This window comes from Bacteroidota bacterium, assembly GCA_016722565.1.
GTDB lineage: Bacteria > Bacteroidota > Bacteroidia > 2-12-FULL-35-15 > 2-12-FULL-35-15 > 2-12-FULL-35-15.
Genome location: JADKIU010000002.1, coordinates 230,686 through 346,028 on the forward strand (window position 1 = coordinate 230,686; position 115,343 = coordinate 346,028).

Sequence of the window (115,343 nt, forward strand, 5' to 3'; positions counted from 1 at the left end):
AAAACATTTCAATGGATGAAGGTGAAAGGATATGAGCAATGCGATTTTAGAGATATTGAGGCATTTAGCAAAGATGTAGCGATTATTATGTCGATTGCTGAGCCGGCTTATATTTTAAAAACCACAAACGGAGGCAGGAGTTGGAAAAAGGTCTATGAAAATGCCACCAAAGGAATGTTTTTAGATGCGATGGATTTTTTTGATGAAAAGCATGGAGTTGTGATTGGTGATCCCATCAATGGATTTTTCTTTATCGCCCAAACCAAGGATGGAGGGAAAACGTGGAAAGAAACCTTTCATGGATATTATTTGACTGCAGATAGTTCTGAAGCTTGTTTTGCCAGTAGTGGAACCAATATTCGACTATTTTCACAACAACGGTTTGGATTTGTATCCGGTGGAATGTTTTCAAGGTTTTGTAAAGGCAATGAAATGATGAGTATTCCCATTTTACAAGGTGGTAAAACAACAGGTGCGAACTCGTTTGCTTTTAAAGATTCACTTACCATAATGGTGGTCGGAGGTGATTTTTCTGATTTACAAGCCAGTCCAACCTGTGTATTTACTAATGATGGCGGTAAAACCTGGACAACCTCCACAGTTCCGCCTTCCGGTTATAAGAGTTGTGTGGAGTTTTTAGAGGGAAATACATGGATTTGTTGTGGATTATCAGGAGTAGATATTAGTAATGATAATGGTAAAACATGGACAAAAGTATCCACTGATTCCTTTCATGCTTGCCGAAAAGCCAAGAAAGGTAATGGCGTATATTTTAGTGGTGCTAAGAGTAGAATAGGAAAGATGATTAAAATCAATTAGTCGCCCAACCTTCCGATTCCTCTTTTTCAAGAAAAACCATTATCTTTGCCCTCCAAATAAAGAAAATCATTAATATTTTATTGTATGAAAAAACTAGTTCTCTCTGCTTCCCTTTTTCTATTTGGTTATGTTTCTGTTGCGCAACAAAACCTTACTCCTGAAATGTTAATTCAAATGAGTAAAGTGGGTGTATCCGGACTGACCAAGGATGGAAAATCGGTTGTGTATTCGGTTCGTACCTATAACATTGCTGCGGATAAAAAAACGACACAAGTATTTGTTCAACCAATTGTCGGTGGTAAAGCTGTTGAAAATCCAAATGGTAATGATCTTGTTCCCAACAACCGCATTTCTCCGGATGGCACAATGAGCATTTCTGCTTCGGATGTTCCAGTTTATAAAATGTTTGGTAAAGATGTTTATAGCGACCTTCCAAAATCAGATGTAAATATTTATGATGACTTAAATTACCGTCACTGGGATACTTGGGAAGATGGTTCATTCAGTCACATATTTATCAATACACTTAAAGGGAAAGAAGAAGTGGGAACATTGGACATTATGCCAAATGAACCACACGACTGTCCGCAAAAACCTTCCGGTGGTGACGAAGATTTTATCTGGAGTCCGGATGGTAAACAAGTTATTTATGTAACGAAAAAGAAATTCGGTAAGGCGTATGCAATTAGCACAAATACCGATATTTATGCTTACGATTTAGCAACCAAAGAAACCAAAAACTTGTCGGAAGGCATGATGGGATATGATGTGAACCCAGCATTTTCTGCTTCCGGTAAATTGGCTTGGTTGAGTATGGCAAGAGATGGTTATGAATCAGATAAAAACGATATCATCATTAATGAGTCAACAGGAAAATTAAACATTACCAAAGATTGGGATGGAACAGTAAATGAATTCCGTTGGAGCAACGATGGTAAATTAATTTATTTCTTAGCACCTATTGACGGAACGGTTCAATTGTTTTCAGTAACCGATCCAGCTGTAACAAAAAAGCCAGCTTTGATTAAACAAATCACCAAAGGGAATTTTGATATTCAATCGATGGTAGGACAATCTGGTAACAAGATGGTTGTAACACGTACTGATTGGAACCATGCCGCTGAAGTATTTACGGTTGATTTAATGTCGGGAGTGGTGACACAACTTTCACATGTGAATGATGAAACGTATAAAAAAATCAACATGAGTAAAGTAGAGAAACGTTACGTTACCACAACCGATGGACAAAAAATGTTGGAGTGGGTGATTTATCCTCCCAACTTTGATCCAAAGAAAAAATATCCGACTATTTTGTATTGTCAAGGTGGACCACAATCCGGATTGACCCAATTTTATTCTTTCCGTTGGAACTTTCAATTGATGGCAGCAAACGGTTATATTGTGGTTGCTCCAAACAGAAGAGGAATGCCGGGCCATGGTGTAAAATGGAACGAACAAATTTCAACCGATTATGGTGGACAAAATATGCAAGATTATTTAACTGCGATTGATGCCTTTACGAAAGAGCCATATTGCGATAAAGACCGTTTAGGTTGTATTGGCGCAAGTTATGGCGGTTATTCCGTTTATTATTTAGCAGGTATCCACAATAAACGTTTTAAATCATTCATTTCGCACGATGGTATTTTCGATTGGAGAGCAATGTATGGAACAACAGAAGAAATGTGGTTTGTAAATTGGGATTTGGGTGGAAACTATTGGGATAAGAGCAATGCAAAAGCGCAAAAAACATACAGCGAATTTAATCCTGTGAATTTGGTGGATAAATGGGATACCCCAATTTTAATTATTCAAGGAGGAACAGATTACCGTGTGCCAATTGAACAAGGATTGGGTGCATTTCAAGCTGCACAATTGAGAGGAATAAAAAGTAAGATGTTGTACTTCCCGAACGAAAATCATTGGGTGTTGAAAGAACAAAATGGTGTGGTATGGCAACGAGAGTTTTACAAATGGTTAGGTGAAACAATGAAATAACAAACAAAGGGCTTAAAGAAATTTAAGCCCTTTTTGTTTGATAGAATGGTGGCTTTGTTTGGAGTATGAGGAATATCATAAAATAAAAGTGCAAAAGCGTGTTTGCATCCTAAATTTATTCAAAATATTGGTTTATTTTAGCTGTATAAAATCTAAGAAAATGAAAAGAAAATTGACGACACTGAGTTTATTGGTTTTAGTTGGTTATACTGTCTTCGCACAAACGGCTGCTGATATGGTAAAACCTGATGAATCAAAAATTATAGGGACAGCTACAAAATCTGCAATGCATACTGCTACTGGTATTTCGATCCAACCGGTGACCACTGATTTGAAATGGCGTCCAATCTTAACCAATAAATGTATTTTCCGCGAACCGAAAGTGCCGTTTGAAGATTATATCGAATCGTTAAAAAATTCAAAAACTAAAATCACCAATTCCCAAGCTACGGAAGCAACCAACAAATCGGTGGCAACGGTTGTTCCGGTGGTGGGTGTAAATTATTTAGGAAACGAAAACAATGGTAGCAGTCCGATGGATAACAACGTAGCCATCTCGAATGGCGGTTGGATTGTATCGGTAGCGAACAATACCATTGAATATGATAACATGAGTGGTTCAACAATTTATTATAACGATATTGTAAGTTTTATAGGTGATGCATCTATTACCAATGTTTGTGATCCGGTGGTATTGTATGATAAGTTGGCAGATCGTTTTATCTTTTTTGCTCAAGAATGTTCAGGAAGCTCTTCCAACTCTCATTTGTTGATTTTCTTTTCGAAAACAAACGATCCCAATGCAGGTTGGTGGTATTATAAAATAAACGGAAATCCATTGTCGGATGGAAGTTGGTTTGATTATCCGAAGATTGCGATTTCAAACAATGAATTGTATATCTCCGGAAATTTATTTTACGATTCAGGAACATTTAACCAAGCCGTATTGTATCAAATTCAAAAATCGGCAGCCTATTCCGGTGGTTCTATCAATTGGCAATATTGGACCGGTATTTCGGGCAATCCGTTTACTTTGTTGCCTGTATCCAATGGTCATGGCTTAAGTTACGGTCCAGGTTGTTACATGGTGGCTACTGATAACTTTGGAAGCTCGAATATTAAACTCTATCACCTAACAGATGATATGAGTGGTTCTCCCGCATTCAATCAATACAATGTTCCTACCACAGCGTATTCACCAACCGGCTATAATGCTGCTCAATTGGGTACATCCACCGAGTTGAAATTTTTTGATTCAAGAGCAATGAGTGGATTTTTTCTGAACGGATTAATTCATTTTGTATTTCATTCGGACATCGGTGGTGCTTGGTATGGTATTAATTACAACCGTTTGAATGTTGCTGCACTCACCAACCAGTCGAGTATGTATGGTGCATCTGGTGCGTATGATTATGGCTATCCTTCCGTTGTTGCTTTTGGAACATCCGTTACTGATAAATCTGTGATGATAGGATATGGTAGAAGTGGTTCCAGTATTTATCCGGAGGTTCGCGTAGTGAATTGTGATAACATGATGAATTGGTCAACTTCAACACTTGTGAAATCGAGCGCAAGTTTTGTATCCTATACAGGTAATCCGGAACGCTGGGGTGATTATACCGGAACTACCAGAAAACATAATAGTCCAACGGCTTCTATTTGGATGAATGGAATGTATGGTACCAGTTTAAATGTTTGGAGTACATGGGTGGCTGAAATACATGCCGGTGCTGCAAGTGGTGTTGCTGAAACAACAACCGACAACCAAGTAAATGTGTTTCCGAATCCTGTGACTGAAAGTTTTACGGTAGCGTTTACATTGGAAGAAAGCACCATGGTGGATATTTCGGTTATGGATTTGAATGGCAAGCTGGTACAATCCTTGTATAACGGCAAAGCAACAGCAGGAAGCAATACGTTCTCTTTCAATAAAGCAAACTTAGCAAAAGGAACTTATTTTTTAATGATTAAGAACAACACTAAAATTATAAAAAATGAAAAAATTATTATTGCCAATTAGTTTTTGTTTAATTGTTTTTGCGTTGATCGTAGCTTGTCAGAATTCAAAAAAAACAAATGATAGCGTTGCTGTAGAATCGAAACCTGCGGGCACAACAGCGGTTGCGAAGGACAGTACAGCAGTATCCGGAACAGCAGGAGGAGGGAAGGGAATTAATAAGGATTCGTTAGCACCTTCAGGAACCGGAACAGCGATTATTCATCCCGTTCCCAATCAAGAAAAAATTGATTCGATAAAAAAGGCAAAAACCAAGAAAGAAAATTAATAAGTAGTATCTGAATGTTTGTGAACGTCCCTTGCAGCAATGTAAGGGACGTTTTTTATTTATTGTTCTCCTTGTTCGCAAATACAGATTCTTTCTAAATAGCCACTTGTTTATCATCATTTCATAAATAATCCTACTTTTGCGCAACTATTAAAACTCATACTCATGTCTATCAGCGCATCCTTAAAAGAAAGAAACTCGGGATTATGTGAATTGTGTAATGCAGAAAATGCAACCCACGAATATACAGTTACTCCCCAAAATGACGATTCAATCGATAACCAAGTGGCTTTGTGTTCAACCTGTTTGGAATCCCTTGATAAAACGGATGCTGGTTTTCATTGGCGTTGTTTGGAAGGTAGTATTTGGAATCCGCAAGCGAGTGTTCAAGCATTGAGCTACCGCATTTTACAAAATTATAAAAACGAAGATTGGGCAAGTAATTTAATGGCATCCGTGGATTTGGATGAAAGTACCATTCAATGGGCCATGACTGCCTTTGAAGTGCCGGATGTACATATGGATGCTTTTGGAAACAAATTGGAAAATGGTGATACGGTTGTATTAACTCAACAATTGAATGTGAAAGGAACGAGCTTTTCTGCTTCCAAAGGAACGGTAGTAAAGAAAATTAAATTGGTACATGACAATAGCGAACAAATTGAAGGTAAAATCAATGATCAAACCATTGTGATTTTAACCAAGTTTGTAAAGAAATCGTTATAGACTAGTCCTTATTATTAAATGAAGAGGCAACAAAATGTCATTTCTCCGGTTGGGGGAATGACATTTTTTTTGTTCTTTATGAATGTTTTAAGCTATTTTCAACGAAATGGGTAGGATGAGTATATTTATTCTTTAAAAGCATGCAACCATTTTTAATTTTAGCGTTTTTAGTTTAGAACAAAACAAAAATGACATTCGATACAGAAAAAATATTGCAAGGTTGCAAAAATGGAGAAAGTAAATCCTTTAAGGAACTTTACAATCTTTATGCAAAGGCAATGTTTAACATCAGTGTTCGAATATTGAATAATAAAAATGAGGCAGAAGATGTACTGCAGGAATCTTTTCTAAAAGCTTTTCAAAATATACACGTGTTTGATAAACAAGCTGCATTCGGTGGCTGGTTAAAAAGAGTCGTTATTAATAAATCCATTGATGTTATCCGAAAACAGAAAGAGACGATTATTTCGTTGGATGAATTGGTGGATGTTGGTTCGGATGACGCAGATACTACACAGGAAGAGGATGCAATGGATTATGATGTGGAAATGATAAAGGAATCTATTCAAAAATTGTCGGATGGATACCGCATTGTGCTGACTCTTTATTTGTTTGAGGAATTTACTCACAAGGAAATTGCTGCCACATTAAATATTTCCGAAGGGACATCAAAATCGCAGTATAACCGCGCTAAGAAAAAGTTAATCGAATTCATTCAGCTAAAAAGCAAGAGTCATGTTATCTAATCTCGAAAAATATATAAAAATGAACAGAAACCAGTTTGACACACTTCGTCCATCAGATGCACTGTGGAATAAAATTGACATGAGCTTTACTCAATCCGTTGTTGTGAAAAGCAACTACTCATGGTTAAAGTATTTTGTCTTTGGGGCATCCATGATTGCTATCGTTGTATATCTCAAAATGTCTTCGACTTCAACTCAAGTAACTTCGGAACTTCCGAAACAAGAAACGTTGATTTCAAGTGCGGTGCCAAAAGATACGTTAGAAACAAGTCCGGCATCGGAAGTAAATCCGATTGTAAAAGGAATGCTTTTCCAGCAAAGCTCCTTGCCAGCAGAGCAGATTGCAACCGAAGAAGTAACTTGCGGAGAAGTCGGCTACATGGAGTATACAGAAAGCAATGAATTGGAAGAAGGTTCAGAAGAATTGAACGGAGATGGAAGCGGGTCAGAATTTACACCGACAAACGTTATAAACGCGTCTTCAAAGCAAAATTCTAACTTCACAGTGGATACAATGTTTCAAGGAGTAAAAACGTTGGAAATTATTAGTAATACTTTTGATGTTGATATTAAAACCAATCAAGGCAATCAAGTTTTCTTTAAAGCCAATGTAATCACTGTTAATAAAGGTATTGTAAAAGGAAAAACAATATATAATACCATTTATGAGCGCAAAGATTCAACCCTAATTATTAACATTAACTCAAGTTGTAATACCATTGTTATTGGGAGCAGCAAGGTCAAAAATCCGAATCTATACTTTGATGTACCTGAGCATACGAATGTTATTGTTACAAATGCTTATGGCAATGTATCTGCGAATGGTCTGAAAGGAGCAGTTTGTAATTTACAAGCAAAATCTGGCAACATGAACGTTGAGAATATTGAAGCGAACACCAAACTGATTGCAAATTATGGAGATGTTACAGTTGCAAATATCAAAGGGAATTTAACAGCGCTTGTAAAATCCGGTGATTTATCCGTAACCACTGTTTTAGGAAATCTGGATATCAAATCAACATACGGAAGTCAGGTATTAGCGGATATTCATGGGAATATCAATATATCCAGCACTTCAGGAAATGTGAAGATTCGGAAATTACAAGGGAATATTGAATTATATGCTGTTTATGGAGATGTACATTTGGAAGATTGTATTGGAAATTTGAATATTCAAGCTACATCAGGTGATGTAAAGGGGGAAAATATAGAATTGATCGAACGGATGAATACCACCAGTATCTATGGCAGCGTTGATATTCAATTGGTAAATGAACTGAATAGTTTAAGTTTTGATTTAAAAACGACTTATGGTGACATTACCATTGATAAAAATGGGCAACATTTGCGTGAGGCGAATAGTTTGGTACTAAATAATGGAAAAATTACAGTAAAAGGAATTACTACATCCGGTGACCAGTACTATAAATAAAGTTGATTGATTGCATGGGAAGGGGAGCATTTTATTGGAGTTATTATTCGTAGCATTTTGATTATTCCGGCTCCCTTTCTTTTTCTAATTTATTGAGAATGATGATTCCTCTTTCAGGATTGTTTTGTATTGCTCAACAATATGTTACTCCAACCGTATTTATCTTTTTTGATTTTCCAGATAAAACCATCAATAAAATAATGTAGCACTTGTGGTAACGCGAGCAAAGGGATTATTAAACTCATAATGCTTTTGTCGGCAGTTAAATCGGGAAGAAAATTGGATGTAGGAAACACGAGTGCATGTTCTTTCCAAACAAATCCATCCCATAAAAGTTCTTCTGCATAGGCCAGGGCAAAAATAAATCCAAGAAAAAGTAGAATGTTACGTGGTTTAAAAAACAATGCAATACGATTTTGTTTTTCTTCCAATTCCGTTTTCTGTTTGTTGCCAAATGCCCAAACTAAAGCAAAGTAAGGAATGCCATGACTCACCACATTCAATAATGTAAATGTTAAATCTCCTTTAAAATACACAATGCCCATGTACCAAGAAACAATAGTTCCTAGTATCAATGCATTTTTAGGAAGGTTGAATGTCTTGCTTTTAATTGAAAAATAAATTTCTTTTACGGTATACGTTATAAGGATGATTATATACAGCACCGCGAATATCGGAATCCACTCAGGGCGATTTAGGTATAAAAAATCATTTTCGATAAACCAATTGAATTGCTGTGGTCCTTGCAAATGCCAATGGATAATCGGATACAAGGTGGATGCATAAATGGTGACAGTATCGATGCGTTTGGAAAATAAAGAGGCTGTTTCGTTTCTGGAATACAAGCGCATAAAGCCGTATTGCTGACGAATGAAATGAAATACTGCCAAATAAGCCATGGCTCTCCAGAAAATTACAGGATGGATGGAATGTAAAAAAACTCCGAGGATGTATAATAAAAGCGGACTCCCATAAAAAAGCAGTTTGTTTTTTGCAATTGTTTCTTTGTCCATGTACGTTCGGTAAATGGTGCTGTACACATGTCCCACATCAATTAAGACCACGAGTAAAAACCAAACCCATTCGTTGTTTTCATTCGCTTCATTAAAAAAGCTTTTGAAAAAGTAGATGAAACAAAGGCATAAAAAAGGGGGAAGCAGTATAAATACTGTATCGTACCAAGGTGATTTAATCCATGTAAGTTTAGCTGTTAGCTGCATGTGATTGTTTCAATAGCTGGTTGGCAGCAGTGATGCCCCGGTGAAAAGCTTGTTCGAAGATAGAAATACCACTGATGTCGGAGTGTGCAAAAAATAAAGTATCGAATCCTTTTTCAAGCAGAAGGCGTGAAGGATTGGTCTTAAAGTTTTTAGCCGGACTAATCATTCCGTGCCCGAGTAAATTTACTTCAATGTCGAGAATGTTTTTTTCAATAGTAGGATGAACTTGTTTTAAGTCGTCTACGATAAATTTTTTCCAATACTGTTCATCTTTTTGATATAGCGTTTCACGCTCTACCTTGGGTAATTGTTCAGAAAAATTATAATAGTAGGTAATCACTGTTTTGTCCGAATGTTGATCAAAGTTTTGATGGCAAGCATTTACATAGCCTAACGACTTGGAGTTGTATAGCACATTATCCCATGCCAGGTCATGTGTGGCATTTAAATCCTGTTTCTTACTTAGACTGATGTTGGCGGCTATCCAAGGGTAATAGGCAAAATCGTTGTAGTTGATGCCTGTTTCAAAAGCTAGGATGCGTTTGTTTACAAATTGTGGGGTGGCCATAATTACATTGTCGCAAACATATTTGGTGCTCGTATTTTTTACAACATCGAATACATAACAGTTCCATTTATTGTTTTCTTTCTCAACTTTATAGGTCAGTTGTTGGGTAAACAGATGGTTTTGTAAATTCGTTTCCAGCTTTTTTGTTAGAAAGTTATTTCCTTCGGGCCAGGTTAAAACATCGGGTGAAGCGGCATTTGCGGCTTTCCCATTTCTACATGCAAAATAGTGAAAGGCTGCCCAAGCAGAAGTGGTTTCGATGGACGAACCGAAATCATCTTTACAACAATAGTTAATATACCATTTTAGAAAGTCGGAGGAATATTGTTCGCGTTTCAGATACTCGGCAATGGTGATGGAATCCAATTCCATAAAATGAGGATCTTTGCTGCTGTATTCCAATGGAATGGTAAATGCAGGAAGTTGATCGCTACCAATGGCATTTTTAAAGTTTTCGGTTGTTTTTAAGAAGCGTATTAATTCCGCTTCTTCCTGTTGTGACAAACCTGCTTTCGGAGGAAGTGCATCGTGCCATAATCCTCGAAACCAAAAGCGTTCGTGCGGTTCAAAACAAATGTAATATTCGTTGTAAATGGGTAAACCATTTTCATCAAGGCCAGTAATGATTTGATGTTCGTGTAAAAAATCAATAAGCTCTTTATAGTTTTGGTTTGGGATTGGTAAGTAATGAGCTGCAAAAGGGTAAGCCGTGATTTCGTTTTTACCACCTTTGGAATTGCCACCAATTTGTGTATCCAGTTCAAACAACTTAAAGGTGTGATAGTTGTTTTTTTTCAACCAACGCGCGGCACTCAATCCGGATATGCCACCACCAATAATCATGGTCGGGAGATGTTCGGTATGCGTAGGAGCTGGGAATTTGTTTTCGCGAAGCAAGTGACCGGTTTTAGAATTAGCTCCGGCAATGCGGGTGGAATAAGAATAATTATCCGCAAATGGGTTGCAGGCATTTAAATAAGCGGCTGATAAGGTTAGTCCGCTCAGTTTTATAAATGTTCTACGATTCATCATTTATTGCACTTTTCCCCATTCCTCTTCAAAGTAATGAATCAGAATCTGATTATTTAATTTGTTGACATCAGTGGGTTCATAGGCCATGTCTTTCGGGAAGGTGGTCATTTCGGTAAAACGAAACTCATCGTAATATTTTAAGCTATCGGGTAAAAAATACGGACGAGTTGCTAAATCGTTAAAGCCCATCACATAGCCCCATTCGCCAAAAGATGGTACATACAAATGATAGGGCAATGTTTTAAATCCAACCGATTGAATGGTATTGTTTACACACCAAAAAGATTTTCGAGCAACATAAGGAGAAGTGCTTTGCACCACAAAAGCACCTTGTGGCGCCAACGCATTTTTAATTTCTTTATAAAAGGAAGTGGTATATAATTTACCTACCGAAAAGTTCGATGGGTCAGGAAAATCAATGATGATAAAATCGAAGCGGGTGGTGTTTTCTTTGAGCCAACGAAAAGCATCGGTATTGATGACGGATAATTTTTTGCTCATCAGCGCATCGTTGTTTAATGTGCGCAATAATTCCGAACTTTTAAAAATAGCGGTCACGGATGAATCTAAGTCCACCAAGGTAATGTCCTGCACGTTAGGATATTTTAATACTTCGCGCACGGCTAATCCATCACCACCACCTAAAATTAAAACATGTTTCGGTTCTGCAATACGCGATAATCCGGGATGAACAAGTGCTTCGTGGTAGCGGTATTCATCGGCTGAGCTAAACTGGAGGTTGTTGTTTAGATACAATTTAGTTACGCCTTTATTGCTGGTTAAAACAATGCGTTGGTAGGGCGATGATTTGCTGAAAATAATGTTTTCGTTATAAGTTAACGATTCGGTATACGATTGAATTTGTTCGGCAAAAACGAAACCGACTACTAAAAAGAGTGCCGCAAGAATGGCTTGTGTGCGCAAAAAACGCAGGTAGGCCACTGCGGTTTCGAAGGTGAAGCATAAAATAATGGCTACTGCTACATTCAGGATTCCGAAAAGAAACGATGTTTTTAATAACCCTAGATACGGCACCATAAACAACGGAAAAAGAATAGAGGCGAAGAGGGCACCAATGTAATCGAAGGTGAATACTTTGGATACGAGTTCGCTGAAATCAAATTCATCTTTGAGGATACGCATCAACAGTGGAATTTCAATTCCAACGAGTGTGCCGGTCATGACAATTAAACTGTATAAAATGACATGAAAGCCGCTGGCGTGTTCAAAGGCAATAAACAAAATTGTAGAGCTGATGCCGCCAATAACACCTACAAGTATTTCAATTTGTATGAACCAGCTCAGTAAATTTGTTTTAATGAATTTGGAAAGATAGGAACCAATTCCCATCGAAAAAAGATAGATACCAATGATGATAGAAAACTGCGTAACGGAATCGCCCAGTAGGTAGCTGGCAAGGGTGCCGGCAATCAACTCATAAATTAATCCGCAGGTAGCAATAACAAAAACTGAAACCAACAGTAATAATTGGTTCTTCTTTTTCTTTAGTTGGGTCATTGGTGTTTAGCCGTGTATAGCCGATGAAATAATAATGGCAATGGCAATCATAAACGATGCTGCCATAATCGCCAAGGCTACGTTTTTATTTTCAATGATTTCTTTCCAAAGATTTTCCGGGGTAATTTTTTCTACAATCCAGAAGCAGATAAATAAAATAAGGATACCGATAATTGAATAAACAATAGCGGGAACAAGATACTGTAGGTGTAATGATTCCATTTTTTTTAAGTTTTTAGTTCGTAATTATTTATGAAAATAGGTTCGGGTACGTATTCCTTTTGCATCCTTTGTATGGCTCGATTCATTGAAGCTCAAAAACCTCCAGCCAGTGATCATCGAATACATATAAATGCCCAAAACAATTACCACAAAGGAGAGGTAATATTTTAAGCCTTTTAAGTCTGCTTTATCTATAATATTAATCTTCATCGTACGGAGAATAGTTACTGTTATACCAACGTTTCTTTTCAAAACTGTCTTTTCTGTAAAAATAAAATGCAGGGAACAAGCCCAATACCAAAACCATAAGCAATCCGTTTGAAATCACAAATACATCACGGGTAACAGATATGCCTAGGTTTACAAACGACATGTTGGTTGGTTTATCCGGATAAATGATTAAATAATATTTTCCTTCCGGCACTTGTGATACAATTTTCGAAATCCAGCTTTTGCCTTCGCTCCAACTTTCGCCACCTTCGTAACCATGGTAATATTCTGCTTCTAAATCCACATCGTATAAATCGCCTGTTGCTTCGTTCACCAATGTTACAGCTGTATACATCCAGTTGTTGTCGATGTTGGTGGTGATTTTTATTTCTGCATTTGCGGTGCCATGTTTTAATTCAAAGGGCTTTGAATAAATTTCCTTTTTATTAAGCGAATCAGTGATTTGATACGTTTGACTAAATACTAATTCTTCATGTGCAGCCGATGAAAAATAAAATTGCATGATTCCCCAAATCAATGTTAAAATCACCAGGAGGTTACGCAAACCTTCTGTTTTAAATTTCCCGACATAGGGCTGAAGCATGCCAACACCTTCAGTATCCGGAATTTCTTTTAAAGAAAAAGCATCTTTAATACTGCTTGGTGATAGATATTCTCCTTTGTACCAAGTAATATTGGTGGTGGTATATTCTTTCGAAACCATAAAGGGTGGCTGAATATACTCTTCCACACTTATTGTTTCGGTAGGAGAAAATGCAAATGGAAATTCGCCAACAGCTTCATGTACTTTTGCCTGGTAACGCGAATACAAATCATAGTCTTGTTTTTCGAATGATACTTTTAAACCGGCTGGAGGTGCAAAACCCGAAATTTCTGTTAAGTAAGTCCAATGTCCATCGTATTGCGATAAATATGCAATACCATAAATGGGATTAAACAATGTATATTCATCCCAATAGTAGATCGTGCGGTATTCAAATTTTTTAACATAGGCAATTACCTGATAGCGAATGCCCTGAATTGTACCGATAGTTCCCAAAGGAATATCCAGTGATTTTACAGGGAGTTTGGCAGCAAAGGTAGTTTTGTTTAACGGACCATCGTATTGGGTATATACCAACCCGCACTTACCGTAAATGATGGAGTAGGTATTTGAGTTCAGGTACGACTGAAACGTTGCGTTACATTTAAAACACGTTTTTGTTGTTGATGGTATGTTGCTTGTTGGTTCCAAATAAATTTACATCCATTGTTCGAATTCCTTTAAGGTAGAAAGTTCCAGCTCAGCAAGCGCAATCTTTTTTCCCATAAAGCCTTCAATTAATTCTTTACTATATATATTCACCGATAATAAATTACCGCTTTCCCAGTTGATGGTTTCGTATTTAAAATAGGCTTCATCATTAAAACAATTTTCAGGAATTTGTCCGTCCATTTGAAACTCTACTTGCTTTGTTAAATCATAAATTACATAAGCTTTTGATTTAACATGGATGGACGAACCCATTTTATTCACTTTTGTTTGTGCATGCGTGAGTGCAATGGCATCTGTATCGTATACAAAATAGCTGAATACATTTTCTATCAACCATTTTTCTGTACCATCCGAAAACTTCATCAACCATTCATTATTGATGGAGCTGGTGTTGATGCTGCGTATATGACCGATGATTGTAAATGATTTGTTTTGATATTTTCCGGTAGCACCCAATGCAATGGTTTTGATGGGCTGTAAATCGCGTTTACGCAATCCGGTGGCAACAGCTGTTTTGTCAGCATTTACTTGATAGTTGTTGCCGCAGTAAGGGCAGATGATAAAAAGTGGTAATGCAAGCAATAGTTCGGTTTGAGCCGAACAGCCGGGACAAGTAAAACGGTTGAGGTTCACAGCGTGCATGGTTACTTATCTTTTTAATCGCGAAGTGTTTACTTCGGTTGCATCCAACAATAAAAGCAATTCATCATGAATTTGTTCGGCAATATCATCGTTGTATTTCATGAAGTTGCTCAAAAACACATCAAACGTTACTCGGTTAAATTCGGGCCATGTATGAATAGAGATGTGTGATTCGGTAAGACAAATGATACCGGTGAATCCGGAATCTGGAAACTGATGAAATACTTCACCCACCTTTGTAAGTCCTGTTTTAGTGACTACTGCATTTAAAAACGTTTCTGTTTTTTTGCAGTCCTTTAAAACCTCGGGATCTTTCACCGAAAATTCTGAAATAAGATGTAGGCCTTTTTTGTACAAAAAATGAATGGAGTTTGCGTTTTGGTAAATATATGGAAAAAAGTGATTGAGTGACTTATATGTAACTAAGTGACTAGGTGACTAGGTAACTAAGTGACTAGGTAACTAAGTGACTAGGTAACTAAGTAACTAGGTAACAGGGTGATTTTTTATTGTTTCTATTCGTTTTTTATTTCTATCTTCGTGTCGCCCTACTCCTGGTAAGACATATATCGTTATAACTGCCTCATGAAAATATCAAATTTTTCGGGAGGCTTTTTTTTACCCGTAATTTCCGAAAGGTTTGATATTTATAGTTTGTGTTTCCACGTAATCTCAAAAACTATGAATACAACCGACATTCACTCTCACATGTTCAATCTGAAGTATTTGCCAGTTGCAGGTATCATCAGACGTTACTCCAATAACAAAGTTTCGTTACGCATGGCCAGAGGGGTGGAACGGTTTCTTCTCAATAAAACAAAATCATCGTTTGAATCCGAAAAAGGATTAAAAGCGGTTTTTAAAAACATGCTCAACAAATTTTTGGGACTGTTTAATTCAAAAGATGCTGAAAAAATTCAAACACTTTTGCTCAATCCTGCTTTTAAACTGTTGGAGTTGAACCAACATCAAATCATTAGTAACCTGAGCAAACAATTGAATCTGGACGATTTAAAAGATCCACTCATTGCTGATGCCTTGTTGGAATTTCAGGAAACACTTTCATTATCTGCCGATAAAAAAATAATGTTCGGTGATGTTGCTTTAGGAAAAAATTCGGCTGATGCATTAAAGTCAGGTAATTTACTAATGGATAAACTCCTCAAAGAGGTGTTTGAAAAGATGGACGAAGCGATGGGCGGTCTTGAAAAAGCAGGCAACATGGCACGTTGGTTTGCTTTTATGCTTAATAGTGAAGAAGAAATTTTTAAGCGCATACAAGGCAGCGACTCGCAAGGAGTGAGTCGATTTGTGCACCAGATGATGGATGTCGATTATTTTTTCACGGAAGAAGATGGCACCACTCATAAATCGTATTTTGATTTTGTGACCCAACAAATTCCAAACATGGAAAAGTTGGATAAAAAGTATCCGGGTAAGTTGCATGCTTTGGTGGCATTTAATCCTTCGCGCGAAAATAGTTTGGAGGTAGTAAAGTTGGCCATCTCCAAAGGTTTTAAAGGGGTTAAGTTTTATCCTCCATTAGGTTATCGTGCGCATGGAGATCCTAACCCGATATTTCAGAAACGCATAGCCGAACTGTTTCGATATTGCAGTCGCCCCGAAAATGACATTCCTATTTTCGCACATTGCAACAACCAAGGATTTGAAGCCTATCCGAAAGGCGATTTTCATTATCCTGCCCCACGTTATCCTTCCGGTTATAATTCCAGTCCGGTATACTGGTACCATGCCTTGCGTAATTTTCCTGATTTGCGTTTGTGTTTAGCACATGGTGGAGGCACTGAAGGTTGGTTTTGTCATGTTAGAAATACCGATCATATTAAGGCGTATGAAATTTTTCCTGAAAATATTAAGGATGATACAAGTATTCAAACCAACTGGAACAATTCGTATGCGGCCATGGTATTTAAATTATGTGTAGAGCGTCCCAATGTTTATTGTGATGCAGCCTATCTAGATGATATGGTATTACCCGATGGCAGTTTTGATGAAACAGCCAAAGAGAATTTTAAAAAGCGTTTGTTGCGTTTGTTTATGTCAGAGCCTAAGTTTGCAACCCGTATTATTTATGGCAGCGACTGGCACATGCTGTTTCAGGAAGGCAAAAATCAGGTGTATTATTCTACTTATCTTAAGTTTTACAGCGAACCCAAATTTATTCCGTATAAAAACGATTTTTTTGAAACGAATGCAAAACGGTATTTGAAGTTTTGATGGTTTAATTTTTTTACTATTTTAGCTATGATTCTGAACAATACAAAGGGGTCGTAAATAGATTAGTAATGAAATACCTCCTCGTCCTTGTCACCTTTTTCTTTACGATTCAATCTTTTGCCCAGCGCGATACCATTTTCTTTAATAAGGAATGGAAAGTCTGTAAGAAACGGTATGCGGTGTATTACCGCATAGCAGACCCTCAAACGGATGGTGGCTATATCATTACCGATTATTTCCTGAACACCAATATTCCTCAAATGACGGCTTTTAGCCGAACCATTGAACCTGTTTACCTGGAAGGGAAATGCACCTATTATTTCCCCAGTGGAAAAAAAGAAAGTGAAGGATTTTATGAAAAAAATTTAAAAACAGATGTTTGGATTCGCTGGACAGAAACCGGAAATGATTCAACCCTTGAAAATTATACCACTAAGGGTAAAAAGGAAAATATTACTACCAACATGCCTTTTTTATACGATACCCTTCACCCGTTTTCAATAGCCGCACGTGGTAAAGTCGCTTCTTTTTTTATTATTGAGGATGTATTTTTTTAACGTATTCGATAGGAACAGAACTTGCCTTTAAACGTCACAGTTTGGGTGTCGACTATTCCTGGTTTAGATGGCGTTATGAGGAAGATGACAATGAAGATGTTGGGATGTATTCGCAATACGAACTCCGAAAGTATTTCCATGTCGATTATAAATTAACGTTTCTTTCCTTTAGCCGACCGGAGATGGATGTTTATTTTAACCTCTATGATAAGATTGGGGAATATACGATGTGGTACGATAAGTACGAGGAATATGATTTTGGTACCAGGCCAATGGCGTTTTTGCAATCATCGGCAAAAGGCACATTCAATGAGCCGGGTATAGGTTTTGGGTTTCGAAAATATGCAGAGAAAACCGGTTTTGGGTTTGATTGTTCGGTGAATTATGGGTATCGGATGTCGGATACGAATGAGAAAAATTATATTACGACTACTCAAACAGATTTCAGAGATCATGTAAAGGTTGATCGGGATGTGTTTTATATGCGGATGAATTGCTTTTATATTTTTGGGAAGTAATGGTTCAGCGTTGAGTGTTTTCCCAATAGCTTATTATTAAATTTCAATTTTATTTCATAATAATGTGTTGTGAAAGTTATTACTGGGGCGCAAATAAATTTTCTTTAGTATCTCACCTCCATAAAACTTATCTTTGAATAAATAAGCGATTATGAAAAAGTTCTTATTCCTGATTTTGTTATTCAGTACTTCCATTTTAAATGCGCAAACAGATACTTTGTATTATAACAACGGAGTAAAGTGTGATAAAGCCTCTTCATTTTATTATCGTGTTGCAGAATTGCAAGGGGAAGTATATTTGGTTAAAGATTTTTATTCTAAAACTCATACACCTAAAATGAAAGCCTCTTGCAGGCGGGTTGAACCGGAATTAAAATTTGAAGGAAAATGTACACGGTATTTTGAATCGGGGCAAAAATCGATGGAGGGGTTGTATGTAAAAGATATCATGTGGGGGAAATGGACGATTTGGGAGGAAGGAGAAACAGATTCGTTAGTAATTAATTTTGTTTTTCCGGGTGGTTATGAAAATGTATATGTTCCTGTTTCCCAAACCTTAAACAGAGATACCACACTTTCATACAGAGCAGAGCTCATGCCTGAATTTCCTGGAGGTGATCAGGGCATGTATATGTACATTGCAAAAAGTATTGTATATCCCCAGGAAGCAAAAGAAACAGGAATTAGCGGAACCAGTTTTGTAACCTTTGTTATTGAAAAGGATGGAAGTATTTCGGATGTGAAACTACTAAGAGAATTTGTAAAATGTCCGGATTGTGATAAAGAAGCAATGCGGGTGGTTCAAGCAATGCCGAAATGGAGTCCGGGAATTCAATATGGCAGAACAGTGCGCGTGCAGTTTAATATGCCTATTAAGTTTCAGTTACGTTAATTGTTGATGAAGGTAATTTATATTTTTCTTTATAGTATTCTCTACTCATGCTCCCTCATGGGTCAAACTGCTTCGCAGGAAATTCCGCTTTCCAATATTAACTATGCTCAGATAGAGTCACTTTTTTATCAAAAAATTAATGCTTTACGAGCAGAAAAGGGATTCGGTAAACTCTTTTCGGATGATGTTTTAAAATTGGCTGCCAAAGACCAAGCTGCTTACATGCATGCAACACTTAAGGTAGGGCACGACCAAAAAATAAAAGGGAAAGAAACACCTCATAAGCGTGTTGAATTTTACAAAGGGACACATGATATGGTGGGAGAAAATTGCATTCAGATTTTTCTGAAAAAGCCAATGAAAACAAAATATGCTCGTGAACTCGTTATTGCAAAAACCTATGAGGAAGCAGCACAAGCTTTGTTTTTAGGGTGGAAAAACTCTCCAAGACATTATAAAAACATGATCGCTCCAGGTTATGATGTATCAGGTTTGGGATTTTATTTTTCAGCAGACAGTAGCTCTTTGTATTGTGCTCAAGTTTTTTCTGCAAAACCATACATTCAACACAAAGGATTGGAAAGCCCGCTCGACTCGTATGGTATAAAACCTACCAATCAAAAAGTATGTGATTGTTTTAATAGCGATGAATATGCTAAGTTGGTGGGGAACCTACATTTAATTTATGGGGGTGATTCATTGTACATTTCTTCAGAAGATTTCCCGGCCCTAAAACGCTTTTTTAGCAAACCTACCGATGGTATTTATTTTGATGTGGTGTTGCGTGAACAGTTTGTTTGTGCTAATAATAACTTATTGCACGGATCAGAAGTTTATGATGGAACAATGCTCAAGCCGGTTTATTTTAAAGACATCTTTAAAAAGAATCAAGCCTTTGGTGATAAAAATTTTTATGCAACATTGTGTGCTATTCCTAAAATATTTGATGCCTATACACATGAAATTAATTATGGGTTTGTAAAAGAAAATTTTTCATGCACCTATGTTTGGCCCATCAATGTGCCCGGAGAAAATTTGAAAGTATTGCAATTGTATCCCAAATGGATGGAATTGGAGAATGAAAAGATTCCGGTAGATACGTTCAATGGGGAATTGACATTCAATATTCAATTTGAACGAGGCAAAACGCAATTGAGTGAAAAGCAACAGCAACAATTGAATAAGAAACTGCAAATATATAAACCATTTATTAAAGAAGTAAGTATTAAAACGTTTAGTTCGGTAGAAGGAAGCACACAAATAAACATGAAACTGCAGGCACAGCGAGCAGAAATCATCAAGAATGAAATTATTAAAACTACAGGAAAGCTGTCAGGTGTAGAAATTGAATCGAAGGAAAATTGGGAAGAATTTTATAAACAGATTGAGAATGGAAAGTTTGCGTATATGAAAACACTTTCGCAAGAACAAATAAAGGAAGCACTCAAGAATAGGATTGTTTTGGATTCAATAGATTATCTGCTTCGTAAAACACGGATTGCAAAAATCACCATTCAATTAGAAGCCATTGTAAATGACCAATCCGACCCACAATTAGTTTTAGGAGCATATAAAAAAGCGGTTGCTTCAGGAGATTCACTTCGTTCATTTAAATACCAGAACAAATTGTTGCAATCGGTTTTCCGAAATCAAATTTCGAATGCTGATATTACTCAAGTTAGTTTGCCTTTTGATAAAAAATTTCTGCCTCATTGGACCAATTTTATTGCTCTAGCTACTTTTGATCCGGAATTGATATATACACATGAAACACGACAAATGGCTTTGAAAGCAATGAACGTTGATACCACTTTTGCGCCCTTGCAATTTAATATGTGTATTATGACCTTAAAATTTATGAGTGATTATATGGATACATTGATGCCGGTGAAACAGTTGGAAAAGAAAATGAGTGCATCCTATCTGATGAAAAATAAAGCGGATTCAAGTTTAGTTCGTAAAATGTGGCTGAATTATCATATCATTTCAGCCTATCACCATTGGCTTCGACACGAATATGATAAAATCAACCCGAGCTTAACCTATATCAAAAACTATTTTGAGAAGCAACAGATAACAGAAACCGAAGCATTAAAACTCGGATTGTTATTCAATTTTTATGGCCGTTATTCATGGACATTGGATATGTTACATCCGTTTGTGAATGAAACCAAGAATGAAGATCTTCTGTTTTTATATGTAAAAACCTATGCCGGCAATCGAAATGAAACAGGAGGGAATGCCGAGTGGCAAAAATATTTGACTAAAGCCAAGAACATGAATATTCAACGTTTTTATAACTGGATTGATAAAGATAATTTTCAGTTGATGCGTTTGCCGGAGATTAAAAAGGAGTTTTGTACGATTAATAAAAATGATGTGAGGTAGGTGAGAATAGGATAAAAACAAAAAAGTCCTTCATATTGCTATGAAGGACTTTTGCATTTTGAGCGGTCTGGACGGCTAACAGAGAAGCTTTTTTAAAAACTTCTGGTTTCGCTGTGACTCAATAATAATAGTCGTTTTGAAGCTTTTTAATTTTTTTGATAATCGTAGTTTAATCATGGTTTTATCGAAAACCGTCCACCAAACCGTCCACGGGAAAATGTGAATAAATTGATTTGGTAAATCACTCTTTCTCGTCCTACTTTCGAAGTAAATATAAAAAAATTAACCATGAATATTAATTTTCATCTTCGAAATTTAAAGGAAAACACACCTCAAAAAGTGATTGCAAATTTTTTCCTGAAGAACAAAAGGTATAAAATAGATACTGGATTGAAAATAGAGCCAAAGTATTGGTCAAAACCCAATCAAAAGGCAAATCCCTCACATCCAAAGCAGGCAGACTTCAATAAGCGATTAAAATCGCTTTCGGAGGCTATTGTTGCCACCGTTTATAATACAAAGATGTCTAACAAGTGGCTGTATGCCGATGAAATCCAAAGAGAGATTAATAAACAGTTTAAAATAGGCGAATGCGTTCCAGATGAAATAGACGTTACTAACAACTTTATTGCATTTATTGATTATCATATCACAACCAAGGGAGATCGTTCACCAGAAACTATAAGTGCGCTTTTACAGACTAAGAGAAATATCATTATAGCTTTCGGTTTGTGTTCTGAGACAACAATTAAGAAATACTTCAGCCTAGGAAGAAACGAGAGAAGGAAGAGCGACTTGCTTGTCCCTACTAAGGTTATTGAGTTTGACGAAATAAACGCAAGATTTGTGGAGCGTTTTAAATCTTACCTGCTTAATGCTACATATTTACTTAATGGCGAATACGTTCATTATAAAAAGAATTCTATTGCGAAAAATATAAAAATCTTAAAGCAATTCATAAATGCTGCTTTAAATGAAGGCTATATTAAAAATATGAACTACAAGACTGTAAAAGCTGAATGGGAAGAGGCAGATATGGTTTATACAACTTGGGAGGAAATTGAAGCAATTAAAAATGCTCAACTGGAAGAAGGAAGTATGGAAGATAAAGTAAGAGATATTTATGTTTTTAATTGCTATTGCGGTTTGCGGTTTTCGGATTTATGCCGATTAAGCAAATTCAGCTTTTTTAGAGAGAATGGACAATTGATGATAAAAATTAGGCAAAAGAAAACGGACAATTTTATTTATTGATAACTGCGAAGAAGCTGAAAAACGTTCAGTCGAAAATTCGAACCAGTCAACTTCTGAAGATAAACCTTACAAATTATTTCCTAATCCTAATAATGGAAGTATGATCTTGGAATATGCAATTGCTCCAACTGATAAAGCAGTTCTGCTGGTCTATGATATTACAGGCAAAACAATCAGCAATTATTATTTAAATGCTTCCGAAAATAAGATTAACATAAATGAAAACAGACTAGATAACGGAGTTTATTTATATGAAATTAAAGTGAATGGCAAAACTGTTCAAAGCGATAAATTAATTATCATAAAATAAATGCGTAACTTAGTGTCAGTCAAATACCAATGAAAATACTAAGTTTCATATTTATATCAATTGTTTTGGGCATAACTGCAAGTTGTAGTTATGCCCAAAATTTAGTACCCAATTACAGTTTTGAAGTATATGATACTTGTCCATTTAGCGCGGGTCAAATATATTATTCACCCCCATGGACTGATCCATCTAATTCATCTTCGGATTATTTTAATTCATGTGCATCCCCAGGGGCTGATGGAGTTCCGATCAATGGATTTGGGAAAGAGAATGCTAAAGATGGCAATGCTTATGCAGGTTTCGTTATGTTTGCAGGACCTTCTGGTTTAAATGCTCGAGAATATATTCAGGTGCCATTAACAAGTCCTCTAGTTGCTGATACATGTTATTCTTTAATTTGCTATGTTTCTATTGCGGATAATTATAAATATAGTATTACAAACATAGGAGCGTATTTTTCTTCTTCTGCGGTTTCTACTTGTTATACTTGCTTAATGCCTTATACGCCACAAATCAATTATTATGATGCTTCTGGAATAGCTGATACTAGTGGTTGGTATAAAGTGGAAGCCATTTTTCGAGCTCAAGGTGGCGAACAATATATAACAATTGGTAATTATAAAAGTGATGCTGCTGCAACGCCTATAATAGTAAATTCTGGAGGTGGTGATTTTGCATATTATTATATAGATAGTGTATCTTTGGTTAAGGTCAGTTGTCCTATAGACATTGGGATTGGAGAGAATCAAAAAGAAAAGCCGTTTAAACTTTTTCCAAATCCTAATAATGGAAATATGTCATTTGAATACCAACTTAAGGCAAATGATAATGCTGAAATGCAGATTTATGACATTACTGGAAAATTAATTAAAAGCTACCAATTAAATAGTATAGCTACTCAAACGAATATAGATACTGAACTGCTCAATTGTGGTATTTATTTTTATACGATTATTTTAAATAATCAACTTGTTCAAAGTGATAAGCTTGTCATTATTAAAGACTAGCTCCTTCCTTACAAAATTATTTTAGTAAAATATCATTTTAAACACGAGAGTCTTTGTCGGTAGACATGTATAAAATTGAGAAATCATTTATTTTTGTGTCTTCCCATTATGACTAACTTTGTAGTAATAATGTTTTTAAAACTAAATACTATGAAAAATTCTCTGTTTTTATTCTTCATCATTATGAACTTGTCAATAAAGGGTCAGATTTTTCCATCTGATTCATGTAATCAGGGAACTTACACCATGAATACCATTTTCTATCCTTATACTACATCTGTCCTTGATTCTACACAAAGTACAGAAGGTATCTATTTATGTGGACCTAATACAATTGTCTATGACACTCTAAAATTTGCGGGATGTCGTTTTGTATACATTAACCCTGGGTGTACATATATTACCAATTCTCCTTCCTGTGCTATATTTGACATGTACTTTATAAAAGATAATGGTACGCTTATTATTTTGCCTGATGCAAACAATAGCGAATTTAATATTTATCATGAACCCTTAGCAACAATATTACCATCTACTACAGGATGTCAAACTGTAACTCCTTGTTCGGCACTTATTTTTCCACCAATTAATTGTTCAGTTGGTATTGTAGAGTCTACAATTCAAGAAATACTTTTCAAAACTAAGCCGAATCCTGCATCAGACAATTTAACAATAGAGTTTAATACCAATTTTCAGAAAGGAGAAATTGAGATATATAATATGCTTGGTGAAACAATGCTTTCAACTGAAACCAACGGACAGAATACGATACTGAATATTTCAGATTTGTCGATAGGTTTGTATATCGTTCAGGTAAAATCAGAAAATAAAATCAGTCGACAGAGGTTTATTAAACACTAATTAATGCTTTAATAAAAGCAGGAGCATCTTCCTTTTGTTTTAATGCTTCTAAAAATTGAAATTCGTTAATTAGTTTATACTTTCCTGAAATCAGTCTTTCCACTTTGTGTTTTTTGCATTTTTTGCAAATTGTCGCTTTGCTAATATGATATTTTTTCTGAATTTGCTCCATTGATAGAAAGCCAGTTGCTGAACCAAAGAGATTTCCTCTTTTATAAGGACATCCTTTATTGCAGTTCGTATTTCTGTCCATAAATATGCTCGCATTTCGTCCTTTACCTCACGGCTGACCTCATTTGCGAGTTCTTTTGAAAGTTCTCTTAAGATTTTATTTAGTTTAGTGCTTACCAATTGTATATCTCTTGAATTGAGAATACAATTTTAACTATATAAAAAAACGCCTCCTATACCTTAAACATACTTCTAAAAATGTTTTGCGTAAGGGTTTCCAAAAAGCTTTATGGGAAGGCTATTGGAAGATTTGTTCAATAATTGATTTTAATTCCTTAGAACGTTTGGTCTTGCCTTCATATTTAAATTTAGTCTTTGTTCTAAGGTTAGGAATTGGGTTTCCCTTTGAATCAGAAAAGCAGACTTCCATTTTACGGTATAGATTGTTGGTGTTTTTTCCAGTATAATTAAAATCACTTTTAGGAAGTAGATCATTTGATTTTAAGAGATAAAGAAAATCAAATAATGTAGATGCATTAGTGGATGCGTTTTTTTTAGGAGGAAGATCAATCCATTTTATTGATTCTTTTATAACACGAGCACTAATCCCTTTAAATATATCCTCAAAACTTTCGTAGGAGCCAGAAATAAAATTGCCATTTAAGGTTTTATATAATTTCTTGAATTTACTTGCGTCTCCTGAAAAATTGAATGCCGTAGTAGTTGTTGCTGCTTTTCCTGATTTTATTTTTTCTTCTAAAGTGCTTTCAAAAGCAATGCTTTCAGACTTTAGCACCTCTTTGTATAGTCGGTTCGCTTTTGCCGAAAACATAAAACCAAAAAGCACATTGTTCTGAGCTGATAGTAATCTTATAATTAACTCATTTTTAGTATTACTGATGGCGTTTGTTGATTTTTTTTGCTCAGACCTCAATTTGATATCATAAGAGTTTTGCTCCATTTGCTCATCAATCTTATGTATTCTGTCTAATAAATAAATGGAGGCAATTTTATCTCGTTTGAATTCTAAAAAATTCAATTCCAATTCCTTTTCAAATTCAATGATAATTCCTTCCACCCATTTGCCATATAAATAAACACGATTTTCCTGATTGATGTCTGAAAAATCTATGTACTCACCATTGAAATCGGTGTGCTCGAAACTATTTCTAAAAACATGTTGAAGTAAATCCCAGGCGTCTTGTTTCATTATATCAAAAATAAGACAATTCGATTGAATTCTCCCAATTCTGGTTGTAGCTGTAAAAACTTATTAACAGGGTATTTGAGAGATAATCAATAGAAATATAGAAGGATTTGTTTTCTGTAGGTCAATAAAATCAGCTTCTTTAGGAAACCGTCCACCAAACCGTCCACGGAAGAAACAAAAAATCCCGCTATCGTAATGATAACGGGATTCTTATTGCATTTTGAGCGGTCTGGACGGGACTCGAACCCGCGACCTCCTGCGTGACAGGCAGGCATTCTAACCAGCTGAACTACCAAACCTCAAAATAGTACAATTCTGAACGATATTCCTCAGAATTGGACTGCAAAAATAGCTGAATTTTTCATTCAACCAAAGAAATACTTCAAAAAATGGCAAATTTCCTCAGCTCCCTTGATAATCAAAGGTTTATTTTAACCTTTTAACGGCTTTTTTCCCTCTTTATAGTGAAACTCTTTTCTTTTTATTCGAGTCATTACTGATAACCACTACGTTTCAAAATGGAAATAATGATGTATTTTTGGTGAAAATTATAAAAGAATGAACATCACACTATTAATCATCGGACTTGTAATTGGCGGTATAGCTACGCTTGTAACCGTTATATTTACTATTATTTCATTGGCAACAGGTAAAAACAAAAACGCAGGTGCTTGGGGTGCCGGTTTTGTTTTGGCTTTAACCATCTTAATATTATCCATCTTTAGCCTTATCCGCAAAGTGGGTGAAAAAGTGAAAACCGGTGTGGAATGGTTGGAAGAACATAAAAATGACGGTTTAACTGTGGACTCCGACAATGATGCATACAGCAAACAAGAACGTGCTTACTTTTTAGATAGCCTTATTAAATACACCAACCCAGCTTACGAAGGAAAAGTGCCTGCTGATTTTTACGAAAATAAAGTTGCTGAAAAGCAAGCAGACGGCAAAATTATTGTTCCGTTTTTATATCCTTTGTCTATCCGCTATTCACCCAATGAATTTACTGGTGAAATCATCAGTGATGTGAACGATACGGTTTACCTGAAAAATATTTCTACAATGGCATTTGATGAAAATTTTGCAATTGCAAAAGTCGACAATGCCGGTGATACTCAATTATTAAAAGAAGGGCGTGGCGAAATCGAATACATCTTGTTTGACTTACGTACCCGCGAATTTTTACAATTTACAAGCGAACAACAATTGCTTGAAAAAGCAGGGAAAATTGGATATACAGGCTCTCAAACCCTTATCTATTTGACGGATTTATACAGAGGTTGGATTGATACGCTGAACTTTGATTTCTAATTTATTTTCAACCGCTTTTCATTCGGCTGAAAAAGCAATCAAGAAAGATTCCAAGCCCGATTACAAAGTAATGCTGATTTGCATTACTGTTGCTTTTTCACTTTCCATGATTAAATACTTGGGCGATCCCAAGTTTTTGGTCACCTTTTTAAAGAATGTCGGTTCCGATTCACTCGCCAATTCGTTCGAAAATTTAACAACCATCAATCCCAACGCTGAGTTGTATCGATTGGTGTATTGGGCATCCAATGTTATTTTCTTTTATGTGGTGCCACCTTTTCTGTTGATCAAATTTGCGTTTAAAGAAAGCTTTGCTGAATATGGTTTGAGTTTTAAAGGTGCATTCAAAGACAATAAAATTTATCTCATCATGCTACTGGTGATGATTCCATTGGTCTTGTTTTTCTCCCGCACCGAAAGCTTTCAGGCGCGTTATCCCTTTTATAATCTTCAACCCGGAGAATCGGTATATCCGAATTTAATTATCTGGGAAATCGTTTACTTTATTCAGTTTTTTGCCTTGGAGTTTTTCTTCCGTGGCTTTATGGTGCATGGAACAAAACAACGTTTTGGATTTTACTCTGTTTTTGTGATGACGATTCCGTATTGTATGATTCATTTTGGAAAGCCATTTCCCGAAACCATTGCTGCAATTATTGCCGGAGTGGTACTTGGAACATTGAGTTTAAAGAGCAGAAGCATTTGGTTGGGTGTTGCGATTCATTATAGCGTTGCAATAACGATGGATGTATGTGCGCTTTGGCAGAAGGGTCTTTTGTGATGTAATGTGGATGGTGTGCACTTGTCATTCCGACCATAGTGGAGGAATCTTGCACAATTTTAATTCTAGTTTCCATCGGGAAAGATTTCTCCACTATGGTCGAAATGACAAACAAAAAACATTGCAGTAAGGATTTTACTCAACCTCCGCAATAGCAATCAGCAGCTTCTCCAATTTCAATTTCATTTCAGTAGGAGTACAGTCGTAATTATTTGCTATTAACGAAAAACAAAGCATCTCCCCATTTTTGTTCTTTACATAACCGGTGTAACCTCTGGCACGCGTAATGTAACCGGTTTTAGCGCGCATGTTGTTTTCGCAAAAGGTACCTTGGCATAAACTACTCATAGAACCCGATTTTCCGGCAATAGGTAATGAATTATAAAAAGAAGTAAAGTTCTTATCGGTAGCCATCAACCGCAAAATTTGTGTTTCTGTTTTGGTGGTGATTGCATTTGCTCTCGCTAATCCACAGCCATCATTCATGAAAAATCCACTTACATCCACACCTTTTGCTTTCCAGAAATTGGTGATAATCATGGTCCCTTCTGATTCTCTTCCGAAGCCTGTTTTTTTGTAGCAGATGTATTTTAATAAATGTTCGGCATATAAATTCAAACTTTTTAGATTGGTCCAGTAAACAATTTTTTCAAGAGTAGGAGAGAAGGTGCTGAAAAGTGTGGTTCGCTTTTTTGCATCATACTCAACGGTTTTAAAACCATCTACTTTTTTTTCTGTTAAATCGCTGTCCTTTTCTGCTCGGATGGTAGTAGTAGGTTTTGAAATTTTAATTCCTGCTTTGCGCAATGCAATTTCCAATTGACGTGCGCAAAATAAAGCAGGATCCGGAATCGAACCATCCACTTCATAATTTGTTTTGTTGGCTGGAATGGTACCTTGAACCGTTCTGTAATTGGAATAGGACGAACCAAAAATAAACGCATTGTCGTCACTCCCGCCCGAGGTAACACGATTTACCAAAACCATATTGTCGATTGTAGGTTCTACAGACGTAATGAGGGTTTCAGATCCAGCTGCACCTGATTTAAATTTTGCGGTGTATTTATTATCGTGATAGGTTAATCCGCAAGCGCCTGCTCCGAAATAGTTACCCATGTCACCCCAAATCCATTGAGTGGGTGTCATGTTATCTTCAAAGATACTGGCATCACCAACAATTGCACCTTCAATACTTTTAATGCCTTTTGCTTTTAGCAGAGCCGCCCATTTTTGAACGATGGTAGTGCTGTCTTTTTTATCTTTAAAAAATTCAGATTCCAATGTTGGATCGCCACCGCCAAGAATATAAAGGTTGCCTTTTAAGGTTCCGGAAACAGTATCAAGTGTACCGTCATATTGAATTTTTGTTTCAAATTTAAAATCACTGCCAAGGATAGAAAGTGCAGCTGCAGTGGTTACAATTTTGAGGGTACTGGCAGGTACTAGACTTAAATGTGAATTGTATTCAACAATGGCGGAGTCTTTCTTTGTGTTCATCACACAAATGCTCCAAGTAGCATGTTGTAATGCTTTGTCTCTTTTGAGCGTTTCTATTTCAGCAGTCAGCTTTGATTTTTGTGCAAAGGAGAAGCCTGAAAGGAAAATGAATAAAAGTAAATAAAAGTACTTCATTATAAATGTTTGTTGCGAAGCGTCATAGCGAGGAAGAATGACGAAGCAATCTCATTTGAGCTTTCTTGAGATTGCCACGTTCGAGAAAAGCTTACTCGCAATGACGTTCTAAATAGTGTATTTAAATTTTCTTAACGTTTTTATCTATCAAACTTAGAACCACCATCAAAAAGGGCATCAATCTTTTTAGCCAATTTATAATCTTTATCGGTAACGGTATTACCTTCATCGTGTGTGTTTAAAGAGATGGTTACTTTATTATACACGTTGCTCCAGTTTGGATGATGGTTCATTTTCTCTGCCTCAAAAGCTACTTTCGTCATAAAACCAAAAGCATCCACAAAGTTTTTGAATCCAAATGTTCTTGTTAGTGTATTGTTTTCTTCGTTCCACATAATGTTAGTTTTTAAATATATTTTACTTTAGCACATCATCACCTAGTCACTTAGTCACCTAGTCACCTAGTCACTTTATGTCCCAATCTGCACCACCGCCATCGTCAATCGGCTTACACATATCAACTTCTCTTTTTCATCTTTAATTTCAATTGCCCAAACATGTGTTTTTTTTCCAATATGAATGGGTTTTGCTTCCGCATAAACAAAACCATTGGTGCCTGGACGTAAATGGTTGGCATTAATATCCAAACCCACACAAAAGTATTTACTGTTGTCTACAATCAGATTGGAACCGATGCTTCCCAATGTTTCAGCCAAAGCAACAGATGCTCCACCGTGTAAGATTTTCATTGGTTGAACGGTACGGTGATCAATTGGCATACGCCCTTTTATGGAGTCTTCCGTAATCTCAGTAATCTCTATTCCAATAGCTTCTGCCATTGTGCCTTTTTCCATCCATGCTATATCAGCAATCGTATAGGGTTTAAACCAAATGCTCATCGTAATTATAATTTAGATAAAGTTAGGAAGAATTTATTTATGGAATCCGTTTATCTTTTGCACCTAAGAGATGTAATTTTTTAAAACTATATTCGTTGTACCTAAAAAAAATCAGCCATGACCCCAAAACTAATTTTAGCAGCATTTGTCTCCTTATTGATCTTACCATCTTGCGGAGGACGCGGTTCCAACTTTGATGCGGAAGCAATACTAAACGGAGGTTTCGAATCCTCAATGGCCGAATCGGCACCACCACCACCGCCTCCACCACCTCCTGGAGTGGTTGAAACAGTTAAGTTTACACCTCCAGTTACTTCAGAAGAATATGATAAATCTGAAGCGGGTTCTGCAAATGCTTCCGGCTTAACATCCACAACTACCGTTGCCTCAGCTCCAATTAAGATGGCTGAGAAAATCAAAAAAACAGCTGATGTCGACATTTCTGTTGAGGATTATAAAGTTGCTCGTGCAGCCATCGATAAAATTGTAAAAACAGGGAATGGCTATATCAGTGGAGAGAATGAACAAAATTCTACGTATAGTATTTCCAACGCGATGACCATTCGTGTGGCAAACAAAGATTTTGATGCCATGGTCTCCAACCTTGCTGGTGTTGCTAGTCATGTGAATTCAAAAAATGTATACATGGAAGATGTAACGGCTGAGTTTGTTGATATTACTGCTCGTTTAAAAACAAAGAAAGAAGTTGAAAAGCGTTATTTAGAATTGTTGCAAAAAGCAGTGAAAGTAACGGATATCTTAGAAGTAGAAGAACATTTAAGAGGAATTCGTGAAGAGATTGAGGCGAAAGAAGGTCAGTTAAAATTGTTGAACGACCAAGTTGCTTTTAGTACCATCAACTTAAATTTTACACAAAGTTTTGAATACACACCACAAGATGAACCGGGCTTTTTTGGTAGAATGGGGAAAGCATTTGGAAACGGTTGGAAAGGTTTTCTATCCTTTGTAATCGGATTGGTTTACGTTTGGCCGTTATGGTTAATTCTGGGATTAACCACCTATTTTGTTGTGAAGTTCATCAAGAAGAAGTTGAAGAAGTAAACGGCTTCTATTTGAGTCTGTCATTTCAAGGAACGAAGCAATCACCTGCAAAGGAACATTACGCAGGTGATTGCTTCGTTCTTCGAACTGACGTTATGTTAAAACCTAGTCACCTAGTCACCCAGTCACCTAGTCACCTAGTCACCCAGTCACCTAGTCACCTAGTTACCCAGTCACCTTTTGATATTCTTCCTTCGCCTTATCAAACTCTGCTATCAACAATTCTCTTTCAGAGATAAGATTCGAAATGTAGACACTCTTTTTATAAAACAACATGAGCAATAACCATTTGTTTTTTATTTTGGTGACCGCATAATAATACCAATAAGTAAATACTCCAAACAGTGGGAGTGTAGTTGCATAAACAATGGTAATGATGTTGTTGTCGAAATACTTATTCACGAGGAAAATCTGAATCGTATAGAAGATGATAAATGTAAACATACCGGTTACCATGGCAATCGGGCCGCGAAACTCTTTTGATTTGATGGCATTTTCGGCAATCAATGCCGGAATTTGAAATGGTAAATAGTTATTGATTAACCCATAAAGATAAAATGGAAAACCAACAACAATGGTAAACAACGCTAAGATATTGCTCCCGAAAAAGCCTTTGTTCTTCATGTTTCTGGCAATGTCAATGTCTTCGATACCCAAATAATGAAGCTTGCTAAAATAGTCGTCAATACGCAATCGCAAGGATTCAACCATTTCCGGTTTATGTACGGAGAAATATTTTACCGACTCAAATATATTTTTTGTTATAGTGAAGTCGGCTACCTGATCATTTTTTGAAAAACCACTGTCCTTCGTAAGTTTGTATTTGTAGAGTGTTTCTACATTTTTTACCAACTCATCCGTTTTATCATCTTCAATTGCAATCACCAAACCTTCCAGCTTCATTCTGATTTTTTCGGTGAGCATTTCTACAGCTCTGAAATTGTCTTTTTCGTATTCTGCTTTGTAATCAGCTACTTTGATGGGTTCGTCAATATTCACAAACACATCTTTATTGAAGCGGTGAGGGTTTACATAATTTAATCCGATAGTAACGATGTTGGAGCCCAATTGAAAATTATTGTTGGCTTCAGCACCCATAACAATTCTCGCAGCACCGGTTTTGATTGGTCGTAGCTTTCGTTCTGTTATACTAATACCTTCGGGAAACATTAAAATGGCGCCTCCTTTTTCCAGATGCTCATAACATTTTTTGAACGTTTCTTGATTTTTACTCATCTGTGAGGGATCGTCCTGCTTGCGATACACCGGTATCATATTGAGTTTGGGAAGAAACCATTTTGCAAAAGGAGATTTAAATAATTCACCTTTTGCTAAAAAGAAAACTTTTCGATCCAGCAAGGTTGCAATCACAATAGGGTCTAAAAATGTACTAGGGTGATTGGCTAAAACCAATAAAGGTCCTTTTTCAGGAATCAGCTTTTTGTTTTGTAAGGTAATTGAACGGAAGAAAATTCGTACCGTTGTGCGCATTAATATTTTTAGGAGAGCGTAGAGCATGGTTGAAGAATATCACCGCAAGTTAAACAAAATAAATTCTTGCCGAAACCTTAAGTATTAGTGCTTTGATAAGTTTTAATATTTTGATTGTCAGTGTTTTAATGCGAATTGTTTGTAGTGGTTCTATCCCGAAACCTAATTTATCAAGGCTGTAAAATTGCTTTTCACTTATATATGTTATAGGTTTGGTATTCACAACAATAAAACACTGCTACTATGAAATGCGAAGCATTCATGAATTAAACTAAAACTACAAAAACTATGAGTAAAAACTACTATTCTTTTCTAAAACTCAAATCTCATTTTTCTAAACTAATCTTGTCTTGCGTCTTGATACTTGCGTCTTGTGTCTCATACGCACAACCAACATCATTCATCTCAAGAGGAGTTGGAGGAGGAGGAGCACTCTTTTCGCTTTCAATCAATCCTTCCAATAACAACGAGTATTTTGTTTCCTGTGATATGGGCGAGTTGTTTCATACCACCGATTTTGGTGTAAGCTATACGCAAGTTCATTTTACGGAACTAATTGGCGGGCACAATTCGAAAGTATGTTTTACGTCAACCACCGGATTGTTGTATAGTATCAACTATGCAAACAATGAAGTTGTACCCATGAAAAGCACGGATGGTGGTACTACCTGGTCGCCTTTAGCGGGCAACCCCGATAATACAGAAGAAACATTTACGATTGATGCCGATTTTAATAATCCCAATCGGGTGATTATTTCCTATTATGGAGAGATCTTTTTTTCGAGCAATGGTGGAACAACGTTTACAAGTATTCATACTGCAGCAACAGGGTCCGGAAATGTAGTAGGCGGTGTATTCTTTGATGGAAGCAATATTTATATTGGTACAAATGATGGTGTGTTGGTTTCAACCAATGCTGGTGTTACCTGGACAACTGCCACGATTACGGGAATTCCTGCAGGACAACAAATATGGTCGTTTGCGGGAGCAAAAGCAGGAGCAACCACTCGCTTCTTTTGTATCACCGGCAATGCAGCTGATATTTATGTGGGTTTGGTGGGCTCTGATTATTATGATTTTATGCAAGGGGTTTATTCTGTTGATTATGGTGCAGGCAACTGGGTGCCCCGCATGACAGGCATTGCAGCCGGTACAGATTTTCCAATGTTTGTGGGAATGGCAACCAACGACATTACTACCGCATATCTTGCAGGAAGTAACACGAGTTCGGAACCAATTGTTTTAAAAACAACCACTGGTGGAACTTCTTGGAGCCATGTGTTTAATACTGCAAATAATTTAAATATTAATACTGGTTGGAGTGGACAAGGTGGCGATAGAGGCTGGAGCTATGGTGAATGTCCGTTTGGATTAGCTGTTGCGCCTAACAATCCGAATACTGTTATTTTTGGCGATTTTGGTTTTGTGCATAAAACATCGAATGGCGGAACCAACTGGCAACAAGCATATTTAAATGCCAGCGGTCAACATCCTGTAAATACATTAACTCCTCCATACATGAGTTATGAAAGTGTGGGTATTGAAAATACAACTTGTTGGCAAGTACATTGGGCAGACGCGAATAATATGTGGGCTTGTTTTTCAGATATCAGAGGATTACGAAGTACCGATTCGGGAAATTCATGGTCGTTTAATTATACCGGAAATTCTGCTAATTCAACCTATCGTGTGGTAGAACATCCTACTACAGGAACTTTATTTGCCGGTTGCTCCAATATTCATGACATGTATCAAAGCACGCGTTTAGGAGATGCTATTTTAGACGCAGCGGATGCGAATGGAAAAATAATTTATTCAACCAATAACGGTTTGACCTGGCAAAATCTACACATCTTCAATCATCCTGTTTTTTGGATTGCCTTGGATCCCAATAATCCGAATATTGCATATGCTTCTGTTATACATTACGCAGGTGGAGCAGGTGTTGGTGGAATTTATAAAACAACCAACTTGAATTTATTGGCAGGCTCTACTTGGACACTTCTTCCGAATCCGCCACGCACGGAAAAACATCCGGCAAGTATTGTGGTTTTGAACGATGGAAATGTAGTTGCCACTTATTCCGGTAGAAGAACATCTGTATTTACAGCAAGTTCAGGAACATTTGTTTATAACGGAACTTCATGGACAGATGTATCAGATGCAGGAATGTATTATTGGACAAAAGATATTATTGTTGACCCGAATGATGCGACTCAAAATACATGGTATGTATGTGTGTTTAGTGGTTGGGGCGGACCACCAAACGGTTTAGGTGGAATTTATAAAACAACAAATAGGGGAACTAGTTGGACAAAATTAACAGGAACAACCATTGATAGAGTAACCTCTCTAACATTTAATCCGAGCAATGCGAATCAGGTTTTTATAACTACAGAAGGTCAAGGTTTGTGGATGTCAAATAATATTAATTCCGCATTGCCTACTTTTTCAATGGTCACAAGCTATCCGTTTCAACAACCGGAACGTGTATTCTTTAATCCATATACTCCAAGTGAAATGTGGGTAACCAGTTTTGGAAACGGGATGAAATTGGGGATTTATTTAACAACTGGTGTTGTTGATTTTAAAGATCAAGCAGGTTTGCAGGTTTTTCCAAATCCAACCACTGGTTTGATAACGATTGTAAACGCGGATGCAGAACAAGTGCAAGTATTTAGTGGTATCGGACAACTTGTTTATTCAAAAGACTTGCAACAAAATGAAACGCAACTGGATGTATCGCATTTAGAAGCAGGAATTTATTTTGTGGTATGTGGGGAAAAGAAAGTAAAAGTGGTTTTGACGAAGTAGGATTATTGCAAGCGGTGATGTAATTTATTGCGTCATTGCGAGGAACGAAGCAATCTTGTAAAATGCACTCTCTTTTCATCATTGTCTGAGATTGCTTCGTTCCTCGCAATGACGGTTTATTAGAACTATTCTTCTATTCATGAAAAATTGTTTCCGTTTCTACTTAAAGCCAAAACTTGCAATGATGATGATAACAGGGCGCCATTGCAAACAAAGTGAAGCGATCTCATAAAATAATCCCTATTTTTGTTGAATGCTTTCGCAACGACAATTATTTTTAAATCATATTGCACAAACAAGTGAAACACCTTTGGCCTTGGAAATTGAAAAGGCTGAAGGTGTTTATTTATTTGATACTTCTGGCAAACGTTACCTCGATTTGATTTCCGGAATTTCTGTTAGCAATGTTGGACATCGTCATCCGAAAGTGGTGGAAGCAATCAAAGAGCAGGTGGATAAATACATGCACACAATGGTGTATGGTGAATACATTCAAAATCCACAAGTGAGGCTTGCTACAGAATTATCAAAGAACCTTCCTGCTAACTTAAGTTCCATTTATTTTGTGAATTCAGGGAGCGAAGCTATTGAAGGAGCCATGAAATTGGCCAAACGTTTTACGGGAAGAACAGAGATCATTTCTTTCAAAAACGCTTACCACGGGAGTACGCACGGCAGTTTAAGCATTATGGGAAGCGAAGAGTTTAAAAATGCCTTTCGGCCGTTATTACCCGATACCCGTCAGATAGAATTTAACAACGCAGCAGTGTTCTCACTCATCACAGAGCGCACGGCTTGTGTGGTGGTGGAAACCATCCAAGGTGAAGCAGGAGCAATTGTTCCTCAAAATGATTTTCTGAAAAAATTAAGTGCACATTGCAAATCTGTTGGCGCTTTGTTGGTGGCTGATGAAATACAATGTGGGTTTGGCCGCACCGGAAAATTGTTTGCATTTGAGCATTATCATTTTGTACCGGATATTCTTTGTATTGCAAAAGGTATGGGAGGCGGTATGCCAATTGGTGCATTTATTTCTTCAAAAGAAATAATGAATTCGTTAACGAACAATCCGATACTTGGACACATCACTACTTTTGGTGGACATCCAGTGTCTTGTGCTGCAGCTATTGCAACATTGAATGTGTTGTTGGAAGAAAAGTTAATTGATGGGGTAGAAGAAAAAGAACAATTATTCAGAGATTTATTAAAACATCCGAAAATAAAATCAGTTAACGGAAAAGGATTACTATTATCGGTTGAATTTGATAGTTATGAGGAAAACAAATCGATCATCGACCGATGCATTGCAAAGGGAGTGATTACGGATTGGTTTTTATTTAATTCCCACTCCATGCGAATCGCTCCCCCTTTAACAATTACAACCGAAGAAATAAGAGATGCTTGCGCAACCATTATCAAATCGATAAAATAGTCGCTTTAACGTTCTTTAACTTTGTTATCTAAAATTTTGGCACTAACCTTGCGTTATCCTATTCAAATCTTAAAAAATACTAAGAAAATGAAATACGAAGCATTCACGAATTCCTTAACAGGAATGTTCAAAATGAGTAAAAAGACAAGTTTATTGTTTGCATGTATCGGATTATTCGCTTTTACAGCAACTGCACAGGAACCGGTTAAAACGGTAAAACAAACAAAAGAACCTGTAAAGGTTACTCCAATGGAACGGCCGATAAAGGTTGCTCCAACCACTGATAAACAAGTTCCACAAGAAGCTGCGAAAACAGCTCCGGCTCCAACATCAGAGGTAAAACGTACCACCAATGTTAAAAAATACCCTGTGAAGCCAGCAAAGGCAAAAGCAGCAGCTGTTCCGGTTGTAAAGGCCGGTGAAGCAAAATAAAGAGTGTTTGTTTGTGATTAAAATTTTCAAAAATCCCCCCGATATTCGGGGGGATTTTTTGATATTAGAAGTTGCCAATCGAAAGCATCACCAAGGTGCATGCTTCAATGGGTTCAATATTGTTCTTTTAGAGTAAACTTTCAAACTCAGGATTTTCGGTGCCAGGGTTAAAAATAACACGTTTCGGTTTTAAACCAACAACATAGTCCATCCACTCCGGTTGATTTTGCGGACCGACATACAATGTGACGGTATCTACATCAGTGATTTCCGGTTTCCCCAACAAAATTTGTTCGCCATTGATTTCACCCGCTCTGATTCCAACAGGAACAACCAGATGGTTGTGTTTTTGCAAGGCAACAGTGGCTTTATATCCATAGCGTTCTGGATTTGTACTCGCACCAATAACAACCGTTTTTTTTGACATCGTTTATTTTTTAATCACTCTTCTTCTCAAAGGAGAGGAGTTGGGTTTAGTATTCTTCAACATAATCTAAATTCTTACCATGACTTTCTTCAAGCATAAGAGTAGCACCCATTCCAAGGGGTATCACAATCATTGCAATTATTGCAGCTGCGTATAAAATTCCCATTGTTGTGGACATATCTCTCCACCATGGTAGCATTAAGGCAGTTGCTCCTCGCACAAAATTTGGAACTGTTGTGGTAACTGTAGAACGTATATTGGTGCCAAATTGTTCAGAGGCAACGGTAATAAATACAGCCCAGTATCCCATTGCAACTCCAAGAGCAAATGTTATAAAATAAAAAACAGTGGTAGATGATCCATTCGAAAGGAAATACCAGGCACAACATCCACCTAAACCTGAAAGAGAAATTAATAATGCTTTCTTTCTAGATTTTAATTTTTGTCCGATATAACTTGTTATAATACTTCCAACTGCAGCACCCGTATAGTGGAACATAATCGATTTCCCTGGACTGATTGGCCCATCTATACCTAAAGCAACAGCAAATTCGTTCGAAAAGAAAATTAAAATTCCTACAACGAACCAAACAGGAATTCCTACAAGGATACAGGAAATATATTTGATAAATCTTCTGCCATTTGTGAACAGGCTGAGAAAATTTCCTCGTTTTGCGCTCGACTCTTTTACTTTATCAAACATGCCGGATTCGTGCACATAAACACGTAAGCCTAATAATGCTAAGCCTAAACCACCACCAATCCAATACGCCTGTTTCCAGCCCCATTCGGCAATAAGAAAAGCCAAAACGGCTCCAGCAATACCAATTCCAGAAACAAGAGCTGTACCCCAAGCGCGAGTTTCTTTTGTCATTACTTCTGAAACTAAAGTGATTCCTATTCCAAGTTCCCCAGCTAGTCCGAAGCCTGCAATAATTCGTAGAATAGCATATTGATCAAGTGTTTGTACAAATCCATTAGCAATATTAGCAAGTGAATAAAGCAATATGGTAAGAAATAAAGTGGATAATCGTCCTTTTTTATCACCAAGCACGCCCCAAACAACTCCTCCGATTAACATGCCTATCATTTGCATATTTACAAGATAAGTACCTGCACTTCCCATCTGATCATCCGGTATTCCAATTGCTTTTAAGCTAGGGACACGCACAATTCCGAAAAGTGTAAGGTCGTAAATATCTACAAAGTAGCCCAACGCAGCTACAATTACCACAATATTGAATGGATTAGCATTTCCTGATTTAGTACTCATACAGATAATTTTAGATGCTAAAAATAAGAAAGAAAATGGATATTCCAGAAAAATGAAAAACCCCGCTAATAGCGGGGTTTCACCTGAAATATTCAGCGGAGAAAGAGGGATTCGAACCCCCGGACCTGTTACAGTCAACAGTTTTTCCCGATGGGACCGCAATCTCCCACAATCAAGTAATATTATTTTCTTTCAACCAATTATAACCATCAATTGATTTAAAGAACTTCTCTCTTTTAATAGCCTCTGTTTTAGAATTAAACATCTCAGTGTAATGAATGACGAATGGTGCTCTGGCTTTTGTGCTTTTTACCAACAAGGAATTATGTCTTTCTAATCTTTTGGGTAAATCAGAGGTGTATCCATAATAATACCCATTGTCCTTTAAACTTTTAAGTATGTATACGTAATAGTGCATCGGCTTAGAAAAATGAAAAACCCCGCTATTAGCGGGGTTTCACCTGAAATGTTCAGCGGAGAAAGAGGGATTCGAACCCCCGGACCTGTTACAGTCAACAGTTTTTCCCGATGGGACCGCAATCTCCCACAATCAAGTAATATTATTTTCTTTCAACCAATTATAACCATCAATTGATTTAAAGAACTTCTCTCTTTTAATAGCCTCTGTTTTAGAATTAAACATCTCAGTGTAATGAATGACGAATGGTGCTCTGGCTTTTGTGCTTTTTACCAACAAGGAATTATGTCTTTCTAATCTTTTGGGTAAATCAGAGGTGTATCCATAATAATACCCATTGTCCTTTAAACTTTTAAGTATGTATACGTAATAGTGCATCGGCTTAGAAAAATGAAAAACCCCGCTATTAGCGGGGTTTCACCTGAAATGTTCAGCGGAGAAAGAGGGATTCGAACCCCCGGACCTGTTACAGTCAACAGTTTTCAAGACTGCCGCAATCGACCACTCTGCCATTTCTCCGGGGGCAAAAGTAATATTTTTTTCTAACCCGGAATAAAAAAATGAAAAAAATACTTTAATTCACTAACTTTGTTGGAATCCCCGTCATGTGCGCATGCACAAAAAACGATTGATTATGAAAAAGTACTTGATTATCTTGTGTTTACCTATTGTGTGCATGGTAAATACGCTTAACGCATCCAATGTTACTGCTTATTTAACGTATGGCGTTTTCTCAACTCCTGCAAAAGGCTCATTTGTAGAAACCTACCTGTCTGTCATCGGACATTCTTTGAAATTTGTTAAGAATGCAAATGGTAAATATCAAGGTGCTGTTGATATTTCTGTTGCTTTTAAACAAAATGGAGAGATAAAAAATGCTCAGAAATATTCATTGAACAGTCCGGAAACTGCAGATACCACGAAAGGGTTTCCTAATTTTATAGATCAACAGCGCTATACATTGGCAAGCGGAACCTACGAGATGGAATTATCTATTGCCGATAAAAATAAACCCGGTGAAAAAGCATTTGTAGCCATTGTGCCGGTGACGGTTGATTTCCCGGATGCAATGATAGGAATTTCATCCATCCAATTGTTAGAATCTTATGTGAAAGCCACAACACCATCAATACTTACAAAAAGCGGTTATGATTTAACACCTTATGTTTCTAATTTTTACCCTGAAAACACGAGTCGATTGAAGTTTTATGCAGAAATGTATAATGCTAAAAAGATATTGGGTGACGGTGAAAAGTTAATTGTTTCTTATTTTATTGAATCTTTTGATAGTAAAGAACGCTTGAGCAACTTTAATGGTTTTATGAAACAATCTGCAAATGGCGTAAATATTCTGTTGTCGGAGTTTAACATCGAGTCGTTGCCTTCTGGAAACTACAATTTAGTAGTTGAAGTGAGAGATAAGGAGAATAAAATTCAAGCCAAACAAACGTCCTTTTTTCAACGAACGAACAAATTAGCAGCATTAAACTTTGACGATTTAAAAACAATCACTGTCAGCAATACGTTTGTGAGTTATTATAAAAATGCAGATTCGATGCGCTATTATATTAAGTGCTTGCGCCCCATCTCTAATCCTACTGAAATTCAATTTGCAGAAAATCAGTTGAAAGCCAAAGACCTTGAATTGATGCAACAATATTTTTACAACTTTTGGAAATCAAGAAATGCTTTGCAACCTGAAAGTGCTTGGCTGGACTACTATAAAGAAGTTCAAAAAGTGAATAAGGAATACGGAACCTACGGCTTAAAAGGATTTGATACGGATAGAGGGAGAGTATATTTGCAATACGGTCCGCCCGACCAACGAACAAAGTTCGATACCGAGCCGAGTGCATACCCTTATGAGATTTGGGAATATTATACTTTGTTTGATAAAACGCAAGCACTTACCAATCCTAATAATAAGCAATCCAGCAAAAACTTTGTTTTTTATAACCCTGATTTGGTAACCAATAAATACACCTTGATTCATTCGGAAGCACGCGGTGAAATTTACAATACCCGCTGGAGATTACTTCTTCACAAACGAGATACCGCTGCACCGGATTTAGATCAGGAAAGTACGCCCGACCGCTTTGGTGAAAAGGTGGATGATAGTTTTAATAACCCACGATAATTAGTCTTGCTCATTTATGAAGGTTGCTGTTGTTATTTTAAATTGGAATGGGAAAGGTTTTCTAGAAAAATTTTTGCCGTCTGTTTGGGCTAACAATGCAACGAATGCCGAAATTATTGTTGCGGATAATGCTTCAACAGATGATTCTGTTACATTTTTAAAATCCACTTATCCACAAGTTCGTATTATTCAAAACTCCGACAATGGCGGGTTTGCAAAAGGATACAATGATGCGTTGAAATTAGTAACCGCTGAATACTATGTGCTTCTAAATTCAGACGTGGAAGTTTCACCCCTTTGGATTGATTCAGTAATTCAATTGATGGATACAGATACTTCTATTGCTGCGTGCCAACCGAAAATAAAATCGTATGAAAACAAAGCTTTGTTTGAATATGCCGGAGCTGCCGGAGGCTTTATTGATAAATACGGTTATCCTTTTTGCAGAGGACGAATTTTAGATACTCTGGAAGAAGACAAAGGGCAGTACAATGATGTGCGTGAAGTGTTTTGGGCAACAGGTGCTTGTTTGTTTGTGCGCTCGGAATGTTATCATAAAGTAAATGGATTTGATGAAGACTTTTTCGCCCACATGGAAGAAATTGACTTATGTTGGCGATTAAAAAATTTAGGATATAAAGTCATGTATTGTCCGGATTCCACTGTTTATCATGTTGGCGGTGGCACCTTAAATAAAACAAGTCCTAAAAAAACCTATTTGAATTTTAGAAACAACTTAATTTTAATTTGCAAAAATCACCCTCCTCAATATTTTTTTCTGAAACTGATGTGGAGAATGAATTTGGATGGAGTAGCAGGTGTAAAGTTTTTAGTATCGGGACAGTTTTCTCATTTTGTAGCAGTATTAAAAGCACACAAGAGTTTCTATTTTACATTAAAGTCAACGCTTAGAAAGCGAAAAGCACTTAAGAAAAATATTACAACCTATACCACTACCGCGGTGTATTTGCACAGCATCATTGCTGATTATTACATCAGAGGAAAGAAAACCTTTACAGCGATTGATTTAAAAAATAGATTTCTGTAAATCTATTTTAAAAGGAAAAAATCCAACGAAAGTTTATTATAGGAATTCGGTGTCAGCATCAATGCGCACCAAAGTATAATTCTAGGGAAAACAATTTTCATATCCCATACCGGGTTAATCAAGCTGAAAGCAGCTGTAACCAATACTAAATCAAAACCGATTAAATAAAGTGAATACTTTGTGAATATTCCCAAGATAAGTGTTAATCCGCAGATTAATTCAATAAAAGATGATAAGTAAGCGCCAAAAGCAAGAACACCCTGAGGCATGTTTACTTTCCCAAACTCATATTTAAACGACTCGATTACTCCGGGCATTTTAACGCGGATGACTTTATCGTAGCCTTGCATAAAGAATAAGATACCTAGAATTAATCTAAGTGTAAAAGTCATAATCGATTCATTCGTTACTAATTCCATGTGTTAAAGGTCTTTTTTTATAATGAAATGCTGTATGATAAAGGTCATTTAATAAAACTTTCGATGGCTAATCGATACGAATACATTCCAAATCCGGAGATAGAACCCTTGCATTTTGGAGCAATCAGCGAAACGTGACGAAATTCTTCCCGAGCAAATATATTTGAAATATGTACTTCAATGGTTGGTGCTTTGATAGAAGAGATGGCATCGCGCAATGCAACGGATGTATGTGTATAACCGCCCGCATTGAAGATAATGCCATCAAATGAAAAGCCTACTTCGTGCAATTTATTAATGAGTTCCCCTTCAATATTACTTTGGAAATAGAACAAGCCGATGTTGTCATATTTCTTTTTTAGTTCATTGAAATAGGTTTCAAAGGTCTGACTTCCGTAAACATCTGTTTCACGTGTTCCTAATAAATTCAGGTTGGGACCGTTTATTATAATCAGTTTCACGATACTTGTTAGTTAGTGGTTGTTAGTTATTTGTTGCGATAACAAAGATAAGTGAAAATTCTCTTTCTTATTTTTACTAAAGGTAAATTACTCGTTAAACTTAATTGCTGAACAACCTCAATTGAACTGGAATGTATATATAAAAGGGTTTAAATCCTTTCTTTCGTTGGAGAAGTCCCTGTCGGAAAACTCCATTGAAGCCTATTTGCACGATGTGAATAAGCTCATTCAGTTTTTTGAATACAAGAAATACGACCTTTCTCCTAAGGATGTTCAGTTGAAGCACCTGCAAGAGTTCTTGGAATGGGTGAACGAATTGGGCATGACAGCCTCCTCTCAAGCTCGATTGATAAGTGGTATCAAAGGGTTTTACAAATACTTATTACTAGAGAATATGCTGAATATCGATCCAACTGCCTTGTTGGAAGCCCCCCGTTTAGCTCGTAAATTGCCCGATACCTTAAGTTTGAATGATATCAATAAATTAATCGAAACAATCGATTTAAGTCGGCCGGGTGGACAAAGGAATAAAGCAATGCTGGAAACATTGTACAGCTGTGGGTTACGGGTGAGTGAGTTGGTAAATATGAAGTTGTCCAACCTCTTTTTTAACGAAGATTATATCAAAGTAACTGGAAAAGGAGATAAAGAACGGTTGGTGCCAATAGGAAGTGTTGCAATCCAACAAATTGAAATTTATAAAAATGAAGTGCGTTGTCACCTTCCGATTAAAAAGGACAATGAGGATTATTTGTTTTTAAACAACCGAGGAAGTAAAATATCGAGGATATACGTTTTTACGACCATCAAAGAGTTGGCTTTTAAGGCAAAAATTAAAAAGAAAATCAGTCCGCATACCTTTCGTCATTCCTTTGCAACCCATTTAATCGAAGGTGGAGCTGATTTGCGAGCGGTTCAGGAAATGCTAGGACACCAATCGATTACAACTACAGAAATTTATACACACCTGGATCGAGATTATCTCAGAGAAGCCATTATTCGGTTTCATCCCCGATCTTAGTTGTTTTTCACCGGAGCTGTTTTTCGTTCTTCCTTCAATTTATCAATCAATACACGTTTGAATTGTTCTTCTGCTTGGTAGAGCTTTGCTACTTTCTTAATCGGAAGCACCGCCTTGAATTTTGAATTGTATTCTGTTTGTAAATCCAGTTCTTTTTGTCGGAATGCAAAATCATTATCCATGGCTTGCTCCATTTCTTTATCAGTCATTTCTTCTTGATTCTTTTTTGCTTCTCGAACATCCATTTTTCGCTTTTTCCGCAGTTCGGCCAGTTTATCGTTATATTGATTATAAACGGGCCAGAATTTTTGAGCTTCTTCCGGTGTTAGTTCCAGTTTGCTAGTTAAATAAGCAATTTTCATGGCTTCGATGTTGTCTTTCTTTTCCTTTTGTCGGTCCACTTTTCCTTTGGGTGGAGGCCCCATGGGTTGTGAATAGATAATACCTGCTAAAGAGATGAAGGCAAGGACAAGGATTGTTTTTAATGCGTTTGTTTTCATAATCTATGAGTGTTTGTTTTTGATTCGTTCCGATTGTTAATGGAATCCGAATCTATAGCTCGTTACTTAATTTCGATTCTTCAATATTGTTTTCAATCAAATAATCTTCAATGCTGTTTTCCTCTTCAGGGGATGTTTCCACATCCAAAGAAGCATCAGCAGTGAGTTGTTCAATAATGTCTGTTTCATTGATGTAATAGAGTTGGTCTTCCAGAGACAGTTCCTCCAACATCGTGGTATTTATCACCTCAGCTTTTTTATTCATGTAATTGATGCCCACAATGGTTAAAAAAACAATTGCAAACATGGGCACTGCAAAATTGGGACGGAATAGTAATCGCAACCACTCAAAACGAAAAGTGGGAGTATTGTTTGTAATTACTTTCTCTTGGATGATGGTTGGTAATTCATCAAAGTAATTGGCAGGAACTTCAAACGGACTGTATTTATCAATACTTAAAGAGTAGGGGCAATTGAGCGAATATCTTCCTCGTCCTCAATACGGCTTTGCAATTTTGAAGTAAAGGCATTGAAATAATCATCCGAAGGATTAAACGGATGCTTGGCACCAAGTTTTGATAACTTAGGAGCCATTCCGTTTAAGTTGTTGTCTTCGTCTGCTATGTTGTGATCGTTATTCATTACTGCTTTGATTCAATTCTATTAAAAAGGTTTAATGGGTTGTCAGGTATTCTTCAATTTTCTTTACAGCATGATGGTAGGATGCTTTGAGTGCACCAACCGATGTTTCAAGTATTTTGCTCATTTCTTCGTATTTCATTTCTTCAAAATACTTCATATTGAAAACAATACGTTGTTTGTCGGGTAAGGTTAAGATGGCTTTCTGGAGTTTCGTTTGAATCTCATCTCCTTTGTAATAACTATCGCTTTCGAGGTTGTTTGCGAGGAAAGCGGAAACATCGTCCAGTGGAATACCGGCACGTTTTTTCTTCGCATTTAAAAAGTTGATGGATTCATTGGTTGCAATGCGGTACATCCAGGTAAAAAGTTGAGCTTCTTCTTTGAAATTTGAGAGGTGCCTCCAAACTTTGATGAATACATTTTGGAGCACATCATCCGTATCATCATGGTCGATGATGATTTTACGGATGTGCCAATAGAGTCGTTTTTGATATTCGCGAACCAATAAGTTAAACGCATAGTTACGCGTTTCTTCATTTCGAAACTGTTCGATGATTTCCCGGTCGTGCGGAGAAATTTTTGACGTGCTATGTTCTACTTGGTTATCCATCGTATCAAGCCGTCAGGTATGTGAACGTCTTGCTAGTTTATTTTCGTTTTAAAACCTTTTTAGCTGCTTCAACAATATTGACAGCGTCCAAGCCATATTTTGTCATTAATTGATCTGGAGTACCACTTTCGCCAAAGCTATCATTTACGGCAACCATTTCAATTGGTGTGGGTAACTCACGAGCCAAAAGCTGTGCAATGCTGTCTCCTAATCCACCATTCATCTGGTGTTCTTCAGCAGTAACCACACAACGTGTTTTTTTAGCTGAGTTTAAGACAGCGGTATTGTCTAAAGGTTTAATGGTATGAATATTTATTATTTCGGCACTAATACCCTGTGCGGCTAATTGTTCTCCCGCTTCAATCGCTTTCCATACCAAATGTCCAGTTGCAAAGATGGTTACATCGGTGCCTTCGTTCAGCATGACTGCTTTGCCGATTTCAAATTTTTGGTCGGCTGGGGTGAAGTTGGGAACAGTAGGGCGACCGAATCGGAGGTAAACAGGACCTTCATAATTTGCAATGGCAATGGTTGCGGCTTTGGTTTGGTTAAAATCGCAAGGATTTATTACCACCATTCCTGGAAGCATTTTCATTAATCCAAGGTCTTCCAATATTTGGTGGGTAGCACCATCTTCTCCAAGTGTTAATCCAGCATGAGAAGCACAGATTTTTACATTTTTACCGGAGTAGGCTACCGATTGTCGAATTTGATCGTACACCCGACCCGTTGAGAAGTTAGCAAACGTACCTGTGAAAGGTATTTTACCACCGATGGTTAAACCTGCAGCAATTCCAATCATGTTTGCTTCGGCAATACCTACTTGAAAGAAACGTTCCGGATGATCTTTTGCAAAGGCATCCATTTTAAGAGAACCAGTTAAGTCGGCACACAATGCCACCACATTCGGATTCGATTTTCCTAATTCGGATAACCCAGCTCCAAATCCGGAGCGAGTGTCTTTCTTTTCTGTAAAGGTGTATTTTTTCATTTAATTAATTTGTATAGATAATTCTTTTAATTTATTCTTTATCAGTTTAATATAGTTTCAATTGTGTTGATATTCCTGATTCTACTTTAAAACGTCTTTCGATGGTGTAAATCGCCTCTTTTGCGTTTTTTGGTCGGTACTCAATGCGGTATTTTCCGGGTTGAAGATTAATGGTTTCCTGAACCAAGGAGCTATTCAAATTACATACCCACACCAATTTATTGTTTTCTTGGAACAAACTTCCCGGGCCTTCACTTGGCTTAGAAATAGAAACACTACCCGATTGTGGGATTTCAATATAGGTGGTTTTACTTTGAGCAACATCTACCTTGTCCAACTTGATTCGAGGGAGGGTTAATATCTCCAAATCGTATTTTCCAACAATGAATTTTTCAGTAGTGTTAAAGTTTTGAATATGAAGTGTTTGCATCTCTCCATTTTTACGAACAATACAACTGATATTTCGAGTGTAATCTGTTCCTCCTGCCATTTTTAAATTGATATATCCTTGCGGTGCATCTACTGCAATCGTATTGTGTTTACCGGGAATCAATTCGATGCCTTTTTTCTCAACCGGTGGGATGGTATATACCACCATTTTATAGGTTCCGATAGGGTCAATTACCAAGGTGTCGGGTACGCCTTTGTTGTTTATCGTATGTACATAATTGTAACGAATGATGCCGGTTTGTTCATCATAGAAAGTCATGTTCACATCCGTTTCAGATGGGCGCCCAATCTGATCGTTTAAGTTTACTTGAACAGTGGTATTGTTTAAAGCTTGAGAGATGACAATGTTTAAGATGTTTTTGAAGCTGGTTTCGCTGGAAGCATCATAAAATTTACCAATACAGCCAAAGGAGTTAATATAGCTTTGGTCGAGTCCGATACCAATTACAAAGGGTTTTAAAACAATGCCTTTCTTTTGCAGCGCTAATGAAACAGCACAAGGGTCGCCATCACATTCTTCAATTCCATCGGTTATTAAAATAATGATGTTGCGCACATTGGCATTGGAGGCTGAAGGGAAATCACCTCCACATTGTTCTAAGGTATAGGCAATAGGGGTTGTTCCTTTCGGAACAAGCATTTTAAGTTTGTTTTTGATTGCTTGAGCGTTATTCTTTCCAAATGGCACTTCTAGTTTGGTATCGGTGCAACTGCGTTCCGGACGAAGTGGAACTTGGTGACCGTAACAACGGAAAGCCAATTCTAAGTTTGGGTTATTTACCTTCTGAATGCTATCTAAAAACTCTGTCAGCATTTTCTTGGCCATATCCATCTTCATCCCGTTTTGCCATTGGCCGAACATACTGAAAGAGGCATCAAATACAAATTCGATTCGGGTTAAGGGTTTGGCTTGTTGTGCTTTTGCAGAGATACAAGATGCCATCCCGATAGCTATCGGGATCAAGAAACAAGACATAATAAGTCTTGAAAATTGAGCTTTTTGTAATCGAAAAGAAGGATTATTTTTCATGTTTACAGGTCTTGAGTCTTGGATCTAATGTCTGAATTCTAGTAATCTCCAAGTGTTTCAGCATTCTGATTCAAAGCCTGTGCCAATTGTTCATCATTTGGAGCAACGCCATGCCATTTGTGACTACCCATCATAAAGTCAACCCCATTGCCCATTTCTGTTTTCATTAAAATCATTACCGGTTTTCCTTTACCAGTTTTTTCTTTCGCTTGTTTTAGTGTAGTAACTACGGATGCGATGTCGTTTCCTTTTTCAAGGTCCAGTACTTCCCAGCCAAATGCTTCAAACTTTGCACGTAAGCTTCCCATCGGTAATACTTGATCGGTAGAACCGTCAATCTGCTGTCCGTTCATGTCCACCGTGCAAATAAGATTATCTACTTTTTTAGCAGCCGCATACATGGCTGCTTCCCAAATTTGGCCTTCTTGTAATTCACCATCCCCATGAAGTGTATAAACAATGGATGCATCTGTATTCAATTTTTTAGCCAAAGCAGCACCAATAGCAACCGACATGCCTTGTCCGAGTGAGCCGGATGCAATACGAACGCCCGGTAAATGTTCGTGCGTAGTTGGATGTCCTTGCAAACGGGTATTCAGCTTGCGGAAGGTCGCCAATTCTTTTACAGGGAAATAACCGGAACGAGCTAAAACGCTATAAAAAACTGGAGAAATATGTCCGTTTGACAGGAAGAAAATATCTTCATTGATGCCATCCATAGAGAATTTAGCAGCATTGTGTTTCATGATCTCGAAATAGAGGGAAACAAGGTATTCGGCACAGCCCAATGAGCCACCCGGGTGGCCAGAATTAACTGCGTGTACTTGTCGAACGATATCTCTGCGGACTTGAGAAACAATTTTTTCTAATTCTGCTGTGGTAGCCATAAATATGTTGATTAAAAGGTGGTTTTTAAGATTGAGGATTCAAAAGTATCAATTTTTACAAGGCTTTTGGTATTGTTGAAAAATCGCATTATTGTTGAAAACTCACGTAAATAAAGCTAAATAAGGGTTTTTATAACTTTTGGATATCGTTATATGTGCAGGCTTAAAATAACTCAAGGGTTCCTTGTTTCAATTGAAACGTTGAACTTTTTAACTTTAAACTTTGAACTAAAAAATATGGCATTACAGTGTGGAATTGTGGGATTACCAAATGTTGGAAAATCAACATTATTTAATTGTTTATCAAACGCAAAAGCACAAGCGGCAAATTTCCCGTTTTGTACCATCGAGCCCAATGTGGGTGTTATTACTGTTCCGGATGAGCGTTTAGCCGTTTTGGAAAAAATTGTGAACCCGGAGCGAGTAGTACCAACCGTAGTGGAGATTGTGGATATTGCCGGATTGGTAAAGGGAGCAAGTAAAGGCGAAGGTCTGGGGAATAAATTCTTAGCAAACATTCGCGAAACGAATGCTATCATTCACGTTCTGCGTTGCTTTGATGACGACAATATTATTCACGTGGATGGTTCTGTAAACCCGGTGAGAGATAAAGAAATCATTGATACAGAGCTTCAGTTGAAAGATTTGGAATCGGTAGAATCGAAGATGAAGAAGGTGGAGAAAATGGCAAAAACCGGTAACGACAAGGATGCTAAAAAAGCATTTGAGGTATTGTCTGGTTTAAAGGAGCTTTTAGAACAAGGAAAATCAGCACGCTCTGCGAATTTGTCGGAACAAGATATGGTTCATGTTGCAGATTGTTGCTTATTGACCATCAAACCCGTATTGTACGTTTGTAATGTGGATGAAAAGTCGGTAAAAACCGGAAACAAATATGTGGATGCTGTTAGAGAAGCCGTGAAGGACGAAAATGCTGAGGTGTTAATCATCACCGCTGCAATGGAAGCTGAAATTGCCAGTTTGGAAACTTACGAAGAGCGTCAGATGTTTTTAGGTGAAATGGGATTGACGGAGCCGGGGGTGAATTACCTAATTAAAGCGGCTTACCGTATTTTGAATTTACAAACGTATTTCACCGCAGGCGTGAAAGAAGTGAGAGCTTGGACCATCAGTAAAGGAATGACCGCTCCCCAAGCTGCTGGGGTTATCCATACCGATTTCGAAAAAGGATTTATCAGAGCTGAGGTGATCAAGTATAATGATTTTGTTACTTTAGGCTCGGAAGCTGCTTGTAAAGAAGCCGGCAAAATGGGTGTTGAAGGTAAAGAATATGTGGTAAATGATGGGGATTTGATGCACTTTCGTTTTAACGTATAATGTATGATGTATAATGGAAGATGTAAGGAAATTTTGCAATTCCAGTTTTATAAATTTGTAATAATTTGTAATGGCTAAATATACCGAAGACAGTATAAAAACGCTGGAGTGGAACGAGCACATTCGTTTACGCCCAGGGATGTACATTGGTAAATTGGGAGATGGTTCTTCTCCGGACGATGGAATTTACATCTTATTGAAAGAAACTCTTGATAACTGTATTGATGAGTTTGTGATGGGGAATGGTAAAACCATCGAAGTGACCATTAAAGACAAAACAGTTCGTGTTCGAGATTATGGTCGCGGTATCCCATTAGGGAAATTAGTAGATGTTGTTTCCAAAATCAACACAGGAGCGAAATATGATTCGGAAGCATTTAAGAAGTCGGTTGGATTGAATGGGGTTGGTACAAAAGCTGTTAATGCATTGTCGAGTTACTTTAATGTACAAGCATTCCGTGAAGGGAAAACCAAATCAGCAGATTTTGCGACCGGTGTATTGACCAAAGAAACAAAAATTGTGGATTCGGATCAACGCATGGGAACACTTGTATCCTTTACTCCGGATGAAACGATTTTTGGAAAGTACCACTTCATCAATGAATACATTGAAAAAATGTTGTGGAACTATGCATACCTAAATACCGGTTTGACAATTATCTACAACGGACAAAAATTTTATTCCGAAAATGGATTGTTGGATTTGTTAACACAAAACATCAGCGGTCCGATTTTGTATCCTACTATCCATTTGAGAGGATATGATATTGAAGTGGCGATGACCCACAGTAACCAACAATACGGTGAAGAATATTATTCCTTTGTAAACGGACAACATACCACACAAGGTGGAACGCATCAAGGAGCATTCAGAGAGGCATTGGTAAAAACTATCCGCGACTTCTTCAAAAAAGATTTTGAAGCCGTGGATGTGCGTACGTCCATTATTGCTGCTGTGAGTATCAAAGTGCAAGAGCCGGTTTTTGAATCTCAAACAAAAACAAAGTTAGGTTCCACCGATGTGGGACCGAAAGGGCCATCTGTAAAATCCTTTATTGGTGATTTCTTAAAAACCGAATTGGATAATTTCTTGCACAAGAATCCGGAAACGGCTCAGGCCATTTTACAAAAGATTCAGCAAAGTGAACGTGAACGGAAGGATTTACAAGGAATTCAGAAATTAGCACGTGAGCGTGCAAAAAAATCAAATCTTCACAATAAGAAATTACGCGATTGCCGCATTCACATGCAATCAAATGATGAACGAAAGTTGGATACCACCTTGTTTATTTGTGAGGGAGATTCGGCAAGTGGTTCCATCACCAAAACACGTGATGTGAATGTGCAAGCTGTTTTCAGTTTGAAAGGGAAGCCATTAAACGCTTATGGTTTAACGAAGAAGATTGTTTACGAAAATGAAGAGTTCAACTTGCTTCAAGCAGCATTAAACATTGAAGACGGAATCGAGAATTTACGTTACAACAACATTGTGGTTGCTACCGATGCAGACGTGGATGGTATGCACATCCGTTTGTTGTTGATGACCTTCTTCTTACAGTTCTTTCCGGATTTAGTGAAAAACGGACATGTATACATTCTACAAACACCTTTGTTCCGCGTTCGGAATAAAAAAGAAACCATCTATTGCTATAGCGAAGATGAACGCAGAGCTGCTATTGAAAAATTGGGCTCTAAACCGGAGATTACACGATTTAAGGGATTGGGTGAAATTTCACCGGACGAATTTAAATTGTTCATTGGAAAAGACATGCGAAAAGACCCTGTGATTATTGGTAAAGACAGAACGATTGTAGACATGTTGGGGTATTATATGGGTAAAAACACACAGGAGCGCCAAGATTTCATTATTGATAATTTGGTGGTGGAGAAAGATTTGGTTGAGGGAGTATAGGAAAACAGAAAAAAGTTAATCGTTAATTGGGATTTATAATTAACCATTAACAATTAAAAAATTAACGATTGTATGAGTAACGAAGAAAATACAAATGAAGAATTAGCAGGTGGAGGTGAAGAACTTCACAATGTGATTCATGTGTCGGGGATGTACCAAAACTGGTTTTTGGATTATGCTTCCTATGTAATTTTGGAACGTGCTGTTCCCTATGTTGAAGATGGACTAAAGCCGGTTCAGCGTAGAATTTTACATTCGATGAATGATTTGGATGATGGACGTTACAACAAAGTGGCGAACATTATCGGTCATACCATGAAGTATCACCCGCACGGGGATATGAGTATTGGGGATGCTTTGGTGGCGTTGGGACAAAAAGATTTATTGATTGATACACAAGGAAACTGGGGAAATATTTTAACCGGAGATAGAGCAGCAGCTCCCCGTTACATTGAGGCACGGTTATCCAAATTTGCTTTGGAGGTAGTTTTTAATCCAAAGACAACAAAATGGTTATCGAGTTACGATGGAAGAAATAAAGAGCCGGAAACCTTACCTGTGAAATTTCCATTGTTATTGGCGCAAGGTGTTGAAGGGATTGCGGTTGGATTGGCCTGTAAAATGTTACCACATAACTTTAACGAATTGTGTGATGCATCCATCGCTTCTTTAAAAGGAAAACGCACAGATATTATGCCTGACTTCGCTACAGCAGGGATGGCTGATTTTAGCAATTATAATGATGGATTGCGCGGGGGTAAAGTGCGTGTGCGTGCAAAAATATCGCAGCTTGATAAAAAGACCTTAGTGATTTCTGAAATTCCTTTTGGTACAACAACCGGTTCGTTGATTGATATCATTGTAGCTGCAAACGACAAAGGGAAAATCAAAATCAGAAAAGTAGAAGACAATACCTCCGAAAATGTGGAGATTGTGATTCATTTGGTTCCAGGTATTTCACCTGATAAAACCATTGATGCTTTGTATGCTTTCACCGATTGTGAAGTATCCATTTCTCCAAATGCTTGTATCATTGAAAACGACAAGCCAAAGTTTATTGGTGTCAACGAAATTTTAAAAATCTCCACCCGTCAAACATTGGAATTGTTAAAGCGTGAGTTGGAGATTGAAAAAGGGGAATTGCAAGAATCATATTTGTTTGCGTCTTTGGAGAAAATTTTCATCAAGGATGAAATGTATATTGATTTCAAAAACTATTCGGATAAAGAAACCTTGTTTGCTTATTTGGATGAGCGTTTTAAGAAGTATAAAAAGCAATTCATTCGTGTGATTACGAACGATGATTATGAGAAGTTGACACAGATTCCAATGATTCGCATCACTCGTTTCGATTCGAAGAAAGCGGATGAAAAGATGAAAGCATTGGATGCGCGTATTGCTGAAATCGATCATCACTTAGCCAACATGATTGATTTTGCTGTGGAGTATTTCAAGAATTTAAAGAAGAAATACGGTGTTGGAAAAGAGCGCAAAACAGAAATAAAATCGTTTGAGAACATTGTTGCAACAAGTGTGGTGGTGGCAAACGAAAAATTGTATGTGAATCGTGAAGAAGGTTTTGCCGGCTATGGTTTGAAAAAAGATGAATTTGTTGCAGAATGCTCGGATATTGATGACATCATCGTGTTCTTAAAGGATGGAACAATGAAAGTGTCAAAGGTGGCGGATAAAGCATTTGTAGGGAAAGACCTGATACACATTGCTGTATTTAAGAAAAACGATGAGCGGACGATTTACAATGTGATTTATCGAGATGGAAAATCCGGAAGTGTATTTATGAAACGATTCCCGGTTACCGGTGTGACACGTGACAAAGTATACGATTTAACAAAAGGAACAAAAGAGTCGCAGATATTATATTTTAGCGCCAATCCAAACGGAGAAGCAGAGGTGGTGGAAGTGCAGTTGAAACCAATGCCGGGATTACGAAAAGTGCAGTGGGACTTAAACTTTGCAGAGTTGGCTGTTAAAGGCAGAAACTCGATGGGGAATGTGGTTACAAAATATTCGGTGAAGAAAATTGTGAAGTTGAAGGAAGGTGTTTCCACACTGGGTGCACGTGATATTTGGTTTGACGATACAGTACAGCGCATCAACACCGATAAGCGTGGTGAATTTTTAGGAAGTTTTGGTCCGGAAGATAAGATCTTGACCATCACTCAAAGTGGACATTATAAATTGTCGAGTTTTGATGTTTCCACCCATTTTGATCAAGACATGATTTTGATTGAGAAATTCAAACCGAATAATCCTGTTTCCGCAATTTATTTGGATGGTGAAAGTAAGACCTATTTCGTAAAACGATTTATGATTGAACTAACGGATAAAAAGGTATTATTTATTTCGGAGTCGGAAGGTTCCCGTGTTGAAATTGTTACAACGGATGTGTTGCCGGTAGTAGAAGTGAAATACAGTAAAGTAAAAGACAAAGAAGTGCCTTCTGAAAAAATTGACCTGACACAGTTTATCGAGGTGAAGGGGATGAAGGCGAAAGGAAATAAGTTATCGTACTCGAAAGTAAAAGACATAACATTATTACCTCCGGTAGAGATACCAATTGATGAAGATGTGCAAGATGAATTTGAAGAGAGTGGTATGTCTCCATTGGAAGCCATTAAAAAGGCACAAGAACCTGCAAAGGATAAAAACCTGATTTCTATTGATCAGATGATTAATGCGGAAATCAAATTGCCTTCTCAAGAGAAAAAGAAAAAGCCTAAAAAAGGCAAAGATGGCGGGAAAGATTTGAAGCTAGATTTTTAAAGGTTAGTTCTCGTGTGGTATAAAATAGCCACAGATTCACAGATTGATGATCTATGAATTTGTGGCTATTTATTTTATTGAAAATTAAGTGAATTTTGGATAGACCATAAGGTTTGTATTTTGTGAATAAAGTTCAAAAGGAAAGGTTTGGCTGTCAAGGTGCATGAAGGACTGAGGTTGTTTTAGAAGGTGATGTTTCGAATCTTAATTTGATTATACAATTTTAATAACGAACTTAGGAGCGGATAAAATTGAATTTTTGCTTTTTTTATGAAGAATGCGCTTAAGAAGCTTATTGATTTAGGAGTACAACCTCATTATCAGCCTTGGGAAATTTACCTCACCCGTAAACTCAATTCCATTACACTAATAGCAATTGTAAATATGCTATTGGGCATTCTGTTTTTTGAAATCACAGGATATACTCAATTTATTTTTGAATGTATTTGTTCGTTGATTGTGTTGCCATTTGTTATTGTTTTGAATGTGTATAGAAATTACATTTGGGCGGCATATTGGTTTTATATTTTTGGCTATATCTTCTTTATTCCCATGAATCTAAAAATGGGGTTGCAATCCTACATTATCCTATTTTATTTTCCTGTTTTGATTAGTATGGTGCAGCTTTTAGGAAAAAAAGAAACGTTAAAGCACTTGATTATACTAAGTGTTTTTTGTCTGCTTTCGGTTATATTTATAACAATAGGTTATAAGTATGATATTTATAAGGTTGTGTTGAGTGCGGACGTCATAAATAACATGTTTATTTTTAATATTATTCTAAGTTTTCTGACCACTTTATCGTTTATGATTATTATGGTTTATGAATCGATTACTCAGGAAAATCATATCAAAAGTATCTTGAAGGAGAAAGAGATTTTATTAGCAGAAGTATTTCATCGGGTGAAGAATAATATGAACATCGTGACCAGTCTTTTGAATTTGAAAAAAGGCATGTCGGATTCGAAAGAAGTTCAAGATGCATTGGAAGATTGTCGGAATCGTGTTTTTTCAATGGCATTGGTTCATCAGAACATTTTCAACTCAAAGAATATTGTTGGTTTGAATTTTAAAGATTATGTAAAAAATCTAACAAGTGAAATTGCCAAGTCTTTGGGGGAAGAAGAAAAATTTGAGATTGTTTTAGAAACGGAGGATGTGAGTTTGGACCTTTCAAACGCAATTCCTTGTGGTTTGATTTTAAATGAATTAATTACCAATTCGTTTAAGTATGCTCAGCAAGCTGACAAAAAGTTGATGGTTGGGGTAAAATTAAAAAAAGTGAACGGTCGTGTTGAGTTAGAAGTGCGAGACAATGGCTTAGGTATCCCCGAAAATTCAACTAAAAATCACAATTCGTTAGGTCTGGAACTCATTAAGTCTTTATCAGAACAGATTAATGGTGCGTATTCGTTTTCAAATGAGAATGGATTGGTGTTTAAACTTTCGTTTGTTTCACAATAGGCCATTTATAGGGTCTGTTTTTTTCTTTGCTTTTTTCGAATAAATACCCGTAATTAGTGGTACAAAATCATCCCATTAATTAAATAATCACTCTAAATGAAATTTAAAAAATTACTAGCAGGAGCTGTTGCCGTTTTTGCATTTGCATCCATTGCATCCGCTCAATTAAATGTGACTTTTCAGGCACAAAAAACGTATCCAGGACAAACGTGTGCTAACATCTGCGGATATGTAGATTCAACAGGACGAGAGTATGCATTAGTTGGAGCATCGCAAGGAATGTCGATTGTAGACGTAACTGTTCCGAATACACCAATTGAAGTGTTGGTGATTCCCGGAATTGACAATTTATGGAAAGAAATAAAAGTAAGAGGGAAATATGCATACGTTACAACCGAAGGTGGTGGCGGATTACAAATTGTTAATTTAAGAAGTTTGCCAAATACAGCAGGTGTTGTTTATCATAATTGGGCGCCAACCATTCCCGGAGCAGGAGGAGGAACATTAAGTTCCATCCATGCATTGCACATTGATAATCAATATGTGTATTTGTATGGAAGTAATTTATTTAACGGTGGCGCTTTGGTTGCTGATTTAACCGATCCTTGGAATCCGGTTTATGTTGGAAATTATCAAAATTCGGTTTCACCTTATGTACACGATGGGTATGTTAGAAACGACACATTGTATGCAGGTCATATTTATGATGGGTTTTATTCAGTTGTAGACTTTACAAATAAAACGGCTCCGGTTGAATTGGCGAACCAATCAACACCAACCAACTTTACCCACAATACTTGGTTGTCGCAAAATAGCAAGGTGTTATTTACAACAGATGAAACGAATGATTCTTATTTAACTGCTTATGATATTTCCAATTTGGGAAGTATTAGTGAGTTGGATCGTATTCAATCCAATCCAGGTTCAAACTCAATTGTTCACAATACACATATCATCAACGTAGGCGGAAATGATTATGCGGTTACTTCATGGTATAGAGATGGATTTGTAATTACGGATGTTGGTCGCCCTATCAATATGGTTCACGTTGGAAATTACGATACATATGTTGGAACAGGTGGCGGTTTTGATGGTGATTGGGGTGTTTATCCGTATTTGCCTTCCGGAACCATTGTGGTATCAAACATTGATGAAGGATTGTTTGTTTTTTCTCCAAACTATGTTCGTGCATGTTATTTAGAAGGAATTGTTTCGGATAGTGCATGTGGTGCTTTGTTGAACAATGCAAACATTACTATTTCAACGGTGGGAGTTACGGATGTGACGGATATTGTTGGACAATATAGAACAGGTACTGCAATTCCGGGAACGTATACTGTTACGATTTCTGCTCCTGGGTATACAACAAAAGTTTTTACAGGTGTTGTTTTATCACCGGGTGTTGTTACAAATTTGAATGCACAATTAGCTCCATTAACTACGGTTGCAATCAGTGGAACCGTGCAGGATGCAGTATCATCAGCACCTATTGTAGCAGCAGGAGTATTAATTACGGATCCATCAAATACGTATAATTTTGTTACGAACGGAACCGGAAATTTTTCAAGTTGTAATGTGGTTGGTGGTACCAATTATGATGTGTTTGCTGGGCATTGGGGATACACGACTTATTGCGCTTCCGGTCAAACAATTAATTCGGGATCTAGTGCATTGTTGTATCCTTTGAATGAAGGCTACTATGATGATTTTACATTTAATTTCGGTTGGACAGTAAATACAACAGCCAGTACAGGTGCTTGGGAGCGTGGTGTTCCATTAGGAACAACCAATGGGACAGATTTAGCAAATCCTGGAGTGGACGATGCTTCTGATTGTTATACGATGGCGTATGTTACAGGAAACACTGGGACAACAGGATCAGATCAAGATGTGGATGGAGGAGCTACGATTCTTACGTCTCCTGTATTTGATTTAACCGGCTATGTATTGCCTAATTTAAATTATTCACGTTGGTTTTACAATGCAGGTGGTACAGGTACTCCAAATGATTCATTGAATATTTATTTGTCAAATGGTTTAACTACGGTGTTGATAGAAACTGTAACACAAGCATCTCCATTAAATTCTACTTGGGTTCAAAAATCGTATGACATTGCAACATTTATTGCTCCAACAGCAAACATGCAAGTAATTGTGAGAACAGCAGATGCTGCACCAGGACATATTACGGAGGCTGGTTTCGATAAATTTTTCATCACGAGCTTTGTTGGTGTTAATGAGCATACCGCAGCAAACAGCACGGTGTCGGTTTATCCGAATCCATTTACAAACGAAACAGCTGTTTCATATGAGTTGAAAAAATCATTGGCCCCAAATGCACAATTGATTTTAACTGATGTAACAGGTAAGCAAGTGGCTACTTATCAATTGACTCAAACAAAAGGAAGTATCTTGGTAAGTCCGGATTTAACAGCAGGTATCTATTTTGTTAAAATTGTGAATGCTGAGGAAATCACCAAGCCTGTGAAAATTGTGAAATTGAAATAATACTTCAACTGTGTTGAGGATGACAATAGTCCCGTTAGGAGTGATCTTAGCGGGACTTTTTTTGTTTTTTTTTTAGAACGCCTCTCGATAGATATTTGGAGCGGCTAATCTGTTTTCAAACAAAAATGGATGAGTTGGAGAGTGCTAACTAGTTTCTTCTAAAGCACTGGGATCGTAATGATGATTCGCAAAAGTACTTCAATATAAATAAGAAATCTGTGTGAGGAAAGACCTATAATGAATATCCTAAGCTGATGTCAAACATTAAATGCATGTGACCATTGTAATAGGAACCAAAATCGGAGGTATCGTATTTGGTAATTCGGTATGCAGACGAATGGTAATAAACGGTGTTTGTCTTATAACCGGCACCACCACATACATCCATGGTCAAACGGCCAAGTTTTCCTACTTGAACACCAATAAGTAAGTTCGCATTGAGATGACGCACATCAAAATAAACATCGCGGTAATAACGGTTTAAACCAAGTGAAATATGTGCGTTTGTATAGGAAACGTGTGGTGCGACATAAAACCCATAAGGTGAATGATGCCTGCGGTTGACTAAATAAATTTTATGAGCATATTGAATGCGCCAACCGTTTACTTTTAGAATATCACCAGTAGATTGGTTGGATGCTTTTTCAAAAATGGACCAAAAAACATTCTTCCCAAGGTAGCCGATACTAACTTGTTCAGATTGCGTTCGCCCTGTTGTAATTTCAGCTGCCAATCGATATTCGGATGTAAAAGGGAATACGCCACCATACATAAACCCTGTAACGCTGGTTTTTAATACCAGTGGTTGTGAAGGATATGGCTTTTTCTTTTTTTTGGGAATGGAAACTTTGATGGTATCGCCTAAAGTAATTGATTTTACATAGGGAATAGCCAGTAGGAAACAACACAGGAATAAAAGGAGTACTCTTTTATTTTTCATTTGGTGTACTGTTTAAATCGTACCTCGCAACAGGAACAGCAGCCTGGTTGCTAAAGTCATTTTTCAGAAATTTATAATATCCTGTAATGGCAATCATGGCTGCATTGTCTGTGCAATATTCAAATTTAGGGATAAATACGTCCCAATCCAACTCTTCCTTCAAGGCAGTTAATTGTTTACGTAGTTCCGAATTAGCAGAAACACCTCCTGCAATTGCTATTTGGCGAATGTTGGTCTGTTTGGCAGCCGCTTTTAATTTCGTTAATAGAATATCAATAATAGTAGATTGAATAGAGGCGCAAATATCATTTCTGTTTTCTGAAATAAAGTTTTCGTTGCGGGCAGTTTCATTATTTATGAAGTTCATGAATCCGGTTTTTAGTCCGCTAAAGCTGAAATTAAAATCAGGAATCTGAGGTTTTGTAAACTTGAATGCTTTGGGATTTCCTTCTTTAGCATACTTATCGATTAGTGGTCCACCAGGATAGGGCAAGCCCATAATTTTAGCCGCCTTGTCGAATGCTTCTCCGGCAGCATCATCAATGGTTTCACCAAGAACTTGCATGTCGAAAAAATCCTTTACGAGCACAATTTGAGTATGGCCTCCGGAAACGGTCAGGCATAAAAAAGGAAAAGAAGGCTTTGAGCTACCGGCATCATCAATGAAATGAGCAAGAATATGCCCTTGCATATGATTTACTTCAATTAATGGAATGTTTAGTCCCAATGCAAATGCTTTGGAAAAGGAGGTTCCAACAAGTAACGACCCCATAAGTCCTGGCCCACGTGTAAAAGCAATGGCTTCAATATCTTTTTTGCTGATTCCGGCTTGTTTGATTGCTTGATCAACAACTGGGATGATGTTTTGCTGGTGCGCACGGGAAGCCAACTCCGGCACAACACCTCCATATAGCTTGTGGATGTTTTGATTGGCCACAATATTGGCAAGTATTTTGCCGTCTTTGATAACAGCAGCAGATGTATCGTCACAAGACGATTCGATTCCTAATATGATGGTTGATTTGCTCATATTTATTAACTTCGCACGGCAATGTAGTCGAACGTTTTAACGATTCAAAGGTATTAAAAAACTCGCAAACATATTATTCCGATTTCTTTCCCTGATAATATTTATTCTGTTATTGGTTTTTCTGCTTATTCAAGTGAGGAGTGTACAGGTATTTGCAGGCCATAAAGCGGCTGAATATCTCTCCTCCAAGTTAAATACGCGTGTTGAAATTGGGAGTGTGGACATCGAATTTTTCAAGAAAGTGGTACTGGAAGATATCTACATTGAAGATTTGCATGCAGATACCTTATTGTATTCTAAAAAGTTAAAAATTGATATCGGGAAGCTTGATTTTGAAAAACATCAATTGTTTGTAAGTAGTGTGATGCTCTTAAATACAAAATCGAAATTGATTAAATACGCAGAAGACGATGATCTGAATCTTCAATTTATCATTGATTTGTTTGTAGATAGTGATACAACAAAAAAAGTGCCTTCTCAACGATGGGAAATTCGATTTGATGAAGTAACCATGGTGAATACCGATTTTACCTATCGGAGTGAACACGATACACTGGAAACAACCGGTGTAAACTATTTTGATTTAAATGCTAAAAAGATAAATGGTCGTATTACGGATATTCAATTTGAGCAGGATACCATTCATGCAACCATCGACTATTTATCAGCTGTTGAAAAGAGTGGTTTTGTACTTCAAAATTTTAGTAGTTATGTAAATGTGAGCCCAGCCGGAATACAATTGGATGAACTGAAAATCAAAACTCCTGAAAGTACCATCTCTACGGATTTAAGTTTTAAGTATAAAAGTTACCGTGCTTTTAAAGATTTTATTAATCAAGTAAAAATCAAAGCAGCGTTTGATCAATCGAAAGTCGAAATGAGCGATATTGCTTATTTCGTTCCACAGCTAAAAGGAATCTACAGAAACATCACAATTTCAGGAAAGGTTAGTGGAAAAATAAGTGATCTTAAAGGCAAGGATATGGACTTGAAACTTGCTGAACATACCGAATTTGTGGGTGATTTTACACTAACAGGCTTGCCGAAAATAGATGAAACACTTATATATCTAAATGTAGAAAGACTGACAACCACTTATGCGGACATCAAAGAAATTCCTGTTCCTCCATTTGAAAGTCGTAAAACTTTAAATGTTCCATCAAACATTGCCAAATTAGGTAAGATGAAGTTTAAAGGAACCTTTACCGGATTGTACAACGATTTTTATGCCTATGGTGATTTTTCTTCAGCACTTGGATCTCTTTCATCCGACTTAGCGGTTAGTCACAATGAAAAGAAAAACAAAGAAGTGTATAAAGGAAAATTAAAATCGACTGCATTTGATTTTGGAGCATTTTTAGATGCGAAGATGCTTGGAAGAGCTACAATGGACGTAAATATTGATGGGGAAGGACTTACATTAGAAGAGGTTGCAGCGAAATTAACGGGAACAGTTAATTCGGTGGAGTTTAATAATTATACCTATAAAAATGTTGCCGTAGAAGGCACTATTGCAAAACAAATTTTTAAAGGAAAACTAAATGTTAAAGATGATAACATTGATTTTGATTTTATCGGGGATGTAGATTTTACTGGTAAGTTGCCGAAATTGGATTTTATTACCACACTGAATAAAGCAGATTTGGGTGCTTTGCAATTTGTGAAATCTGAGAAAAAAATGGATTTGTCGACTCAGCTCATCATTAATGTTACGGGCAATAACATTGACAACCTGGTAGGATTTATAAATTTCGATAATACGATTTATAAAGAAAATGATCAAACGTATAAATTGAGTGTATTTGATTTGACCCTCGAAAATGAAAGTGGTATTAAATCAATAAAATTAAATTCCGATTTTGTTGATGCAAAAATAAATGGGCAGTTTGAAATTTTGGAAATGCAAAACTCCTTTAAAAAGGTTTTGAGTAAATATATTCCAGCTTATTTTGATAATGTAGTTATTCCTAAAAGCTCCATTGAGAAGTTTGATTATTCCTTTGTATTTAAAAAAACAGAAACCATTTTGCGTTTGTTTGCACCAGCATTGAGCATTGCTCCTAAAACGCAATTAAAAGGAAATTTTAACTCCATTACCAATCAGTTTAGCTTGTCTGGCAGCTCAGATAAGATTAGTATTTCGGATGTTGTTTTTAAAAATTGGTCAACCTTGGCTGCAACCACCAACGATCGATTGGATTTCAGCGTAAGTAGTGAACGATTGTTGTTGACGGATAGTTTGGGTTTAACAGATTTTGGTATATATAGCTCCACTCGTTCTGATAGTGTTAATCTTCAATTGCTTTGGAATAGTAGAACAGAAAGGGAGTATAGAGGGGATGTGAAATCGTTTTTAAGTTTTAAACCACATAATCAAATTGATTTCAAAATTTTACCATCCACAATTATTATTTCGGATTCTGTATGGAATGTGGATGAAGGAAATTATGTGATGGTCGATACTTCCTGGATCAATGTGAAGAACCTCGTTTTTTCTCATGAAAAGCAGTTAGTCGGACTTAATGGTATCATTTCAGATAACAAGGCAGATCAAATTAAATTGAATCTTCAGGAGTTTAATCTTGCCAATATTAACTTGTTTACAAGTCAAATTGGATTAAACTTTAAAGGTGTAATAAATGGTGAAACGGTTATTAATAATGTTTATAAAGATATTGTTTTAACAAGCTTACTGGATTTTAGGGCTTTCTTTTTAAATGATAATGAAATAGGAAAAGGAAATGTTTCAAGTGTTTGGGATCAAACAAAGGATGCACTGTATTTACATGGCAACTTTACTCAAAATGAAATTCCCAACATTACATTTGCCGGTTATTATTATCCGAAAAAGGAGGAGAATAATATTGATATGGAGTTGAATTTGCAAGCGGTGCGTATGCAATTACTAAAACCTTATGTAGAAGAGTTTTGCTCTGAATTTGATGGTTTGATTTCTGGGAATGTTACAATCAAAGGTGATGTAAAGAAACCGGATATCAATGGATTGTTAAATGTGAATGCCCAAAGAATTCGAGTGAATTATCTGAATACCTATTATAAGTTTAATCATGATATAGTAATTGAGAATGGTTCATTTGGTATTGAAGGAATGACAATTTACGACATTCCCAACAACAACAAAGCCATTGTAAATGGGAAGATATACCACGATAATTTTAAAAATTTCCAGCTCGATTTCGATATCAATGCTACTAAATTTATGTGTTTGAACACCACAGAATCTGATAATAGTTTGTATTACGGACAAGCGTATGTTACAGGTATAATTAACATTTTTGGATTTGTAAACAATGAGTTGTTGATTGATGCGAACGTAAAAACCGAGAAAGTCACTTCCAATGATAAGTCGGATAAAGTCAATTTCTTGTCTAAAACGGAGCTGACTAAAATATTTATACCATTGGGCGGAACATCTGAGGTCGCTCAAAATAATTTCATCACGTTTATTAAAAAGGACAGTGCTTTAAATGCAAAAGATAATTATACGGTATCACTTGGTGGTTTGGTCTTAAACTTTGATTTAGATGTTACGCCTGATGCGGAAGTCCAGTTGATATTTGATCAGAAGGTAGGGGATATCATTAAAGCCAGAGGAAATGGTAATTTGAATTTAAAGATTGAAAAGGGGGTTTTCAAAATGTATGGCGATTACTTGATTGAAAATGGAGATTATTTATTTACACTTCAAAACATTATCAATAAGAAGTTTGACATTAAAAAAGGTGGAACGATTAAGTGGAGCGGTATTCCGTATAAAGCGGATTTAGATATCAGTGCAATTTACAAAGCAAGAGCAAGTATAAAAACGTTCTTCCCGGAGGATTCTACAAATACTGCATATAAAAAGCGTTATCCGGTAGATGTGGTGATGAACATGACCGGTGATTTATTATCACCTGAAATTGATTTTGAAATTGGTTTGCCAACTGTGGATGCATCTACACGTCAAACGGTAATGAGCTACATTAATAATGATGCGGAGGAAAACCGACAAGTGTTCTCTTTGTTAATTTTAAATAGTTTCGTTACACCTTATCAGTTGAGTAATTCGGGCAGTGGAGGACCCACTGTTGCCGATGGTGTAGGTTCCAATACCAGTGAAATGTTGTCAAATCAGTTGAGTAATATGTTGAGTAAAATCAGCAATGATTTTGATATTGGAGTGAATTATCGACCTGGAGATGCAATTACAAAAGATGAATTGGAAGTTGCGCTATCGACTCAGTTATTCAATGATAAACTTTCTGTGGAAGGAAATATTGGTAATAATTCGAATTCACAAAATCCAAATAGTTTGGTAGGAGATGTGAACGTGGATTATAAATTAACGGAAGATGGGAAGGTAAGAATCAAAGCATTTAACAAAGCGAATGATAATAGTCAAACTGCTGTAAATGGTGCGTATACGCAAGGTGTTGGTATCTTTTACCGTGAGGAGTTTAATACCATTGGTCAGTTATTTGAACAATATTTACAAACCGTAAAAGGGTGGAGAGGAAGTGCGAAAAAAGAAGAAGAAGTGACTACTCCGTAAAATTAAGTGTGGTGATCACTGAATCGATCTTCTTTTTATCACAATTTTAGTTAGCAAATGACTCCCAAAGAAAGCTTAATCAATCTTTAAGGAGTGGCCCATTTTATCTCTTTTTGTTTGAAGATAAAACTTGTTATGTTCGTTGGATTCTATTTCGATTGATACATTATCTACAATTTCTAATCCGTAACCGATCAAGCCAGCACGTTTTTTCGGATTGTTACTCATTAATTTGATTTTTGATACTCCCAGGTCTCTTAATATTTGTGCACCTACACCATAATCACGTTCATCCGATTTGAAACCAAGGTCTTCATTTGCTTCAACAGTATCTCTACCTTCTTCCTGTAATTTGTAAGCTTTTAATTTATTCATTAAGCCAATTCCACGGCCTTCCTGATTCATATAAACAATTACACCTTTTCCTTCTTTTTCAATCATCTCCATCGACTTATGCAATTGTGGACCACAATCGCAACGACAAGATCCGAAGATGTCTCCTGTTAAGCAAGAAGAGTGCACACGAACTAAAATAGGTTCGTCCTTATCCCATTGCCCTTTGATTAATGCGAGGTGTTCTTGGTCGTTGGTTGTTTGGCGATACGCTACTAAATCAAAATTACCCCATTGAGTGGGCATTTTAACTTGTACATTTTTAGTAATGATACTTTCGTTTTTAACGCGATAGGCAATTAAATCTTCAATAGAAATAATTTTCAGATTGTGTTTTTTAGAAATTTCAATTAGTTCGGGCAAACGCGCCATGGTTCCATCTTCATTCATAATTTCAACCAAAGCACCAGCAGGCTCAAATCCGGCCAAACGCGCCAAATCAACGGTCGCTTCTGTATGTCCAGCTCTTCTAAGAACACCTCCATTTTTTGCTTTTAACGGAAAAATATGTCCGGGTTTACCAAATTCTTCCGGCTTGATGTTGGGATTAATTAATGCTTGAATTGTTTTTGAGCGGTCAGCAGCAGAGATGCCGGTGGTGCATCCGTATCCCAATAAATCAACAGAAACAGTAAAGGCGGTGGCGTGTTCTGCAGTATTATTGGTTACCATCATTTCCAAGCCCAATTCAGTGCAACGTTCTTCTGTAATGGCCGCACAGATAAGTCCGCGACCATGCGTTGCCATGAAATTAATAACTTCCGGAGTTACATTTTGAGCAGCGGTTAAGAAATCACCTTCATTTTCGCGACTTTCATCATCTACAACGATAATCACTTTCCCTGCTTTAAGGTCTAAAATCGCCTCTTCAATGGTATTTAAAATAGAATTCATATTTATGCTAATTGGGTTGCAAAGATAACAAAAAAGAGGCTTAGATGTTCTAGATTAGTTGAAATCGGACGCAGAAACCTACTCTAAGTTAGTCAATAATATTGATGAACCGATAAAAATAACTGTTTTGAGTAGTTTTGATAAGACAATGGCATTCGGAATTGATATTTAGTTTATTAAGCTGATTTTTTGAATCCAGTTTATTTATATCTTTATAGAATGCATAAAGTTTCAGCTGTTTTTTTGTTTTTTATTTTAATTAGTAATTCTGTTTATGGTCAAAAACGGACCAAGGCAGAGCAAAATTCCTTAGATAGCTTAAACGCAATTACCTCCAATTCTTCCAATCACGATACGATTATTGCAAATGCCTTGCTTGCTAAAGTAGACTACTATTATTTAACTTATCCTGATTCTGCGATTTTATTTTGTGAAATGGGGAAAAATATTTTCGAAAAACACAATCATACTAACGGCAAAAGTGGTAGTTATGCCTGGATGGGATATTTGTTGGAGTCGCAAGGTGATATTGAAGGAGCTTTAGAATATATGTACAGAAGTCTTAAAATCTTTGAGGAAACTAACAATAAAGAAGAGCAAGCAAGTGTCTTAAATAATATTGGTTTTGTTTTTTATAATCAACACGATTGGGAAAAAAGCTTGGAATATTTTGAAAGCAGTTTACGCATTAAAGAGAAGTTAGGCAATAAGCAGGCTATTGCAATGAGCTATAACAATTTGGCTGTTGTATATGTCGATATGGGGAATATGGAGAAATCTTTTTATTATTTATCCAATAGTTTGAAACTGTATAAAGAGATGAATGACAAGCCAGGAATATCGATGGTTTTGAATAATATAGCAGATAATTATCGGATAAAAGGTGAGTTTGATATTGCTTTAGGTTATCTTCAAAATAGTTTAAAGATAGAATTAGAGTTGGGTGATTTGCAAGGTGAAGCTATCAGTTACGAGAATATGGGAAAAATTTATTTTAAGCAAGGTAAAATAGATTTGGCAGAAAAGTTTGCATTGCAAAGTCTTAATCTTTCAAAAAAATTAGGATATCCTGACGATATAAAACAAGCAGCTTTATTATTAAGTTCAATATACGAAAAACAAAATAAAGGAATAGATGCATTGCAGATGTATCGCCTGTATATAACTATGCGTGATAGTTTGAATAATGGGGAGACTCAAAAAAATGTAGCAAAACAACAAGCAAAATATAAGTATGAAAAGCTAAAAGCCATTGATGATATAGAAAATGATAAACGATTGGGCATCGAGAAGGAAGCAAAAGAAAAACAACAAGTTATTACAATGGCTATTTCCATTGGCTTGGCATTCGTATTGGCTTTTTTATTTTTCGTTTTTAATCGCTTAAAAGTTGCACGCAGACAAAAGAAGTTAATCGAACAGCAAAATAGTATTGTTGAGTCAGCTAAAAATATGTTGGAATTAAAAAACAAGGAAATAACAGATTCAATTTCATATGCAAAAAGAATTCAAACTGCAATTCTTCCTTCTGAAAAATTGGTCAAGCAGTATTTGAAAAAATCATTTATTTTATATAAACCTAAAGATATTGTTGCTGGTGATTTTTATTGGTTGGAACATAAAAATGAGTCTATTCTATTTGCAGCTGCAGATTGCACTGGTCATGGTGTTCCGGGGGCAATGGTAAGTGTAGTATGCAACAATGCTTTAAACCGTTCGGTGAGAGAACAAGGCTTAACAGATCCAGGAATGATACTCGATAAAACGAGAGAGCTTGTATTGGAAGAGTTTGAAAAAAGTGATGAAGATGTGAATGACGGAATGGATATAGCACTATGTTCTATAATCGGAAATAAACTTTCATACGCTGGAGCTTATAATCCCTTGTGGATAATTCGAAATAACGAATGTATGGAGTGGGGAGCAAACAAGCAGCCAATTGGAAAATTTGAGAATCAGGAGAAGTTCACAACACACAATGTAGATCTATTACAGGGCGATACAATTTACATCTTTACAGATGGTTTTATTGATCAGTTTGGTGGGGAAAAAGGGAAAAAATTTAAGGCAAAGGCATTAAAAGAATTATTGCTTAATGTTCAACACAAGACCATGGAAGAGCAACAAATACTTATTCAAAATGCATTTGAAAAATGGAAAGAAAATGTAGAACAAATTGATGATGTCTGTTTAATAGGAGTGAGGTTTTAGAAATTTTAAACCAATTATTCTAGGTAGATATTCCAGCCAATTTATCGCCCTTCACAATTATTTAGAATTTGAATACAAAAGAAATTATTGATAATCAAGGGTTTATGTGTGGCGAGATCGGGAGTTGAACCCGAGTCCGCCTAGTCGGATATGAATCTTTCATTCACATTGAAGTGCGCTTTAAACCAGTCTCTTCCTTTCCCAGATTTAAAATAATTTTCCATATTGATTGCCTGTTCTTTGGTTTCAAAAAACTCAACATGAACAACTTTCCACGGTCTAAATCTAGTAGTAAATCCTTTTTTTCCATTGTTATGCCAATGAATTCTAAGTATGAGGTTAGTAGAATAACCAATATAAAAACGTTGCGAACCGAAAGAATATAATATATAGGTTACAAATTCCATTTTCTACTAAAATGTAAAAAGCCCCTAGATGGGGCTTTTCCTGTGTAGCGAGATCGGGAGTTGAACCCGAGACCTCAGGGTTATGAATATCGACAATGCATTCAAACCCTTTAATAGCAATCATTCCACAAGAAAAACATATCGTTTTTGAGCCTTTAAAAGCGATTTCCTCACTTTGTTTCCTCACTTATTAGGATTTGTATGAAACCGTAAATGTTAGCGTAAGAAAAAAAAATCCAAGATGTAGAATATCTTAGTTTAAGGATTGACCCTAGCAAGGATTATTTTAATTGCTAACACCTAATTTCTTGGGTAAACACTTGAGAAAGTAGCTTGTATAAGCTGGTTATCAGCATGTGATAACTTTTCACCAACCATTGAGATTATACTTACGTATCTCCCAGTAGTGTGCGTTACATGATAAGTAACGCTTGCAGAAATTCGGTTAAATAATTCCTTATTTCTTTCAGTTACGATTTTTAGATTCTTTTGAATCTGGGAAAGATAAGTATCTGAACTATTGTTCCGATTAGTTACATCAACCCCGTTAATCTCAATTTTTACTGTTATCATTTGATTTTTATTTAATATATATGCTAAGTTAAGCATCAACTAGATGGGAAAAGAATTTTTTCGACAAAAATCAATCAACAATAACATGTTAATTAAATACCTTGATTGCTATTTTTCCTAATAGGGTTAATAAACTTAAAGCTATACAGGAGTAATGTAAATCTCGTTACAATTTATGATTCAGCCTTTTTATGGTTTATCTTTGTATTACAAATTAAAAAATAAAAAAAATGTCGGAAATTTTATTTAGCAGAGGTACCATAATGGATTGGACCCAATCAAGAAAAAACCAAATTATTAAAGCAATAGCAGATGATGGTGATAGTATAGCAGATTTAAAGAACCCTGTACAGTACAAAAAATCTATTATTGACAAATACAGCTTAAGCACCATAGCTGTTGACTTTGATAATGTTGTTGTGAGACCACATTTCAGAGATAACCCAAACCATCAATCAGTATGGATTGAATACAAAGTGCCATTTACTGGAGAACAACAACTTCTTTCTGTTAATTCTGGAGCTAGAGTTGCACAAAGGGTTGATATAGATGCTACGATTGATAATAATGCTTTTTCTTTTGAAACATTTACAGGCTATCACCAGAATTTAACACTACCAGCTGATATAGTACGTAGGATGAACGCTAATTTAGTTGGAGCTAGGCAATATGTAGAAGCAGAAGTAGCACATGTTAACATTAAAATAGCTGACTTTAATGAAGCTTTAACCGATTTTGTTACAGAAACATTTGATGCTAAAGTAACTGCAATTAATGCAAAACGTAAATCTGGTGATGACCTAAATCCATTCAAAAAGTAAGATGGTAAACAGAAGAAGTAAAAGTGCCTCATTCATTGGTGCAGTATTAAAACCGCGTCCTAAAACAGAAAAGCAAATATTTGTTGAAGAACGTGCTAAGAAGATTTCTGCACTTAAAATAAAGAAAAATAAAAAAGCACTTGAAAAATTTCTTCAGCAAGAAATAGACAGGGTAAATCTTGAATCAGTTGGTCCACCGCCAAAGCAAAAAAATAAAAAAGCTAAAAAAGGAGAAATTGCTACACCTATGTCGGTTAATGATTTGAATGATTTAAAAATTTACTTTGAAACTGGCAAGCGACCAGATAATAGAAAGGGATGGGTATCTAGGTCTGGATGGTCTCCTAAGAAAAAGAAAAAAGACCTGTAACAATTAGAGAATGGATATATCAAGTTTTTTATTTAATACTGTATTGTTGGTGTTTAAGGCTAACAGGGATTTTTTTATTCTTTTAGATGAATTTCACAATAAGTTACCACCACAGCATAAGAAAGCTGAAAAATTAAAGACTGACATGCCATTCACGGTTGTTAATACAGGTACTATGGAAATAAATATTAGCCAAGCAGAGGTAGATTTATTCCATAAGAAGCTGGAAAACTTCAAGTATCAAAGAATTTTTTTTAAAAAGAAAGCAATAAAAAGCTATTCCCAAAATCTGCAACGTCATTTATCAACTGCTGGATGGTTGAAGTTTGGACTATCAAATATACAGGCACTCTTAGAAGAAGATACCTTTAAAGGGTCTAAGCCTTATGTATTTGGATATAAAGCGGGGCAATGGCTAGGATTTTAATATTTCGTTTAAATACTATTATTTTATTATATGTATGTACGTCTTGTATTTGAAAAGGAACTGGTAATACTAAGGGAAACAAGGGAACTGAAAGGATTTAACAAATGGGACCCATACAAAGTGGGAGAAGTAATTTGCATGTTTGAGACAACCGATGTAGAATCGATTCTTCGAAGATATGGTAGTGCCTGTGCGACTGGAAGGTTTGAAGAAAGAACTAATGGAATATTGAACTGTTCAATTCTCTTAATAGAACCTCCTTCACTTGAACTTCTGGAAGTAGATAAATCACAGGTCGGCTGGTCAGAGTCTAGAGCTTATTTGGGAATTATTCCTATTGAGAATATACGAATATTGGGTACTGCAAATTTTAACGCTTCATCCATAGCAATGACAACTTTCCAAAACAATTCATTTATTGTATTTAATGAACCGCTTGAAATAGATTAGCTTTATGGATGACATATCAGACTTAGTAAAAAGTTGGTTTAAAGACCGTTTAAAGAGCCCATCAACACAAGTATATCAACTAATTAATTCTTAAAACATGCCAATCATTGTTAAGTTCGCCAAGCCTAGTATACAAGGGAAAGACCCTCTTTCTAATGCCATTGTAAAACATTTTAAATTTGTTAGTCAACAATATTTTGACGGAATCTATATGTTAATAAAAGAAATCTCTCAGCATACTTCTTCTGATTGCGAGAATATTGAAAGCATTACTGGTATTAGATTTAAAATAGGTGAAATATTATTTTATCCGAAAAACGGAAACGTTCATATAATCACTCCAGATGGACAACTAGATGGAATCAGACAAATAGCTGAGACGTATTTTCATTATGTAGATTGTTATAAAGAGTGGGAAGATGATGAGGAAAGTATATTAGTAATTAATCTTGCTTAGTTAAATCGAATACATTTTACTTTTAAAGCCCTATTTTGTCTGCCTACTCTCAGACAGCCCTAGCATTTTTCGCTAGGGTTTTTATTTTCTATAGGAGAAATTAAACTCATTAAGGTCTCAGTATTACTGATATCAAAATACTTTTCCTTCAATAATTCAACTTGAAATTTAAAGGGTAAATAAACTCCCCATTTTGAAAAGTCTAACAATGCTGGATTTCCTTGAAGTAGTTCGTGAATGTGTAAATCTATATTTGATATTGGTAGGGTAAGAGTGTTCCATTTTGATATTAATTCTTGCTTTGTGACTTCGATGTCAAACGCACTGGAATCATCATCTAAGACATTTTTTATCCCAGCTATATTAAAAAGTAATTGAATCGTTCTGTTTGTCTTTGTCCCTGTAAAGGTGAAGAATGATAAGTGTTTTTCAGATACTAGCAATGGTCTTTCTGCTTGTAAATTTTGAATATTAAAGACTGAAAAGTCTTTTCTCATTTTTTCTATTTCTTCAAAACTTACTTGGTTCAAAACCTCATAATCATTTTTAGAGAAAAGGATTTCGAACATTTTCTCTCGTATTTTTTGATGTATAACTGATTTTCCACCATAAAACATAGGCTTTTTACCATCTTTGGTTGCAGAAACTTCAATCTTTTTAGATTTAAAATCTACAAACTTTATTTTCCAAATTTTAGCTGACAATAGAATGTTCGCATCTTCTACAATTTGCGGTGAAAAGGGAATTTCGCCAATTGTATTACCAGCATTCACAACTTTAAAATTTTCTTCTGCTTTAAATAAGCTGTAGAACTCCCGACTATTTACAATTTTCTCTCCTTCAACTCCTATAATAACTTCATGCTGGAGTTTTTCAAGGAAGTCAATTCCTATTAAATGATTAAGTATTTCTTCGATTTCTGAAATACTAATCTGGTTAAAAGCAAAATTCTCTTTTAGTTGTTTAGTTAAGTCAGTTAATGGGATACCCGAATGACCTTTTGCAATAGAAAGTGCTTGATGTAGTAGAATGTCATAAGGCTTTTGCATTGATTGTGGAGGTTCTATAAACCCCTCTTTATACAAAAGCCAACAGGCTAAGGATTGCAATAAACTCCATTGATTTGTTGCGTACAAGAATAGATTACTACTTTCTCCGTCCTTACGCCCACTTCTGCCAACTCTCTGGATTAACGATGCTATACTATGTGTTGCATCAATTTGAACTACTTCATCTACAGTACCAATATCAATTCCTAATTCTAATGTAGAGGTACAAGTGATACAAAAATTCTGTCGATTATTATTTTTCGCAAAATATTCTACGTATTCTCTAACTTCTCTATCCACTGATGAATGATGGGAAAAGTAATTCGGATGACCTTTGACTTTATCAGAAATTTTTCGAAGCTTTACCGCCACTTCCTCTGCTCGCCCTCTGCTGTTCGGGAAAATTAAAACTTTGTTGTCTTTAGTCTCAAGATATAAATCCTTTAATAGTTCTAATGGCAATTCTTCTGTTTCATTTTTGAAATATCTAAATTGAGCATTGATGTCTTTTGCTGTCCTATCAAGCAATACTGTAGTCTTCAACTCATTTCCTGTAAACTTCTTTGCTTCATTATAATCGCCAATTGTAGCTGATAAGCCAACAATATTGAAAGGTTTGACATTTACATTTTGAATTCTAGACAAAATTGATTTTAGCTGAACGCCTCTGTCTGTGCCAATAAAGGAATGAATCTCATCAATCACTACATATTTTAAATTTGAAAAGAGATGCTTAATGTTAAACGGCTTATTGACAAACATAGCCTCCAAAGATTCTGGAGTAATCAGAACAATCCCATGAGGCTCCTTTAATATTTTGTCTTTAAGGGTCTTATTAGCCTCACCATGCCACTTTGTGACTGTAACGTCTAAATACTTGCAAAGCTCTTCAATACGATAAAATTGGTCGTTAATTAAGGCTATAAGGGGAGAGATGTACAATACTTGTATTCCCCTCTCACTAAAATCAACTTTTGACAGAATCGGAAGAAATGCAGCTTCGGTTTTACCAGATGCTGTTCTGGAGGCTAAAATGTAGTTATCATCGGTTGTAAGAATTTTTGAAATAGCGACAGTTTGAATTGGTCGCAACTGCTCCCAACGCTTATCACGAATATATTTTCGTATTGGTTCTGAAAGTAAATCAAATGACATTATAATTCCTCAATACTATCTAATGAAACTTCATTTGGTGGTCTCTCATCAGAAACTTCTAGCTCTCCAAACAACTTATTCTTATCTACTGTAGGATTTTGACGAATGATGTTTAGAATATTTAAAAAATCTCTGATTACCTCTCTCGGTGTTAAAAATTCAGATGCTCCTGGCTTATTGAATAGTTCTTCCATAAACTGATGTATTTCACCATCTGAAATGCTAATCTCTGTTTTATAATTGTAATCGAAAATAGCTTTCAGTTTTTTAAGCAATACAAATATTTCATTATGGTCAAGTGGTACTAATTTAATTACAGGTTGAGCAAAATCTCTTATCTCAGTTGTTTCAAATTTATTTGTCTCTAATCTTGATTTTAAGGCTTGGTAGCTAAAAAGCCCTCTTCTTTCATTTTCCAAAAATTCTTTAGTCCCAGCAAAATTGAAAAAAGATTAGCTATCTTACCTTGGAAACAATCATTATAAATGGTTAGTATTTTTTCGTAATTCTTTTCCCTCATTACTGAGGTTGAGATTTTATATAGATTAATTGCTTCATCCAAGTTTATCATAAACCCACTGTACCCCATACTTACAAATAACTTGCAAAAATTTTTGAGCATGTCATAATAATTTAAATCATTAATAACTTCTCGCACTCCTAAATCTTGTTTGGCTTCTGTTTTTGTTCTGTATTCACCTTTTAACCATTTTAAGGCATTTCTCCTTAGTTGCTCATCATCTTTAATATAGCCTTCGTAATACTTCATTACTACCATTCCAAAATCAAAACCACCAACATCTGTAATTCCATTGATGGTCTTCATGATATTAGTTTGAATAAGACTCAAATATTGTTCTCCACGAATATCAGCTAATGAAACTTTATTTTCTTCAGCAGTTTTCAGAACGACCTGTTCAATCCATTTTTCCATTAAAGTTGGCAATGCTCCTCCTTCTGGTTTCGTTTGAATGGCAATGTTGTCCATAATTGCAGAATACAAAGCGACTCCTTTTCCATTATTTGAATAGAGTCGATTGTCTGGAGTAAAGTCAGCATTAGTAACTACAAATTTCTGTTTTAATGCCACGGTATTTAACAAGTGAAGCATGAAAGATTTTCCAGAACCAAAATCTCCAATCCAGAATTTAACCATGCTATGTCCATTTTTGACATCATCTAAAGCAGACACAAAGGCTGTTATTTCTTCTGAACGTCCAACAGTAATGTGCTGAACGCCAACTTTAGGAACTACGCCTCCAATGAGCGAGTTGATAATTGATGTTGCTTCTTTTGGCTTTATGTTGTCTATCATATCGATAATAATTTTTGATAATAATCTTTATTTATAATGTAAAAGTCATCCTCTTCTTCAATTAAAACATCATCTAATGTTTCATAACAAGCTTCGTTCAAACTTTCAATTAATTGATTTTTAAATACACCATTTCCTTTAGCAAACAGTTCTATCTCGGATTGTAAAACAGAAAAATTGCTTTTACAGAAAATGTCTAAAACAGAAACTTGCAAAGGATTGAGTGAAATATTATTTGAATATACTGATTTATGCACTAATTCTTCTTTTGCTATTATCTCTACGACTACATCATCATTAATTACTTCCGAAGACTTATATTCTTCCTCATCTTTCAAATACTCATTTAATAGCTCCACCGTCCCAGAGTGTTGTTGTTGTACTTCTTTAATTGATTCTTTGTTTAGTTGTATTTTTTTTCTTTTTATTTTAAATATATTTGAAACACCGACTAATGCATTTTCTAGGTTTTTGTCTTTAATAAGTTGACTTACAACAGATTTAAAGTCTTCAAGTTGCTCATTTGTTTTGAATAAATTTTTCTGGATTGTTTTGGTTAACTCTTTATTATTAAATGTATCAGATTTGAGGTCATAATAAATGTAATGGATATATAAGTTTAACGCAGATTCTTTATCGTACTTAGAAATAAATTTGGATGCCTCATAAAAGATATTTTCAACAGAAGGATTGTTTTTATTAAGATTGCCAATTTCAATTATTTTTTTAACAAAATTTTCTGAATCATCTTTATAATTAATGGTAAGCTCTTCAAATTTTACTTTCCATCTTGTTGTGCTTTGTGAGTTCAGTTCAATTTCTGTTGCTTCGTCTGGTGGAGGCATTTTAGATACTAAAACAGGCAGAATCCAAACAACTTTAGCTAATATTTTTGCTTCAAAAGACTCCTTCACATCCTTTCTAGAAAGATAAAAAGTGTCCGTATTTAACTTTCTTTTATAGCTATAGTGGTCTCGAAGACTGTTTTCACAGCGTTTAAAGATATTTGAATAGAATTCATTAGTTGTTGTTTCAATGAAAAATTTATAATTCATGCTCCCAATCTTATAATTATATTCTTTTTTAGCAATAATGTCTGCAACAGCTATGAATTGTTCATCTATGGTAGTTCCTTCTTCAATATACTTTTTCTTTAACTCAGCAATACAATCAAGGAATAATTTTAGTGTTTCCAAACAGCAATATTCAATGTTACAAAAAACGTTTGATGGACACCAAAGTCTATTGAGTAGTTTTACATTTTCGTTATTTAGCTTAAGCTTAGTCTTGTATTTATCCCCCAACTTCCAAAAATTGTCTTCGGTAGAATAACCAGAATAAGTATTTTGTGCTTGATGAACTTCTTTTTTATCGAGATGTCTTCGAGCATTAATATTGTCTCCGACTTCTTGCAATCTTTCAACAATCGTAGGGGTTATATACGGTTGTGTTTTAGGATAGGCTTTTCCAAGGTTTTCTAGCTGGTTCTCCAAAATAAGAAGATTATGTCCATCCTCATAATTGTCAATTAAATCAAATAGTAGGATGAAGGCATAATTATTATTCTCCCCGATATCAATAAACTCTCCTTTTAAAAAACTATCCTTAAATGATTGATAAAAGGTTTTTTGCTCATCTGTAGCATTATTAATTTCAGAAAAAGAATATACATATTGATGAGCCCAATAGGGCACTAGCTTGGTTGTTTTGGGTAAATTTTGTTGTGGAATATTATAAGTTGCCCCTGTAACATCAATAATGGAATTATCTTTCTTGCTACTATTCGTTGAAGTCACTGTTATTTTAATATTTTTAAGTAAGTGTTGCTTTAGTTCTTCTTTTAATTCTTCTTGTGACTTTTGCTTTACTTGAACAGGAGGTGTTTGTATTTGTCCTTTTTTCTTGCTAGAAAGCATAACTGCCATAAAAACAACAACAATAATTATCCCGATGATATAATATACCAAATAACTCGGCTCCTCTTTTTTCGGCTCAACCTTTTGAGGAATAGCTTTGGGCTTTTCTGTTTCAACAAATTTCAAATATTTACTAGACAAATATCCTTCTGTTCCATTATAGCTGATTTTAAACCATGATTGATTTGATTTATCAAGTATGATTACCTTTTCTCCATTACTTACAATTCCAATCGAATTAAATTTTGAACCAGCTCCGCTTCTTAGATTAAGGTCACCTGTTGTTTGGTATATATATGACGCATTCAAATTGATACCAACTGAAAAGAAAAGTAGAAAGATTAGTGTTTTAAAAAAATATGTTTTATTTAGATTCAAAGTATTTAAATTAAAAAGAATTATCAAAATTGTTACAATGGAAACAATTGAAATATCGAAAGAAATTTACGGTTAATTTTGATACAAATTCTTTATCAAGCAAGTTTAATGAAATTGAATTGGGCAAATAATAGTTTGTTATTAAGAAAAATTGATTAATTTAGCTGTACTACTCCAATAATTACATTTTTAAATAATTATCAAAGAACCATGCATTTATATGGGTAGTATTCCATTTCCCTCCTTATTTGTTATTTCTCGCTGATTTTCTCTTATCTATAAAAATATGAAAAACAATCTAATACTAACGGACATTGAAAAATATGTAATATTTACTGATGTCAATAACAAAGAAAGCATTTATGCTGTCACAAAAGAAGAACAGTTAAAAAAAGAAGATGCTGTTGAAAAATATGGTTCAGTTGATAAGGTTCCAGATGAGTTAACTATAAAAGCAAGTCGCTTAAGGTTAGTTGACAACACAGACCTTTACTATAATAAATATGATATTATTGATAACGAACTTATTGATTTTCCAATAAATCGTTATTACTGGATTTTTATTCAAATGATTAAAACAAAATAACCAATCATGCGAGGAACATCAATAAACAAATATCTATTGTTTTTATTCGCTTATATACCATTGTATATAATTGGTGCTTTAAAATCAATCAATGTCGATGTTTTTGATTCTTGTGGAAAGCTCAAATCCATAAGTGCAATTCTGAATCTTAACATACTTCCTTGTTTAATGATTTGTTTAGTTCTGTTTTTATTAATCTATTTTCGTATACATGAATTTCTATTTTTAAGAGCAAAAGGGAACCCACTGTTTAAAATCAAGTCTATTTCAAGCCAGAACAAGGAGTATATAACATATTTAGGGACTTATGTCTTGCCTTTCATTGCATTAGAAACAAAAACTATTTTTGATGTATTGGCTTATGTGTTTCTATTCTTGACTATGGGCTTTATCTATTGCCGTACTAATTTAATTTATACTAATCCAATGTTATTGTTTTTCGGATATGAAATTTTTGAGATTACAACCGATTCTGACGAAAAGCTAATCTGCATTACAAAGGATGAATTCTTTGATAACGAAAACCCTATTGGTAGAAAACTAGACAAACAAACATATATAATTTCAAAATGGAGGAAAGAGAATTAGTTAGAACATTCATTGAAAAGGATGGACATAGCATGGACTTTTATTTTATTTATAAAGATGGAAATAAAATTACACAATACAAAGTTGACTGCTCTACTGAGTTAAGAACTGAAATAATTGATGGATATCTGAATGAATTAAAAAGGCACTTTTCTATTGATAGCTCTTACAAGCTATATAGTGTTTATGATGATAATGAAAGGGCTGGAGCGGTTATTTATCATGACGATATTGATACTAATGTTGTTGCACAAAACATTTTCTTATTCAACAAAGGAAGCGTTGAAGCATATAAAAAAGAAGGTGGCGATTTTAGTGCGATATATGGCTATCTGATAAATTTATCTGATGGAGAATTTGAAATTAGCTTGTTTAAGAAAAGTATGCCAACACAAGCTTTAAAAAAGAGTCGATTTTATAATTTAGTTGCTGGAACTGACGACAAATTTAATATTATTAATTCCGACATATTAGTTTTCCCAAGGAGCTATGATGTTATTTCTATAAATAAAAGATTGATTATAATTAATTACAGCATTTATGAAAAATATTTTGGATTCAAGGAAGTGCTAAAACGAAGGGCAATGGTAAGTTTTGCTCAACTTGCAAAAATTAGTGGCTTTTTCTTCACGCAAAATGCAATACTAAAATTCCCTTCCCTTTCCTCAACTATGCAGAAGAAGTTGGTGAATTGTTTAGTTAACAACCCAATTTTGAACAAAGAAAATTATGACGGAATCAAAACTCAAGCTAGAAGGTATTTAAAACAAGAGTTTGCTATTAATGCAGAAAGCAAAATCGTTATTAATTCTAAAAAGGAACTTCAAAATTTAATCATTATATTAAACAGAGATATTAATTATAATGCCCCAGCGAAAGAAGTGTATCTTACAAGAAACAAAAAATTACTAAAGAGATATAAATCAAAAAAATAAAACTACTTTTCAAAAAGCAAATAATTAACGAGGATACTATTTTAATATCTACACCATATAAAGCCCTGTATTCAATTGATATGGTGCTTTATTTTTTCTTCTTTAATTTCTTCCCTTCAATAATCTTAAAGGCATCAGCTCCAATCATTGAGATACTTGAACCAACAGGCAAGTGTTTTAGAAGGTATAAAGCTTGTTTTCTTGTAATGATTAATTTCATAAAATTGTTTAATAATAAGTATCCGTTGATAGTGGCTAAAATCGAATTATTTCTAGAATTCACGCCAAATAAGACATTGAAAGTGAATCATATCATTATTTATAGGCAACGATGGTCTAAACACTAATAGAATAAGGCATAATGTCTCTATAGCATGTCAGTTTAACTTGCTAATGTATGTTCTAATACAAGCGTATAGGAACAAAAAGGAACAATAGAATGACATTTTAGGAACACACTTAGCTCAAGATTATTTGTCAAAAAAAATATAAAAATAATTTTTCGGAAAACCCAAAAGCCTAACAATTTTGTCTGATTTTACTGGAAATATTTCGAAGCATATTATCCAATAAAAAAATTATGTACTCAAAATTTCTATACAGAGCGAGGTCACAAATGATGTAATGCAAATGAACTAAATCACCTCTACCATAGGAAAGGCTTTGGTAGCCCCTCCTATGTAGTAGATGATTTCTCTATTCCATGTATTGTTTGATTTTTGTTAGTACGTCCTTAGAAACTCGACCTTGTTCTGGTAGACTCATTCTATTCCACATAATAGGTAAAAGTTTTTCGTCAAACACGTCAGTGCTGTTTACGCCTTTTGCAAATTCTACAAAATCGCTTGGTGTCGGGTTTTGTTTTTCTGAAAGGATAGCCATGTCTGAATAATATTTTCTTCTGTTAGTGTAAACTTCGTCTGACTCATCCTTGTTTCTATCAAGCTCCTTTTTAAAACCTACAGGCAAATCATTTTTCTTTGATTTAACAGCTTTGGTTTGTTGGTTGGCATCTTTGCTTACAATCTGCTCATTCGTTGAATATGGTTGTTCTATGGGGCTTTCTGCAATGGTTGTGACTACCATGATTTCTTTTGTACTTCCACTTTCATTGATAGCAATTAGTTCAGCCATTTTTTTCGCCAATCTTTTCTTCGATGCTGAGATTATCTTTTTAACTACGGGTATAGTGTCACCTTTCAGCCATTTGTTTATATCCACCACCTTAACGTATCTAACAGGTATTGGTCTGCCACCATTGGGGTTTTCCTCAAATTCCATCTTTGTACTAATCTCACCACGTTCTTTCAATCGGTTGCTGTACTTACTTATTTGTGCTGAGCTTAATCCAAGTTCTCTTCCTTGATATGAATCCGTTTGATAGAACTCGTTGCCCTTTACTAAATATGATATGTAATTGCTCAAGATTACTCTTTCTTCCCAATCAAGGTCTTTACAGCGTTTTACGTTGAAAGGAATTTTTAGAAATGTTTCTTGGTCTGGAATTTTGCTTTTGTTTTGTTCATTTTCTTTGTTTTTCATTGTTTACTTTTTTACTTCTATCGTTATTTTCCCATTGAAGAGAATTGATGTAGACTGAATCGGTTAGGATTTTTTACTAGTTTACATATACAACAATAACGATTTTAAAAAATTAGTCAATAGCATTTGATATAATTCTAATGAATTAAAACAAATAAACCTTGAATGACCTACTAATAAAGGGAAGAAAATTTAATTATTTTTTAAAATAGTTCAAGAAATGTTTGAAAAAGTTATCATTGAAGTGATTTTATACTCTTTTTTCACTTGTTCTATTTCATTTGCATTACATCAAGGATAGGGAATATATAAGATACTAATTAATAAGATTCTATATATAAGAATATATAAATATTAATTATATATATAAATTATACATCTCTTACAAATGAACTATATCAAATGAAACAAAGAGTAATTCAATTATTTTTTAATTGATTAATTTTTGTTTAGACCGCCTAATTAACTTAATTTATATCTCTTTTAAACCACCTTTCAGTTGATTTAAGAATGAAATTCATTCTATACAACAAATACTTTTACCATATTTTTGCCTTCGGCAAATCACTTCTAAATCCCTTTATATAAACCTATCATCAATGAAAAGAATTGAGGTAGTCAATTACTTAATTCATATTATATAAAAACCACAGCGAAGCAAACCATCTCAACGAAAACCTTTTTTCAATCCACTCAATCTATTCATAAGATAAGTAAGAATGTTTGATGTAGTTCAAACGAAGTATTTCACTTAATTTATTAACAAATAACCCTTAAAATCCAGGAAAGACGGGCTTTTCCTTGCATACCTCCCAAAAGCCTGGTACTATTGCAATGTAATAATCAATAACACATAAAACATGAGCCACACGCAATACATCAAAACATTTCTAGAAGAAAAGGTGATACCATATAAGACATTTGAAATTCAAGATAAAAATGGATTAACTCATTTTGTCGATACCGAAGTAATCAAAGAATGCATATTAACAACTGGTGTTTCTGAACAAATAGCAATAGCTAATGCGTTTAAGAAGATTGATTATGCGAATGCTGACATTTTGAACTATTTTCAATTCCTAGCTAAAATCCTTGTAAAAAAATTTGACTAAGGTGGTCGAATAACATCTGTATTCTGTACACATAAATAAAAAAAATGACCCATTGAAAACAGGGCGATTTCAAGGGTCAAAATAAATAGGTTATTCGTCCACTAAAAAACAAAACTATGAGAACAGTAATTTATGCTAGGATATCAACTTCAACTAAAGGTCAATCCAACGACAACCAATTGGAGGTACTAAGAGAATATTGTAAACGGATGAACATTGAGGTCGTTGGTGAATACACCGATGAAGTGTCTGGTGGGACAAGTGATCGCCCAGCGTTTAAAAAATTATTTCAAGATGCTTCCAAAAGAAAATTTGATTTGGTTCTTTTTTGGAGTCTAGACCGCTGGACTAGAGAGGGTACTAGAGCCACTATCAAATATTTTGAACAATTAGAATCTTATGGAGTAGCCTTTAAAAGCTATACCGAACTTTATATTGACAGTTGTGGTATCTTCAAAGATGTAGTCATATCGCTACTTTCCACGCTTGCCAAACAGGAAAAAATAAGAATATCAGAAAGGGTAAGAGCTGGTTTAGCTCGTAGCACTAAAAAAGGAGGTCGTCCCCAGCTTCAAAATGATATGATTGAGAAAATAAAGTCACTAAAAAAACAAGGACTTTCAAATCGTACCATTGGAAAAGATTTAAAGATTTCACATTCAACGGTTGCGATTTATGTTTGATAAAAATAAATATTGTCAAAAACTGGATTCATAAAGAATTTAGGTGTAGCTTTGTAAGAGCTAGTAAAATAGCCACTTTCATCTTGTTTTTCTAAAGATGGATTCCGCAAACTTCACGGCAAAAGTAGTAACTGGTTGATTCTTTTTACTACTTCTAGACAATTTTTTTCAATGCAAAACATTGACTGGAATTCCATTGTCTAAAAATAATATCTCGACCCGATTAAAAAAAATGAGATTACACGGGTTGTAATGAAAGTGAAAAAAATAACAATAATAAAATACGGTAACACCTTATGATTTCATACGGTCATTTACCAATTATTACAGTTCAAACTGTTGCAACTATGTTAGGTGTCCCTAGGGAATCAGCGTCTAAATGGCTAAAGCAGAATGATATTCCAATCCATAAAATAAGCAAAAAAGGTAATGTCTTTCAAATTGATGTGGCTGTTGCGATTGATAAAATTCATGCAAGAGACTTAAAAATAAAATATCCAAGCACTTGGGAAGAGCGTTATCAGATAGAAGCAAATGACCCCAAAGTATGTCAATTGGTAATTCAAGAATTAAAAGGCGAAACTTGGACAAGACCTTCTACCATTGTAAAACCAATCAATGAATCGGATAACAAAATATTAAAAAGATTACTATGATGAACAAATTAAGAATGCCAAAAAATCCTCACACGGGTTTAAAAATATTTTGCAATACGTGCAAAAAAGACAATTCAAATTGTAGCCACTACGATATGCACCAATATCGAGTAAGGATACACGTACCTAATACAAAACATAAGGTAAAAATTAAAACCTTAGAAACTAGAGATTATGATGAAGCGGTAAAACAAGCAATTGATTTTAAAAAGGAATTAATTGTTAATGGATTTGAGCATTTCAAGCCAACGGTTGAAGGAAACGATTATTCATTATTGGATGCAATAATTAAATATAACCAATACTTAGGCGGAAATCACCCTTTGGAACAAAAGAAGAAAATTGTAACGAAAGAACATCAAGCAGAATGTATTAGATTTTGTTCTTTATTTGCAGAGGTGGTTAAGGGAAGAGCTGATATTTCAAGATTAAGAATTGTTGACATAACTAAGCATGATGTTTCGGACTTTTACAAATGGGCTAAAGAGCATTATAGCCCTAAAACATTTAACAAATGCCTCGTTTCGTTAAAAGCATTCTTTAAATTTTTGATTGATGATGAGGAAGTAAAGATGAAAAACCCTTTTGAATCCTATGTTTCTAGAAAATCTGCACCAAAGGATATTTTAATTTTGACAAAAGCAGAGTTTGAATTGATACTTAACGGGCTAAACACGGCTAATCCGATTAAACAACTAGGTGGTCGAGGAGAGAGAAAAAATATGTTCAGACCCTATTTGGAAGCTGGTTTTAAGCTAATGCTGTTTACTGGTGGTAGGCGTGAAGAAGTTGTAGAATTGAGATGGAGTGACATTTTTATTACTATTAAAGGGGCAAAATGCTTTAGAATTAGGAATAGAAAGGTTGAGAGGGGGCAAAATGTTCAAGGTATCTATAAATACATACCCATAAACGCTGATTTGCTCTATCTATTAGAGGATTTAGGATATTCCGATAAGGCAAATTCCAACGACTATATTTTTTACCCAGAAAGAGCTGAGAAGACGAAAACCATTATGGATTTCCTTTCTAAGAGCTTTTCTCACTATAAAGAAGCTGTTGGGATAGAAAAAACTATAAGCATGAAGAATCTTAGAAAAACCTATATTTCTTGGGTACATGATGTTATGGGTGAAAAAACAGGTCTATTAACCTCACATTCAAGCTATAAGGTGCTTACCAGCCATTATCTTGACCCAAGCTTAATAACAGCAATAGATAGAGGGGCACAGGAAATTAGGATATTCGGAACTTAATGTAATGATACATTATTTTCAAAAGCAATTAATTCTAGAAAATCCCTATATGGTGCAATGAATAGAGAAGGGAAATATTGCTTCCCTCCAGACATCATTTCTTGTTGAATATCTTTTTGAGAATTAAGCCATTCATTTAATTGATTAACACAAGTGTTGTAGTTTTTCAGTTCTTTAGTTGAATTTAAAATTGTTTCGCCAACAATTTTCCAATGTCTATTATGAGAGTAGCTTTTACCACTAAAGAAAGAAGTTCCAAAATCACACAGTTTTATTTCGAAATACGTTTCATATTTATCTTCTTTATTTTCATAAATTAATACATTTTCCCAATGTGCATCACCATGAAAGGTTTCGCCATGTGAGGTTTCTTGTATTGCTTCTAAATATTGATAAAGGATATAAATGATATTTGTTGGTGAGTTATCTTTCAAAAACTTTTTTAAAGTAACACCATTAATATATTCCATAGTGGCAACAACATGACTTTGATGAATATTGGCAGAATATATTTGAACAGAAAATTTACCATTGACTTTAGCAAGTTTTAAAGCCTCATTTAGACCTTGACGAACTTTATCTCTTTTATCAGTAGGATTAAATGCATTCCAAATCTTGATAGCCTCTTCTCTGTCAAGATTAATATTTCTTCCTCTATAAACGATGCCATTCACTCCTTTACCCACAACCTCAATAATTTCATGAGAAGTGAACTCTTCATCATTTATGTATAGTTTTGTTTCTACTAGATTAAACGACATTATTTTTATACAATTGATTGATTTGCACTAATTTATGATTAATTACTCCAAAGAAACAAAAAAGAATGTAATTTTCAGTAAAGAGGCTAATTTTAAAGAAACCTCACTACGTTTCCTCACTCTAAGAAATAAAAAAGCCCCAAAATTGGGGCTTTCCTTTGTAGCGAGAAGGGGAGTTGAACCCCTGACCTCAGGGTTATGAATCCTGCGCTCTAACCATCTGAGCTACCTCGCCATATGGTTTTTGAGGGCGCAAATATAGTATTAATCTTTTTATTTCTTAATATTTTCACAAATATTCAATTTAAAAGAAATACTGCCCTTTTCTTTTAATAATTTATTTTCTACTTAGGTATAAATGTCTGTAAAAGACCTTGATAATCAGTATGCTATTTTTTAATTCATTGATAAATAGGGGGTTACTGTTTACCGCAGTTTTCAAACGAATAGTCGTTTTAAACATTTTTAACAAAACATCAATATTGGAAGATTGATATTTTTTTATATATTGCGTGAGATTTGTTTAATTTACAATTCAGATGGCTAAGAAGAAAGATTCGCCTAAGAAAGCGAAAAAAAATATAAAATCGGCTAAAACAAAGCCAGTGAAGAAGGCAAAGGTTACTAAACCTGCTAAAAAATCGCCCCCTAAAAAGGTTTCTAAACCCGTAAAATCGTCTAAGAAGTTCTCAAAACCTACTAAATCAGCACCTAAAAAAGTTGTTAAAGTAGTCAAGAAAGTTTCTAAGCCTGTTGTTAAAAAGATAGCCAAACCTATCGCTAAACCAGCAAAAGTAGTTAAAAAGCCAATCGCAAAAGTTGAGATTGTTAAAACGAAAGACCCTAAAAAGTCCTTGAAAGAAGAGAAAAGTGTGAAATTGGCAGTAAAAAAAGTTGAAAAGGAAGTTGTAAAACCCGCGAAAGAGAAAAAGCCACGTGGAAAAGGCGGTAGAAAACCTAAGAAAAAAGATGGGGAAGATGATGGGGAACCGGAAATTGTGCACGATGAGTTAATTGAACAATTGATTCAAAGCACCAAAAAGAAAAAAGCAGGACCGAAAGTTCCTAAAATTCTTAAAACGTTTGTGAATCCGATGACTTCCCTTACTGTTGCTCCTGATAGCAATGGTAAAAAAGGTGGATCCATTCCTAAAAAAGAACCTAAAGGGAAATTCGAGTTGGAGTACGTTATCCGTACTTCTGCCGGTATTTTATATGAATTTATTACCACACCTAGTGGTTTGTCGGAATGGTTTGCAGACGATGTAAACATTCGTGATGGTATCTTTACCTTTTTCTGGGACGGCAGTGAGCAAAAAGCAAAATTGATTGGTTTCAAAGAGGAAAAATTTATTCGATTGAGCTGGATCGACAAACCGGATGGTATGTATTTCGAATTCCGAATCGAAAAAGATGAATTGACAGGTGATGTATCGCTAATCATTATTGATTTTGCTGATGAAGCTGCCGATATGCAAACGTCCAAATTACTTTGGGACAGTCAAGTGAATAAGTTGTTGGGCGTTTTAGGCTCTAATTAATCATCTTATTGCTTTGATGTGAAGGCCATTTTTAAAAATAATCTTTCATTTTTAGTTCCTTATTTTGTTTTTCTCCTCATCGGAGCCGGAATTATTATTGTCAACTCCAAAGCTGAAACTCACCTTTCTTTTAATTCGTTTCACAACTCGTTTTTGGATGCGATTAACACCTATACCACTTACTTAGGAGACGGATTTACTGCTGCATTATTAATACTCATGATGCTTGCTGTTAAGTATCGCTACTTTCTGATTCTGGCAATTGCAAATGTAACATCAGCGCTTATCGCTCAAGCGCTTAAACATTTTGTTTTTGATGAAGTTGTTCGTCCGAAAAATTTTTCGAAGGACTCCAAGAATTGTATTTTGTTCCCGGTATCGAAAATCATTTGTACAACAGCTTTCCATCCGGACATACCACCTGTGCCTTTGCATTGTATTGCTCCTTTGCTTTGATTGTTGAGAATCGACTGTATAAAATGCTCTTCCTTGTTTTAGGATTGTTAACCGGTTATTCTCGAATTTATTTATCGCAACACTTTTTTGAAGATGTGTATGCCGGTTCAATCATAGGCGTTACTTGTTCAATCATTGTATATTATTTTGTGCAGCGGAAAAAACATCCATGGATGGATCGCTCCATCACTAATTTCTTTAAAAATGAACGCTAGCGCGCTGCGATATATCATCATTATAGTTCTTGGAGGCACACTCTTGTTTGTTCCTTTCCTAGGAGCTGTGCATTTATTTGATTGGGATGAAATTAATTTTGCTGAATGTGCCCGCGAAATGCTGGTTACTCAGGATTATTTTTCAGTAAAAATAAACTACCAAGCATTCTGGGAAAAACCACCCATCTTTATTTGGATGCAAGCATTATCAATGAGCGTGTTTGGTGTCAACGAATTTGCAGCTCGTTTGCCCAATGCCATTTGCGGAGTGGTAACATTGCTTGTATTGTTCAATATCGGCAGAAAGTTAGTGGATGAACGTTTTGGATTGATATGGGTTTTGGCCTATGCCGGCTCCTTTTTACCACATTTTTATTTTAAATCTGGAATCATCGATCCTTGGTTCAACTTGTTTATTTTTTTAGGTATCTATTATTTTATTGTATTTACAAATAACAAAAGCAATCGCTTATTAATTCTTTCAGCGCTATTTATTGGATTGGGGATTTTAACAAAAGGACCTGTTGCCGGATTGGTATTTGGATTATGTGTGGGCGTATTTTGGGTGATGAAACGGTTTCAACCGATTATGCGTTTTAAGCACATTGTCATTTATGGAGTGGGTGTTGCATGTGTAGGCGGCTTATGGTTTTTAATGCTGATTTTAACCGGTCATGCTGAAATTATCAAAGAGTTTTTTGTCTACCAAATTCGATTATTGAATACACAGGATGCCGGACATGGTGGTCCGTTTTTCTATCACTGGATTGTTTTGTTGATTGGCTGTTTCCCTTTATCCATATTTGCTTTAAGAAGTTTTAGACGAAGTTCTTACGACACACCGTATCAAAAACATTTTAAACTGTGGATGTTAATTCTGTTTTGGGTGGTATTGATTTTATTCAGTTTAGTAAAAACAAAAATTGTTCATTATTCTTCATTATGTTATTTTCCATTAAGTTTTTTAGGAGCCTATGTCGTTTATAAACTGATTACAGGAGAGCTGAAATGGAAAAAAAGCACAGGCATTTTATTGCTCACAATTGCCGGATTAATTGGCATTGCTATTTCTGCACTTCCTATCATTGATAACTACAAACAAAAAATTATTGATGCCGATTTGATCAAAGATAAATTTGCAGTTGAAAATTTAAAAGCTACCGTTTCTTGGAGTGGAGTGGAGTGGTTGATTGGAATCATTTTAATCGTTGGAGTAGGAGCAATGCTGGTGTTAATTAAACGAGGAAATATAAAAGGTGGCGTTATCGGAATTTTTATGTTTAGTTTGTTTGCGGTAAACATGGCTTCTGTATTGGTTGTTCCAAGGATTGAAAAATATTCACAAGGTGCGGCCATTGAATTTTATGAATACTTGCAAGGAAAAGATTGTTATGTAGAAACAATCAGTTTTAAGAGTTATGCACATTTGTTTTATTCGCACAAACAGCCACAAACAAATCTAAACAGCTACAACAGCGACTGGCTGCATCATGGAGAGATTGACAAGCCTGCTTATTTTGTAAGTAAGATTACCGCATTGGAGGATGTTGCGAAATACTACCCCGAACTAAAAGAAATCTATCGTAAAAATGGATTTGTGTTTTGGATGAGGAGTGTGAAATAAGTTTATCGCCTTTTGAATGGTTTCTTCTTCACTAGGCAGTAAATAAATATTGGCAACCATATTATCCAAACCCAGAGCATTTATTTCTTTTTCTCGTATCTCCTACATTTATTCAATCCTAAGTTGTAAAAGAAGTGTGTGAAAGAAACACGCAAAACACCCATTCCATATTTCGCACTTCTGCTGAAGTTAATGGATGATGCTTCCGGGAAGTATTTAGTTGGACAAGTAATTTCAGCGATTTCGAATCCAGCCATAAAAATTTGAGAAATCATTTCGTTATCAAAAACAAAATCATCGTTGTTGGCTTCGTAATTCACTGTTTCCAATACTTCGCGTGAAAAAGCACGGTAGCCGGTATGATATTCTGATAGTTTTTGATTAATCAGAATGTTTTGGGTTAAGGTTAAACAACGGTTGAAAATGTATTTATACATCGGCATTCCACCCTTTAATGCACCTTTTCCTAAAATACGGGAACCGAAGACTACCGGATATAAATCGTTGGCGATGATGTGCGCCATGGATTGAATTAATAGTGGAGTGTATTGGTAATCAGGGTGTAACATAATCACAATGTCGCCACCCAACTCTAAGGCCTTGTCGTAACAAGATTTTTGATTACCGCCATATCCTCTGTTCTTTTGATGTTTGATAACATGTTTAATGCCAATGCGTGTTGCCACTTCAACAGTATCATCCTTGCTCACATCATCTACCAAAACCACTTCATCCACAATGTCAAACGGAATTTCTTTATATGTCTTTTCAAGTGTAAGTGCTGCATTGTATGCAGGCAAAACCACCACTACTTTTTTGTTGTTTATCATTTTAAAGCATAATCTTTCAACAAAAATAGTAAAATTAATGACTATGCTTTATGGCAAATAGATAGGAACGCAGATTTTTTATGATGGTTATGATTTACATAGATTTTTTTGGTATAAAACTTACGATAATATAGAACTTAATAAGACATCTAAGTTGTCTATAAACCTTTATATACTATTGGTTTAAGCAGTGTCTTGTTGTATTTAAAGAAACATTTTTCATCATAAAAATCGGAAAAAATCTGCGTTCCCATTTTTTCTAACCTAACGGAGCTCCGTATACCATTTCTAGCACACTTATTGCTATATTTGTAAACAATAGAATAAATGAAAACACTCTATAAATTCATCTTAAAATCCTACATCGGACCGTTTATCATGACGTTCTTCATTGCGATGTTTGTGTTTTTTATGATGTTTATCTTCAAATACATTGACGACTTTGTTGGAAAAGGCATTGACGCGGGCATTTTAGCGGAATTGTTCTTCTATTTTTCTTTAACAACTATTCCCATGGCATTGCCATTGGCCATTTTGCTTTCTTCGTTAATGACCTTCGGAAATCTGGGTGAGCATTTTGAACTAACGGCCATGAAAAGCTCAGGTTTATCGTTACAAAGGGTGATGTCACCGCTAGTGGTTACTACTGTTTGTTTAGCGATTGGAGCATTTTATTTTTCCAATAACATTTTGCCTTATACCAACTTAAAAGCAGGCTCGCTGCTATACGATGTACGGGAATCGAAACCGGCTTTGTTGTTTAAAGAAGGGGTGTTTAATAACAGCATCCAAGGTTTCAGTATTCGGGTAGATAAAAAAGAAAAAGACGGTCGCACCTTAGGCGACATCATGATTTATGATCACCGAGATATGAAAGGCAATACAACGGTACTTTCTGCCAAATGGGGAAGAATGGAAGAAACGCATGATAAAATGTTTTTGGTGTTGTCGTTAAAAGATGGGGTGAGTTATAAAGAAATGAACGACCATCCGAAAGATGCTATCACTCATCCGATGGTGCGTGATAAGTTTGAAGAAAGAGTAATTCGTTTTGATTTGTCCGAGTTTAAAATGAACAGAACGAATGAAGATTTATTTAAAAGTAACTATCAAATGATGACATTGTCACAGTTGAATACGGTTGCAGATTCATTACGAGCGAAAAATGATAAACGTAAAAATGAATATGGAAAATATTTAACCAATTCCTACTATGGCAAATCATCTGCTTATTTTGGAAAGTTAGATTCGAATAAAATTGTAGCAAAATCCAAAAACTATTTTGATGCATTGTCTAAACCGCAAAAATTAAGTGTGATTGAGGCCGCCACCAACATGGTACGAAACGCAAAAGCTTCTGCGGAAGGAATGAATGCTGATATTCTGTCTGAAGAGTATTCTATTTTCAGATGCAATGTGGAATGGCATCGTAAGTTTACCCTTTCAATTGCCTGCATTGTCTTGTTTTTTATTGGCGCTCCATTAGGTGCAATTATTCGAAAAGGCGGATTAGGAATGCCGGTTGTTGTTTCTGTAATCTTTTTTATCACCTTTCATATTTTGTCAATTACCGGAGAAAAATTAGCCCGACAAGGGGAAGTTCCTCCTTACATCGGAATGTGGATGGCAACCGCCATTCTTTTGCCAATTGGTATTTTTCTTACTATCAAAGCAACATCAGATAGTTCATTGTTTGATGTCAATGCTTACATCGATCCAATTAAGAAAATATTCCTTCGTAAAAAATCTGTTTGATACGCATGAACATATTACAGATTTGCAATAAAATACCTTATGCTCCCCAAGATGGTGGAAGCATTGCAATGAATATGCTCACCGAAGGTTTGATTGCGCAAGGTACTACTGTGCATGTATTAGCAATGTCCACACCCAAGCAATCGGTGAAAGAAACAGATATTGATGCAACTTATAAATCGAAAACTGCATTTCAATCTGTTTTTATTGATACTTCTGTTCGTCCATTGGCTGCATTTATAAATCTATTTACAGGAACTTCATATAATATTTCCCGTTTTTATTCCAAAGCATTTGAAGTCGCATTAATAGAGAAATTAAAGTCCTATCCATACGATGTAATTCAATTGGAATCGTTATGGGTAACAATGTATTTGGACGTTATAAGAAAACATTCAAAAGCAAAAGTGGTATTGCGGTCACACAATGTGGAATATTTGATTTGGGAACGTTTAGCAAATGCTTGTTCGAATCCAATAAAAAAAGTGTATCTCAACATGCTCGCATCCCGATTAAAATCTTATGAGCTTTCTATGTTGAACAATTACGATGCAATTGCAAGTATAACGGATGTGGATGCTGCCATTTATGAAAAAGTTGGTTGTCAACTTCCCATGATTACAATTCCTTTTGGAATAGAAATTGAAAAGTATCAGGTTAATAAGTCTGGAATAGAACGCCCTTCGTTGTTTCATATTGGAGCAATGGATTGGCAACCCAATATGGAGGCAATTCAATGGTTTTTGAAAGCGATTTGGCCAGAAGTGAGCCGCAATCTCCCTGATCTAAAATTGTATTTGGCTGGGCGAAATATGTCGCCAGATTTAAAAAGTTTACAATTGAAAAATGTAGTTGTTGTTGGTGAAGTGGAAAATGCAACTTCCTTTATGAATTCAAAATCCATGATGATTGTGCCATTGCTTTCGGGTGGAGGTATGCGAGTAAAAATTGTGGAAGGATTGGCATTGGGAAAAACCATCATTTCTACTTCCATTGGTGCAGAGGGTATTGCTTATGAAAACAAAAAAAATATCCTTATTGCAAATACTATTTCTGAGTTTACTGCGGCAATCGCATCGTGTATTGAGGATGAGGCCTATTGTGACGGAATAGGAACAAATGGAAGAACATTAGCGGAAACAACTTACAACAACTCGTATATTTGTTCGAAGTTATCTGAGTTTTATAAAACACTTTTGAGAAAATGAAATTATTTGTATTGTTATCACGTGTGCCATATCCGCTTGAAAAAGGGGACAAACTCCGTGCTTTCAATCAGATAAAAGAACTTTCTAAAAAACATCAAATTGTTCTGTTTGCTTTAAACGACACGAAGCTGGATGAACGTGCATTAACGGAATTGAAAAAGTATTGTGTCGCGATTTCGATTGTTAAGTTTTCAAAATTCACAGTATTCTTTAATTTGCTACGTGCCTTTTTTAATGGAAAACCTTTGCAAGTCGGTTATTTTTATTTTGATAAAGCACAGAAAAAAGTAGATGAACTGATCGCCAAGCACAAACCGGATCATATCTATTGTCAGCTGATTCGTACAACCGAATACATTAAAAAATATCCGCACATTCCTAAAACATTGGATTATATGGATGTGTTTTCCAAAGGAATGGAACGCAGGAAATCAACGGAATTGTTTTATATGAAACCTTTTTTGGCTATGGAGTATCGTAGATTGAAAAGGTATGAAAACAAAGTGTTTTCCTATTTCAACAACAAAACGATTATTTCGGAGCAGGATAAAAATTTTATTCCTCATCCTCAAAAACAAACAATCGTTGTTGTTCCCAATGGTGTGGATACGTCATATTTTAAACCCATTGTGCATAAAAAAGAATTCGAGTTGTTGTTCAACGGCAACATGAACTATCCACCGAACATTGAAAGTGTTGAATACCTTGTTGAAAAAGTGATGCCGTATGTTTGGAACAAAATGCCACAGGTCCGCTTGTTAATTTCTGGAGCTTCTCCTAATGCCACGGTTTTGGATTTAGCCTCAGATAAAGTAATCGTATCCGGTTGGGTAGATGATATTCGGATGAATTTTGCAAAATCGAAAATTTTGGTTGCTCCCATGCAGATAAGTATTGGCTTGCAGAATAAATTGTTGGAAGCAATGGCCATGCAACTGCCTTGTATTACATCTACCTTAGCAAACAATGCACTGGGTGCAAAACCGAATGAACAAATTTTGGTAGCAGATACTCCTGAACAATATGCACGACACATTATTGATCTCTTACAAAATGAAACCAAAGCCAAACAAATTGCGATGAATGGATATCAGTTTGTTGTCAACGGTTTTAACTGGCAAAGTACCACCTCGATTTTGGAGAAATTAATCTCTAAAAAATAAAAATTGAAAATAAATTTGCTTTTTAATTTTAAACTGCTGTATATTTGTCGCAGAAATGAAAACTCAATTATTAAATAACATGTGGTGGTGGTCGTACTCAATGAGGACGGCATAAGCTATTATTTAATACGATAAGATATCTAAAAGCGCCTGTTCTCTATGTGAACAAGCGCTTTTTTTATTGTCTAAACTCAACCACAATGACCTTTAAAATTAATACTACATCAAAAAAAATACTGGCAGATACATTTACCCCGGTGAGTATCTACTTAAAGCTTCGTGATAAATTTGCGAATACCATTCTGTTGGAGAGCTCCGATTATCATGGAAGTGAAAACAACTATTCCTATATCTGTTGTAAACCCATTGCCGGAATAAAAGTAGAGCATGAAACTATTGTTTGCAACTTTCCGGATGGAACTCGTACGATAAAAAAATTGGAACCAACTGTTTCTGTTCCTGATGAAATAACATCTTTTTGTGATTTTTTTGAAACAGAAACTTCGAATGGAATCCTGAATGGTTTGTTTGGTTATATTGCCTATGATACTGTGCGATATTTTGAAGACATTGATATACAAGTGATAAAGAAAGAAGAGAAAAGCATTCCGGATTGTATTTACAACCTTTATCAATTTGTAATTGCGATTGATCACTATAAAGATGAAATTACAATTTCACAGCATTGTTCTGAAGCTGATGCAAAGGGAATAGAACAATTAGAAGAAATAATAAGCAATAAAAATTTTGCATCCTATTCGTTTACTACAATAGAAGAGGAGCAATCAAACTTTTCTGATGCAAGTTTTCTAGATGTTATTAAAAAAGGGAAAGCGCATTGCAAAAGAGGAGATGTTTTTCAACTAGTGCTATCACGTGAGTTTTCGAGAAAATTTAAAGGAGATGATTTTAATGTTTATAGGGCTTTACGTTCAGTTAACCCATCACCCTATCTTTTTTATTTTGATTATGGCAATTTTAAACTCTTTGGTTCTTCTCCTGAGGCGCAATTGGTTGTAAAGAACAATATAGCCAGGATTAATCCGATTGCAGGTACATTCAAACGGACAGGAGCCAATGATACGGAATTAGCAGAAAAATTAAAAGCAGATGCAAAAGAAAATGCTGAGCATGTGATGCTGGTGGATTTGGCAAGAAATGATTTGAGTCGAAACTGCAAGAATGTGAATGTGGAGAAATTTAAAGACATTCAATATTATTCTCATGTGATTCATTTGGTTTCAAATGTGTCCGGTGAATTGAAGCCGGGTGTTTCGATACTTAAAATGGTGGGTGATACTTTTCCTGCGGGCACTTTGAGCGGAGCTCCCAAACATAAAGCAATGCAATTAATTGATGAATATGAGCGAGGGAATAGAAGTTTTTATGGTGGATGTATTGGATTTTTAGGATTTGATGGTACTTTTAATAGCGCAATCATGATTCGTTCCTTTTTGAGTAAAAACAATACCTTGTTTTATCAAGCCGGAGCAGGGATTGTTGAATCATCCGATGAGCAAAAGGAATTAAATGAAGTGAATAACAAATTAGCAGCTTTGAAAAAAGCCATTGATATAGCAAAGGAGATTTAAGAAATGAAAATATTGGTTTTAGACAACTATGACAGCTTTACGTATAACCTTGTTCATTACTTGGAAAAAGTAAGTGATGCTTCTGTAGAAGTTCATCGTAATGATAAAATTACCTTGAAGGAAATTGACAGGTTTGATAAGATTTTGCTTTCACCCGGACCTGGGATTCCTTCTGAAGCTGGAATTTTAATTGATGTGATCAAAACATATGCTTCATCAAAAAGTATTTTGGGTGTTTGCCTTGGACAACAAGCCATTGCAGAAGCATTTGGTGGAACATTGACGAATATGCCAGAGGTATTTCATGGTGTATCCACACCAATTGAGATTATCGCAGAAGATATTTTATTTCAAAATATTCCTAAACAACTACTTGTGGGTCGTTACCATTCCTGGTGTGTAAACAAAGATACATTGCCGGAGGAATTAGAAATTACCGCTTTGGATGAAACAGGAAACATAATGGCATTGAGACATAAAACATTGGATGTTAGAGGCGTCCAGTTTCATCCGGAGAGTGTTTTAACAGAGCATGGATTGCAAATGATAAAAAATTGGGTTGAATCAGAACAGAAATGAAACAGGTATTAAATAATTTATTTGAACATCAGACACTTTCCAAAATGGAAGCAAAAAATGTCTTATTCAATATTGCTACAGAGAAGTATCCTTCTTCCCAAGTGGCTGCTTTTTTATCGGTCTACCTGATGCGCTCGGTCACGGTTGAGGAATTAGCCGGATTTAGAGAAGCCATGCTGGATATGTGTTTGAAAGTTAAATTTGATACCGATCAAACAATTGATATTGTTGGAACAGGAGGAGATGGGAAGGATACATTTAATATTTCTACCCTCGCTTGCTTTGTGGTTGCCGGTGCCGGTGTTACCGTTACAAAACATGGAAATTATGGTGTTTCTTCTGTTAGCGGATCATCCAATGTTTTGGAAGCCATCGGTTACCGTTTTACGAACGATAGAGCAACATTGCAAAAACAATTGGACAAAGCCGGAATTTGTTTTTTACACGCTCCTTTGTTTCATCCTGCGATGAAAAGTGTAGCCCCTGTTCGCAAAGAATTAGGTGTACGGACATTTTTTAATTTACTTGGACCGATTGTGAATCCAAGTTTGCCTACCTATCAATTATTGGGTGTATATAATTTAGAAATGGCTCGCTTATATCATTACATGCTTCAACAAACTGAAGCAAAATACACAATAGTTCACTCGCTGGATGGATTCGATGAAGTATCATTGACATCTGATTTTAAAATCTATTCTTCTAAAAAAGAACAACTCATCGAATTGTCATCCATTGGTTTTGATAAGGTAGAACAACAAGCGCTTTATGGTGGAGCAACGATTGACGCGGCTGCAAAACTATTCTTGTCAGTTTTAAATGGAGAAGGTACAATTGCTCAAAATAATGCAGTTATAGTAAATGCAGCACTTGCACTTCAGACGGTACAGTCTGAGCAATCTTTTTCTGACTGTTTGCTTCAAGCGAAGGAATCATTGGAATCAAAAAAAGCATTGAAGGCCTATCAATCCTTAATAAATAATTGAAATGAATACATTGGAACAAATTATTGCTCAAAAGAAAAAGGAAGTTGCTGAACGGAAAAGTTTATATCCCGAAAAGCTACTTGAACGCTCCACATTTTTTGAATCGCCCACTGTTTCGTTTAAAAAATATTTGTTACGTACAGATAAACTTGGAATCATTGCCGAGTTCAAACGGAAATCGCCATCCAAGGGAATGATTAACAAATATGCAGATGTCGAGCGAACTTCTATTGGCTATATGCAGGCAGGTGCAAGTGCACTCAGCATACTTACTGATACTGAATTTTTTGGTGGAAAAAATGAGGATTTAACAACTGCTCGCAAATTTAATTATTGTCCTATTCTACGCAAAGATTTTATCATCGATGAATATCAGATTGTAGAAGCAAAATCTATTGGAGCAGATGCAATTTTATTGTTGGCAAATGTATTGAATGCAGATCAGATACATCAATTTGCCCGGTTTGCAAAATCATTTGGTCTGGAAGTGTTATTAGAAGTAAGAGATAAAGATGAGTTGCAATCGGTCAATGAGTTTGTAGATGCAGTAGGAGTTAATAATAGAAATTTAAAAGACTTCACAGTTAATATTTCTCAATCATTTGAATTTGCGAATTTAATTCCTTCTGAATTTGTAAAAATATCAGAAAGTGGAATTGACTCAGTCCAAACAATCATTGAGTTAAAAGATGTAGGTTTTAATGGCTTTTTGATAGGAGAAACATTTATGAAAAACAGCCGCCCAGAAATTGCATGTGCCAATTTTATTAAAGAAGTAAGCGCATTAAAAAATAATTTAATACTCGCATAACATGGAATTGAAATTTAAAAAAGCAACAGAACAAGATGTAACATTAATAGCTCAATTAGCTGATAATATTTGGCGTAGGCATTATATTACAATCATAACCCTCGAACAAATTGAATTTATGCTGAAAACAATGTACTCATCAGAAAGTTTGTTAAAACAAATGAAAGATGGACATCAATTCACTTTAGTTTATGACGGAGCAAAAGCTATTGGATATATAGCCTTGAGTACGAAAGATGCTAAAAACTATTTCTTGCATAAGTTTTATGTTGAGGTAGATGATCAACGAAAGGGCGTTGGCTCAGATTTATTTAAATATGTTTTAAGTCAAATGCCAACTGCTGAAACAATTGAATTAACAGTGAATAGACAAAATTTTAAAGCCATTAATTTTTATTTTAAAAAGGGATTTGTTATTAAAGAAATAGCAGATTTTGATATCGGTAATGGCTATTTTATGAATGATTTTATTATGATTAATAAACTAAAATGAAACTGAAAATATGTGGATTAAAAGATCCCGAAAATATAAAACAAGTAGCGCTTCTCAAACCCGATTATATGGGTTTTATCTTTTATCCCTCCTCCAAACGGTTTGTTGGCGATAATTTCGTAATGCCTTCTATTTCGCCTGAAATAAAAAAAGTAGGTGTCTTCGTAAATGCCAATTCCTCTTATATTATTGATAAAATGGATGAATACAAGCTTGACTTTATTCAATTGCATGGAAACGAAACCGCTGATTTATGCGAAGTATTTAATCATTTTATACCTGTAATTAAAGCATTCGGGATAAATGAAGAGTTTGATTGGAATGTCTTAAATGAGTATAAAGATAAATGTTCTTATTTTTTGTTTGATACCAAAAGCGAACAGTATGGTGGGAGTGGAAAACAATTTGATTGGAATCTATTAGGAAAGTATGAACATCAACTTCCGTTCTTTTTAAGTGGTGGGATTGGGTTGGAGGAAATTGAAATCTCGACAGCTACCGGGATAAAAAATTTAAATTCCAGTAGCTTTCAGGGCGAGAAGTTAAATATTCATTCTATTGATGTAAACAGCAAATTTGAGAATGAATTTGGATTAAAAGACGTTGAAAAATTAAAGAAATTAAAAAATGAATTATCAAGTTAACGAAAAAGGTTATTACGGCAATTTCGGTGGTGCTTTTATCCCTGAAATGCTTTATCCAAATGTGGAAGAGCTTCGCAAAAATTACCTTACTATTATTCAGGAGGAAAGTTTTCAAGCGGAGTTGAATGTGTTGTTGCGCGATTATGTTGGACGACCATCTCCATTGTATTTTGCAAAACGACTTTCTGACCATTATCAAACGAAAGTTTATTTAAAACGTGAAGATTTGAATCATACTGGAGCGCATAAGATCAATAATACTTTAGGGCAGATTTTACTGGCAAAGCGCTTAGGGAAATCTAGGATTATTGCGGAGACAGGTGCTGGACAACATGGTGTAGCAACTGCAACCGTTTGTGCATTAATGGGATTAAAGTGTATTGTATATATGGGCGAAGTGGATATAAAACGGCAAGCACCCAATGTTGCACGCATGAAATTGTTAGGTGCGGAAGTCATTCCTGCCACGAGTGGAAGTAAAACATTAAAAGATGCTACCAATGAGGCAATTCGTGATTGGATCAATAACCCGCTGGATACTTATTATATTATTGGTTCTGTCGTTGGTCCACACCCTTATCCCGATATGGTCGCTCGTTTTCAAAGTGTTATCAGTGAAGAACTGAAAAAACAATTGTTTGAAAAAACCGGCAATGAAAATCCCGATTATGTGATTGCTTGTGTTGGTGGTGGAAGCAATGCAGCAGGAGCTTTTTATCATTTTTTAGAGACTGAAAATGTTCAGTTGATTGCCGTTGAAGCGGCAGGAAAAGGAATTGAATCTGGTCATTCAGCTGCAACAAGTGTACTTGGTAAACCAGGAATTATTCATGGAAGCAAAACATTGTTGATGCAAACAGTAGATGGTCAGATTACTGAGCCATACAGTATTTCAGCGGGATTGGATTACCCAGGAGTTGGTCCAATTCATGCGCATTTGTTTGAAACTGGACGCGCTAGATTCGTCTCAGCAACAGATGATGAAGCATTAAAAGCAGCGTTTTTACTTTGTGAATTAGAAGGAATAATTCCTGCTTTGGAAAGTGGGCATGCATTAGCTTACCTTGAAAAGTTAAATGCGGATTCAAAGGATGTGGTTGTTGTGAATCTTTCCGGTAGAGGAGACAAAGACTTGGCAACGTATTTGGACAAATTAAAGATTGAAAAATAATGAACAAGATTGATCAACTGTTTCAAGCTAAGAAAGAGAATATTCTTTCTGTTTATTTCACAGCAGGTTTTCCAAAGTTGAATGATACTGCTACAACCATTCATGAATTAGAAAGAACCGAAGTGGATATGATTGAAATAGGAATGCCCTTTTCTGACCCTTTGGCAGATGGTCCCACCATACAAAGAAGTAGTGAAATTGCTTTGGAAAATGGAATGACGATAAAATTGCTTTTTGAGCAATTGAAAAGTGTGAATTCAAGAATTCCACTTATTCTGATGGGTTATTTGAATCCTATTTTACAATATGGGGTTGAACCATTTTGTGAAAATGCATCGCTACTTGGTATTTCTGGTATAATTATTCCAGATTTACCCCTTCAGGAATATTTAGAAAATTACAAAGTGATTTTTGAAAAATACAATTTGAAAAACATCTTTTTAATAACACCACAAACCACAGAAGAACGAATTCGTTTGATTGATAAGCATTCTAATGGATTTATTTACATGGTTTCTTCCGCAAGTACAACAGGAGGAAAGAATGAAATTGATATCGAACAAGAACAATACTTCAAAAGAATAAAGGAAATGAATTTAAACAGTCCTACCGTTATTGGTTTTGGAATTCATAATCAACAAACATTTTTAAAGGCTTGTGATTACGCCAATGGCGCAATTATCGGAAGTGCCTTTATTAAATCCATTGAGAAGAGTGAGGATTTGAAAAAGGACATTGCAGGTTTCGTCAACTCTATTTTAAAAGAACAATTAGCAAACGCAGATTCGTTATCCCGATAGCTATCGGGATCTTATTAATTCATTATCCATACCATGATTATTCAATTAGAACAAAACATTTCGCCAAGCGTAAAAGAGAAGATACTTTTTTCAATCAATCGCATTGGCTATAAAATAACAGAAGTAAAAACACAAAAAGGAATTTACTTGGTCTGTATCGGTAAAAACGAATTTGATATTCGTTTGATTGGAAGTCTAGATGGTGTAATGGACGTTCATCGAGTATCCGATAGTTATAAGCTTGTTTCACGCAAATGGAAAGTGAACGCTACGGAAATTGATTTGGGAGATGATGTATTGATTGGTGAAAATAACTTTTCCATCATGGCCGGACCGTGCAGCATTGAAAGTGAAGAGCAAGTTGAAAAAATTGTGAAGCATTTGGTCGCAAACAATATAAAAGTGATGCGTGGTGGTGTTTTTAAGCCACGAAGTTCGCCTTATGCTTTTCGTGGTATGGGGATGGATGGATTAAAAATGTTTCACAGCATTTGCAGGGCCAACGGAATTAAAATCATAACGGAAGTGATGCAAGTCTCGCAAATCGAAGAAATGATTGACTATGTGGATGTTTTTCAAGTCGGAGCTAGAAACTCACAAAATTTTAATTTATTAGATGAACTCGGACGGGTGGATAAACCTGTTTTAATCAAGCGGGGAATGAGCGGTACAATTGATGAATTGTTGCAATCTGCTGAATACATCTTTTCGAATGGAAATGAGCGACTGATGCTTTGTGAACGAGGAATTCGTTCGTATGAGACAGCATACCGAAATACGTTTGATATTAATGCCATTCCAATCTTAAAGGAAAAAACACATTTACCGGTGATTGCTGACCCTTCACACGGAATAGGGATTCGTGAACATGTTCCGATGATTGCCCTTGCAGCCATGATGGCCGGTGCTGATGGCGTGATTTATGAAGTGCACGAAAAACCGGAAGAAGCTGCCAGTGATGGTGCTCAAACCTTAAATTTTGATGAGTCGGAACGTTTGGTCGGTCGATTGAATGCTAATTATAGTCTTAATTTAGTTTGATTAAAATGCATTTAGTCGTATCTTGTTTCTTCAAATTTCTCTAAAATATGCTACGTAAATCGATTGCCTTTATTGCTTGCTTTTCTTTTTTATCAACCACTTCTTTTTCTCAGGATTGGGTTAATAAACTTCAAGATCCTACTGTGAATTTTTATGACGTCCAAAAATCATTTAATGATTATTGGAAAAAGGAGGAAAAGAAAGAAAAATTCAAATCCTTTTTTAATTTTAAAAACAAAACAGAAAAAGAAAGTGAAGGTTATGTGTTATACAAACGTTGGGAACATTTCATTGAACCTCGAGTGTATCCCAGTGGAGATAGAACTTTATTATCGAAAGGCCATGAAGAGCTAGAGAAATTAATTGTGAATCCTGCACAGCGAAGCTCGATGATGACAGGAGGCAACTGGACACCCTTAGGCGCTTTTACAGTACCTACAAACGGTGGAGGAGCCGGACGTTTAAATTGTGTTGCTTTTCATCCTACAAATCCAAATATCATATGGGTAGGTTCACCTGCAGGTGGATTATGGAAATCAATAAATGCAGGATTAAGTTGGACCACTGCGACAGATAATCTTCCAACTTTAGGAGTGAATGATATTGCCATTGACCCGACTAACCCGAACGTCATGTATATTGGAACTGGTGATCAAGATGCCAGCGATACCTATGGGGTTGGCGTTTTGAAATCCATTGATGGTGGTATTTCCTGGGCTATCACTGGATTAAATTGGACAACGAATCAAGGAAGAAGCGTTGGCAGACTTTTAATTAATCCAAATGATCACAATATGATTTTTGCTGCAACTTCTACTGGTGTCTTCAAATCACCTGATGCCGGTATTACTTGGACAAAGGTGCTAGGAACAGGAAATATTAAAGATTTGGAATTTAAACCCGGTGATCCTACCGTAATTTATGCGGCTTCTACTGCAGGTTTTTACAAATCGGTAAATACAGGATTAAGCTTTACAATTGTTTCTACTACTGCAGGTTTACCTTTCAGTTCTTCTATTAATAGAATTGCCATCGGAGTTTCTGCTGCAAACTCTTCATACGTTTACTTATTATATTCGGCTTCTAGAAGTAGTTCATACAAAGGACTGTATTTATCAACCAACTCCGGAACATCTTTTAATTTACAAAGCAGTACACCAAACTTATTTGGATGGGAATATGATGGAAGCGATGGAGGGGGGCAAGGTTGGTATACATTGTCACTAGATGTTTCTCCCGTTGATGCATCGGAAGTAGTTGTGGGCGGTGTTAATATTTGGAAATCCTATAACGCAGGATTAGATTGGAACTGCGTTGCACACTGGTGGGGTGACGGTGGTTTACCTTACGTTCACGCAGATATCCATAGTTTGGCCTATCGACCTGATGGATCTGAGCTTTATGCAACAACTGATGGCGGATTATACGTGACCAATGATGGCGCAAGTAGTTGGCAAGATAAAAGTAATGGATTACAAATTGGACAGATGTATCGTTTGGGAAATTCGGTTACAAATGCAAATCTAGTAATGCAAGGTTGGCAAGACAATGGCTCTAGTTTATATGATGCTGGTGCTTTTAATAGGGTTCTCGGGGGTGATGGAATGGAATGCTTTATTGATTGGAGTGATCCGAATTATGTGTATGGTGAATATCAAAATGGTGGATTACAAGGCTCTGATGATGGTGGAAATAATTTTGATAATCTTGTAAATAATATTGATGAACCTGGACAATGGGTGACACCTTGGATGCAAGATCCGGTTGATCCGCAAACCATTTATGCGGGATTTGAAAATGTTTGGAAGTCAACTAACAGAGGGCTTTTTTGGACGAAGATATCAACCTTCAATTCGAGCGGATTAATTGTATTGGAAGTTGCAAAATCGAATCCGCTTTATATCTATGCTGCAACATCTAGCACAATTTATAAAACAACAGATGGTGGAACGACATGGTCAATTGTCCCTTATCCTTCTTCCAGTGGTTCTGCCTCTATAACTGCAATCGAAGTTTCTACAACTAATCCGAATATTATTTGGCTCACACGTTCAGGATATACTGCCGGAACAAAAGTGTTTAAATCAATTGATGGTGGAACTAATTGGACCAACTTGTCAGGAAGCTTACCTAATATTCCAGTGAATTGTGTGGTTAATCAAACGGGTACGAATGACGGTGTTTATGTTGGAACTGAATTAGGAGTTTATTATATTGATAATGATTTAACGTCTTGGATGCCGTATTCAAACGGATTGCCAAATGTTATTGTGGATGAATTGGAAATTCATTATGGCACAAATAAATTGCGAGCTGCAACCTATGGAAGAGGTTTGTGGGAGTCTACTATTTTTGATCCATTATCCAATTTGCCATTTGCGAATTTTGCTGGTGATACCTTGAGTGGTTGCCCGGGCTTTAATGTGCAATTTTATGATAGCACAATGAATGCCCCAACTGCTTGGAGTTGGTCGTTCCCTGGAGGAACGCCTTCTACCTCAAACTTGCAAAATCCGGTTGTTACTTATAATACCCCGGGACTTTATAACAATGTAACCTTGGTTGTTACAAATGCTTTTGGAACCGATTCGGTAACAAAATACAGCTATATCGCTGTGAGTCCTGCTGTAAAACCTACCATTACGTTATCGAAAAATGATACGATATGTTTTGGTCAAACAATTTTGCTATTAGCAAGTAATGGTAGCAGTCACTTATGGAATCCTACTGGACAAATAACCTATTTAATAAATGTTAGTTCTACAAGTTCTCATTGTGTTACAGTAACAGATGTTTTTGGATGTAAATTGTCATCGGATACAGTTGATATTTATGAAGCTGCTTTGCCTCCGATTCCATCAATTACAATAAGCAACGACACATTGTTTTCAAATTTTCCAACTGGGAATCAATGGTTGAATGGGGGAGTAATTATTCCAGGAGCAACAGATTCCTTTTATGTTTTGCCTTGGTTTGGCTTAACCATCACCTTACAGCAAATTGATAGCGTGACTGGTTGTTTTTCAACTTCAACACCTTTTGTAGGAATTGATGAAATGGGAGAGAATGGTATTTCTTATTCTGTGTACCCGAACCCATCGAATGGAATTGTAAATCTTATTTTTCAGTCGAGTTTTACCAGCGATGTGGTTGTTGAACTTACAGATGTAATGGGACGATTGATTTATACTAAAAAGTACGATTCCTTTAATGGACGCGAGGAAAGTCTCTTGGATGTTTCAACTTACGAAAAAGGGGTTTACCTCTTAGCCATAAAAAACAGTAAAGGTTCAGTTAGCAAAAAGGTGGTGGTGTATTGAGTTTACTCAATCACCAACTTCCCTTTACTAATAAGTGTTCCATTCTGCATAATTTGATAAAAATAAATTCCTTCGGATAGTTTATCTCTTTCGATTAGAAATTCATTGGTATGAATGGAATGAATGGTTTTTACAGTTTTCCCCATAACATCCATCACTCTGCATTCAGCATTTTTTAGTTGAATAAATTCAGCAACATGTATAGTCGCTTTTCCATTCATTGGATTTGGAAAAACAACACTACTCGCATTAACATCATATTCGGTTATTCCCACTGGTGTAGAAACAACAAAACTGGTTGATTCATTATCATCTGGAGCAAATCCAGGAGTGCAAGGCGGTCCACCCAATCCGCTTGTTAGTGTTAACGAAAAGGTGTGGGTACCTGCTGATAACGTTCCTAAATTAAATGTATCAACGGTTGTGCAAATGGCAGACAACATACCTAGGCAATGGTGAGCATAGCCGGTTGTTGAACTTCCAGTAGTGGAATGTCCTTGATTGTCAACTCCACAACCCATTGTGGGAAACATCACATCTACATACACTTTCACTATATCTGTGGTTGTTGGTGCCGCAGGGTCAATCGTGAAACCTTGTATCATTCCTTGTGAAAAAGAAAGGGTAGATAGAGCGCTGGCGAATAGCAATGTGTATATTCTTTTCATTGTTTTTTTATCTAAGTTAATAAAAATAAAATTCCGTGTCAACTATTTTCCCTTCATCCATTTTTCAACTTTTTTTACAAAGTCGGCAATTTGCTGTGCTGGCCATAAGGGCAATTGTTTTCCATCGCTAATTTGACAATACAATGTCATTTGAAACAAGGCGCGCAATGTGCTGAAATAAGGTAAAAGTTTCAACTCTGATTCTGAAAGTTTACGTTGTGTCTGATATCCTCTTAAAAAAGCATCAACTATTTCTTTCGGTTTGTTTTTATGATCATACCATATAAAAACACCGATGTCGTAAATTAAATATCCATCTCCGAAAAAATCAAAATCAAAAAAAGTGATTTGATTGGCTGGTGTTATATGGAAATTTTCTGCTTGTAAATCGCCATGACAAATCCCTCTCGCTAATTGAGTTGTATCAATAGTCGAAAAATGTTCCGTAAAATGATTTTTTAGTTCTACCAGATAATTGTATTCATTTAAATGGTTTACAAGTATCGGTTTTAATACGAATAGTGTTTTCTCAAATTGGTATTCAATTCCATAGTTGTGTGCAGTAACTCCCAATTGTTTGTTAAGAGTGAGTAGATGTATTTTGCCGGTTTGAATGCCAAGTAATTCAGCTTGTTCAAGATTTAATTTTCTAATTTGCTCACCTTCTGCATAGGAAAACAGAACGGCATACCGAACACCTTCCGGAGCTTCCAGGCGCTGTATGAATTGTGAATGAATATCAGTAATTGGAAACGAAACAGAGATGTCATTTTCTTTTAAAAAGTTCAAAAGTTTTAGTTCGGTTTCAATACTATCTTCTGCACGCCAGTTATGTTTATAAACGCGTAAAATATATTTCTTCGTTTTATTTTGAATGAGGTATGTATCATTAAAACCTCTTTTCAAAAAAGTGATAGAAGTGGTGCCGGGAAATGAATAGTTTTTGCAAATGAGTTCCTGCAATGCTTGGGTGGATAAGGAAGAATATTCTACAGGAAAAGCCATATACAAATGTACTATTTTACTGCTTACATACTAAACTGGTTTGTCTTCACGTTCTTGATTAATTTTCAAAAAAATGGATACTCTAAAAACTTCGCTCCGTTATAGCTTTCGTTTCCTTCTCGGACTTATTTTTTTTGTTTTGCTTTATTTGCTATTTGCTTGGCTCTTGCCATTTTGGAAAGTTAATTCTTCCTTTGCGCATGCACAGGATGGAATTGAGATTTATGTTCAATCCAATGGTGTGCATACAGATATTATTATGCCGATTCATTCCAAACAAATGCATTGGGATGAACCACTCCCTTTTTCTGATTTTAAAAATGTGAATTCAAATTATAACTATGTAGCAATGGGTTGGGGAGATAAAGGATTTTATTTGGATACACCTACATGGAACGATTTAACATTTTCTACTGCATTTAAAGCCGCTTTTGGATTGGGAACAACTGCTATGCATGTGACATATAAATATAGGACACCACAACTGAATGAGTCATGTAAAAAGATTGTTGTTACTGAAAAACAATATCAAAAGTTGGTGACAGTTATTCTTGAATCATTTGAGTTAAAAGATGGAAAACCGATTTGTATAAAACACCCCGGCTACACGCAACAAGATTGTTTTTACGAAGCCAACGGAAGTTACAGTATGTTTAAAACCTGCAATGTTTGGACAGGCAATTGTTTGTCTGCTGCAGAAGTTAAAATTGGAATTTGGACTCCATTAGAAAGTGGAGTGGTGCGGCATTTAGAATAACAGAACCCTGAGTTAGTTATTCAGGGTTCCGTCATAGAGTTCTTCTATTGCAGAATTATTTTTCCTGTGGCCAATAAATAATCATCACCTACAATTTTGTATATGTATATTCCATTGCCTAAATAATCTCTGGATAGCTGTGTTTCAGCATTTGTCAGTTCTTCGATGTGTTTTACTTCTCTGCCATTCACATCATACATTGTAAATGAAATTTTAGCGAAGGCATTTAAACTTTCAGGGCTAAAAGCAATTGTTGCATTTTCAACGATGGGATTCGGATATATTTTTAAGCTGGATTTAAATGCATCGATTACTTCAATTCCATTGAAGTTTGGATCATACATCCATAAATCTTTTGTTGTAAGTGAATCATACCCAGTCGCCACATAACCAAAGCTTCCGATTGTAAATCCAACAGCATTGGAACGAGCTGTTCCGGCAAAATTGACAATGCTTGACCATGTGTTGGTTAATGAATTGTATTTCCAAAAATCTTTTCTATTTGATAATGTATTGTCATATCCCGTTCCTACATAAGCATCTGTGCCGAGAACAAAACAGGTTGCTCCATAACGCGGTGTTCCTGCAAATGGGGCAATCGCAGTCCAGCTATTTGTAGTTGCTGAGTATTTAAAAAAATCACCCTTGAAAACACCGTCATCACCTGTTCCAACGTAGGCATTCGACCCAATTGTAAAAGCAACAGGCAATCTTCTTGCTGTTCCGGGAAAAGGAGCTTGAACAATCCAGCTATTGGTTGCAACATTGTACATCCATAAGTCATTTTTGAATCCTGTCGCATCTTGCCCACAAGCAATGTATCCGTTTCCGCCCAGTTCAAATCCGACAGCAGATCTTCTAGCAGTTCCACCAAAATTGGCTTTTTGTGTCCACGTATCTGTTCCCGCATCATATTCCCAACAATCTAAATTAAAAGGATTGGAACCTTGCCCGCAACATACATATCCCTTTGTTCCAATTACGAAAGAGGAAGCCGCATCGCGTGATAATCCCGAGCCAGAAACACCACCAATACTTGTGGTCGCAGTCCATGTATCGGATGTTGGAATGTAAACGCTGAAATTTCTTTTGTATGTTGAACTATCATATCCGGTTCCAAGGTAAGCTCCGGTACCAATTGTAAAAGCCACAGCAGCTGTTCTTGGTGATTGGTTATAGTCTGCTTTTCGGAACCACCATCCTTGGGCAAACGTTAAGGATGGAAGTAGTGTGAAAAGAATAAAGCTAAAAAGGAGATTAGACAATTTCATATGTATAAGAATTATTGTACAATTATTTTTTTAGAGGCAAGGATTCCATTTTTATTTTTAATGTTCAATGAATAGATTCCTTGATTCATCGTGTTTTTATAAATGGTAAATGAAGTTGTTTCAATGTCCGCTGTCGAAATTAACTTTCCTTGTATGTCAGTCAGTTCCCACGAAAGCGATTGCAATGAAATTTTATCAGATAAAATAACAGTTGCTTGTTCCGTCATTGGATTAGGATAAACAGTTGAAAAAACAATGTCGTTATATTCATCTATGCCAACAGGAATAGAAGGGAGGTACTCCCAAAAATCTCTTCTCGTGCCCGTTAAACCCTTACCGGTTCCTGCATACCCTTTTCCACTGATTGCAAATGCTCCAGCTGATCGTCTGGCACCACCGGGAAGTGAAGCTTTCGGAAACCAGTAGTCCAATGCAGCATCGTATTGCCATAATTCATCTTTATATCCTCCATCTGTTCCAAGTAACATATACCCTTTTCCACCAATTGTAAATGAACTGCATGAAAATCTTCCTGTACCCGGAAAGTTGTTTAGTGTCAGCCAGGTGTTTGTTGCTGGATCATATCTGTAAAAATCATTTACCAATATGTTTTCATCTGTTCCCGTTCCGCAATAAGCATAATTTCCAATCACAAATGCGATGGCACCATATCGTTTTGGACCGGGTAGGTCTGCTTTTTGCAACCAGGAGTTGGTGATGGGATCGTATTCCCATAAATTATCAGAGTAATTGGATGGACCATCTTTACCACAAAAGAAATAGCCTTTGCCTAACATTGAAAATCCTGTAGAATAATAGGTTCCCGTTCCTGAATTACCGGGAAAGGGTGCTTTGCTGGTCCATGAGTTTGTTCCCGGATTGTATTCCCAAAAATCGGATTGACGTGTGCCTAAAAATGCATCTGCATTATTTATTCCTGTTCCAACGTACGCTTTTGTTCCAATAACAAAACTTGCAGCATCTCTTCGAGCAACACCAGGGAAATTTGCTTTTTGTGTCCACGAATTTGTTCCCGGATCATATTCCCATAAATCATTCAACATTAAATTTAAGGTGTCTTGTCCCAAACCGATATAGCCTCTGCTGGCAATAGAGAAGCTAACACCACGTTCTCTTTTCGAACCTCCGCAAGATGAACGTTTACTCCAAATATTTTGGGATGACATTTCAAAACTCAAGAGTAGGAGCAATGAAAATAAAAGATATTTCCTTTTTATCATAAGGCAATAAATTTTCCGGTTGAAACACTTGTGTTATTTTGGAATTCAAAAAAGTACATTCCTTTTTTCAAATCACCGCGTTCTATTTTTATTTCATATTCTGAAATATTGGTTATTGTGCGAACGGTCTTTCCAGTGATATCCATGATTTTAATGGATGCTCCTTTTTCGAAAACAATCTCTTGTGAAATAGAAAATGTAATTTCATTTAGAAATGGATTTGGAAATGTTTTTACAGAATGATCGAATACATTTTCTGCAACGTCAGCTGCAATGAAATTACCATATTCCCATAAGTCGTTGTAGTTGGTTCCACTCGTTCCAAACACACCATATCCTCTTGTTCCGATGGCAAAGCAATTCATGTAACGTCTGGCAGAGCCACTGAAATCAGTAATTTGAAGCCATGTGTTCCCAATTGGGTCATACTCCCAAAAATCCTGATAGTTGGTTCCACTCTGAAAATCGCAACCCGTTCCAACATACCCTTTACCATTGATGCTAAATGCACCAGCTTCCATTCTTGGCAGACCCGGCATTGATGCTTTGGCGGTCCACGCATTGGTAGCAGGGTTATATTCATACAAGTCACCATTCGGTCCTCCGTCATCGCCTGTAGCAACATATCCTTTGGAGCCAATTGTGAATGCAACTGCAGAAATCCTTGGTGTGCATGGAATAGGGGCAATGGCTAACCATGAATTTGAAACAGGATTGTATTCCCAAAAATCGGTAGAATAGGATCCTGTTCCGATATATCCTTTCCCGCTTACAGCAAAGGCTACAGCGCCTCTTCTTGCCATCGCTGGCATGGATGCCATAGGAGTCCAGCTGTTGGTAGCCGGACTGTATCGCCATAAATCAGTTTGTTCTACATAGGAATTATTTCTGCCTGTGCCAACATATCCATAATTTCCAATTGTAAATCCGGTTGGATGCATACGCGGTCCGGGAGGGAAACTTGCTTTTTGTGTCCATGAGTTTGTTCCTGGATCATATTCCCACCAATCGTCATAAATAATATCGGTTATAGCATTGATATGTCCCATACCTGCATACGCTCTACTACCAATAGTGATGGCAACACCTCTATGTCTTCCAATTGCCGGTACACTTGCACGTTGTGTCCAACCATACGCTAAATTTGGCGGTGGTGGTGGTGGTGGGCAAGTAACGCACGACAAGGTACCAATCCAGCCGGCATCAGTAATGGAGATGTCGGAAGTAAAAGCAAAGGTCATACAACCCGAAGAGCAAGTGAGTGTTCCGGGATTGGTGGTTCCTGTAAACGGACTGCCTGCAATTTGAGGTGAACTTGTGGAAGGGCCATCGTAGACAGCTAAATAATCAAATCCTGATTCAAGGGCAAATGAGCTGAATGTGATACTCACACAATTGGTTGTACCGGAACAAATGGTTTGTACAAAATTCGAGTTGTCAACATAAAATCCTGTTCCACCCGGATCCATATAGGTTCCACTGCAAGTTGTAATAGGTGTACTACTCATTATGTATGTTTGAGCATATATAGGAATTGTAAGTACGAACAAAAGTGGGGAGAGTAGTTTTGTTACCATGTATTAGTTTTTAGTGATACCTAGGCTGTCGAGTTCTTGCAATGTGATGGTTGGTAATCCACCGGTTTGTTTCATTTTTGAATGGCAAATGTTCCGGTAATTTTAGCCGCTTCTTCCGATGAAAATGCATTATTTCCCGCAATTCCCGGAATAATCGGTTGATGTATGTTTCGTTTACCATCCACATAAATATCGTATCCCCATCCAACAGATTTGCCGGATGTTATATCGATTACTTCAAATGTTTTTAGTTCGAGCGATTGTGATTGAATAGTAGGAGGAGTTGGAGTATTCTCTTGTATTTCTTCAGCAGGAAGAGCAAGTGTTTGAGTAGGGGAATTCCCTTTCTCTTGTGGATTAGAGCATGAAGACAGACATGCAACCAAAAATAATCCACGAATGGAATAGATTGAAATTCTGAAATTCATAGCGATTGAGTAGAGTAATTTACTATAAAGCTAATGTAAAATTTAGGTTAATCAAATATTTTTTGTGTTTTTATTTTGCACATGAACAGGGGTGAATTGATATGAACACCTGTTTATAACCATTTGAATATAAATGGGGTAAGAATTTGACTTTTACCTAAATTCTTTTTACTTTTATGATATCAATTCATCACTTCGTGACTTCAAAACGATTTAAATATTGTTTGTCAGTTGTATTCTGTTTTCCTGCTTTTGCTGTTTTTTCTCAAACAAATGCAGCCGGAAATCAGTCGGTGGTAACTATTGTGGGAGATGCACCTCAATCAAACACAGAGAATGATCCACACGATTTTATTAATTCCAATCCTTATTCAGAACCGAACGAACCTCAAATTCAACAGCAAGTATCTGCTCAATACATTGAACCTACGCTGGA

General features: G+C 35.9%; 104 protein-coding genes, 3 tRNA genes and 2 pseudogenes (2 of these 109 only partly in view). 63 read left to right on the forward strand and 46 right to left on the reverse strand.

Features of this window, described 5'->3' with window-relative positions; translation table 11 throughout:
- From IPP64_06335 to IPP64_06365, 7 genes are all read left to right on the forward strand, one after another.
- On the forward strand, positions 1–819 hold the 3' portion of the coding sequence (locus IPP64_06335; GenBank protein ID MBL0329027.1) for an oxidoreductase. 186 nt of this gene lie to the left of the window's left edge; 819 of the gene's 1,005 nt are visible here — the last part of the coding sequence; its start codon lies off the left edge, out of view; its stop codon occupies positions 817–819.
- An 84-nt stretch (positions 820–903) separates the two neighbouring features.
- The gene (locus tag IPP64_06340) at positions 904–2,817 is read left to right on the forward strand and encodes a S9 family peptidase (GenBank protein ID MBL0329028.1); all 1,914 of its coding nucleotides are present in this window, start codon (positions 904–906) and stop codon (positions 2,815–2,817) included.
- 160 nt (positions 2,818–2,977) lie between these two features.
- Complete coding sequence (locus IPP64_06345) at positions 2,978–4,837, forward strand: T9SS type A sorting domain-containing protein (protein ID MBL0329029.1); 1,860 nt, start codon at positions 2,978–2,980, stop codon at positions 4,835–4,837.
- Entirely contained in the window at positions 4,812–5,102 is a 291-nt protein-coding gene (locus IPP64_06350) for a hypothetical protein (GenBank protein ID MBL0329030.1), read from the forward strand. The genes IPP64_06345 and IPP64_06350 overlap by 26 nt, the downstream gene beginning before the upstream one ends.
- Before the next feature lie 165 nt (positions 5,103–5,267).
- On the forward strand, positions 5,268–5,828 hold the full coding sequence (locus IPP64_06355) for a PhnA domain-containing protein (GenBank protein ID MBL0329031.1): 561 nt from the start codon (positions 5,268–5,270) through the stop codon (positions 5,826–5,828).
- Positions 5,829–6,016: 188 nt separating this feature from the next.
- Complete coding sequence (locus IPP64_06360) at positions 6,017–6,574, forward strand: RNA polymerase sigma factor (protein ID MBL0329032.1); 558 nt, start codon at positions 6,017–6,019, stop codon at positions 6,572–6,574.
- 19 nt (positions 6,575–6,593) lie between these two features.
- Positions 6,594–8,006, forward strand: a complete 1,413-nt coding sequence (locus IPP64_06365) for a DUF4097 family beta strand repeat protein (protein ID MBL0329033.1) — start codon at positions 6,594–6,596, stop codon at positions 8,004–8,006.
- Positions 8,007–8,119: 113 nt separating this feature from the next.
- On the opposite strand, the gene IPP64_06370 is transcribed toward IPP64_06365, so the two are convergent.
- Genes IPP64_06370 through speD form a run of 8 tightly spaced genes read right to left on the reverse strand, consistent with a single transcriptional unit; the run spans position 8,120 to position 15,051 of the window.
- The gene (locus tag IPP64_06370) at positions 8,120–9,226 is read right to left on the reverse strand and encodes a hypothetical protein (protein ID MBL0329034.1); all 1,107 of its coding nucleotides are present in this window, start codon (positions 9,224–9,226) and stop codon (positions 8,120–8,122) included.
- Positions 9,210–10,826, reverse strand: a complete 1,617-nt coding sequence (locus IPP64_06375; GenBank protein ID MBL0329035.1) for an NAD(P)-binding protein — start codon at positions 10,824–10,826, stop codon at positions 9,210–9,212. Before IPP64_06375 ends, IPP64_06370 begins: the two co-directional genes overlap by 17 nt.
- A complete protein-coding gene (locus tag IPP64_06380) occupies positions 10,827–12,344 on the reverse strand; it encodes a polyamine aminopropyltransferase (GenBank protein MBL0329036.1) in 1,518 nt (505 codons plus the stop codon). It lies immediately after the preceding gene.
- Positions 12,345–12,350: 6 nt separating this feature from the next.
- On the reverse strand, positions 12,351–12,566 hold the full coding sequence (locus tag IPP64_06385) for a DUF350 domain-containing protein (GenBank protein ID MBL0329037.1): 216 nt from the start codon (positions 12,564–12,566) through the stop codon (positions 12,351–12,353).
- A 24-nt stretch (positions 12,567–12,590) separates the two neighbouring features.
- Positions 12,591–12,776: a hypothetical protein gene (locus IPP64_06390; protein MBL0329038.1), complete on the reverse strand. Its 186-nt coding sequence runs from the start codon at positions 12,774–12,776 to the stop codon at positions 12,591–12,593.
- A complete protein-coding gene (locus IPP64_06395; protein ID MBL0329039.1) occupies positions 12,766–14,031 on the reverse strand; it encodes a DUF4178 domain-containing protein in 1,266 nt (421 codons plus the stop codon). The genes IPP64_06390 and IPP64_06395 overlap by 11 nt, the downstream gene beginning before the upstream one ends.
- 6 nt (positions 14,032–14,037) lie before the next feature.
- Positions 14,038–14,694 (reverse strand): DUF4178 domain-containing protein, encoded by a 657-nt coding sequence (locus tag IPP64_06400; protein MBL0329040.1) that lies wholly within the window; start codon positions 14,692–14,694, stop codon positions 14,038–14,040.
- Positions 14,695–14,700: 6 nt separating this feature from the next.
- On the reverse strand, positions 14,701–15,051 hold the full coding sequence (gene speD, locus IPP64_06405; GenBank protein MBL0329041.1) for an adenosylmethionine decarboxylase: 351 nt from the start codon (positions 15,049–15,051) through the stop codon (positions 14,701–14,703).
- Positions 15,052–15,375: 324 nt separating this feature from the next.
- On the opposite strand from speD, the gene IPP64_06410 reads away from it, so the two are divergent.
- The 9 genes from IPP64_06410 to IPP64_06450 all read left to right on the forward strand — a co-directional run bounded on the left by IPP64_06410 (position 15,376) and on the right by IPP64_06450 (position 24,719).
- Positions 15,376–16,932 (forward strand): amidohydrolase family protein, encoded by a 1,557-nt coding sequence (locus IPP64_06410; protein ID MBL0329042.1) that lies wholly within the window; start codon positions 15,376–15,378, stop codon positions 16,930–16,932.
- A 68-nt stretch (positions 16,933–17,000) separates the two neighbouring features.
- Positions 17,001–17,489 (forward strand): hypothetical protein, encoded by a 489-nt coding sequence (locus tag IPP64_06415; protein MBL0329043.1) that lies wholly within the window; start codon positions 17,001–17,003, stop codon positions 17,487–17,489.
- Positions 17,490–17,530: 41 nt separating this feature from the next.
- Positions 17,531–18,007, forward strand: coding sequence for a hypothetical protein (locus tag IPP64_06420; GenBank protein MBL0329044.1), 477 nt, complete (start codon positions 17,531–17,533; stop codon positions 18,005–18,007).
- 151 nt (positions 18,008–18,158) lie between these two features.
- Positions 18,159–18,899: an energy transducer TonB gene (locus IPP64_06425; protein MBL0329045.1), complete on the forward strand. Its 741-nt coding sequence runs from the start codon at positions 18,159–18,161 to the stop codon at positions 18,897–18,899.
- A 57-nt stretch (positions 18,900–18,956) separates the two neighbouring features.
- Positions 18,957–21,287 (forward strand): CAP domain-containing protein, encoded by a 2,331-nt coding sequence (locus tag IPP64_06430; protein MBL0329046.1) that lies wholly within the window; start codon positions 18,957–18,959, stop codon positions 21,285–21,287.
- Between the two features lie 288 nt (positions 21,288–21,575).
- Complete coding sequence (locus tag IPP64_06435) at positions 21,576–22,541, forward strand: phage integrase SAM-like domain-containing protein (GenBank protein MBL0329047.1); 966 nt, start codon at positions 21,576–21,578, stop codon at positions 22,539–22,541.
- Positions 22,542–22,647: 106 nt separating this feature from the next.
- Positions 22,648–22,851, forward strand: coding sequence for a T9SS type A sorting domain-containing protein (locus IPP64_06440; protein ID MBL0329048.1), 204 nt, complete (start codon positions 22,648–22,650; stop codon positions 22,849–22,851).
- A 29-nt stretch (positions 22,852–22,880) separates the two neighbouring features.
- Positions 22,881–23,858: a T9SS type A sorting domain-containing protein gene (locus IPP64_06445; GenBank protein MBL0329049.1), complete on the forward strand. Its 978-nt coding sequence runs from the start codon at positions 22,881–22,883 to the stop codon at positions 23,856–23,858.
- A 150-nt stretch (positions 23,859–24,008) separates the two neighbouring features.
- Entirely contained in the window at positions 24,009–24,719 is a 711-nt protein-coding gene (locus IPP64_06450) for a T9SS type A sorting domain-containing protein (protein MBL0329050.1), read from the forward strand.
- Here the strand turns inward: IPP64_06450 and IPP64_06455 are convergent.
- The 3 genes from IPP64_06455 to IPP64_06465 all read right to left on the reverse strand — a co-directional run bounded on the left by IPP64_06455 (position 24,709) and on the right by IPP64_06465 (position 26,399).
- Positions 24,709–24,972 carry a hypothetical protein gene (locus IPP64_06455; protein MBL0329051.1) on the reverse strand — a complete coding sequence of 88 codons (264 nt, stop codon included), beginning with the start codon at positions 24,970–24,972 and terminating at the stop codon, positions 24,709–24,711. The two genes, IPP64_06450 and IPP64_06455, sit on opposite strands and share 11 nt — an antisense overlap.
- 216 nt (positions 24,973–25,188) lie before the next feature.
- The gene (locus tag IPP64_06460; protein ID MBL0329052.1) at positions 25,189–26,100 is read right to left on the reverse strand and encodes a hypothetical protein; all 912 of its coding nucleotides are present in this window, start codon (positions 26,098–26,100) and stop codon (positions 25,189–25,191) included.
- Positions 26,101–26,325: 225 nt separating this feature from the next.
- A tRNA-Asp gene (locus tag IPP64_06465) sits at positions 26,326–26,399 on the reverse strand.
- A 259-nt stretch (positions 26,400–26,658) separates the two neighbouring features.
- Between IPP64_06465 and IPP64_06470 the strand changes: the two genes are divergently transcribed.
- On the forward strand, positions 26,659–27,408 hold the full coding sequence (locus IPP64_06470) for a hypothetical protein (GenBank protein MBL0329053.1): 750 nt from the start codon (positions 26,659–26,661) through the stop codon (positions 27,406–27,408).
- On the forward strand, positions 27,398–28,189 hold the full coding sequence (locus tag IPP64_06475; protein MBL0329054.1) for a CPBP family intramembrane metalloprotease: 792 nt from the start codon (positions 27,398–27,400) through the stop codon (positions 28,187–28,189). The genes IPP64_06470 and IPP64_06475 overlap by 11 nt, the downstream gene beginning before the upstream one ends.
- A gap of 135 nt (positions 28,190–28,324) precedes the next feature.
- Here the strand turns inward: IPP64_06475 and dacB are convergent, their stop codons facing one another.
- The 3 genes from dacB to IPP64_06490 form a co-directional block, all read right to left on the reverse strand.
- Positions 28,325–29,821 carry a D-alanyl-D-alanine carboxypeptidase/D-alanyl-D-alanine-endopeptidase gene (dacB, locus tag IPP64_06480; GenBank protein ID MBL0329055.1) on the reverse strand — a complete coding sequence of 499 codons (1,497 nt, stop codon included), beginning with the start codon at positions 29,819–29,821 and terminating at the stop codon, positions 28,325–28,327.
- A 140-nt stretch (positions 29,822–29,961) separates the two neighbouring features.
- Positions 29,962–30,216: a 4a-hydroxytetrahydrobiopterin dehydratase gene (locus IPP64_06485; protein MBL0329056.1), complete on the reverse strand. Its 255-nt coding sequence runs from the start codon at positions 30,214–30,216 to the stop codon at positions 29,962–29,964.
- A 75-nt stretch (positions 30,217–30,291) separates the two neighbouring features.
- Positions 30,292–30,720: a hotdog fold thioesterase gene (locus IPP64_06490; GenBank protein MBL0329057.1), complete on the reverse strand. Its 429-nt coding sequence runs from the start codon at positions 30,718–30,720 to the stop codon at positions 30,292–30,294.
- A 117-nt stretch (positions 30,721–30,837) separates the two neighbouring features.
- Here IPP64_06490 and IPP64_06495 point away from each other — a divergent pair, with 117 nt between their 5' ends.
- A complete protein-coding gene (locus tag IPP64_06495) occupies positions 30,838–31,782 on the forward strand; it encodes a DUF4349 domain-containing protein (protein ID MBL0329058.1) in 945 nt (314 codons plus the stop codon).
- A 165-nt stretch (positions 31,783–31,947) separates the two neighbouring features.
- Here IPP64_06495 and IPP64_06500 read toward each other — a convergent pair whose 3' ends face one another.
- Positions 31,948–33,300, reverse strand: a complete 1,353-nt coding sequence (locus IPP64_06500; GenBank protein MBL0329059.1) for a 1-acyl-sn-glycerol-3-phosphate acyltransferase — start codon at positions 33,298–33,300, stop codon at positions 31,948–31,950.
- A gap of 261 nt (positions 33,301–33,561) precedes the next feature.
- On the opposite strand from IPP64_06500, the gene IPP64_06505 reads away from it, so the two are divergent.
- From IPP64_06505 to IPP64_06515, 3 genes are all read left to right on the forward strand, one after another.
- Positions 33,562–36,087 carry a T9SS type A sorting domain-containing protein gene (locus IPP64_06505; protein MBL0329060.1) on the forward strand — a complete coding sequence of 842 codons (2,526 nt, stop codon included), beginning with the start codon at positions 33,562–33,564 and terminating at the stop codon, positions 36,085–36,087.
- 253 nt (positions 36,088–36,340) lie between these two features.
- Complete coding sequence (locus IPP64_06510) at positions 36,341–37,519, forward strand: aspartate aminotransferase family protein (GenBank protein MBL0329061.1); 1,179 nt, start codon at positions 36,341–36,343, stop codon at positions 37,517–37,519.
- Positions 37,520–37,606: 87 nt separating this feature from the next.
- A complete protein-coding gene (locus IPP64_06515) occupies positions 37,607–37,951 on the forward strand; it encodes a hypothetical protein (protein ID MBL0329062.1) in 345 nt (114 codons plus the stop codon).
- 64 nt (positions 37,952–38,015) lie between these two features.
- On the opposite strand, the pseudogene IPP64_06520 reads toward IPP64_06515, so the two are convergent.
- The 5 genes and pseudogenes from IPP64_06520 to IPP64_06540 form a co-directional block, all read right to left on the reverse strand.
- Positions 38,016–38,378, reverse strand: a pseudogene (locus IPP64_06520) (CoA-binding protein).
- A gap of 46 nt (positions 38,379–38,424) precedes the next feature.
- The gene (locus IPP64_06525) at positions 38,425–39,651 is read right to left on the reverse strand and encodes an MFS transporter (protein ID MBL0329063.1); all 1,227 of its coding nucleotides are present in this window, start codon (positions 39,649–39,651) and stop codon (positions 38,425–38,427) included.
- A 172-nt stretch (positions 39,652–39,823) separates the two neighbouring features.
- A complete protein-coding gene (locus tag IPP64_06530) occupies positions 39,824–40,069 on the reverse strand; it encodes a GIY-YIG nuclease family protein (protein ID MBL0329064.1) in 246 nt (81 codons plus the stop codon).
- 132 nt (positions 40,070–40,201) lie between these two features.
- On the reverse strand, positions 40,202–40,447 hold the full coding sequence (locus IPP64_06535) for a GIY-YIG nuclease family protein (protein MBL0329065.1): 246 nt from the start codon (positions 40,445–40,447) through the stop codon (positions 40,202–40,204).
- A gap of 56 nt (positions 40,448–40,503) precedes the next feature.
- Positions 40,504–40,588 (reverse strand) — tRNA-Ser (locus tag IPP64_06540).
- Positions 40,589–40,703: 115 nt separating this feature from the next.
- Here IPP64_06540 and IPP64_06545 point away from each other — a divergent pair.
- A complete protein-coding gene (locus IPP64_06545) occupies positions 40,704–42,206 on the forward strand; it encodes a GWxTD domain-containing protein (protein ID MBL0329066.1) in 1,503 nt (500 codons plus the stop codon).
- Positions 42,207–42,222: 16 nt separating this feature from the next.
- A complete protein-coding gene (locus tag IPP64_06550; protein ID MBL0329067.1) occupies positions 42,223–43,254 on the forward strand; it encodes a glycosyltransferase family 2 protein in 1,032 nt (343 codons plus the stop codon).
- Positions 43,255–43,256: 2 nt separating this feature from the next.
- On the opposite strand, the gene IPP64_06555 is transcribed toward IPP64_06550, so the two are convergent.
- Positions 43,257–43,673, reverse strand: coding sequence for a DoxX family protein (locus IPP64_06555; protein ID MBL0329068.1), 417 nt, complete (start codon positions 43,671–43,673; stop codon positions 43,257–43,259).
- A gap of 44 nt (positions 43,674–43,717) precedes the next feature.
- Positions 43,718–44,134, reverse strand: coding sequence for a type II 3-dehydroquinate dehydratase (aroQ, locus tag IPP64_06560; protein ID MBL0329069.1), 417 nt, complete (start codon positions 44,132–44,134; stop codon positions 43,718–43,720).
- Positions 44,135–44,255: 121 nt separating this feature from the next.
- Between aroQ and xerD the strand changes: the two genes are divergently transcribed.
- Positions 44,256–45,155 carry a site-specific tyrosine recombinase XerD gene (xerD, locus tag IPP64_06565; protein MBL0329070.1) on the forward strand — a complete coding sequence of 300 codons (900 nt, stop codon included), beginning with the start codon at positions 44,256–44,258 and terminating at the stop codon, positions 45,153–45,155.
- Here the strand turns inward: xerD and IPP64_06570 are convergent.
- The 7 genes from IPP64_06570 to IPP64_06600 all read right to left on the reverse strand — a co-directional run bounded on the left by IPP64_06570 (position 45,152) and on the right by IPP64_06600 (position 50,265).
- Positions 45,152–45,655, reverse strand: a complete 504-nt coding sequence (locus tag IPP64_06570) for a hypothetical protein (protein ID MBL0329071.1) — start codon at positions 45,653–45,655, stop codon at positions 45,152–45,154. The two genes, xerD and IPP64_06570, sit on opposite strands and share 4 nt — an antisense overlap.
- A gap of 52 nt (positions 45,656–45,707) precedes the next feature.
- The gene (locus tag IPP64_06575; protein MBL0329072.1) at positions 45,708–45,962 is read right to left on the reverse strand and encodes a hypothetical protein; all 255 of its coding nucleotides are present in this window, start codon (positions 45,960–45,962) and stop codon (positions 45,708–45,710) included.
- A 149-nt stretch (positions 45,963–46,111) separates the two neighbouring features.
- Positions 46,112–46,297 carry a hypothetical protein gene (locus tag IPP64_06580; GenBank protein MBL0329073.1) on the reverse strand — a complete coding sequence of 62 codons (186 nt, stop codon included), beginning with the start codon at positions 46,295–46,297 and terminating at the stop codon, positions 46,112–46,114.
- Between the two features lie 31 nt (positions 46,298–46,328).
- Complete coding sequence (locus IPP64_06585) at positions 46,329–46,907, reverse strand: sigma-70 family RNA polymerase sigma factor (GenBank protein ID MBL0329074.1); 579 nt, start codon at positions 46,905–46,907, stop codon at positions 46,329–46,331.
- 37 nt (positions 46,908–46,944) lie between these two features.
- Positions 46,945–47,898 carry a transketolase family protein gene (locus IPP64_06590; protein ID MBL0329075.1) on the reverse strand — a complete coding sequence of 318 codons (954 nt, stop codon included), beginning with the start codon at positions 47,896–47,898 and terminating at the stop codon, positions 46,945–46,947.
- 46 nt (positions 47,899–47,944) lie between these two features.
- Positions 47,945–49,324 (reverse strand): VWA domain-containing protein, encoded by a 1,380-nt coding sequence (locus IPP64_06595; protein ID MBL0329076.1) that lies wholly within the window; start codon positions 49,322–49,324, stop codon positions 47,945–47,947.
- Between the two features lie 92 nt (positions 49,325–49,416).
- Positions 49,417–50,265, reverse strand: coding sequence for a transketolase (locus IPP64_06600; protein ID MBL0329077.1), 849 nt, complete (start codon positions 50,263–50,265; stop codon positions 49,417–49,419).
- Between the two features lie 237 nt (positions 50,266–50,502).
- Between IPP64_06600 and ychF the strand changes: the two genes are divergently transcribed.
- The 5 genes from ychF to IPP64_06625 all read left to right on the forward strand — a co-directional run bounded on the left by ychF (position 50,503) and on the right by IPP64_06625 (position 60,271).
- Entirely contained in the window at positions 50,503–51,603 is a 1,101-nt protein-coding gene (gene ychF / locus IPP64_06605) for a redox-regulated ATPase YchF (GenBank protein MBL0329078.1), read from the forward strand.
- Between the two features lie 70 nt (positions 51,604–51,673).
- Positions 51,674–53,515 (forward strand): type IIA DNA topoisomerase subunit B, encoded by a 1,842-nt coding sequence (locus IPP64_06610; protein ID MBL0329079.1) that lies wholly within the window; start codon positions 51,674–51,676, stop codon positions 53,513–53,515.
- 72 nt (positions 53,516–53,587) lie between these two features.
- The gene (locus tag IPP64_06615; GenBank protein ID MBL0329080.1) at positions 53,588–56,299 is read left to right on the forward strand and encodes a DNA gyrase/topoisomerase IV subunit A; all 2,712 of its coding nucleotides are present in this window, start codon (positions 53,588–53,590) and stop codon (positions 56,297–56,299) included.
- A 270-nt stretch (positions 56,300–56,569) separates the two neighbouring features.
- On the forward strand, positions 56,570–57,763 hold the full coding sequence (locus IPP64_06620; protein ID MBL0329081.1) for a sensor histidine kinase: 1,194 nt from the start codon (positions 56,570–56,572) through the stop codon (positions 57,761–57,763).
- 96 nt (positions 57,764–57,859) lie between these two features.
- On the forward strand, positions 57,860–60,271 hold the full coding sequence (locus tag IPP64_06625; GenBank protein MBL0329082.1) for a choice-of-anchor B family protein: 2,412 nt from the start codon (positions 57,860–57,862) through the stop codon (positions 60,269–60,271).
- Positions 60,272–60,503: 232 nt separating this feature from the next.
- Here the strand turns inward: IPP64_06625 and IPP64_06630 are convergent, their stop codons facing one another.
- A complete protein-coding gene (locus IPP64_06630) occupies positions 60,504–61,211 on the reverse strand; it encodes a hypothetical protein (protein MBL0329083.1) in 708 nt (235 codons plus the stop codon).
- Positions 61,201–62,241 (reverse strand): tRNA (adenosine(37)-N6)-threonylcarbamoyltransferase complex transferase subunit TsaD, encoded by a 1,041-nt coding sequence (tsaD, locus tag IPP64_06635; protein MBL0329084.1) that lies wholly within the window; start codon positions 62,239–62,241, stop codon positions 61,201–61,203. Before tsaD ends, IPP64_06630 begins: the two co-directional genes overlap by 11 nt.
- A 217-nt stretch (positions 62,242–62,458) precedes the next feature.
- On the opposite strand from tsaD, the gene IPP64_06640 reads away from it, so the two are divergent.
- Complete coding sequence (locus IPP64_06640) at positions 62,459–66,796, forward strand: translocation/assembly module TamB (protein ID MBL0329085.1); 4,338 nt, start codon at positions 62,459–62,461, stop codon at positions 66,794–66,796.
- Between the two features lie 75 nt (positions 66,797–66,871).
- Here the strand turns inward: IPP64_06640 and IPP64_06645 are convergent, their stop codons facing one another.
- Positions 66,872–68,074: a bifunctional 3,4-dihydroxy-2-butanone-4-phosphate synthase/GTP cyclohydrolase II gene (locus IPP64_06645; GenBank protein MBL0329086.1), complete on the reverse strand. Its 1,203-nt coding sequence runs from the start codon at positions 68,072–68,074 to the stop codon at positions 66,872–66,874.
- A 228-nt stretch (positions 68,075–68,302) separates the two neighbouring features.
- Here IPP64_06645 and IPP64_06650 point away from each other — a divergent pair, with 228 nt between their 5' ends.
- On the forward strand, positions 68,303–70,294 hold the full coding sequence (locus IPP64_06650; protein ID MBL0329087.1) for a tetratricopeptide repeat protein: 1,992 nt from the start codon (positions 68,303–68,305) through the stop codon (positions 70,292–70,294).
- 140 nt (positions 70,295–70,434) lie between these two features.
- Here the strand turns inward: IPP64_06650 and IPP64_06655 are convergent, their stop codons facing one another.
- Positions 70,435–70,701 (reverse strand): GIY-YIG nuclease family protein, encoded by a 267-nt coding sequence (locus IPP64_06655; protein ID MBL0329088.1) that lies wholly within the window; start codon positions 70,699–70,701, stop codon positions 70,435–70,437.
- Between the two features lie 803 nt (positions 70,702–71,504).
- Here IPP64_06655 and IPP64_06660 point away from each other — a divergent pair.
- The 5 genes from IPP64_06660 to IPP64_06680 all read left to right on the forward strand — a co-directional run bounded on the left by IPP64_06660 (position 71,505) and on the right by IPP64_06680 (position 73,799).
- On the forward strand, positions 71,505–72,095 hold the full coding sequence (locus tag IPP64_06660; protein ID MBL0329089.1) for a hypothetical protein: 591 nt from the start codon (positions 71,505–71,507) through the stop codon (positions 72,093–72,095).
- A gap of 1 nt (position 72,096) precedes the next feature.
- Positions 72,097–72,465 (forward strand): hypothetical protein, encoded by a 369-nt coding sequence (locus IPP64_06665; protein ID MBL0329090.1) that lies wholly within the window; start codon positions 72,097–72,099, stop codon positions 72,463–72,465.
- A gap of 10 nt (positions 72,466–72,475) precedes the next feature.
- The gene (locus IPP64_06670) at positions 72,476–72,892 is read left to right on the forward strand and encodes a hypothetical protein (GenBank protein ID MBL0329091.1); all 417 of its coding nucleotides are present in this window, start codon (positions 72,476–72,478) and stop codon (positions 72,890–72,892) included.
- Between the two features lie 30 nt (positions 72,893–72,922).
- Complete coding sequence (locus IPP64_06675) at positions 72,923–73,342, forward strand: hypothetical protein (GenBank protein ID MBL0329092.1); 420 nt, start codon at positions 72,923–72,925, stop codon at positions 73,340–73,342.
- A gap of 97 nt (positions 73,343–73,439) precedes the next feature.
- Complete coding sequence (locus tag IPP64_06680) at positions 73,440–73,799, forward strand: hypothetical protein (GenBank protein MBL0329093.1); 360 nt, start codon at positions 73,440–73,442, stop codon at positions 73,797–73,799.
- A gap of 59 nt (positions 73,800–73,858) precedes the next feature.
- Here the strand turns inward: IPP64_06680 and IPP64_06685 are convergent, their stop codons facing one another.
- The 3 genes and pseudogenes from IPP64_06685 to IPP64_06695 all read right to left on the reverse strand — a co-directional run bounded on the left by IPP64_06685 (position 73,859) and on the right by IPP64_06695 (position 79,612).
- Entirely contained in the window at positions 73,859–76,003 is a 2,145-nt protein-coding gene (locus IPP64_06685) for a DEAD/DEAH box helicase (protein ID MBL0329094.1), read from the reverse strand.
- A pseudogene (locus tag IPP64_06690) lies at positions 76,003–77,318 on the reverse strand (ATP-binding protein). The gene IPP64_06685 and the pseudogene IPP64_06690 overlap by 1 nt, the downstream one beginning before the upstream one ends.
- Positions 77,315–79,612 carry an SH3 domain-containing protein gene (locus tag IPP64_06695; GenBank protein MBL0329095.1) on the reverse strand — a complete coding sequence of 766 codons (2,298 nt, stop codon included), beginning with the start codon at positions 79,610–79,612 and terminating at the stop codon, positions 77,315–77,317. The pseudogene IPP64_06690 and the gene IPP64_06695 overlap by 4 nt, the downstream one beginning before the upstream one ends.
- Positions 79,613–79,898: 286 nt before the next feature.
- On the opposite strand from IPP64_06695, the gene IPP64_06700 reads away from it, so the two are divergent.
- The 3 genes from IPP64_06700 to IPP64_06710 are packed head-to-tail and all read left to right on the forward strand — an operon-like array spanning position 79,899 to position 81,721.
- Positions 79,899–80,198 (forward strand): hypothetical protein, encoded by a 300-nt coding sequence (locus IPP64_06700; GenBank protein MBL0329096.1) that lies wholly within the window; start codon positions 79,899–79,901, stop codon positions 80,196–80,198.
- Positions 80,199–80,204: 6 nt separating this feature from the next.
- A complete protein-coding gene (locus IPP64_06705; protein ID MBL0329097.1) occupies positions 80,205–80,786 on the forward strand; it encodes a hypothetical protein in 582 nt (193 codons plus the stop codon).
- Positions 80,768–81,721, forward strand: coding sequence for a DUF4868 domain-containing protein (locus IPP64_06710; protein ID MBL0329098.1), 954 nt, complete (start codon positions 80,768–80,770; stop codon positions 81,719–81,721). Before IPP64_06705 ends, IPP64_06710 begins: the two co-directional genes overlap by 19 nt.
- 696 nt (positions 81,722–82,417) lie before the next feature.
- Here the strand turns inward: IPP64_06710 and IPP64_06715 are convergent.
- Complete coding sequence (locus IPP64_06715) at positions 82,418–83,263, reverse strand: hypothetical protein (GenBank protein ID MBL0329099.1); 846 nt, start codon at positions 83,261–83,263, stop codon at positions 82,418–82,420.
- An 860-nt stretch (positions 83,264–84,123) separates the two neighbouring features.
- Between IPP64_06715 and IPP64_06720 the strand changes: the two genes are divergently transcribed.
- From IPP64_06720 to IPP64_06735, 4 genes are all read left to right on the forward strand, one after another.
- Positions 84,124–84,375, forward strand: coding sequence for a hypothetical protein (locus IPP64_06720; protein MBL0329100.1), 252 nt, complete (start codon positions 84,124–84,126; stop codon positions 84,373–84,375).
- Positions 84,376–84,491: 116 nt separating this feature from the next.
- Positions 84,492–85,058: a recombinase family protein gene (locus tag IPP64_06725; GenBank protein MBL0329101.1), complete on the forward strand. Its 567-nt coding sequence runs from the start codon at positions 84,492–84,494 to the stop codon at positions 85,056–85,058.
- A gap of 296 nt (positions 85,059–85,354) precedes the next feature.
- On the forward strand, positions 85,355–85,714 hold the full coding sequence (locus IPP64_06730; protein MBL0329102.1) for a helix-turn-helix domain-containing protein: 360 nt from the start codon (positions 85,355–85,357) through the stop codon (positions 85,712–85,714).
- The gene (locus tag IPP64_06735; protein ID MBL0329103.1) at positions 85,711–86,970 is read left to right on the forward strand and encodes a tyrosine-type recombinase/integrase; all 1,260 of its coding nucleotides are present in this window, start codon (positions 85,711–85,713) and stop codon (positions 86,968–86,970) included. Before IPP64_06730 ends, IPP64_06735 begins: the two co-directional genes overlap by 4 nt.
- Here the strand turns inward: IPP64_06735 and IPP64_06740 are convergent.
- Both IPP64_06740 and IPP64_06745 read right to left on the reverse strand, forming a co-directional pair.
- Positions 86,967–87,731 (reverse strand): protein kinase family protein, encoded by a 765-nt coding sequence (locus IPP64_06740; GenBank protein ID MBL0329104.1) that lies wholly within the window; start codon positions 87,729–87,731, stop codon positions 86,967–86,969. The genes IPP64_06735 and IPP64_06740 overlap by 4 nt on opposite strands.
- Before the next feature lie 161 nt (positions 87,732–87,892).
- Positions 87,893–87,966 (reverse strand) — tRNA-Met (locus IPP64_06745).
- Positions 87,967–88,876: 910 nt separating this feature from the next.
- Between IPP64_06745 and IPP64_06750 the strand changes: the two genes are divergently transcribed.
- Genes IPP64_06750 through IPP64_06765 form a run of 4 tightly spaced genes read left to right on the forward strand, consistent with a single transcriptional unit; the run spans position 88,877 to position 91,567 of the window.
- Positions 88,877–89,272 carry an SRPBCC domain-containing protein gene (locus IPP64_06750; protein MBL0329105.1) on the forward strand — a complete coding sequence of 132 codons (396 nt, stop codon included), beginning with the start codon at positions 88,877–88,879 and terminating at the stop codon, positions 89,270–89,272.
- A gap of 18 nt (positions 89,273–89,290) precedes the next feature.
- Positions 89,291–89,728, forward strand: coding sequence for a hypothetical protein (locus IPP64_06755; protein MBL0329106.1), 438 nt, complete (start codon positions 89,291–89,293; stop codon positions 89,726–89,728).
- Positions 89,662–89,943, forward strand: a complete 282-nt coding sequence (locus IPP64_06760) for a phosphatase PAP2 family protein (GenBank protein ID MBL0329107.1) — start codon at positions 89,662–89,664, stop codon at positions 89,941–89,943. Before IPP64_06755 ends, IPP64_06760 begins: the two co-directional genes overlap by 67 nt.
- Positions 89,933–91,567 (forward strand): glycosyltransferase family 39 protein, encoded by a 1,635-nt coding sequence (locus IPP64_06765; protein ID MBL0329108.1) that lies wholly within the window; start codon positions 89,933–89,935, stop codon positions 91,565–91,567. The genes IPP64_06760 and IPP64_06765 overlap by 11 nt, the downstream gene beginning before the upstream one ends.
- A gap of 80 nt (positions 91,568–91,647) precedes the next feature.
- Here IPP64_06765 and IPP64_06770 read toward each other — a convergent pair whose 3' ends face one another.
- Entirely contained in the window at positions 91,648–92,397 is a 750-nt protein-coding gene (locus IPP64_06770; GenBank protein ID MBL0329109.1) for a glycosyltransferase family 2 protein, read from the reverse strand.
- Positions 92,398–92,724: 327 nt separating this feature from the next.
- Between IPP64_06770 and IPP64_06775 the strand changes: the two genes are divergently transcribed.
- The 13 genes from IPP64_06775 (at position 92,725) to IPP64_06835 (ending at position 107,960) form a co-directional block, all read left to right on the forward strand.
- Positions 92,725–94,152: an LptF/LptG family permease gene (locus IPP64_06775; GenBank protein MBL0329110.1), complete on the forward strand. Its 1,428-nt coding sequence runs from the start codon at positions 92,725–92,727 to the stop codon at positions 94,150–94,152.
- A 5-nt stretch (positions 94,153–94,157) separates the two neighbouring features.
- Positions 94,158–95,360, forward strand: coding sequence for a glycosyltransferase (locus IPP64_06780; GenBank protein MBL0329111.1), 1,203 nt, complete (start codon positions 94,158–94,160; stop codon positions 95,358–95,360).
- Positions 95,357–96,523 (forward strand): glycosyltransferase, encoded by a 1,167-nt coding sequence (locus IPP64_06785; protein MBL0329112.1) that lies wholly within the window; start codon positions 95,357–95,359, stop codon positions 96,521–96,523. The genes IPP64_06780 and IPP64_06785 overlap by 4 nt, the downstream gene beginning before the upstream one ends.
- Before the next feature lie 200 nt (positions 96,524–96,723).
- Complete coding sequence (locus tag IPP64_06790; protein ID MBL0329113.1) at positions 96,724–98,115, forward strand: chorismate-binding protein; 1,392 nt, start codon at positions 96,724–96,726, stop codon at positions 98,113–98,115.
- Between the two features lie 3 nt (positions 98,116–98,118).
- The gene (locus IPP64_06795; GenBank protein ID MBL0329114.1) at positions 98,119–98,694 is read left to right on the forward strand and encodes an aminodeoxychorismate/anthranilate synthase component II; all 576 of its coding nucleotides are present in this window, start codon (positions 98,119–98,121) and stop codon (positions 98,692–98,694) included.
- Positions 98,691–99,680, forward strand: coding sequence for an anthranilate phosphoribosyltransferase (gene trpD, locus IPP64_06800; protein ID MBL0329115.1), 990 nt, complete (start codon positions 98,691–98,693; stop codon positions 99,678–99,680). The genes IPP64_06795 and trpD overlap by 4 nt, the downstream gene beginning before the upstream one ends.
- Before the next feature lies 1 nt (position 99,681).
- Complete coding sequence (gene trpC, locus IPP64_06805) at positions 99,682–100,491, forward strand: indole-3-glycerol phosphate synthase TrpC (GenBank protein MBL0329116.1); 810 nt, start codon at positions 99,682–99,684, stop codon at positions 100,489–100,491.
- Between the two features lies 1 nt (position 100,492).
- A complete protein-coding gene (locus tag IPP64_06810) occupies positions 100,493–100,984 on the forward strand; it encodes a GNAT family N-acetyltransferase (GenBank protein MBL0329117.1) in 492 nt (163 codons plus the stop codon).
- On the forward strand, positions 100,981–101,628 hold the full coding sequence (locus IPP64_06815; protein MBL0329118.1) for a phosphoribosylanthranilate isomerase: 648 nt from the start codon (positions 100,981–100,983) through the stop codon (positions 101,626–101,628). The genes IPP64_06810 and IPP64_06815 overlap by 4 nt, the downstream gene beginning before the upstream one ends.
- A complete protein-coding gene (gene trpB / locus IPP64_06820) occupies positions 101,612–102,799 on the forward strand; it encodes a tryptophan synthase subunit beta (GenBank protein ID MBL0329119.1) in 1,188 nt (395 codons plus the stop codon). The genes IPP64_06815 and trpB overlap by 17 nt, the downstream gene beginning before the upstream one ends.
- Positions 102,799–103,599, forward strand: coding sequence for a tryptophan synthase subunit alpha (locus IPP64_06825; protein MBL0329120.1), 801 nt, complete (start codon positions 102,799–102,801; stop codon positions 103,597–103,599). Before trpB ends, IPP64_06825 begins: the two co-directional genes overlap by 1 nt.
- A 33-nt stretch (positions 103,600–103,632) precedes the next feature.
- A complete protein-coding gene (locus tag IPP64_06830; GenBank protein ID MBL0329121.1) occupies positions 103,633–104,640 on the forward strand; it encodes a bifunctional 3-deoxy-7-phosphoheptulonate synthase/chorismate mutase in 1,008 nt (335 codons plus the stop codon).
- Between the two features lie 47 nt (positions 104,641–104,687).
- On the forward strand, positions 104,688–107,960 hold the full coding sequence (locus tag IPP64_06835) for a T9SS type A sorting domain-containing protein (protein ID MBL0329122.1): 3,273 nt from the start codon (positions 104,688–104,690) through the stop codon (positions 107,958–107,960).
- Between the two features lie 2 nt (positions 107,961–107,962).
- Here the strand turns inward: IPP64_06835 and IPP64_06840 are convergent, their stop codons facing one another.
- Together IPP64_06840 and IPP64_06845 are read right to left on the reverse strand one after the other, a co-directional pair.
- The gene (locus tag IPP64_06840) at positions 107,963–108,628 is read right to left on the reverse strand and encodes a T9SS type A sorting domain-containing protein (protein MBL0329123.1); all 666 of its coding nucleotides are present in this window, start codon (positions 108,626–108,628) and stop codon (positions 107,963–107,965) included.
- A 42-nt stretch (positions 108,629–108,670) separates the two neighbouring features.
- Positions 108,671–109,633 (reverse strand): phosphotransferase, encoded by a 963-nt coding sequence (locus IPP64_06845; protein ID MBL0329124.1) that lies wholly within the window; start codon positions 109,631–109,633, stop codon positions 108,671–108,673.
- Positions 109,634–109,706: 73 nt separating this feature from the next.
- Here IPP64_06845 and IPP64_06850 point away from each other — a divergent pair, with 73 nt between their 5' ends.
- Positions 109,707–110,390, forward strand: coding sequence for a TIGR02117 family protein (locus tag IPP64_06850; protein ID MBL0329125.1), 684 nt, complete (start codon positions 109,707–109,709; stop codon positions 110,388–110,390).
- A gap of 44 nt (positions 110,391–110,434) precedes the next feature.
- Here the strand turns inward: IPP64_06850 and IPP64_06855 are convergent, their stop codons facing one another.
- From IPP64_06855 to IPP64_06870, 4 genes are all read right to left on the reverse strand, one after another.
- Positions 110,435–111,661, reverse strand: a complete 1,227-nt coding sequence (locus IPP64_06855) for a T9SS type A sorting domain-containing protein (GenBank protein MBL0329126.1) — start codon at positions 111,659–111,661, stop codon at positions 110,435–110,437.
- Between the two features lie 11 nt (positions 111,662–111,672).
- Positions 111,673–112,848 (reverse strand): T9SS type A sorting domain-containing protein, encoded by a 1,176-nt coding sequence (locus IPP64_06860; protein ID MBL0329127.1) that lies wholly within the window; start codon positions 112,846–112,848, stop codon positions 111,673–111,675.
- A gap of 50 nt (positions 112,849–112,898) precedes the next feature.
- The gene (locus tag IPP64_06865) at positions 112,899–114,479 is read right to left on the reverse strand and encodes a T9SS type A sorting domain-containing protein (GenBank protein MBL0329128.1); all 1,581 of its coding nucleotides are present in this window, start codon (positions 114,477–114,479) and stop codon (positions 112,899–112,901) included.
- A 71-nt stretch (positions 114,480–114,550) separates the two neighbouring features.
- Complete coding sequence (locus IPP64_06870; GenBank protein MBL0329129.1) at positions 114,551–114,907, reverse strand: DUF4907 domain-containing protein; 357 nt, start codon at positions 114,905–114,907, stop codon at positions 114,551–114,553.
- Between the two features lie 224 nt (positions 114,908–115,131).
- On the opposite strand from IPP64_06870, the gene IPP64_06875 reads away from it, so the two are divergent.
- A protein-coding gene (locus tag IPP64_06875; GenBank protein MBL0329130.1) for a hypothetical protein crosses the window boundary here: on the forward strand, positions 115,132–115,343 show its beginning. It continues 250 nt past the right edge of the window; 212 of the gene's 462 nt are visible here — the first part of the coding sequence; it begins with the start codon at positions 115,132–115,134; its stop codon lies beyond the right edge, outside the window.

What these genes read in the sequence shown, in the direction of transcription:
- IPP64_06340 (MBL0329028.1), top strand. Translation starts at nt 904, where the DNA reads ATGAAAAAACTAGTTCTCTCTGCTTCCCTTTTTCTATTTGGTTATGTT.
- IPP64_06345 (MBL0329029.1), top strand. Translation starts at nt 2,978, where the DNA reads ATGAAAAGAAAATTGACGACACTGAGTTTATTGGTTTTAGTTGGTTAT.
- IPP64_06350 (MBL0329030.1), top strand. Translation starts at nt 4,812, where the DNA reads ATGAAAAAATTATTATTGCCAATTAGTTTTTGTTTAATTGTTTTTGCG.
- IPP64_06355 (MBL0329031.1), top strand. Translation starts at nt 5,268, where the DNA reads ATGTCTATCAGCGCATCCTTAAAAGAAAGAAACTCGGGATTATGTGAA.
- IPP64_06360 (MBL0329032.1), top strand. Translation starts at nt 6,017, where the DNA reads ATGACATTCGATACAGAAAAAATATTGCAAGGTTGCAAAAATGGAGAA.
- IPP64_06365 (MBL0329033.1), top strand. Translation starts at nt 6,594, where the DNA reads ATGAACAGAAACCAGTTTGACACACTTCGTCCATCAGATGCACTGTGG.
- IPP64_06370 (MBL0329034.1), bottom strand. Translation starts at nt 9,226, where the DNA reads ATGCAGCTAACAGCTAAACTTACATGGATTAAATCACCTTGGTACGAT.
- IPP64_06375 (MBL0329035.1), bottom strand. Translation starts at nt 10,826, where the DNA reads ATGATGAATCGTAGAACATTTATAAAACTGAGCGGACTAACCTTATCA.
- IPP64_06380 (MBL0329036.1), bottom strand. Translation starts at nt 12,344, where the DNA reads ATGACCCAACTAAAGAAAAAGAAGAACCAATTATTACTGTTGGTTTCA.
- IPP64_06385 (MBL0329037.1), bottom strand. Translation starts at nt 12,566, where the DNA reads ATGGAATCATTACACCTACAGTATCTTGTTCCCGCTATTGTTTATTCA.
- IPP64_06390 (MBL0329038.1), bottom strand. Translation starts at nt 12,776, where the DNA reads ATGAAGATTAATATTATAGATAAAGCAGACTTAAAAGGCTTAAAATAT.
- IPP64_06400 (MBL0329040.1), bottom strand. Translation starts at nt 14,694, where the DNA reads ATGCACGCTGTGAACCTCAACCGTTTTACTTGTCCCGGCTGTTCGGCT.
- IPP64_06410 (MBL0329042.1), top strand. Translation starts at nt 15,376, where the DNA reads ATGAATACAACCGACATTCACTCTCACATGTTCAATCTGAAGTATTTG.
- IPP64_06415 (MBL0329043.1), top strand. Translation starts at nt 17,001, where the DNA reads ATGAAATACCTCCTCGTCCTTGTCACCTTTTTCTTTACGATTCAATCT.
- IPP64_06425 (MBL0329045.1), top strand. Translation starts at nt 18,159, where the DNA reads ATGAAAAAGTTCTTATTCCTGATTTTGTTATTCAGTACTTCCATTTTA.
- IPP64_06430 (MBL0329046.1), top strand. Translation starts at nt 18,957, where the DNA reads ATGGGTCAAACTGCTTCGCAGGAAATTCCGCTTTCCAATATTAACTAT.
- IPP64_06435 (MBL0329047.1), top strand. Translation starts at nt 21,576, where the DNA reads ATGAATATTAATTTTCATCTTCGAAATTTAAAGGAAAACACACCTCAA.
- IPP64_06445 (MBL0329049.1), top strand. Translation starts at nt 22,881, where the DNA reads ATGAAAATACTAAGTTTCATATTTATATCAATTGTTTTGGGCATAACT.
- IPP64_06450 (MBL0329050.1), top strand. Translation starts at nt 24,009, where the DNA reads ATGAAAAATTCTCTGTTTTTATTCTTCATCATTATGAACTTGTCAATA.
- IPP64_06455 (MBL0329051.1), bottom strand. Translation starts at nt 24,972, where the DNA reads ATGGACAGAAATACGAACTGCAATAAAGGATGTCCTTATAAAAGAGGA.
- IPP64_06460 (MBL0329052.1), bottom strand. Translation starts at nt 26,100, where the DNA reads ATGAAACAAGACGCCTGGGATTTACTTCAACATGTTTTTAGAAATAGT.
- IPP64_06470 (MBL0329053.1), top strand. Translation starts at nt 26,659, where the DNA reads ATGAACATCACACTATTAATCATCGGACTTGTAATTGGCGGTATAGCT.
- dacB (MBL0329055.1), bottom strand. Translation starts at nt 29,821, where the DNA reads ATGAAGTACTTTTATTTACTTTTATTCATTTTCCTTTCAGGCTTCTCC.
- IPP64_06485 (MBL0329056.1), bottom strand. Translation starts at nt 30,216, where the DNA reads ATGTGGAACGAAGAAAACAATACACTAACAAGAACATTTGGATTCAAA.
- IPP64_06490 (MBL0329057.1), bottom strand. Translation starts at nt 30,720, where the DNA reads ATGAGCATTTGGTTTAAACCCTATACGATTGCTGATATAGCATGGATG.
- IPP64_06495 (MBL0329058.1), top strand. Translation starts at nt 30,838, where the DNA reads ATGACCCCAAAACTAATTTTAGCAGCATTTGTCTCCTTATTGATCTTA.
- IPP64_06500 (MBL0329059.1), bottom strand. Translation starts at nt 33,300, where the DNA reads ATGCTCTACGCTCTCCTAAAAATATTAATGCGCACAACGGTACGAATT.
- IPP64_06505 (MBL0329060.1), top strand. Translation starts at nt 33,562, where the DNA reads ATGAGTAAAAACTACTATTCTTTTCTAAAACTCAAATCTCATTTTTCT.
- IPP64_06510 (MBL0329061.1), top strand. Translation starts at nt 36,341, where the DNA reads ATGCTTTCGCAACGACAATTATTTTTAAATCATATTGCACAAACAAGT.
- IPP64_06515 (MBL0329062.1), top strand. Translation starts at nt 37,607, where the DNA reads ATGAAATACGAAGCATTCACGAATTCCTTAACAGGAATGTTCAAAATG.
- IPP64_06525 (MBL0329063.1), bottom strand. Translation starts at nt 39,651, where the DNA reads ATGAGTACTAAATCAGGAAATGCTAATCCATTCAATATTGTGGTAATT.
- IPP64_06530 (MBL0329064.1), bottom strand. Translation starts at nt 40,069, where the DNA reads ATGCACTATTACGTATACATACTTAAAAGTTTAAAGGACAATGGGTAT.
- IPP64_06535 (MBL0329065.1), bottom strand. Translation starts at nt 40,447, where the DNA reads ATGCACTATTACGTATACATACTTAAAAGTTTAAAGGACAATGGGTAT.
- IPP64_06545 (MBL0329066.1), top strand. Translation starts at nt 40,704, where the DNA reads ATGAAAAAGTACTTGATTATCTTGTGTTTACCTATTGTGTGCATGGTA.
- IPP64_06550 (MBL0329067.1), top strand. Translation starts at nt 42,223, where the DNA reads ATGAAGGTTGCTGTTGTTATTTTAAATTGGAATGGGAAAGGTTTTCTA.
- IPP64_06555 (MBL0329068.1), bottom strand. Translation starts at nt 43,673, where the DNA reads ATGGAATTAGTAACGAATGAATCGATTATGACTTTTACACTTAGATTA.
- IPP64_06570 (MBL0329071.1), bottom strand. Translation starts at nt 45,655, where the DNA reads ATGAAAACAAACGCATTAAAAACAATCCTTGTCCTTGCCTTCATCTCT.
- IPP64_06575 (MBL0329072.1), bottom strand. Translation starts at nt 45,962, where the DNA reads ATGTTTGCAATTGTTTTTTTAACCATTGTGGGCATCAATTACATGAAT.
- IPP64_06580 (MBL0329073.1), bottom strand. Translation starts at nt 46,297, where the DNA reads ATGAATAACGATCACAACATAGCAGACGAAGACAACAACTTAAACGGA.
- IPP64_06585 (MBL0329074.1), bottom strand. Translation starts at nt 46,907, where the DNA reads ATGGATAACCAAGTAGAACATAGCACGTCAAAAATTTCTCCGCACGAC.
- IPP64_06590 (MBL0329075.1), bottom strand. Translation starts at nt 47,898, where the DNA reads ATGAAAAAATACACCTTTACAGAAAAGAAAGACACTCGCTCCGGATTT.
- IPP64_06595 (MBL0329076.1), bottom strand. Translation starts at nt 49,324, where the DNA reads ATGTCTTGTTTCTTGATCCCGATAGCTATCGGGATGGCATCTTGTATC.
- IPP64_06600 (MBL0329077.1), bottom strand. Translation starts at nt 50,265, where the DNA reads ATGGCTACCACAGCAGAATTAGAAAAAATTGTTTCTCAAGTCCGCAGA.
- ychF (MBL0329078.1), top strand. Translation starts at nt 50,503, where the DNA reads ATGGCATTACAGTGTGGAATTGTGGGATTACCAAATGTTGGAAAATCA.
- IPP64_06610 (MBL0329079.1), top strand. Translation starts at nt 51,674, where the DNA reads ATGGCTAAATATACCGAAGACAGTATAAAAACGCTGGAGTGGAACGAG.
- IPP64_06615 (MBL0329080.1), top strand. Translation starts at nt 53,588, where the DNA reads ATGAGTAACGAAGAAAATACAAATGAAGAATTAGCAGGTGGAGGTGAA.
- IPP64_06620 (MBL0329081.1), top strand. Translation starts at nt 56,570, where the DNA reads ATGAAGAATGCGCTTAAGAAGCTTATTGATTTAGGAGTACAACCTCAT.
- IPP64_06625 (MBL0329082.1), top strand. Translation starts at nt 57,860, where the DNA reads ATGAAATTTAAAAAATTACTAGCAGGAGCTGTTGCCGTTTTTGCATTT.
- IPP64_06630 (MBL0329083.1), bottom strand. Translation starts at nt 61,211, where the DNA reads ATGAAAAATAAAAGAGTACTCCTTTTATTCCTGTGTTGTTTCCTACTG.
- tsaD (MBL0329084.1), bottom strand. Translation starts at nt 62,241, where the DNA reads ATGAGCAAATCAACCATCATATTAGGAATCGAATCGTCTTGTGACGAT.
- IPP64_06650 (MBL0329087.1), top strand. Translation starts at nt 68,303, where the DNA reads ATGCATAAAGTTTCAGCTGTTTTTTTGTTTTTTATTTTAATTAGTAAT.
- IPP64_06655 (MBL0329088.1), bottom strand. Translation starts at nt 70,701, where the DNA reads ATGGAATTTGTAACCTATATATTATATTCTTTCGGTTCGCAACGTTTT.
- IPP64_06660 (MBL0329089.1), top strand. Translation starts at nt 71,505, where the DNA reads ATGTCGGAAATTTTATTTAGCAGAGGTACCATAATGGATTGGACCCAA.
- IPP64_06665 (MBL0329090.1), top strand. Translation starts at nt 72,097, where the DNA reads ATGGTAAACAGAAGAAGTAAAAGTGCCTCATTCATTGGTGCAGTATTA.
- IPP64_06670 (MBL0329091.1), top strand. Translation starts at nt 72,476, where the DNA reads ATGGATATATCAAGTTTTTTATTTAATACTGTATTGTTGGTGTTTAAG.
- IPP64_06675 (MBL0329092.1), top strand. Translation starts at nt 72,923, where the DNA reads ATGTATGTACGTCTTGTATTTGAAAAGGAACTGGTAATACTAAGGGAA.
- IPP64_06680 (MBL0329093.1), top strand. Translation starts at nt 73,440, where the DNA reads ATGCCAATCATTGTTAAGTTCGCCAAGCCTAGTATACAAGGGAAAGAC.
- IPP64_06685 (MBL0329094.1), bottom strand. Translation starts at nt 76,003, where the DNA reads ATGTCATTTGATTTACTTTCAGAACCAATACGAAAATATATTCGTGAT.
- IPP64_06700 (MBL0329096.1), top strand. Translation starts at nt 79,899, where the DNA reads ATGAAAAACAATCTAATACTAACGGACATTGAAAAATATGTAATATTT.
- IPP64_06705 (MBL0329097.1), top strand. Translation starts at nt 80,205, where the DNA reads ATGCGAGGAACATCAATAAACAAATATCTATTGTTTTTATTCGCTTAT.
- IPP64_06710 (MBL0329098.1), top strand. Translation starts at nt 80,768, where the DNA reads ATGGAGGAAAGAGAATTAGTTAGAACATTCATTGAAAAGGATGGACAT.
- IPP64_06715 (MBL0329099.1), bottom strand. Translation starts at nt 83,263, where the DNA reads ATGAAAAACAAAGAAAATGAACAAAACAAAAGCAAAATTCCAGACCAA.
- IPP64_06720 (MBL0329100.1), top strand. Translation starts at nt 84,124, where the DNA reads ATGAGCCACACGCAATACATCAAAACATTTCTAGAAGAAAAGGTGATA.
- IPP64_06725 (MBL0329101.1), top strand. Translation starts at nt 84,492, where the DNA reads ATGAGAACAGTAATTTATGCTAGGATATCAACTTCAACTAAAGGTCAA.
- IPP64_06730 (MBL0329102.1), top strand. Translation starts at nt 85,355, where the DNA reads ATGATTTCATACGGTCATTTACCAATTATTACAGTTCAAACTGTTGCA.
- IPP64_06735 (MBL0329103.1), top strand. Translation starts at nt 85,711, where the DNA reads ATGATGAACAAATTAAGAATGCCAAAAAATCCTCACACGGGTTTAAAA.
- IPP64_06740 (MBL0329104.1), bottom strand. Translation starts at nt 87,731, where the DNA reads ATGTCGTTTAATCTAGTAGAAACAAAACTATACATAAATGATGAAGAG.
- IPP64_06765 (MBL0329108.1), top strand. Translation starts at nt 89,933, where the DNA reads ATGAACGCTAGCGCGCTGCGATATATCATCATTATAGTTCTTGGAGGC.
- IPP64_06770 (MBL0329109.1), bottom strand. Translation starts at nt 92,397, where the DNA reads ATGATAAACAACAAAAAAGTAGTGGTGGTTTTGCCTGCATACAATGCA.
- IPP64_06775 (MBL0329110.1), top strand. Translation starts at nt 92,725, where the DNA reads ATGAAAACACTCTATAAATTCATCTTAAAATCCTACATCGGACCGTTT.
- IPP64_06780 (MBL0329111.1), top strand. Translation starts at nt 94,158, where the DNA reads ATGAACATATTACAGATTTGCAATAAAATACCTTATGCTCCCCAAGAT.
- IPP64_06785 (MBL0329112.1), top strand. Translation starts at nt 95,357, where the DNA reads ATGAAATTATTTGTATTGTTATCACGTGTGCCATATCCGCTTGAAAAA.
- IPP64_06790 (MBL0329113.1), top strand. Translation starts at nt 96,724, where the DNA reads ATGACCTTTAAAATTAATACTACATCAAAAAAAATACTGGCAGATACA.
- IPP64_06795 (MBL0329114.1), top strand. Translation starts at nt 98,119, where the DNA reads ATGAAAATATTGGTTTTAGACAACTATGACAGCTTTACGTATAACCTT.
- trpD (MBL0329115.1), top strand. Translation starts at nt 98,691, where the DNA reads ATGAAACAGGTATTAAATAATTTATTTGAACATCAGACACTTTCCAAA.
- trpC (MBL0329116.1), top strand. Translation starts at nt 99,682, where the DNA reads ATGAATACATTGGAACAAATTATTGCTCAAAAGAAAAAGGAAGTTGCT.
- IPP64_06810 (MBL0329117.1), top strand. Translation starts at nt 100,493, where the DNA reads ATGGAATTGAAATTTAAAAAAGCAACAGAACAAGATGTAACATTAATA.
- IPP64_06815 (MBL0329118.1), top strand. Translation starts at nt 100,981, where the DNA reads ATGAAACTGAAAATATGTGGATTAAAAGATCCCGAAAATATAAAACAA.
- trpB (MBL0329119.1), top strand. Translation starts at nt 101,612, where the DNA reads ATGAATTATCAAGTTAACGAAAAAGGTTATTACGGCAATTTCGGTGGT.
- IPP64_06825 (MBL0329120.1), top strand. Translation starts at nt 102,799, where the DNA reads ATGAACAAGATTGATCAACTGTTTCAAGCTAAGAAAGAGAATATTCTT.
- IPP64_06830 (MBL0329121.1), top strand. Translation starts at nt 103,633, where the DNA reads ATGATTATTCAATTAGAACAAAACATTTCGCCAAGCGTAAAAGAGAAG.
- IPP64_06835 (MBL0329122.1), top strand. Translation starts at nt 104,688, where the DNA reads ATGCTACGTAAATCGATTGCCTTTATTGCTTGCTTTTCTTTTTTATCA.
- IPP64_06840 (MBL0329123.1), bottom strand. Translation starts at nt 108,628, where the DNA reads ATGAAAAGAATATACACATTGCTATTCGCCAGCGCTCTATCTACCCTT.
- IPP64_06845 (MBL0329124.1), bottom strand. Translation starts at nt 109,633, where the DNA reads ATGGCTTTTCCTGTAGAATATTCTTCCTTATCCACCCAAGCATTGCAG.
- IPP64_06850 (MBL0329125.1), top strand. Translation starts at nt 109,707, where the DNA reads ATGGATACTCTAAAAACTTCGCTCCGTTATAGCTTTCGTTTCCTTCTC.
- IPP64_06855 (MBL0329126.1), bottom strand. Translation starts at nt 111,661, where the DNA reads ATGAAATTGTCTAATCTCCTTTTTAGCTTTATTCTTTTCACACTACTT.
- IPP64_06860 (MBL0329127.1), bottom strand. Translation starts at nt 112,848, where the DNA reads ATGTCATCCCAAAATATTTGGAGTAAACGTTCATCTTGCGGAGGTTCG.
- IPP64_06865 (MBL0329128.1), bottom strand. Translation starts at nt 114,479, where the DNA reads ATGGTAACAAAACTACTCTCCCCACTTTTGTTCGTACTTACAATTCCT.
- IPP64_06870 (MBL0329129.1), bottom strand. Translation starts at nt 114,907, where the DNA reads ATGAATTTCAGAATTTCAATCTATTCCATTCGTGGATTATTTTTGGTT.